Consider the following 114,215-nt stretch of genomic DNA (forward strand, 5'->3'; position numbering starts at 1 on the left):
GCCCGGTCCCATTCCGAACCCGGAAGCTAAGGCCACCTGCGCCGATGGTACTGCACTCGACAGGGTGTGGGAGAGTAGGACACCGCCGGAACATCATTCGCGAAACCCCCTGACCTCGGTCAGGGGGTTTCTGCGTTTCCGGGGCAAGTCCTATCCGGACAACCTCAACCAAATCGATACGCGCCTACCGCTATTCCGCAGCGAATATCCTCTATGCGCTTCTTCTGGCCGAACCCGATTACGACGCAAGCGATCACTGCAGCCGGCTGGACTTCTTCTCGCCGCATAGACATCACCGATTGGCGGGATCGCCTCGAATCCGAGGGCTACCACATCTCCCGCCCCGCGGCCTCGATCCTCGAATCCTTCGGCAACCTAACTCTCCAGATTCCCAACCTGCTCGGTGCCCTCTGGTCCCCTGACCCGTTCTTCTTCGACCCCATAGATGTAGCCAACGGCATGTACGAACGCTACGCCGACATCGAAGCAGCCCTGGGCCACCACATGACCCCCTTGGCCGCCAACGCAACCGGCACAGCCTTCCTCCTGATGCTCGACGACGCCCGAGTAGTCTCCGACGGCCCGCTGGCCCTCCACCTCCTCGGCGAAACCTTCCCCCAGGCCCTCGACCTCATAGTCCGCCGCCACCGAACCCCCCAACCCCTCCTCTCCCACCACCGCGGCCGCACAATCACCCCGATCCGCCAATTCCAGCTGACCTAGGGAATCCCTCACAATCCATAGCGGCGCTGGATTTCTCGGGGCAGCGCGAATGGGTTCCGGTAATCGGGATCGTCCCAGGGTTCTTCCGCCGGCTCCTTCCGCGGAGGGGACAGATGGAACCCATTGAGCGGACCGGTCGACGACAAGGGGTAGGTCCGAGATGTCGGCGAGGGTTCAGGCTGCTCCTCCGCGACGAGTTTGCGAATGACCGACGAAACAACGTTGTCGTCCGCAAGCAGCCGCTGATGCTCGGCCACCTGCTCCTTGGCATGATCGAGCGCCTGCGAATGAGCAAACATAATCGCCTGCGCCAGAGCCTGATCCGCCAACTCCAGCCCAGTGATCCGCCCGTCAGCGGCAACCTCGATCCGAATCCCCGCAACCCTGGTCGTCCCTCGAACCAAATCGATAGCATCCTGAACCCGCCGCGCCTTCCGCGCGACCTCCTCGAAACGCCCATCTTCCGATGCTGACATGGCCGAACTCCTAGTGGTGGTCTGTCCCGGAGTACTTGGACCAGGCTCTCCCTGCTTCCCACTATTCGTTGCATGGCGGCCGATGGAGGGCCAGGCTGCTTGTACCTGCGCTCGGCCCCGGCCGAGCGCCTACGGATGGTTGATGATCGTCAGCATGTTGGGCTCCGTCTGCTTATCCGCAACGCATGGACCGCTTGAGGGCGGACCCTTCAGAAAGATGCTGCCGAACACTGGGCGCCGGTGCACACCTCCGACGGCTACGTCCTCCAGTTCGCACCATCGCAAGATCAATCCCTGAGCGTCACCGCCGGATCTCCATGCTTTCCCAAAGCATCCGGAGGTACGGCTGCTCCTCAACCGACCGAGGTCGAGCGCCCGTAGGAATTCGTGAAGGTTTTCTCCAACGCAGCGCCGATGGAGAGCGGGCAAGCTGTCTAGACCGCGACTGTCAATCCGTCAGGTGAGACGGGGGCATCGTGTGTTTGGCTGTCGCTGTTGGAGATTCGGGTACACCGATGCGTCGATACATGGCGATAGCTTCGCGTAGTTGGGTTCTCGCTTTGTCTGTATCACCAAGGCTGGCCAGACAATACGTGGCTCCTTCCAGCACGCGGGTATGGAGGAAGAAGTCGGTGTCATAGGCTACGTCCAGAGCGTCGGTGTACGTTCGCCAAGCACTATGTAGTTCATCGGCACTGATGAGAAGGCGCCCGAGCCGGTTGAGTACCAGGGCTTCACCTGGACGACTACCGATCTCGCGATAAATTGCCAGAGCTTGCTGCTGCAAATCGGCTGCTTCGGTGTAGCCACCGGTCTTCTCGCGGAGGGTGCTGAGATTGCTGAGGGCATACGCTTCGCCGATTCGACTACCGATTTTGCGGTTGGCTACGACCGCGTACTGTAGGTCGGCCGCCCCGCCATAGTCTCCGGTTCTCGCGCGCATGTTGCCGAGGTCTGCGAGCCTCTCGGCCTCGCCGGTCCGGTCGCCCAGTTCACGGTCGATCACCAGGGCCTGATCGGTCAGTTCGGCAGCCTCCAGATACTCCTCCGGGCTCTGAACAACCGCGCGAATTGCGCTGAGGGCCTTGAACGTATTGGAATCAAGGGCTCGATTGTCGCATCGGTCTATGACCGCCTGTGTTCGCTCGAGCTTGCCGATGGCGTGGCGCGCGACTATTCCGCCTGCGCGGCAGGGTTGTTCGGAGGACAGCTCCTACTCCTGGTTCGCGCCAAGTTGTCTCTCCACCCAGACTGACGCCCCCGGGACCCTTGGTTCCGCAATGATGTTGGCTGTTCGGTAGAGATTTCCGTAGGCGTGAGATTTATTGTTGCGGAATGCGTTCGGGAACATGCCGTACGGTGAGTGGACGTGATTGCGGGGTCCTACGGTTCCCTGTATCCGGGCGTCGAACGGGGGAGGGATAAGTGGATCGGGTGCCTGGCGCAGTGCAGCAGTCGGCGGTGGTGGTCGGCGACGGCAACTATATCGTGCAAGCAGGCGGGGACGTGTCGGCATTGCCGCCGGAGGCGCTGATTCCGGTGGCGGCGGTGCAAGCCCCGTCCGGGCTGAGCAATCACCGTCTGACAGCAGCCCGGTTCGTCGGCCGCGCCCAGCACCTCGACTGCCTCGACGAAGCCCTGGTCGGCTCGGGACCGGTCGTGGTCGCGGCAGTGCATGGGCTGGGTGGGATCGGGAAAACAACCCTGGTCGCCCAATGGATCGCCACCCGCGGTCACCGGTGGACACCGGTGTGGTGGATCACCGCGGACTCCCCGGCCGCCGTTCAGCAGGGGCTGGCCGACTTTGCGGCAGCACTGCAACCGGCCCTGAGTTCGGTCCTGTCGGTGAAACACCTGGCGGAACGCGGACTGCAATGGCTGGTGTCCCACGATGGGTGGCTGGTGGTCCTCGACAATGTGACCGTCGCCGCCGATATCGAGCAGATCCTGGCCCGCACCCGCAGCAGTGCGGGCCGAGTGATCATCACCAGTCGGCTCTCCACCGGCTGGCAGCAGGCCGAGCTGGTGGTGGGCGTGGATGTGCTCAACGCGTCCGAATCCCGGGCCCTGCTCTGCGGTACCGTCACTACGGGCGGGCCTCGGGAACTTGACGGTGCGTCCGACCTGTGCGAGATGCTAGGGCATCTACCCCTGGCCGTCGATCAGGCTGCCGCGTTTCTGGCGCAGAACTCCCTCCTCACCCCTCGCGACTACCTGACCCTGCTCGTGGGGCAGCCGGGCAGGATGTACGGGCAGGCTGCGGTCGGGATCGCACCCGAGCGCACCCTGGCACGGATCTGGCGGGTCACCCTGGACCGCATCGCCGAAACCGAGCCGTTCGCAGTCGAGTTGCTGGCGGTGCTGGCCTGGTATGCCCCCGAGGCCATCCCGGCCGAACTCTGGGACGGGCTCGCCGACCCGGCAACCTGTACCGCCGCAGTCGGGGTACTTGCCGCCTACAGCATGATCACCCCCGATCCGGCCACCCGCACAGTCTCGATCCACCGGCTGGTGCAAGCGGTCACCCACACCGCCGACCCCGCCGACCCTCACCGCACCCCCGCGAAAGTCCTGTCGGCGCTGGGGCGCGCCACTGGAACGCTGGCGCAGGCGTTGCCCGGCACCCTCGATGAGTTGAGGCTGCGACCGGCATGGCGGCCCCTGTTGCCGCATGCGGAGGCGCTCGCGGATTACAGCGGACCAGAGACCGACACCGTCACCACCGCGAAGGTCCTCAACTCGGTCGCTGTCTGCCTTCTTGAGCAAGGCCTGCCGGGTCGTGCTCTGTCGTTGTTGCAGCGGGCCGTGGCAGGCAATGCGATCCTGCGCGACGGCGATGAACCCGCCACCCTGTCGGCCCGATACAACCTGGCGTCGGCCTATGAGCACGCGGGGGACCTACCGCAGGCGATCTCCCTGTTCGAACAGACACTCACCGATTGTGAGGGAGCCCTCGGCGGTGACCATGCCTGCACCTTGCTCGGGCGCAACAACCTCGCCAGCGCGTACTATGCCGCAGGGGATCTAGGACGGGCGATCCCTCTTTATGAGCGCACCTGCGCGGATCGGCAGCGAGTTTTCGGCAGCGATGATCCTGCCACACTGGACAGTCGCAACAACCTCACCCGCGCCTACACGGCCGCGGGCTACCTGTCGCGGGCAACTCTGGCCGGTGTACGTGCTCTCGCCGACTGCGAGCGAGTGCTCGGCAGCGACCACCCCTCAACCTCCGTCGCTCGCGCCAACCTCGCCCACGCCTACGTCGAGACCCAAGAATTGGGGCGTGCGATCCCGCTGTACCTGCGATCCCTCGCTGATGTCGAGCGGGTGCTGGGCGAGGACCATCCCCAGACACTGGCTCTGCGTAACAATGTCGCCACTGCCTATCGGATGGCGGGAGACTTTGGGCGCGCGATCGTCCTGTACGAGCGATCTCTGGCTGACACCGAGCGAGTTCTCGGTGGTGATCACCCCGACACGCTGACCTCACGTAGCAACCTCGCTGGCGTATATCGGGCTGCGGGGGAGTTGGGTCGGGCGCTTCCCCTGTACGAACACATGCTCGCGGATAGCGAACGCTTACTTGGGGATGACCACCCCGGCACGCTGACCGCCCGCAACAACCTCGCCTGTGCGTATGACGAGGCGGGAGATCAGGGTCGGGCGATCCCCCTGCACGAACGGACGGTCGCCGATCGGGAACGAGTGCTCGGTCCGGCGCATCCCTCCACACTCACCTCGCGAAACAACCTCATCTACGCCTACTGGATGGCGGGTGACGTGTCTCGGGTGATCCCTCTCTGCCGACGCCTGCTAGCCGATTGCGAGCGGGTACTCGGCCCGGATCACCGGCTAACGGCGATGGTCCGGGACAACCTCGACGAAGTGACCGGCCAAGGAGCCTGCTCATAACAGCCCGTCGTGGTGATCTTGGTCGGCAAGGTAGGCGACATCTGGGTAGTGGTTAGTTCAGATTCGCATAGGCCCCTGCAGCACGAGGTCTATGGCGTTGTCGCGGCCGAACAAGGAGGCCTCACGCTCGGTCAAGGCGCCCAGCCCCTCGACACGGTGACTCGATCACCCCGGCCCCACCGATCAACGCCGGCACCACTACCCCGTCGGACCACACCCCGGAATACACGGGGATTACGGCATCGTGGCCAGTCTGCACCACGACACCCGACCCGACGGCACTGGCCCGCTGCTCGACCCGCGACCGGTGATCAGCCACGGCCTCGTTGGTGGGGCCAGGCGGCCCGGCCGCAGCATCGCGATCCCCGGCATCCCGGCTCCGTGCACCTGCTCTTCGGTGCTGGCCACCCAGGCGCAGGTGGGTGGACCGGTGAGGATGCTCGGTGAGGCCGCGCTCCAGGCCCCAGCGCTGTAGTCGCCGGGCTCAACTCCAGGTTATGTTGCCTCCGGCCTGAGTGGTGGTGTTGTTGCTACCGGCCACGGTCGCGGTCTGGCTGATCGTGGTCGTCGTCTGCCCAGCGGCTGCTTCGAGCATCGGGTTGAGCTGCTCGGTCAACAGCTGCCGAAGTTCTTCGGCCAGTTCGGGATTGGTGGCGATGAGCTGACGCAACCGGATCCGCCACGACCCTGCATAGGCTTCGCGGGTCTCGTCGTCGAATTCGACGTCGATGACTTCCTCGTGGAGCTGGTCGAGATCGGTGCCGACCTGCTCGGCCTGCTCGGGATGGTGCCGACCCCACCAGTCGACGACCACGCGCTTCGCCCCGGACCAGACATCGGTGGCCATCAGCTTCACCAACGCTGTTCCTGCCTGCACCACAACAGGATCCATCGTCATCCCCCGCGTTCTCGACAAGAATTGGACCCCCATCCTAGAACTCGCCGATATCCGTCCGCCGACGAGGCTCGAAAGCCGGCAGCAACGGCTCGACCAACGCCCACAACTCGTCGGGCACCAGCCGCTTGGACAGGCACATCGTTCACAGCCGAACATCATGCCGTCCAACCGATTACTACATGCCGGAAACGACGTGAGGCACGGTCTAAGGCGATTTGCCCAATTTGGCCACGCGCAGCACAGTCCCTGGTAGTCAGCGCTCGATGAAGGTTGTTAACAGAGTGCTCTTACCGACGCCAGCCTCACCCCGCAGCACCGATCCTTCTCCAGCCTGCGCAGCACGATCGACGCAGCCCAGCAACAAGGACATCTCATCAAATCGAACACTGGCTGGTGGAGAACCCGAATGGCAGCACCTTGGATTGTCGGAATGCGGCACGTCAAGCAGGATTCTCGGTCAGCAAGAAGACTGTCGCGGCCGTCCGTCAGGAAGCGGCTGCCAGGGTTCTCAGGAAGCACGCGCAGCAGATCGCGAAGAAGGAGGCCGCCGCGCGCCTCGTCGAAGAGAAACGGAAGACAGCGCGCCTCGTCGAGCGGAAGAGGGCTGCCGCCCGGCTCGAACGCAAGAATGCCGCTGAGGCAATCGCGCGGAAGAAGGCCGCTGACTATCAGCGGGCGTACATCCGACACTGGTTGATGGAGAACCCGACCCGAAGCGACTCGGCGTGTCGAGACGCTGCGCATAGGGCGGGATTCGGCGGAGTCACCACGGAGGCGGTCTCCGGAGTTCGCAAGAGCATCCCTGAGCACGGGGCCGTCCGGAAGTCAGCGGTAAGTGCCAAGAAGCAAAGCCGGGCACAGAAGACTTCAACGGTACAAGTGCAGTTGTCCTCGAATGTCGGATCGCGGTGCCCTGCTTGCGATATGGTTCCTGATCGCATGACAGGCAGTTGCCGATGCAGCTGACGCTGCCAGTCCATGCAGACAGAACCTGGCTACGCGCCAAGGCTGTTCTGATAAGGCCTGTGCCTGGAGCCGGGTAGGCTGCGTTCGCTCGGACGCAGTCGTTTGGGTCAATTCCTCTACTCGCGTCAATTCCTCTACTCGCTTGGTGTGCAACGGTTTTCGTGTGCAATCTCTCGGGTTGTAGCATGTCTTCTCATACGGTGTGATGGGGCATGGAGTCGTACAGCGAGGAGCCGCAACGTGGGGGTGGGCCCGCAGGTCCAGAAACTGGCTGAAGGCACTGCGCGCTTTGGCTACCTGCTGAAATGCAAGCCAGTAGCGCGAAGGTCTGGCCGTCTCCCGACTGCGCCGGGGTCTCCGAACGACAACTGGTCGTCACGCCCTGGGGCGACCGGTGCATCGGGGGCCTTGTCAAGGTCCGATGACGGCGAGGACGCCGATGGCGAAGGATTCCTGAGCAGGTCGCTGCTGTCGACCACGTGCGTGCGGGGTGTCGCGATGCGCGATGATGCTGGTGTGACGCACAGGCCTGCTGCAGACTGTGCGTCGCCAGTTCGGGCAGCGCACACGGGCCAGCGGTGGGCGCCTAGCATTCATCGTCGAGTGAGACTCGTAAAGGAGCCTTGTGAGCAACCTCGGTAGTTTCATCTGGTCGATCGCTGACCAACTTCGGGGTCCCTACCGCCCCAACCAGTACGGCAACGTGATCCTCCCGCTAACGATCCTGCGCCGTCTCGACTGCATCCTTGAGCCCGACCTGGAGACGGTACGCGCGCTGGCGGCAGAGTACGACAACCCCAATAAGCTCAAGGTCAAGGTCGAGCAGGCCACAGGGCGGCCGTTCTACAACACCTCGAATTACTCGTTCGCCAACCTTCTCAAAGACGCCGACGGCTTGGCGGACAATCTGGCCGACTACATCGACCGGTTCTCACCGGATGTTGACGTGTTCGAGTACTTCGACTTCAAGAAAGAAATCCTCGCCTTGGAGAAGGCGGGACTTCTCCGCGAGGTCATCACGTCCTTCAAGGCCGTCGACTTGCATCCGGACGTCGTCTCCAACGCCGATATGGGTGACGCGTTCGAGTACATCATTCGCAAATTCAACGAGGCCGCGAACGAGACCTCCGGCGACCACTACACCCCTCGGGACGCAATCCGGCTGCTAGTCGATCTGATCTTCGCCGAGAAGGATGCCGACCTGACCGAGGCCAACATCATCCGCACGCTATATGACCCCACCGCGGGCACTGGCGGGATGCTCGCCCTGGCCGAAGAGCACCTGCTCGCGCAGAACCCCGACGCGAAGCTGACCCTGTATGGCCAGGAGTACAACCCACAGTCGTACGCGATCTGCAAGTCTGATCTGTTGGCCAAGGGCCACGACGCGTCCAAAATCGCCTTCGGCAACACCCTCACCGATGATGCGTTCACGGGCCGCCAGTTCGACTTCTGCATGTCCAACCCGCCGTACGGCGTCGACTGGAAGCAGTATGCCAAGGCGATTACGAAAGAGCGCGACGAAGCTGGCCCCTATGGTCGGTTCGCCCCTGGACTCCCGGCGACCTCGGACGGGCAGATGCTCTTCCTGCTCCACTTGGCCCACAAGATGCGCGCCCCAGAGGACGGCGGTGGCCGGGTCGGCATTGTCATGAATGGCTCGCCGCTGTTCAATGGGGGCGCTGAGTCTGGCCCCTCCAATATTCGCAAGTGGTTGTTGGAGAGGGACATGGTCGATGCCATCGTCGCGCTGCCAACGAACATGTTCTTCAACACCGGCATCGCCACTTACATCTGGATCCTCGACAACGCCAAGCACCCCTGCCGAAAGGGCGTCGTCCAGCTTATCGACGGCTCGTCGTTCTGGACCAAGATGCGTAAGAACCTTGGCGCCAAGAACCGTGAGGTTAGTTCGGCGGACCGTGCCAAGGTAGTGAATTTATACGCCGACTTCACCGACGCCGACCCGGACTACGCCAAGGTGCTGCGTAACGATGAGTTCGGCTACTGGAACATCACCGTCGAGCGTCCGCTGTTGGACAAGGACGGGAAGCCGGTCGTGGACCGCAAGGGCAAGCCTAAGCCAGACTCGAAGAAACGCGACACCGAGAACGTACCTTTCACCTACGGCGGCTCGACCGCCGGTGTGGCCGACAAGGCCGTGGTCATCCAGGCGTACTTCGATTCTGAGGTGAAGCCCCACGCACCCGACGCCTGGATTGACTGGGACAAGGTCAAGACTGGCTACGAGATCCCTTTCACCCGCTACTTCTACAAGTACGTCCCACCTCGTCCCCTTGCCGCGATCGACGCTGATCTGGAGAGGCAGGTTGCCAAGATCATTGATCTGCTCCGCGAGGTCGAGAAGTGACAGTCACGCTCAACCCGTTTGAAAGCGATCAGACTGCGCTTGTGCCGATTGGCACCGCCTATTCCGTAACGCTGGGCAAGATGCTCGACGCGGGCAAGAACGTCGATGATTCGCACACGGTTCTCCCTTACATTCGGGCTGCGAATATCCAAGACGATGGTTTACGACTGGCCGACGTCAATGAGATGCCCTTCTCTGAGGGCGAAGCAGCGCGTCTTGACCTCCGCCGTGGCGATCTGCTGGTCGTTGAAGGCGGGGCCGTTGGGACAACTGCAGTGCTTAGCCACGACATGCCGGGCTGGTCGTTCCAGAAGACGGTGAACCGAGTGCGGCCAATCGGCGACTGGTCAACGCGGTATCTCGCTTATGTGCTTCGCGCTTACCGTGATGCTGGCATCATCAACCTGGTCTGCAACGGATCGACGATTCCGCATCTCACGGCCGAGAAGCTGAGGGCGCTTCGTATTCCGTCAGCGCGCCCTGGCGAGCAACGCGCCATCGTCGATTACCTCGACCGTGAGACCGCCCGCATCGACACGCTCATCGAGGAGCAACAGCTCCTGATCGAGATGCTTCGCGAGCGCAGGCGCGCACTCCGGGTGCACATTGCACTGCACGGAACTGCGCCAACCGACGAAGTCGCGAGCCCCTTGTCGTGGGCAAACCAACTCCCGTCGGGTTGGCGTGTTGTCCCGCTGACCTCGGTTGCTCAACTTGAAAGTGGGCACACGCCAAGCCGTTCCAGAGCCGACTGGTGGACGGACTGCTATATCCCATGGGTGAGTCTCCATGACGTCGGCAGGATGCGTGGAATCAAGTACCTTCAAGACACAACGCAGCGCATCAGCGATGCCGGAATCGCCAACAGTTCTGCCCGACTGCTCCCTGCGCACACCGTCGTGCTGTCCCGAGACGCGACTGTTGGACGAACGGCCATCATGGGCGTTCCGATGGCGACGTCTCAGCACTTCGCAGCATGGATATGTGGGCCCCTTCTTGACCCTGAATACCTGTGGGTTTTGTTCGGGGATGCGATGCAGCCATTCTTCGACTCATTCCAGAATGGGTCGACGATTCGCACCATCGGTATGGGAGATCTTAAGGCGTTTCGCATCCCGCTCCCGCCTGTCGACGAGCAGCGGCGAATCGTCGAGTACCTGGACAGGAAGACCGCTGAGATCGACGAGCTCATTGTTGAGACGGAGAACTTCATCGGGCTTGCCCGTGAGCGGCGGGGGGCGTTGATCACTGCAGCGGTGACTGGGCAGATCGATGTACGGGAGATGGTCTGATGGCCGACAACCACGAGGTCGTCTTCGAAACAGAGATTTGCGAGTATATGGCCGACCACGGGTGGCTCTACTCCGAGGATGACACTGGGTACGACCGAGAGCGGGCACTATTCCCCGAGGACCTTTTCGCTTGGCTGAAGCAGACCCAGCAGACAGCGTACGAGAAGGCTTTGAAGGCCGCCGGGTCGGAGTCGAAGTTCCTTGACGTGCTGACCACGGCGCTCGACAAGCCTCTAGAGCACGGTGGCGGGACTTTAAATATCCTGCGCAACGGGGTGCAGTACATCGGCGGTGGCCGGTTGAAGATGGCGCAGTTCCGCCCGGAGACCAGCCTGAATGCGACCACCAACGAGCAGTACGGGGCGATGCGGGTTCGGGTGATGCGGCAGGTGCATTTCTCCACTGCTGACCAGCGCAGCATCGACCTGGTCTTCTTCATCAACGGGCTACCGGTCGCCACAGCCGAGTTGAAGACCGACTTCACCCAGTCTCTCGATGACGCGATCGATCAGTACCGTAAGGGTCGACATCCGATGACCAACGGGCGGCTGGAGCCGCTGCTGTCGTTCGGGCACCGAGCCCTGGTCCACTTCGCGGTGGCCAACGAACTGGCGGCCATGACCACCAGGCTCGAAGGCGAGAAGACACACTTCCTGCCGTTCAACACGGGCTACGACCAAGGCGCGGGGAATCCACCCGCCGAGGACGGGCGGTCGGCCACCGCATATCTGTGGGAGCGGGTCTGGGAGAAACACGCCTGGCTCAACATCATCGGTCGGCTGATGATCGTGGAGACCAAGGAAGAGTGGGATGTCGCGACTGGAACGTCGGTGCGGCGTACAAGCATGCTCTTTCCTCGGTTCCACCAATGGGAGGCCGTGACAAACATCGTGGCCGCGGTGAGCGAGGAGCGTGTCGGGCATCGGTACCTGATCGAGCACTCGGCAGGGTCGGGCAAGACGAACACGATCGCCTGGACTGCACACCGACTAGCGCGGTTGCACGTGAACGACGAGAAGGTCTTCGACTCGGTGATCGTCGTCGTGGACCGCAATGTGCTCGATGGGCAGCTGCAAGAGGCGATCCGGCAGATTGACGGGGCAGGGAAGATCGTTGCCACGATCAGCCCAGAAGATGTCCGCAAGGCGGGAGCGAAGTCGAAATCCGGACTGCTGGCAACCGCATTGAAGAACGGCGAGCTGATCATCGCGGTGACAGTTCAGACGTTCCCGTTCGCCCTCGACGAGATCCGCGCTGACTCGTCGCTGAAGGGTCGGCGGTTCGCGGTGATTGCGGACGAGGCGCACTCCTCGCAGTCCGGTCAGATGTCCTCCAAGCTCAAGGCCGTGCTGACCGCCGAAGAAATCAAGGAGATCGAGGACGGCGGTCAGGTCGACGTCGAGGCGATCCTGGCCGCCGAGATGACCGAGCGAGCTGAGTCAGAGAATATCTCCTACTTCGCGTTCACCGCGACGCCGAAGAACAAGACCCTGGAGCTCTTCGGCCGCAAGGGTCCTGATGGGAAGCCGGCCGAATTCCATCTCTACTCGATGCGCCAGGCAATTGAAGAGGGCTACATCCTCGACGTTCTCAGGGGTTACCAGACCTACGACACCGCGCTGAAGATCGCCGCCAAGGCCAAGAGCGGCGACGGCGATGAGGTGGATGAGGCTGCAGCACGCAGGGGAGTGATGCGGTGGGTGACATTGCACCCAACCAATATCAGCCCGAAGGTCCAGATCATCGTTGAGCACTTCCACGCCAACGTCGCCCACCTGCTGGAGGGCAAGGCGAAGGCGATGGTGGTGACCGAGTCGCGCAAAGCCGCGGTGAAGTACAAGAAGGCGATCGACGCCTATATCGCCAAGCGGGCCGCCCTGGACGCCTCGTACAACTACCGCACCCTGGTCGCCTTCTCCGGCTCGGTGACGATGGACGAGGACGAGGAGTGGGTTTCGGACTGGGGGCCGCAGCCGAGCAAGGACGACGAGTTCACCGAAGCCAACCTGAACCCAGGTGCCAGCTCGGACCTGGCCGCGGCGTTCAAGGGCGCGACATACAAGATCATGCTGGTCGCCAACAAGTTCCAGACAGGGTTCGACCAACCGTTGCTCTCGGCGATGTACGTCGATAAGAAGCTGTCCGGGGTCACTGCCGTACAGACGCTGTCTCGGCTCAACCGCACTCATCGCACTGCGGGTGGGGAGCAGAAGCGCAAGACGTTCGTAATTGACTTCGTGAACGAGCCTGAGGACATCCGGGCTGCGTTCGAGCCGTATTTTACTAATGCCACCCTGGAGAACGAGACCGACCCGTACGTTGTTGTTCACCTCGCTACCAAGCTCGACCAGGCCGGGATCTACACGCCGGATCAGGTACGTGAGGTCGCCGAATCGTGGGTCACCCGGAAAGGCAACAACGCACTCTCGGCCGCGATCAGTCCGGCCAAGAACGCGTACGCCCGCCGGTACGCGGCTGCAATCGAAGCCGACGACAAAGTCACTCTCAACACCCTCGACCTGTTCCGCAAGGACGTCTCCACCTACGTCCGGCTCTATGACTTCATGAGCCAGATCGTCGACTACGGCGACCCGTACATGGAGATGCTGTCGATCTTCTTGCGGCTCCTGGAGAAGGTCATCGCAGACTCCTCTTGGTCCGCGGAGGTCGACCTCTCCGACGTGGTCCTGGTCGGGGTCAAGCACACTAAGGGGACCGCGGTCGACATCTCGCTGACCGGCGACGGTGAGCTCAAGGGCATCAGTGCCGCCGGTTCCGGCACCCGCAGGGAGCCCAAGTACGTTGCGCTGCAGGTTGTTATCGACAAGATGAACGACCTCTTCGGCGCCGAGTCGTTCACCGTATCGCAGGTCCGTGAGTTCGTGCAGGGACTGGTGCAGCAGCTGCTCTCCTACCCGGACCTGATCAGCCAGGCCAAGGTGAACACGAAGAAGCAGTTCATGGAATCGCCGGATTTCCAGTCGGCGGTCACGGAAGCGGTTGTTGACAATCAAGCGGCCCACAACACAATGGCCGACTACTTCTTCAGCGACGGCCCTGGCATCAACGCCGTCATCATGGCACTCGCGGATGCCTTCTACGAGGCAGCGATCGACAGCGAAACCACAGACCAGAGCGCCTCACCGGACGAGGCCGAGCAAGCCGTCGCCCGTGCAATTTCCGCCGGAGTTCTCGATCCGGCCGCACTGCAGGACCTACCGACAGCGGCAGAAGCTGCAAATATGCCGCTAGAGCCTCCGTCTCCTGACGGACCAAGCGGGAGCGAGGCAGTGTTGTCTCTGCGCGACGAGGAGACATGGTGAACTTCCTGTACATGGACACTTGCGCGGCCATCAAGCTTTTCAAGCAGGAAGAAGATTCCGAAGCGCTCCAGAACTGGCTCGCCGACCAAGCGTCCTCCCGCCAGATCACCGCTCACCTGACTCGGACCGAGCTGCGCCGTGGTCTTCACGCGGCTGGTGCCAGTCAAGAGACGCACGCGCGCGCCACTGCTTGGTTGGATCGCTGTGCGCAAATTGTGCTGACGGCTGAAGTTCTCGATAAGGCGGGCAAGCTCGCACCCAATACCAGCCTGCGCAGCTTGGATGCCCTCCACGTGGTTGCGGCTCTCGAATTAGGGAGCGCGCTAACGTATTTCGTCACCTACGACAAGCGGCTCGCCGCCGTGGCGGAAGCACAAGGTTTGACAGTGATCGCGCCAAGGGAGCTGGTTGCGTAAGGAGGCGTGGCCCGTCATCGGGGACCGATCAGCTCGGTTGCTACTAGACCGGCCACTGGTAGCCGAGTTTGTGTAGGTGCTCTGCGAGGCGTGAAGATGCTTGCTCTCGCCTACGTTCCAGTTGCACAAGCGATGTCTTGTACTGGTCACCCCACGCCAGGTACGTGTCGATCAGTTGATTGCGTTCGTGCGCCACTAGCCTCATGACCCCAGCGACGAGATCTACGCCGATCCTGTCGGGGATAAGCGCCTCCACGGCGTTTTTCGAGCTGTCAACGTTGGTTACGGTCTCGCTTCGCAGTTGATCGAGGTCCTTCTGATTGCGCGTCCACCAGTCGACGAACAGGCCCTTGAGCTGTTCGTCGTCCAGAATCTTCCAGGTAATCAGTGCGTGGCAAAATCTTTCGGCGAAGTAGGTTTGAGTGTCTGCCGGTTGTTGGCTGATGAGAACGCTCTGCTCTCGCTGGAACTCCTGAAACCAGTCGCTGACAGCGGTTGCGAACGTGGCCTCAGTCGCCGCGGTGAGCGTCGGGATGGTGGCGGCAGTTGTATCGCACCCCTGGAGTGGGAAATCGAGATGTCTGGGTTTGCCGGGCACGAAGAGATCTCGCAGGTCGATCCCAAACGCGGCGAATTTGCTGCGCTGCGCCTGGATGTCTTCGGCAGGTACTCCGCCGCCGGTCAGCAAGGTGTCGATGCTCGGTCTCGTATGGGTCAGAGATCGAGAATCGACATAGAGGCCGACGTTGAGATTGAAATCGTTGGCTGCAATCTCCTCGATCGGCACCAATCGCGCAAAATTGCTGATCTCTCGACGTTCGCGAAAGGCGGTCGCGATCTTTTCTATGTGGCTGGGTGCCAGATGGTTCTTCGAACGATCCACAGCGAATTCCTGCTGGGCGTTTATGAATAGCACCTCGCGCTCGCTGGACTCTGCGCCAGTGGTTCCTCGCAGAACGAGAAGGCAAATGGGGATCGATGTCCGGTTGAACAAGTTGGGTCCAAGCCCGATGACGGCTGCGATTCTGCCATCCTGGACGATTCTGCGACGGATCAGTCCTTCGGCCCCGCCGCGAAACAGAGCGCCGTATGGAACAGCCATGACACCCGTGCCGGCAGGTGCCAGTGAGGCCAGGACGTGTTGGACGAACATCAGGTCCGCCTTCCCGCTCTGACCGTACTGCGTTTGTTGAGGGACGCTCAGCATCTGCTGTTGGTATCGCAAACCGAGCGGGGGGTCGGCCAGCACGCGGTCGAAGCGCTTCATGCTTCCACTGTCATTGAGGTGGCGCGGGTCGATAAGCGCGTCGCCGCGCAAGATGGATGCGTTGGTGATCCCGTGCAGCATCAGGTTGCGCTTCGCGATGGCGCACGTCTCGAGGTTTACGTCCTGCCCGAAGAATGTCAGAGACTCGTTGTTTGGTCCGGACCGCTCCGAGAGATAGGTGTGGGCGGCGGTCAGTAGGCCACCGGTGCCAACGCACGGGTCGTAGATTGAGTCGCCCGGCTGGGGATCAGCCAGTCGAACCATGAGCTGGACCAGAGAGCGCGGCGTATAGAACTCAAAACGCCTGTCTCTATCTGCGAAAGCGTCGAGAATTTGCTCGAATACTTGACCGGCTTCGTCGTCGAGCAGGGGGTCGTTATTTCCGAAGGGGATCTCGTCCACGATCGCTACCAACTGCCGGGCCGCAGCGTCACTCAGACCTGTGCGGGGCGCGATCTCGACAACCGGGTCGGTGAATACATCCCGATTGCGCGAAACCAATACTGTTACAGCCTTGTTCAGTGCATCAGTCGGTGAGCTGTCCATGGCCGCGACCACCCGATCCCACTGTGCTTCATCGGGGACCGTTAACCTATCGGGGTGCTCGGATGCCCACTTGAGGGCAAGCACAACCGAGATAACGCCCATGTACTGTGCGGTGTCCATCGCGCCTCGAAGGACATCGGCGGCCTTGAACACCTTCTGCGCGAGATCCGTGGTGTGCATTCTTACCGCCTGTCCAGGAAGTCATCGAACAACGCGAATTTGAGGACGTCGAGCCGGTCCGCGGTTTCGCGGTGTATGAGGGCGAGTTCATCGATGTCGCTGATCGCCGCGACCACCTCACGCTGGCGGTCCAGTGGCGGGACGACCACCGGTAGGCTGCCCAAGCTTTTCGCGTTGATGGACGGGACAGTTCCTCGACCCGCACGCTTGAGCATCTCGTCCTGCATCGACGGCGAGGACAGGTAAAGGGAAAGGTATTCGGGCAGTAGCCGGTTGCCGCGCCCGCGTACTCGGGCACACGAGGAGCTGTACAGTGCCCGTTCTAGGTTCGGACCGATCAGCGCCAATCTGCCGAGTGAGCCCTGGCGAACAAGGACGATGTCATCGCGCTGAAGTCGGAACCGTTCCAGCCGCGCCGCTTCATCTTCGGGCAGTCGGCGTAGCTTCCGCCAGTTCACGTGGTTCCATCCAACGATGTCCGAGGGACTCACCACGGGGACGCCATCGGGCTCGCTATCCAGTTTGCCCAGAAGCGATCCAGAGGGGCCGGGCGTGATCTCCACCAGATCCCTGAGGGCGACGTGCTCACCCTTAATCACGATGTACACCTGACTTCCTCGGTCGACAGGCCAGGGCCATGGCAACCGTCGCCATGGCCCTGGCCTGTCGGTTTATGCGCTACGTGGCCTGTTGCGAAGGTTGATCTTGATTAGCTCGGATGCCGTAGCGCTGGCCGCGACCGTGACGAGCGCACCTGCCACCGCTTCGCCGTACCCGGCGGCGAAACCGATAACAACGACGAGTACCACGACGATTACTCCGCACCAGGCGGCGCGTCTGTCGCGGCGGGGCAGATACCATGAACTGTTGAAGTGGGCAATTCCCATCGCCTACCGTCTTCCTGCTTGCTTTATTGCGAAGCGGGTCGGTCCGCATCGCCCCGCGCTGACGGCAATCTCCACGGGGCGATGCGGGATCTGTTGGACGAGAGTCACACTAGCACCGATGTCGTGCGAAGGAACCTTCGCAAGTGGCTTGATTACAGTCGACCTTCGCCGCAAAAAGGCGTCGCTGAACTCAGCTATCATGCAGTGAATCTTGGTATTTGGTGGTACAGGCTCGATCGATGTGCAAATACGGCTGCCGACGGAGCAGGCCGAGCGTCGAGCCAAGATGCTGACAGCGGTGATACAAGGACTGGATTCGGCCATTTTCGACGGGTTGGTCGTAGCTCCAGTTCTAGATTCGCTGGATGGCCTAGGGAGCCGTCGAGCACGACGGGATGCTGCGGAAGCCACGAGCGGGTGCCACAGCAACGATGGAGCATCCATCCAGGCGTGGGCATTCATAGCTTCGACGCACAGGGACAGTCACTGGAACCCGTGGATGATGGACGACCGGTCTGACGAACTCGCGGCCGCGGGGGGTCTTCAAGCAATGGATTCGCGCGGGGCCGGTCCTCAAGCTGCGCACCGCCGCCGACATTGACGCGTGGATGGAGGAGCGCGAGCGGAACTGGAAGGCTGAAGCACAGCGCTGCGAGGTCGCCCGACTCGCCCGCATCCTGACGGGCGGCGGGACCGCGAAGCGGCCAGAGCTTCTGGAGGCTCAAGCCTCTTTCCGGCACCATGCCGAAGAGCGCGAAGGGCCCGTACACCATGAAAACTATCTGCCCGACGAGAACGGACGCTGCAGATCGTCGGCGCTCGTCTATCTTTCGAGGTCGCGGCCGCGAATTTGGTGTGTACACGTCGTGATCCGGCGCGCTGCGGCGAGGCGAGGTCAGGCATCTCGTCATATCCACAAAGTGGATCCGGAGTCGTGGGCTCGGACGGACAATCGGCGTCATGGCAAGGTATTTGAAGGCGTGGCTGCCGGGTTGCGGCACCTGCGGTCGCATCTTCCGCGAGGTCGAAGTCGCTATCCGTGTACACGGCCTCAAGGACGAAACGGCAGCTGACACTGCTGCTATCGCAGCCCTGCGCGCCATGGCGAATGCCGAGGGCTGGTTTTTGCCGGCCAATTACGATCTGCACGACGAGACTGAGGTGCGGTGCCCCGACTGTGCCCGCCGACGACGGGCGACCGAGCCAACCGTGCTCTATCTAGTCTGGTCAGAGCGCCGCCGAGCGCTCAAAGTTGGTGTGGCTGGAGCGGTATCGACCAGGTTGAAATCCCATCGCCGACGGGGGTGGCGAGTCGTCGAACTGAACGGAAGTCAATGCCGATGGCTGCTGCCCCGGACGGATGCGCTCGCCGTCGAGCACGAGGTCGTCGAGCGATGGCGGAGCGCAGGCGTGCCAGTGGCGGAGGTGTGCAACGTCGCAGCCGAGAATGGTTTTACCGAGACAGCGTGCCTCGACGCAGCATCGGTGGAGGCCACAGTCGGATGGATTGAGGAGATGCTTCCTGAGGCTCTCTCACTAGGCGGCAGCTCCACCTCCTCATGAGAAGGTGGTCAATATCGTTGCCCGCGTTGATATCTCATGTTGCGGGAGTTCACCTCTGCGCATAGTGTGGTTCGCATTGCCGGATCGGCAGTAGTCGGGGATAGCGAGTGGTCTCGAAGAAGCGCGTGGAATAGTTGCGATATTGCTCGCTTTGTCATCTGGTTGCTCGAACGGAAGCAGCGGGAGCGGCATCGGGCCGTCCGAGCATCCGGGTAGTTCGTCAGTGGCTGGTGCAGGAAACAAGAAGCCGTTCAATCCGCCGCGGGTGTTCAATGCTTCGCCGATCTCCCAGAAGAGTCCGCTGAATCCCGTGAGCAGATTGGGTGAGTGCTCATCCGGTGACGGCCTCTTGTACTGTGCGTCCGGCGCCGGAACTATTTCGGCGATCGATCCGTCCGGGGATAAGCAGAAATGGACGACCAAGACGCAGTTGTCGCCCAATAAGAATGCGGGCCCGGGTGCGGAATGGAGCGCAGCGGCACCGGCGCGAACCGATGATCTGGCGATCACGGCATTCGGTGGCGTGACCAGAAGGCAGCGGAACATCGAAGGATCGAAGATCGCTCGAAATCCTCGCCGTGGATGCGTCGACGGGGAAACAGCGGTGGAACACCGTGCTCGACGTCGGCTCGGCACGGGTGGACCATCTCAGGATCGTCGGGATTAGTGCCGACTGGGTGGAAACCGAAAGCAGGCAGTCGCACTGGATGTAAACTCCGGTAATGATTTGCCGGATGCGCCAGTGGCGGCACCCACCTGGGCGGACGAATACCTAGGCATCACGAGAGAAGGAATTTACTTACCGACGAAGTAGAACGATGAAGCGGCCATAGGAGCTCTGCGGGCGGCGCCGCTAATCGAGACAACATCGGCGGGAAGGTTCTCGTCCTCGAGTCATCTGAGCGGCAGATGTCGCGGTGAGCCCGAGATCCCGTGCAGTGGTCCGAGATTCGTGATCCTTGTTTCCTGACGGGCACGCCTGATGGCGCGGTCGATTGACCCGCCGAGGGCCGGAAAGGCTCGAAATGGGACTGCCGGACAGGACGGTCTGATTGCAGCGTCAGTTCCGGTATGGCCGATCCGCTGGTGACATCTGTGTACCTGGGCGGACCGCACCCCACAACCGGGACAGGCCGCCGGGCCACCTGGCGTCCGCGCCCGCACCAGAATCCGGGCGTCCTCGTCGACAACATCCTCCACCGCCAGCGGATCCAACCCCGAAAACAATACGGCAGCAGGCACAGTCACCTCACCCACCGCAACATCGTGCCGTCAGCGCCTCTCCGTCACCACCGGAAGTGAGCCAGAGCCGTTATCTGGACAGACCCCTTTGGGCGAATTCGCTGGCGTTGCGATGCCGAATCGTGCCGAGAGGTCATTGATCATGCGGTACGAAATCGCTGGTAATTGCGGGAAATTTGACATCAAATTTGGCATCACGACGAGACACAACCACCCGACACAGGTGGGACCACACGGACGCTACGGACGGGTGGGATTCCGCTGACCAGTGCGACTTGGACGCGACGGTACATAATGACACGTCTAGGACCGTTTCCCGTTGGCTCATAACTCGGCGATTGCTGCCACGTTGAGGGTAGTGGGTGAGTCGCGATCGAGCTGGCGAGTATTGACCATCACCCAAACCGCTGTTCCTTAAGGGCGAGTGTGATGCGGCCGCGGGCGTTGATTCGCCATCGGCCGCGGGGGCGGCTGGCGATGATCAGGCCGCGGGATTCGAGTTGGGCGAGGGCGTTTCGGGTTCGCCAGGTGGTCAGGGTGGATGACTGTTGGATCTGGGCTGCGGTGAGTGTTTTGTCGGGGTAGAGGGCGGCCAGGACAGCCACCTCGGCGGGGGTCATCGTCCGACCACCTTCGGCATAACGGTTCGATGTCTTCCCGATGTCGTGCCGCTTGGGCGAGGGACGTCGAGATGGCCGCCTCCGGTGAGTGAGAGGCGCAGGGAAGCAGGGCTTTTCGGGTGGCTGTCGGAGTAGAAGCCCCAGCAGGACCAGAGGATGACTGTGGTGCAGAGGGCGACGATGGACAGCAGTGCCCATGAGTCCCAGGACATTACGACCTCCTACAGGATCGGCCTACGGTGTGATCCCGAGTAGAAGCCCTGTTCAGGCGGGTACGGCTTGCAATTGGATGACCCACGAGAATTCGTCAATCTGTGCACGGTCTGATCCAGAATCGTGGACAATCGGACCCAGAGATCCTCATTGCTTCACCCAAGAATTGGCCTGTCAGCCATCCAAACTCGGGAGCAACGCTAATGAGTGGCAAGAATCCGACCACGATTCCTCGTCGGCAGCTCGGTCGGCAACTTCGTGAGATGCGGCAGGGCGCAGGGCTTTCCATTGCCGATGCTGCGAGGCTCATTGAGCGCGGGGCAGGCACGCTACAGCGTCTGGAGAAGGGGGAGAGTCCCAGGATTCGGCTGTTGGACATCGAGGCGCTGTGCAAGGTCTACGGGGCGCCGAGGGGCAAGATGAGGGCTCTTCAGGCGCTCGCGAAGGAAGCGGATGAGCGGATGCGACCTGTGGATGAGCGGGCGTGGTGGCATCGTTATGACGATCTGATTCCGGATGACTTCGAAACGTACGTGAGCCTGGAATCGGCTGCGGCACAAGTGATCATGTATCAGTCCGATCTTGTACCAGGAGCTGTGCAGACAGCCGATTACGCGCGAGCGTTGGACGGGATCTTCTTCGGCTCGGAAACACCGATGCAGATCGAACAGCGCATTCAGGTACGTATGCAGCGGCAGACGGCGATGACACGCCGTTTGTCTCCAGTGGAAATGGACTTGATCCTCGACGAGGCGGTGATTCGTCGGGTAGTCGGGCATCGGAGGGTGATGGCCGCTCAGTTGCGGAAGCTCGCTGATGGTCCGGCAAATGTCAACGTCCGAATCATCCCCTTCAGTATTGGGTTCCCGCTTGGAACGGCCCCGGGGCCATTCGTCATCCTTCGGTTCCCGAACGACCCCACGATCAACGAGCCGATTGAGCCCACAACGGTCTACACGGAATCCTACGGCTCGCGGCTCTACTACGACGATGGTGCAGTGGTGGAGCGATTCATGCAGGCGCACAATGGGCTTGGCCGGGCAGCACTGAACAGGGCAGACAGCAAGCATCTGCTCCGACTGGTAGCGAAGGAGTTCGAAGCGTGAAAGATCTGATCGAAGCACGTTGGTTCAAAAGCAGCTGGAGCGCCGGGGGTGAGGCCTGTGTCGAAGCTGCTCATCTACGCTTCGGTCGGGTTGCGGTGCGGGACTCCAAGCTAGGAGAGTCCAGCCCGGTCTTGGTCTTTGATGGCCTGGCCTGGGACCGCTTTACTCATGCCGTACAGGCTGGCAGCTTCGATCAGCCCTAGATGCTGGCTCGGAGTGCCGATTCGACGGATGCCGGTTCTAACCGCTGAGGCTGCCCCCAAACCTCTTGGGCTAGTGCGAGTTTTCCTAGCAGATTCGTGACCAGGGCGGCTTCTTGGTCTGGGGGTCGGTTGCCTTCCCGTAGCACCTTGGCGTAGCGGACGGAGTCGACGATGACGGACTTGATTCGCTCGTGGCTTAGGTAGATTCGAAGGTCGGCTTCCCAGCGGCCGGCAGCCGCCTCGGGTTCGGCTATTGCCCACTGGCTGAGGAAGGTCGCGTATTCGTCTGGCTGGTAGCCCATTTTGTGGAGGTGGGTGGCCACGTCGTAGACAGGGTCGCCGTACAGGGCGAGTTCCCAGTCTAGGAATACGACTTCGGACCCGTTTCGGATGATCATGTTCTTTCGGTGGACGTCGGCGTGGACCAAGCGGAACGGGCGGGCTTCTAGTGTCCGCCAGCCTGTTTCGATGGTGGCGAAGGGATCCTCGGGTACACCGAGCTGTCGGTAGAGCGGGCCGAAGTCGTTGTGATTCTCTCGGAAGACCCTGCGTGTCACGTCGGAAAGCTGGTTGGCGAAGGCGAAGGGGTCGTCGGAGAGCGGGCGTGGGGCGGTGGGCAGTAGTTTGCGGGGGATCGTGCGGAGTTCTGCGAACAGGTGGGCGACGTGTCGGGGGACGCACGCCGGGACTGCCTGGCCGCGGGGTGCGATGTGGTCGAGCAGGTCGCCGTCGATGTGGTCTTGGAGTTGGTAGGCCGGATTCGTGGATTCCCAGCGGACTCGGGGTGCGGCGGAGACGAAAGGTTCGATGGTGCGGAGGACGTGGACTTCTGGCCACAGGCGGAGGTCCATCACGTCGGCGCCGTCTACGGGGATTCGGACGTTGACCGGGCCGGAGGGGGATTCGACGCGGATGTTGTGGTTGTAATAGCCTGCGGCGGAGTCGGTTCGGGAGATGGCTTCGCGGTAGTAGGCGTCGGGGTCGATGCCCAGGACCTTGGCGAAGATGTGCTGTGCCGCGCGGTCGAGGTCGAGATCTGGTGTTGGGGCCTGGATTCGGGTGAGTGCCCGAGCGGCGGCGAGGGAGACCGCGGGGTCGGACCATCCGAACAAAGCCAGCACGGCGCGGGCGAGGAGGACGAGGGCCGGGTAGACGTTGGCGGCTTCGAGTTCGGAGACTGCCCACCGGGCTCCTGCCACTGCTTCGGCTCGCTGGCCGCGGCGGGCGTGGACGCCGGATCGGAACAGTTCCGCGCGGGCCCGGCCGGAGCGATAGCCGGCGCGGTCCAGGGTTTCGCAGGCGTCGGCGAAGGCGCGTTCGCCTGCGTCGAGTTCGCCGAGCGTCAGGTGGGCGATGCCGAGTGCGGTGTGTGCCTTGCCGAGTTCGTGGAGTGCGCCGAGTTCGCGCTGGATCGTGATGGCTGTGGCTGAGGCGGCGATGGCCTCGGCGGGGTTGGTCAGGGCGAGTAGCTCGGCTCGGTTGGTTGCGATGTTCGCTTGTCCAACAACGCTTCCCGCTGCGGCGTACTGGGTGTCGGCGTCGGTGAGATACCGTGCGGCTGTGTCGGTGTCGAAGGCCATCCGGTAGGTGAGGTGTCGCAATCTGGCTATGTTGCCGAGGAATTCGTGATCGTCGGCGCCCGCGAGGTCGCTGAGCCGGTCGCACAGTTCGACGGCCTGCGCGAAGCGTCCCTGGCACATGTGCAGATCGGCGGCCCACAAGCCCGCGTCGAGCCGAACGCGACCGGCTCCGTTCGCCCACAATGCGGTGTACATGGCCAGTGCGTCGTCGGTGCGACCGAGGATGCGGCGGGCGTTGGCCGCGGCGAGAGCCAAGCGTTCGGCGATTGGTCCGGTTCGGTCCGTGGTGATCGTCGCGGTGATTTCGTCGGCTTGTTTGGCATCGCCGAGAAGGATCGCTCCTTCGGCCGCCAAATATCGTGTCAGTTCACGCAGTTCGGGAGTATCCGATCGGTTGGCGCCGTCGGCGGCCAGGAACTCATTCAAGTCGACGCGCACTGCGTCGATACCGTGCTTACCGCCAGTCGCTGCGATGCGGTCCACATAGTCGAGTAGCGCGACGGCCGTCAGCGTCCCGGCGCGCAACCCGTGGTAGCAGGCCTCGAGCAGCGCGGCGGCGCGGTCGGATCCCGAGTTCGCGCGGTCCCGCCAGAGGCTGTGCAGCACATCGTGAAGCGTAACGGCTACCTCGTTGTCCAGGCGTTGCCGCAACGCCGTCACCATGAGCTGGTGCAGCTGGAAGCGGCCTTCGGCGCGGTCCTGCTCGGCTGGATGGACGAACGAGTAGCTGATCAACGACTTCCAGGCTGGAAGGTGGGCCGGGAGCCCGAAAGCCGTTGCCACGCGGGTGAAGATCTCGAAGTCGCAGACTCGGGGGAGGCCCAGCAGCTCGAGTGTCCGAATCTCGTCCGGTCCGACGTGCTGGAGGAATCGCTCCAGGATCGCTCCAGGCGAAACCAAATCGGGGGAGGTACCGACATAAGCCCGTGCATCGATCGCGAGATGCAGGTAGAAGGGGACGCCGGCGCTCGCGGTGGCGATCGATTCCCGCTCGTCCGGATCGAGCACACCGGAGGCTTCGAGGAGACGGTGTCGATCGGGAATTGTCAGGTCGTTGATCGCCACCGTCTCGATGCGGTCGGTCCATTCGCGGTCATGCCGCTCCCAGCCGAGTGGTTCCCGGCTGGCGATCACGACCAGCCCCTTGTCCAGCTGCGCCACGATGTCACGGAGCCATCCGTCCGACACCGCGGCCCGGCCGATCCGGCCGATACCGCCGACCAACGCCTCGTACGCATCGAAGAACGCGACATAGGGTGGACGCTCGGAGGTGTCCTCGGCGAGATCTGCCGTGAAGAGGTATGAAACGGCGGCTTCCAGCTGGCTCAGTGTGAGCTTGTCCAGCTCCTGAAGAACCTGATCGTGGCGAATGCGATACGACCGCTTTGCTTTTCGGGTCCCGATTTCCAGTAGACGAGCCGCGGTGCCGAAGACTGGGATACCCGTCGCATCGTTGAGGATCTCGGTGAGCACCTCGCTGTTCTGCGCGAAGGCCAGCGACTCGAAGCTGACCCGCAGGTGTGGGTGTAGCCGCTGCCATAACACCGCATAGGCGATGTCGAATCGGTGGAACTTGATCTTCCGGGAACCAAACTGCGACCGCAGCACTGCCAGTGCTTCGATCGACTGGCGGTGGCTCGGCACCTGGAAATCGACTATCGCAGAAGGGTGTTCAGCGGCGGCCCGTGCACGGAGCTCGGCCAACAGCCGTGACTTGCCGATCCCACCGACTCCGGTGAGTAGGAGGACTTTCGGCGTGTCCGAGGCGTTGGCCAGCAACTGATCGAACTGGGCAATCGCGTTGTCCCGGTTGACAAACGGCCGGTCGATCGCGCCCGGTCGATAGCGTGCGATCAGCGCCATAAGGCATTCCCCCTCGCCCTTTGCACAGTGTGATTGTCCCTGAAGATCAGTTCGAAAGAGTGGGGTTCAGTCATTTCACACGCGACAATTTGTGGCTAACAAACCAACCGACCGGAACTTGTGGCTAGCAGAGGAATTGCGTCAGTCTGTTGGAATGTCGCTCGTCAGGGAGCGGCGGTCGTCGCAAGCGAATGGGGGTCTCGCGGTGGCACGTAGAACCGGTCATGACCGAGAAATACGCCGACTGAAGGCAGAGAAGGTGTTGGCCACGACGGGTCCGACGTCGGCGCGGGCCAGGAACGTATTGGGTGGGCTGCTCGCCGACGGGCGTCGCGGTTGGTACCTGCTCGTTCGAGACGCGCAGGTACCCGCATCGGGATACGCAGACGCATTTCTTGTCGGTACCGGTGGCGTCTTCGGGCTCGTGTTCGATGATGACCTGCCCGAGGCATCCGGCCTCCACGACATCGAAACTCACGCCGAACTACTCTTTTCCGATCTCCCAGTGGGGAACAACCGCAACGTGTTCGTACCGGAGACGATCGAACTCGTGCTGGTCACCGCACCGCATGCCCGGATACGACCCCGCGGCGATATCCGTCTGGTCAGTGAAGTGGACTACCAGTCGCTGTTCAAGAGTGAGGCACGCCTGGATCGCGGCGTCTCCGGTCGGATCGCGGAGATGGTCTCGGCGCGCGATCGCGGGTACACATTGCTGTCGCTCGACGAGCCCGCGGCCCAGAAACCATCGGACGACGTTGGACTGATCGATCCCGAGCGACTGCTCGAGGACGAGCGCGCGCAAGCACTCGGAAAGCCGTTCCCGACCTGGATGACGTTCCTCGACCCGGCCCAACGGGCACTCGTGGCAAGGAATTACAACGGTCCCGCGCGCATCGCGGGCCCGGCGGGAACCGGCAAGACGGTTGTCGCGCTGCATCGGATGGCTAGGCGAGCTCGGAAGACCACCGGCAAACTGTTGTTCACCACCTTCGTAAAGAACCTGCCGAAGTGCCAAGAGCGGGCCTTCGTGCAGTTGGCCCCTCCCGACGTGATGGATCGGACCGAGTTCACGAACCTGCATTCCTGGGCCCGTGAGTTCATGAAGGGACGGGGCGAGCCCTACGAGACTCGAAGCCCTCTCGCTGACAACGCCTTCAACCTCGCCTGGTCGCGTGTGGGAAGTCGTGGCCCGCTCGCGGAGATCGAACCCGACAACCGCTATTGGCGCGACGAGGTCGACCGGCTGATCAAGGGCCGCGGTATCCACGATTTCGACGAGTACGCGAAGCTCGATCGTCGCGGCAGGCATGGCAAACTTCAAGGTTCCGCGAAAAAGGCTGTGTGGGACCTGTTTTACGAATACGAGCAGATTCGCCAACGTCAGAGATTCCTCGACTCCAACGACCTCATTGCCAATACCCTGATCGAGCTGCGGAAGAATCCACTCGACGAGCTCTACGACATGGTTGTCGTCGACGAGGTGCAGGACATGTCGGTGCTCGGACTGCGACTCGTGCACGCCTTGACCGGGGATGCCCCGAATGCGTTGCTGCTGGTCGGCGATGGGCAGCAGAAGATCTACGCGGGCGAGTGGAAGCTCTCGGACGCCGGCATTCCGATCGTCGGTCGAGGCGAGTTGCTTCGGGTCAACTACCGCAACTGCGATGTGGTTCTGGCGCTGGCCGCTTCCCTCGAAGGAAGGACGAGAGTCGATGACCTCGATGGCGATGCCGGTATCGCCTTGAGTCGCTCCGAGACCGTGTTGCGCGGCGGAGTAGCGGAAACGTGGAGTGGCAGCGACGAAGAAGTCGAGGAACAGATTCGGCTTCAGTTGAAAGTGATCGCGGCAAGGGGGATCCCGTTGTCCGCGACGGCGCTCCTCACGCTGACGAACCAGGAGACGAAGCGCTATTGCGCGGCATTGCGGCGTTGGGATGTGCGGTTCCAGAATCTGGAGGACTACGTCGGTGTAGACCAGGAGGTTCTCAAGATCGGCACTGTCTATCGCGCCAAAGGACTCGATTTCCGGGCGGTGCTTCATCCGTTCAACTTGAAATCGCTTCCCGCGGAGCCACTCAGCGATGCCGGTCGCGATCGCGCCGATTTGGTGACCAATCAGCGATTCGTCGCCATCACGAGAGCCCGGGAATATGTCTGGCTTGGGCAGGTTCAGGGGTGAGATCGGCGCTCGGTCCACGGACCGAGTGGTCGTATTCCTAAGTTGTACAACGTAATTGAATTTCGCGCTGCTACAGTCGGGGCGCTGACCGACGTCGCGCGGTCGCCGAGTCCAGGGGATGAACATCGTTGAGCGTTGAGGCTTTCGAGATCAAGAAGCCGTTCCTGCGTGGCCTGTTGGAGCAGGCACGTGAGGGGCAGATCCAGCTGCCGGAATTCCAGCGCGGATGGGTGTGACCAGAATCGAACATCCGCGGCCTGTTGAGCTCTGTGTCGCAAGGGTTCCCTGTGGGCACGCTGATGATGTTGCAAGCGGGCGGCACGACTCGGTTCAAGCAGCGGCCCATCGAGGGAGTCGAGCTGTCCGGCAACGTGATTGCCGCGCAGCTGCTTCTGGACGGACAGCAGCGAATCACCTCGCTGTACCAGGCGTTGATGCTGGACACTCCGGTAGTGACCGTCGACGGGAAGGGACGGCGTATCGAAGGCTGGTTCTACGTTGATATGAAGGCTGTCCTGGGCGATGACGTCGACCAGGACGAGGCATTTCGATTCATTCCTGCCGACCGCAAGCTCAAGGCGAACTTCGGACGAACCGAGCTGGACCTGTCGACGATGGACGACGAGTGCAGAGCCGGACTGTTCCCGATGCGGCAGGTGTTCGATGCCGACGATTGGGGTTTCAAGTTCACGGAGCTGAACGGCTATGAGCGTGAGGCTCATGTGCTGTGGCAGACCTTCAACAAGCGGTTCATCAAACAGTTCGAGCAGTACCTGGTGCCGGTGATCGAGCTGTCCGCAACCACTCCCCGTGAAGCTGTCTGTCAGGTCTTCGAGAAGGTCAACACCGGCGGTGTCACGCTGACCGTATTCGAGCTTCTGACCGCGACCTATGCGGCGGAGGAGTTCAACCTTCGCCAATACTGGGATCAGTGCCGAATGCACTGGGACGACGGCAAGTTCCGTGTTCTGTCCGAGGTAGCTGAGACCGACTTCCTGCAAGCCGTTACGCTCCTCGCCACGTATCGACGACGCGAGGCGGCGGGTGTCTCCGACGGGCCGCGGATTGGGTGTCGGCGAGTCGACATGCTCCGGCTGCCGCTCGACGACTTCAAGAAGTGCAGCGAGGAGATCGTGAACGGTCTACTCGGTGCCGCGAAATTCCTCCATCGCAGGTACATCTTCGACGTGAAGTTCGTGCCGTATGGCGCCCAGTTGATTCCGCTGGCCGCGATCTGTGCCGCACTCGGAACCGCCTGGAACACCTACGAAGTGCAGCAAAAGGTGACGCGGTGGTACTGGTGCGGCGTCTTCGGTGAGTTATACAGCGGCACAACCGAGACCCGGTTCGCGCGAGACCTTCCCGAGGTCGTCGATTGGGCACTGGGCCGGACCTCGATCGAACCTCGTACGGTGTCGGAGGCCCAGTTCGCTCCCGGCAGGCTCCGGACTCTGCGCACCCGAAACAGCGCCGCATACAAGGGCGTCTACGCTCTGCTGCTGGCCGGTGGCGCGCGAGACTGGTGCAGCGGCAACCAGATCAACGCCGCCACCTATGTCGATGACGCCATCGACATCCATCACGTCTTCCGCAGTCGTGGTGTGCCAAGCAAGGGCTCGATCGTGCGCTCTACGACTCGATCATCAACAAGACCCCGTTGTCGGCCTACACCAACCGGCACATCCTCGGTGGCGCCTCGCCGTCGAGCTATCTGAAGAAGTTGTCGAAGATCGGGGCGATCGACGAACCGACACTTCGGTCACTGGTCGCCACTCACCTCGTCAACCCAGATCTCCTGGAGCACGACGATTTCGAGTCGTATATCGCGCAACGCGAGCGGGTGCTACTGGATCTGATCGCTACCGTGATGGAACATGGCATTGCTCCGGTCGAGGTTCTGCAATCGGCGCCGCCGGCCGAACTGATCGCCGGTGGCGAATCGCAAACGGTCGAGTTCAAGGCCTCGGCGTTCCTGGATCTGAAGACGATGCAGGCCGAACCGCAGCGCAAGCACATCATCGTGAAAACAGTCTGCGGACTGCTGAACTCCGATGGTGGGTCGCTGTTCGTCGGCGTCGAGGACAGTGGCACCCCTGTTGGATTGAGCCGGGACATGGCGTCGATCGATGTCGGCGACCTCGACAAGTACGAACTGCGCTTGCAAGAGCTGCTCAGGAGCCACTTGTCGGTCACAACCGCAGCGAACGTTCGAATGGTTTTCCCCGAGATCGACGGCAAGCGTGTGTGTCAGATTATCGTCGCTCCGGCTATGCGGCCGGTGTTCGTTAAGGCGACCAAGGCGGTCGGCGGCGATGGCAGGACGGAATTCTGGGCGCGTCGCGGAAATGCCACGACCTTGCTGCAGGGCGATGACATGGAGCGGTACAAGGAAGAGCATTGGGGCAAACACGGTCTGCCGCTGGCAATTTCCAGCCAGCGCCCGGGCGTAGCCCAGGAGGCAGCGTTCGAACCGAATCCGGATTCGCCCGAGTTCGAGATGATATCCCAAGATCTGACCGCGGTGGCGCAAATCATTGACGGTGAGTTCACCGTCCGTGCCGGTTCCCAAGCGCGACCGGTGTGGGCCGGAGGTAATCACAGCTATGGCCCGCTTCGGAAGCAACTCGAGGATATCGGTGTCATATTCGTGACCAGCGATGGTCGGCATGCGGTCTTCACCCGCGACTATGTGTTTCGTGCTCCGTCGGCCGCGGCTGCCATGATTGTCGGCAGGCCGACCAACGGGCGTCTCGATTGGAAGGTTCGGGGGAGCGGTATTACCTACGGTGCTTGGCAGGATGGGCAGGGCCGCGGGGCCGGGCTTGGTGCCGAATAGTCAAGTGGTGTCGGAGGACTGGGCGTCTCCGGACGCGTAGACGCGACCCTGGTTCGGCGTAGCGGGACAATTTCGATCAAATCGAGACATGCACCGTGACTTCCCGTGCCGAATATCCACTATGCGCTTCTTCTGGCCGAATCCCATTACGACACAGGTTGTCACCGCTGCGGGCTGGACCCCGGCCCGTAGGATCGACATTTCGATGTGGGTCGACCGTCTCGAAGGGGAGGGCTATGAGGTGACTGCGGCCGCGGCCGCCATCCTCGAAGGTTTCGGAAACCTGGCCCTTCATGTCCCGGAGACTCCCGACGCCGGTCTGCACGCCGAAACACTGTTCTTCGATCCGGTGGATGTCGGGAGTGGGATGTACGAGCGCTACGCGGATCTCGAGCTGAGCATCGGCCATCGAATGACCCCCCTTGCGGTCAACTCGGCTGGCACCGCCTTTCTCCTGATCCTCGACAATGGAGCTGTCGTATCGGACGGTCCCCGTGGCCTCCATCTGCTGGGCAGCACTTTCCCCCAAGCCTTGGATCTCGCTATTCGGCGTCACCGATCCCCGATCGCGATGCTCACCTACAACCACACCCGCCCACGCCGACCCGTTCGAGTGTGAATCTTCATGGCAGGGGACGCTATCGCTCAGTCGGCTCGCAGACCGAGGAAGTAGTCGCGGACCGCTGGGTCGAGTATGAGGTCGGTCAGCTCTGAGATCCTCGCCAGCTGAGCGGCATCCAGCTCGTAGTCGCCGACGAACTCCTCGATCGCGATGTCGAGGATTTCGACGGCGGCATCGAGACCGATTCGGGTGACGTCGAAATCCTCGGACAGAGTCTCGGTCGTATTGTCGAAACCCATCAGAATGAGCTTCATTTCTCCACGCTCCTGCTCCGATCAGCCGGTTTGGTCTGGACGCCGGTCTCGGGATCGAATTCGCCGAGATGGCGCTTTCCGTCTTTGCTGTAGACCTCGACAGTCTTGTGCTGGTAGTCCCACTCGTAGATCTTGCCCTTGCCATCGACCCACCTGGGTCGCCGCCCTCCACCACCCTGCACCGGTGTCTTCGGCTTGGCGGTCTTCGCGTCCGGGAATGCCTTGAGACTGCCGGGTGCGGGTTCACGCATGACTTGTCGCCCGCCGCCTGGGTTCTTGCTGGCCATCGGTGTGACCATGTGCGCGCGAGCGTCGCGGGTGGCGTCGATGACGCCCAAACCTGTGAGTCCCGCGCCTGCGGCGATGACTCCAGCGGAGGCGATGTTGATCGGAACCCCTGCGACGGCACCGATACCCGTGAGATCGAGACCGGCTCCGAGGACTTCGCCACCGCCGCCGAGAATCATGGTCGCGACACCGGCTGCCGTAGTCGCCATGTCGATCCCCATTCGCAGCGGATCTTGTTGGATCGCATTGCCATAGGAAGCGACGATGTTGACCAGGTCGGCGGCCACGTTGTAAAGCACTATGCCGGCGTAGCGCGCCGCGCCCTCGGTAACCTGTTCGAGCGCAGCGACGTCCGCGGCGACCAAGGTGGCGAGGGCGTCGGCTTCGGCCTTGAAATTGTGCAAGACCGTGCGTATGTCGTCGGCGACACCGTCGTGGCCACCGGTGAACAGGTGGACGACACCCTTCAACAGCGACGATGGCTTCGCGATCTTGGCAGCCAGATCCTTCAACGCCTGATGCACCGAGTCGAGGTGGTCGGCGTACTGATCGAGTTGGCCCGCAAGGGTTGTGCACGATGCCGCGGTATTGGTGAGCCAGTCTCGGAGCGCTGTGATCGCGGCACCGATCTGCTCGCCTTCGGTGATTTCCTGCATCGCTACGGCATTGGACGGACTGGTGAGACCAGCTGCGGCGCTGGTACATTCGGCGCTCATCGCGCGCCAGTCGGTAGCGGCCGCGCGCAGCTTGTCCTGGTGCCCGTTCGGGCACACGATGCCGACCAAGGATTCAATAGCCTTGGCGAAGAACGGTTCCCCGCCACCGCCTTCGCTGGTCGGCGGGTACTTCACCGCGAGCGCCGGTGTCGGGAGCGGGAATTGGATGACGCAGGCGTTGCGGGAGTTGATGTCCGACGAGCTGTTGGCGTTGCCGTGATTGGCGCCGCATGCTGTGACCGCATCGCCGATGCGAGCGGTGCCGTTGACGAGATTGGTCAGCGCGTCCATCAGCTGGCGGCCGGTCTTGTCCACGGCGTGGGCGAGCACGACCCCGGCAGGATCGTCACCACACATGCCACCACAGTCGGAGAGGCCGGTCTGCAGCGCCGACAGCTGAGTGGAGACGCCACCCGAGACGGTGATGAGTGCAGCGCCCGCCGCTGTCAGTGCATCCGGAGAAACGGTCGTGGTTGGGCTCATACGTCGAACATCCGGGTGTTCGCACTGGTCGCGTTGCCGTAGTTGCCGTGCGCGGCGCGGGCGGCAGCCTCCAGCTGCTTCAATCCTGTGTGTACCGCCCGGGCGGCATTGATCCACTCTCCGTGCGCATGGTCGTAGGCCGCAGCCGCCTCGCCGGTCCACGAAGGCTTCAATTGCTGTGCTCGAAGTTCGAGCTCGGTGAGGTGGTCGGTCAGGTATTCGGCAAAAGTGCGAATCCGGGTGGTCACCTGATCGATGTGATTCAGGTCGACCGAGTAGTCATTGCTGTTCACGGCAGCTCCAGTGCTTCCACGCCGCTGGCGACTGCGGTATCAGTGGCAGACAGGGCGTCCGCGGTGATACCGAGTTTCCCAGCCAGCTCTAACAGGGCTTCCCATGCTTCGACGGCTCCGGCGTGCACTTCGTTCCAGCCCGTGCCGTACGAGTCGGCCGCTACCCCGGTCCAGGAACTCCGCAGCCCTCGCACCTCCCTGTCGAGGGTCGCGGTCGCCTCCCGTAACTGTTCGGCGACCTGGTACGCGATCCGCCCGAAGACGCGCACATCCTCAGGCACGATCTCGAAATTCCCAGGACCAGCCGGTTCCGATCCAACCCCCATCACTTCCTCCATTCCCGCGCGGGCGAGCATAGCGCAACACGGCAGCAATCATGCGTTGGTTGGTAGAGGGCGATCAGGTGAACATGTCGGCTGGTCGTTGGCGTGTTGATGTGGTCGTCACGACCCACGATTGAGCGCTGCGATCCTCAGAACGGAGGTTCGTCCGCCAGCGTGCGCGATGTACCCGGCGACACGCACACGAGGCACTCGTCCACGCGGTTTCCGTGTCCGCAGATCCGTTGCGGAGGAAAGTCGTCGCCATTGCGTGGCCGGCAAAAACCCTCGGGAGCATGGGTCTTCCAGAGGCGAAACGCGCAGTTGTAGCAGGTCACATGGAGATGCCAGACGGACGTGTCGTCGGTGACGACGTCCGCGATTTCCGGAATCAGGACTCGGCATACGGTATGGATCCGGTCGGTGCTGGCGTGGAGTTTCGTCGGTCGATCGAAGTCCACCCGCCGACCGTCGACATTAGGTAGTGAGTGGCGGGTCCAGCCCACCACGACGAGAGCTTGTCCAGGAAGGATCGAGCCGAATCCCGGTCGGTCTGGGGCGAGGGCCGGTCCCGCAGTCGCTTCGGCGGCAGCAGCGTCGTAAAGCTCGGTGCGCCAGACATCTCCGTCAATGATGCGCTCGAGATAGGCTGCGGGCTTCTGAATTGTCTTGGGTACGAGCCCTTCGGCCCGCAACTGAGCCAATGTCCTGAGCCGTGATGGCTCCCCGCCTCGAAATCCGGCCGACTCCTCACCCTGGGCCATGATCCACTCCCTCGATGCACCGCCAGCCAGTCCGCCCCTTGCCGGCTCACACCCTCAGTATGGCGGCGGCCTCACAGCCTGGCTGTCGAAGTGCATGAATGACTGAAGGATTCGAAGCCTCAGAGGCTGTCGGTTCAAATTCCGTATCGGCGTCGGATGTGGCGTGGCAGTGCGAAGGGGTTCTGGTAGTCGGGGTCGTCCCACGGTTCGGGTGCGGGGGTTTTCGGCGGAATCGGCCCGCCGACGGCGGTCGACACAGTGCTGTCCTGTTGCGTGGGCGAGGGGGCTGCTTCCTCGGCGATGAGGAAGCGGAGGATCGAGGAGACTGCAGGATCATCGGTGAGTGGTCGCCGATGATCGGCAACCTGCTCCTTCGCCTGGTCGAGTGCCTGCGAGTGCGCGAAGACGATCGTCTTCGCGAGAGCCTGGTCCGCAAGCTCCAACCCGGTGATCCGGCCGTCGGCCGCGACTTCGATCCGAACCCCTGCGATCTTGATCGTGCCGCGGATCCGGTCGATAGCCTCTTGAGCACGGCGCGCCTTCTGCGCGATCTCCTCGAACCTGCGCTGTGCCGAGCCTGCCACGTGGGACTCCTCCGGATGATGGACGGTTGTCGGAAATTCGGACTGTGTGGCTGGGGCCCGAGGTACCCCAGTCCGTGATAGTTCGTTGCCGAGAACCAGATTTCCGCATACGAATCTCTGGCTATCGGCGAGTCGACCGGCATCGACTCCGGCATATATGCACTCACCCTGGCGGCTGCGAAAACCTCTGTGTCTCTCCACTTCTCCTACACACTGGATCCAGACACCGGTGAATGCTCCGTCACCGGTGGTGATGACGAGGTCCGTGACAATCTCACACGGTTCTGAGACGAGGCCCGGACCTTTCTCAGTGACTTTGCCTGCGGCAGAGGGCGACCGGACGTTGGCACCTGCTACTTGAGGGCGACGCGGGCGCCGCCGGAGAGCATCGAGTCGTGGAACTCGACTGCGGTGGCTACCGTGCCCTTGGGTACATCGAAGGCGATGACGACCGAAACCTTGTTGCCCGGGTTGATCTGGGTGGCGAGGTCCTTGTTCAGGTTCAGTTCGGCTGTCGTGTCGTTGGAGTAGACGTGGGACTGGTCATCGATGAGTTTCTGGTTCTCGCCGAAGTAGGTCTGCGCAACGCTGCTGGTATTGGTGACGGTCACGTGCACCAGCACGAACTCGCCCTGCGCCTGCCTGCGCATGAACTCATCGGTGCCGACCACATCGACCGGCGGATCGACCTGCGTGACAATGAAAGAGAACTTGCCGTCGCTGACTTCCGAACCCGCGGGTGCTGCGGTGGTGCGCTTGTTCTCTTGCTTGGCAATCTCGTGCGCGGCGCTGCCGAACAGGGCGGCACAGCCGCCGAAGAGCAGCAGGATTGCCGTGAGGAAGCCACCGAGCACCCACGGCCAGACCTTACGTTTCTTCGGCGGCGGGTAGTACCCGGGCTGCGGATACTGCCCGGGCATCGGCGGCTGGGGGAACTGTGGATCGGACATGGTCATTGATTCCTTGCCGGTTCCGTGAGCAACAAGTTAGTTGCGCTGTGACCGGCACATCGACCGCTGCGGCCGATTCATAACATGGTTATACCAAATCGCTATTTATGTCCGTATTGTGCAAATCTGCTGCAGGATGCGCGATTTGCCGGTGATGTCGCATTCGGTGCGATGCCAGTCAATGCACGTCGATGCTCGCGACCGGTACGTCGTAATGCGATTTGCAGCGGCCGCCACCGGTGGCGGTGGTGCACGGCTTGCCTTTTGCGTTGATCGCACCGCATTGCAGGTTGGGGTCGTGGACGTGGCAGAGGCCGGAAGCGCCGGCTGGCACCGCGCATGGATTGCCCGTCTTGGTCACTGCACCACAGGGTTTCGCGGGAGTGGCGGATTTGGCCGAGGTGATCGATGGTTGGCGGGGAGCTCGTGGCGTACGTTCGCCGGGTTGTTTGGCTGAGCCGCCGCCTTCTTCGACCATGCCTCGTACCGCAAGGCGGTCGGCGCGCTCGTTTTCCGGATGGCCGGCGTGGCCCTTGACCCATTCCCATTCGACCTGGTGCTCGGAGCACAAGGCGTGCAGTTGCTTCCACAGGTCTTCGTTTTTGACCGGTTCCTTGTTCTGGGTGAGCCAGCCGTTGGCTTGCCACTTCTTCACCCACGACGTGATGCCGTTCCGCACGTAGGTGCTGTCGGTGAAGATCCGCACTTGTGAAGTTCGGGTGAGACATCCGAGGGCCTGGATCGGCGCGGTCAGTTCCATCCGATTGTTGGTTGTCGGCCCGGTGTCACCGCCGAAGATCTCCCGCTCGTGGTCGCCATGGCGCAGGATCGCGCCCCAGCCGCCCGGTCCGGGATTCGGACTACACGCACCGTCGGTGTAGATCTGGACCTCCATGCCGCCCCTGCCTTCCTCCCGATCCTGGTTCGCACCATTACATCTCACTCGGGTGGCTCGGTGTCATGGCGGTTGTCGCGGAAGGTGAATTGCGGGGGTGGGTATAGGCGGGAGAAGTAGGCGTAGCGGAGGTCGGTGCCGCCTGGGCGGGATATGACGCCGAAGCGGTGGGGGTCGCCGGCGAACCAGATCTCGGGGGTTTGGTGGTTGATGAGTTTGCCGAGTTGGTGGGGCCAGGTGCTGAGGAGGAGTGAGCACACGGGTTTGCCGTTGGGGCTCAGGAGGGTCACCCATTCGTTGCGGGCGGTGCGGATGTAGGTGATCGGCCAGGCGGTCCACGGGTTGCGGCGTAGCGACACGGATTTGCGGCGGTGAACCCGCATCGCCGTGATGCCGAACACCGTGCCGAGAATCCCCACCACGCCGAAGAACGTCGTGCCGAAGGAGAGTAGGGCGCCTGGATTCGTGGATTTGTTGATCAGAAACACGGTGAGTACCGCGGAGCCGATGCCGGTGAGCAGCAGTAGCCAACTGCGGAAGGCACTCGCCCGCAAGTTCTTTCGCGCGCCGGGAATGTTGATCGCCGGAGTTTGTATCGGTTCGGGGTCTGCGACCGCATCCCATAGCCGAGTCCACTCCGCCTCGAACATGGTGTTGAGCTGCCGTTGCTCCTCGAAATCCGGTCGGGCGAGGTAGAAATCGGTGAAGCTGCGGCCGCCTTGATGTATCGCCCGCACGTGTTCGGCAGCCGCGTGAAGTGCCTCGGAGTCGGTGAGTTCGCGGTCGGCCAGCAGGTCTTCGATATCGAGAAACCTGTTGCGCCGCAGCAGAATTTCATTGGACCGAGCCTCATCGTGCAGTATCGCGATGAGTCTGGAAACAGCCTCGGCGGCCTGCTCACGCCGCTCGCGGTCGGAGGCGCTCAACTGGCTCCGATCGCTACTTGCCGGCAGGGAGGGGCGCAGGGGGCTGCTGGATGAACGGGTTCGGCATGAAGGGTTCGCAGGTTTGGCGGGGGAGATCGTTGGTTTGGCCTGGTAGTTGGCTAAATTCCTGTCCGGCTGTTTCGATGACGAGTAGACGCGGGGACTGTGAGGTTTCGCCGCTGCCGGAGCGATCCGTGGTGAGTGCGACAATGGATCGTCCGGCACGATAGCGCCAGTCCGGATTGCTCAACTGCAGTTTGTGGTCAGTTCCTAATTTGTAGGCTCCAGGGGTGTCAAATATACAATATGTCACTGACCAGCGACTGTCGGCCTGCTGTTCGGCGCTGACGGCGCGGTACAGGTACCCTCCGGTCTCTGGCGTGGAGGGGACAACATTCGGGAATGGGCGATTATCATAGCCAATCCTGGAATTTATTTGGGGCAGGAGCGAGTCGTCATGTCGCGCATACCGATCTGCCTCGAGTGTCTCGGTTTCGAGCACGAACCGTGCGGCTGCTGCAGTCTGGTCTTCGAGGGGTATGGCGAGATCCCATCGGAACTGCAATGGCGGGTAGGGAAAAGGCGCGGATGTTGTAGTTGTCGAATTGTCGGAGCTGGTGCCGGATATTGTCGGTTGCGAGCATGAGACGGCAATCAACGACACTGCCAGTAGCCACATTGGTGCCACGTGTTCGCGACCTCGCAGTGCCAAGGCTATTTTTCCTTTCCCGTGAGAATAACGGACAAGCTGGTGCCGCTCTGTCCTACACCCTGCAGCACCTCGATACCGTAGGTTTGGTTGTAATCGGTGATGTACTGCTGGAACCCCTGATTCTTCAAATAAGTTTCCAGGGTGGTGTGTGTCGCGGCGTTTTGTGATTCGCTCAGATCAATCGGCTGGCCGGTTCTGTGGTCGATCAATGATGGATCAAGATTGCCCGATTGGTACGCCGAATTTAGGATCTGCTGTTGGAAGTTCTGTGCACCTCGGATATTAATCTCTGTAGCGTTGGGGTAGAGAGTGGTCATCTTCTCCGGTGCGGGGACAAACTTGTCTATCAAGCTGCCTGTGATCTTGTCTCCCAGTATGTCTGATACCTTTGAGCTTACTTCTCCACCAGGACTTGATCCGAGAGATACCTGCCCGAGCTTTCCTATGATCTCGGCTGCGGCCTTCTTCTTCTCGAAGATCTCCTGCATCTTACTGTTGTACTCGTGAATATGATTCTCATCCTGATACGTCAGGGAATTCTGTGCCGCATTAGTGATTCGACCATCAAGGCTCGCCAGTTGCTGCATCGAAGACCGAGCGTATTCGCCGGGCGGTAAATCGTGCTGGGCGAATGCCTGATTCAGGATATTCGATTCGTAAGACTGTCGTGCGACCTCGAGTGTCAGTCGGCCCTGATCGGACTGGCTTGCGAGGAACAGCAGTCGGTTCGCGTCGGTGGCCTTTATCTGGGCCTCACCGACGTCGGACAGATAAGCAGTCTCGGGTAGGTTGGTCGCGTCGATGTAGGCATCGATATTCGAGCCCATGACTTGAGCCAACGCTCGGGACAACTCCGGGTTGGCGGAGAATCCCCTGGCGGTCTTGTCGAACTGAGGTACGTCGAGTCCGCCGCTGCGATTCTGTAGCGGCTGATCGCCGTGATGTGCGGGATCTTGGGGCGCTTCAAGGGGAGCGAAAATCCCGGGTAGTCGGGTGAGGGCTTCGCGTGCGTGCAAGGCCTGCGTGGTGGGCAGCCCGTTGGGGCCGATGTCGTGTGAATCGGTGCCGATCCAGCCGATCACCGAGCCTGAGGCCGTACCGCCGTCCTTCCAGTGGTGTTGGAACACGGTATCGATGATCTTCGGGTCGTACTTCTCGTAGCTCTGCCCGGGAACATTTTTGCCGAAAAGCTCTTCGCTTCCGATGCCCGTCAATGCGGCGTAGGAGGATTCGTGATTGCGAGCTCCGACGCTGAGAAGGTCCTGGGCGCTGCGTTCGGTGTCCTTCAACCAATCCGACTCGTTCATGCCGACGGATTTGTATCCGGCGTACCCGCCGTGATCGAGGACCCATGCCTGGTGTGCGGCTTGCCGTTCGAGCTCTACACCCAGCCGTTGGCCGGGGATGTAGCTCGGATCACCGCTATTGAGGAAGCCGGCGAACTTGGCCATATCCTCGGTGTAGTCGAATAGGGCGTGGCGGTCGTCGATGGGTCCTTTGCCCCACGTGACGGCTCGGTAGTCGTCGGGAAGGTCACGGGTGTTGGAGTCCGGTGCCCCGCCGAATTTCGGTCGGGTGCCGATCATTTCGCGGACTTCCGAGTTCATTTTGTTCCAGCCGCCGCGATCTGCGACCTGGCCGTCGGGTCCACGGGTGACGACGTTCTCGTTGGAGAGGGTCATCATGTTGTTGATCAGTTCTTGCCGTAGCTGGAGGGCTTGCGGAGATCCGTTGGCTTTCAACGATTCCGAGAGTTGTACCAGGCCGTCACGACCGGCCTTGTCATAGAAGGCCGAGAGGTAGTCCATGGTCGACTGCGGGACCGTGATCTCGCCGCCTTTGGCCAAGGTCGCCAATTGATCGGGCGACGGGTTCGTACCGGCGAGACGGTCCGCGATCTGGGTGATCTTCTTGTCGGAGACTTTGCCGTCGGCGACGTCCTCGCCGTCCTTCCGGCCGAGCTCGGCCGGATCGACCTTGGCGAGCGACGGGGAATCGATCCCGCTGCCGAGTTGATCACCGCGGGTGCGAACATTGTTGGAGGCGTTGACGATTCCTGCGATTACCTCACCGACCGCCATCATCAGACCGGAGCGTGCGGTATCGATCAGGCCCTGGTGGTGATCGATTCGCTCCTTGATCTTCTTCTTGTCCTGATCGGAGTGGTCGCCGGTGTTGTAGGGCTCGGCGTGAACCTTCCAGCCGTCGTCGACGGTCAGACCGACGGGACAGTCGCTGTCGTGCTCGGCGTCGGAAACTCGTCCGAGCAGGATCCGTCGCTCATCGGCGAGGCGGGTGTCCGCGGTGCGCAGTGCGGTCGAGACGTCGCGGATCTCCTGCGAGAGTTTGAAGCCCTCGTCGTGTTCCTCGCCGAATCGGTCGTATGCGGCGAGGTAGGCCGCGCCGGCCCAGTTGGTACCGCGGAATTGGGTCACGCTGCGGTCGAGTTGGCCCTCGTAGCTGGTCGTCTTGGCGTCGAGTTCGGTCGCCCACTCGGATAGCTTCTCCGGCTTCCAGCTCTCGACATCCTTGCGGCTCGGCATTACGCGGTGTCTCCGGCATGGAAGAAGTGCATTTGCTCGAGCCGGTTCTTGAACTCGGTATCGGTGACCTTGATGTCGTCGGCGCACTGATTGACGATGCCCGCGAGCTTGCGCATGCGTTCCGCGATCCGCAGCCACGCGCCCTCGGTGTATTCGCCTGCCTGCGCGCAGGCCGCACCGATCGGAATTCCGGGAAGAGCACCGCCGACCGCGTCTCCGGTGGTGCGAACGTCCAGGTTGTCGATCTCGTCGCCGACCGAGGTCAGCGTCGTGGCCAGCGTCTTCAGTTCGTCGATGTCGGCCTGGAACATGCTGCAGCCCGTCCCCTCAGTCTTCAGCAATCTTCTGGTCATGCACTTGAATGGATCCCAGGAGTGCCTGGAATCAGCATTTTGCCAGATAGTCATATATGACGAGAGCTCTGGGTGATGGCTATGTCTGCGCGGAAGAAAGTATCCAACGGGATTGGCAAATGATTAGCGTGCCGGGTTTGGTGGGAGATTGCGGCGGCCACGAGGAGGTTGGCGGCTAGGGCGAAGAGGCCGCCGTTGATGCCGAGTAGGGGGTCGTGGCCGGTGGCGTGGAGTAGGAGGACGACTGCTCCACCGGTGATCAGGCCTGCGCCGACCCCGAGGGCGGTCAGGCGGCGCCAGTACAAGCCGAGGATTACCGCGGGGACCAACTGTGCGATGCCTTCGTAGGACAGGACGGAGAGGTTGACCAGGAGCTTCGGGTAGAGGAGGGCTCCGGCCAGGGCTATCGCGCCGATCAGGAAGCCGATCAGTTGGGAGGCGGTGCGCTGGCGGGAGTCTGATGCGCTGGCGCCGCGGAGGCCGCCGCCGAGGATGGTTCGGCCGCACAACGTTCCGATGGCGATCAGGAAGACGCTCATGGGGACGATGGCGGAGAGGGCGCCCGCGATGCCGATCAGCGCGACGATCGGGGCGGGGAGGGAGTTGGTGACGAGGGTGAAGAGGGCTAGGTCGGGGTTTTTCAGGGTGGGGGCGGCGAAGAGGGCTGCTGCGCCGATCATGATGGGGACCAGGAGGAGGATTTGGTACCAGGGGAGGAGGATTGAGTTGCGGCGCAGGGCGTTTGGGGATTTGGCGGAGAGGTAGCCGGCCACGGTGGTGGGGAAGACGCAGATGGTGATCGCGTTGAGGAGGATCGTGGAGACGAACCAGGAGGCGCCGAAGGTGCCGCCGCCTGCGCCGGGGAAGGTCAGCCATTGGGGTTTGTCGGCGGCCAGGCGGTTGAGGAGGTCGGTGGGGCCGTTGAAGTAGTGCCATGGGATGTACACGGCGAGAATGGCTATCGAGAGGACGGCCAGGCTGTCCTTCAGGACACTGACCCACGCTGAGCCGCGCAGGCCCGAGGTCAGGATGAAGGTTTCGGCCACGATGAAAGAGATGATCGCGGCGGTCTTCAGGTTGATCGCGCCGTAGGACATGGCATTGACCACCACGCCCATGCCCTGGATCTGCAGCTGCACATACGGCACCAGGAAGATCGTGCAGATCAGCGCGACGGCGATGCCCAAAGGTCGTGAGCGGAAACGATGTTCGGCGATATCGGCGATCGAGACCAGGTGATGGCGGGCGCAGTAGGTCCACAGTGCCGGCGCTACCAGGTACGCCACCGCCAAGCCGGTGCTCAGATACGCGATCAGGTAGAAGATCGGGATGCCGTAGCGGTAGGACCAGCCGGCGGCACCCAGGAACGAGAAGCTCGTGTAGCTCTCGCCCGCCATCAGAACCAGCACGAAGATCGTGCCGAGGCCGCGCTCGGTGATCGACCATTCCGACATGGAGCGGACCCGGCCGCGGGCGGACAGGATGCCGATTGCCACGGTGGCGAGCATGGCGACGGTGAAGAGCGAAACCGCCACGGTCGCTTGGCCGCTCATCGCGGGTCCTCGGCTTCGCCGTCGGAGGAGCGTGTGGAGTGGCCGGGCGGCTCGAGTTCATTGGGCGGTGTGGTCGACGCGGCGGGCGGCCAGGTAAGGCCGCCGGATGCCCCCGGGTGATCGTCGGCGGGCACGAATTCCGCTGTGCCCGAACGGTAGGCGGGGTCGAGACGGGCGACCAGCCAGATGAGGGGGCCGGCGAGGATCGTGACCACGATCAGGTAGGCCACTAGGAATGGGATGCCGAGGATGCGCGGCTCGATGCGGTTGGCCACGACCGGGGCGAGGCAGTAGAGCAGGCCCGGGAGTGTGAGCAGCAGTAACGCGGGGCCACGCTGTCGGAGCGACGGCCCGGCGGCGGGCGGCGCGGATTCCGAATCGGACACTGGTCCTCCGGGTGGTCGCGGATCGCTGTCCTTGCGAACTATTCCACGCGGGGAGTGTCAGGCTAGGGCGCGGCACGCGGTGTGGAGCGATGGCTCGGGATACGGACCGGTCGATTCTCATTCGCAGACCGGGTGTGGTTGGAGTCGTTTCTGCACCTCGACCCCCCGGAATAAGCTGTGCCTGACCGGCCGGCGGTTCGGAGGCTACGCGTCTGTGGGCAATGTCGGGTCGGTGGCGCAGGGCGGATTGCCATGCGAGCCAATGTCTCCATCCGCGAGGTAACTGAACGTGGCGCGGCGGCGGTCAGCTTCGATGGTGGATCGCAGGGGGCGTTCGGTAGTAGCCGGAGATCCGCTCGGCCTGAGGTAACCAATAGGTCCGGCCCGTCGACTGGAGCGGCTTGAAACTTCCGGGGCAGGCGCGGAGCCGCAGTGCGTGGTCGATAGTCCAGTGGTGCTTGTGTCGCATTTATCCGCGCAGAATCGGATGCGAAGTGATCCCGGGCGGTTGGAACTGTTTGGGCGCGTTGAGGATTCGTGTGGGTTCGCCGCGAGGCTGTCGGAGGGATGCTCTAACGTAGCGCGGTAACTGTCCGTCACGTCCGTGGAGCATTATGGCTGCCTCGTTCGATCTGCATTCCGTCGCGGTGCTCGGTAGGGCCGTGGACCAACTGGTCATTTGGCATGTGAATGTAGGGGCGGCGCAGGGGTTGTCGCGGCTATCGGGCGCTTGGGTGATGGAGGACGTGCGCCGGGCGGAGATCGAGAGTCTCACGGCCGGTTTCCCGATCGTGGTGACGGGGGAGGAAGAGATCGCGCTGACCGACGGGAGAGATCTGGCCGTGAGTGGCGCGGCGGCGGGGATCGTGGATGTTGATGCAACGGTCGAAACAGTTTGCGCTGAAATCGAAGCCGCTGATGTGCGGTTCACCGAACAGGATGCGGCGGGTGGGAAATACATTCGGCCGCAATGGCCGGTGGTCGTGCCGCCCGGGGAGGTGTTGCTGACGCAGTCGCAGGTGGATGTAGTGGACGATCACATTCGACCGGTGCTCACTCTGGCGCGGGCGCTCGCGGATCTGGCTGATGCGTGGGCGGCGTTCGAATCGCTGCGGCTGGCTCGGGCGTTTCTGGTCGACCTGGGTGGTCCTGTCGCGCGGCCGTTGCCGCTTGCGGTGCGGTGAGTATGGCGGGACTTTCGTTCGCCGCCATTGATGTTGAGACCGCCAATTCCGCGCGGGGCAGTATTTGCGCGGTCGGGGTGACTGTTGTCCGGGATGGGGAGCGGACAACCAGTGAGTCGTGGTTGTGTCGGCCGCCGGAGGGGCTGGAGTTCTTCGCCTGGCACAACATTCGGGTGCACGGGATCTCGGCGGGCATGGTTGCCGGGCAGCCCGCCTTCGCGGAGCGGTGGCCCGAGGTGGCCGGGCTCGTCGGAGAGTTGCCGGTGATCGCCCACAATGCCGGGTTCGACAGTGGGGCGATTCGAGAAGCGTGTGCGCGCAGTGGAATTCATGCGCCGGCGTGGGATTTCAGCTGCAGCCTGGCGTTGGCGCGGCGGCATTTGGACCTCGAGAGCTACAAGCTGCCGAATGTGGCCGCCGCGCTCGGGATCGACTTCACCAACCATCATGACGCCGGTGCCGATGCCGCCGCGGCCGCCGATATCGTGATCGCCCTCGCCGCCCGCACCGGTGCGGATTCGCTTGCGGCACTGGATCGCATGACGGGCACCCCGCGTCGAGCGAGAGGGTCGGCGGGCACGATTCTGCGCGCCGACGCTCGAGAACCTCGGCGAACCGGTCGTGGAACGGCTGGATCGGAGCGTGCCGCGTCGCGGAGGTGGGGTGTCGAGACTCGGCTGCTCGACACCAAGGCGGGGCCTGCCGAGTCGCGGGCACGGAACGTCGCGCCGCAGCCCTCGTTGGCGGCGTCTTCCACGTCGCGTCCCGCATCTCGATCCTGGTTCGGCCGCGAGGAATTGGTCTTGCCGGAGGTCACCGGTTCCGATTCATCGCATCCGCTCTTCGGTGAAATCATCGTGTTCACAGGCGATCTCGCCGCCATGAATCGCCAGCAGGCATGGGATGCAATCGCGGCGTGCGGGGCGATGCCCGCGCGGAACGTCACCAAGCGCACGACGCGGCTGGTGATCGGCGATGGGTTCCTCGGACAGGATCCGGCCGCATTCACGACGAGCAAGGCGCGACGGGTCGCTGAATTGCGGACGAAGGGGCAGCGGATCGAGGTGATGGATGAGGCGGCGTTCCTTGCCTGCCTCGGCGAGACGGGCGCTGGTGGCTCACCGGGCGAGCAGACATGATGGGCGTTCAGGACTGTCGGCTCCCGCGTTCGATGCGCAGCAGCAGTTCCTCTATGCGCTCCAGTCGAGATTCGATGTGCGCCAGGCGATCCGGTTCGATCGATGACGTCGCGAAATCGGTCGCGGCGGCCGATCGGTCGTGGCTGTCGGGAACGGATCCGGTCGTTGCCCGAGATTCGGCCGCGGGTTCCGCGGCGATGAACCGTCCCGCCAGCGCCGAGGTGATCACCGCCGCGAGCCCGACGCCGAGGGTCATCAGTAGTCCGCCGATGATGCGTCCGTCGGGACTCAACGGCACATGGTCGCCGTACCCGACGGTGGTCACGGTGGTCATCGCCCACCACACTCCGTCGGAGAACGAGGTGATCGTCGCGTCCGGCACACCGCGCTCGGCCCGCACCACGGCAGCCGCACCGATCAGAACGAGGACGCCGCCGAGGAAGGTGGTGGCCGCCAGCATCCGGTCGGCGCGGCCGCGATGGCTGAGCACCGACAGACGGCCGAGGATGCCCAGCACCCGGAGTAGCCGCAGCGACGGCACGGCCAGGACCAGAATGTCGGCGGGGTGGTCGCGCAGGAACCGCAGGCCGTGGCCGGACAGTCGCCAGCGCACCGCGAAATCGGTGGCGAATACCGCCCAGATCACCCATTCGACGGCGCGTGGCCAGCCGCGGGAATAGTCGACGGCGGTGGTGAAGAGATACAGGGTCAAGGAGATCGCCGCGAGGGCGATCAGCAGCGGGGTGGTGCGGCGCTCCCAGTTGGTCAACCTCTCACCGTGATCCATGCCGCCATGATCGTGCGGACCACGCCGGGAATTGCGGAGGACATGCCCGGGACGACCGACCGCAGCAATCGGCTGTGTGAGAAGAGCTTTATTGCGCGGTCATGATCGCCTCGGTAGAGAGGACAAGGGGGTTTGTTCGGATGAGTTTGAGGCGGATATGACGAGTACACGTGGCGTGCGCAGGTGGTTGGCGGCGGGAATTGCCCTGGTCGCGGCCACTTTCTGGGTGACGCCAGGGCTCGCGGCCGCCGCGGAACCGCTGAATTCCGACGTGGCTGCGGCTGCGGATGGCTCGCACATCGACCGCGTGAATCCCCGCGACGATCGCCGGTCCGCCGTCTCGGTGTATTCGGCGGCCATGAACCGGACCGTCCAGTTGTCCGTCATTCGGGCCGCCGACAATTCAGTACCTCGCCCGACGTTGTATCTCCTCAATGGTGCCGAGGACGGGATCGATCAGAACGGCAGTGAGGTCTCCTGGGAGACCCGTACCGATGTTCTGGACTTCCTCGCGGACCAGAACGTGAATGTGGTGAACGTCCTCGATGGCCGGTACACCTATTACACCGACTGGCAGTCCGATGATCCGGTGCTCGGTCGCAATAAGTGGACGACCTTCCTGACCCAGGAACTTCCGCCTCTCATGGACGCGTCACTGGATGCTTCGGGCCGCAATGCCGTTGTCGGCGTGTCGATGTCGGCCACCTCCGCCTTGGCCCTCGCCGAAAATGCCCCCGGTCTCTATCAGAGCGTCGGTTCCTTCAGCGGTTGTGCGCAAACCAGCACCGATCCGGGCCGCCGCTACCTGCAGGCGGTAGTCCTCTCCGGCGGTGGCTTCCCCTGGAACATCTGGGGACCCGACGACTCCCCGGCCTGGACCGCGAATGACCCCTCCACTCCGGCCAACCTCGAGAAGCTTCGTGGCACCGATCTGCATCTCGCCGCTGGAACGCGCGCGAATCCGGCTGCGGCGGGCGGCGGGCAGGTTGGCGCTTCGAGTACGGCACTCGAATCCACCGTCGAAACCTGCACCCGTGCACTGCAATCCAGCCTCGAAGCCCAGAACATCCCTGCCACCTTCGACTACCTCCCCGGCGGCGGTCACAATTGGCCCTCCTGGCAGAGCGACCTCCACGCCGCCTGGCCCGGCATCGCCCGCAGCCTCGGCGTTTAAGCGGCTGGCACGCTCCCGCAGCCGATCGGCACGTTGGGAATCCGGGGCGGCATCTGCCCGCGCGCGGAGGGATCCCCCGGACACGACAGTCGCCGCGAAGACGCGCATCCACGCGGAGGGGTGCGGCGCTGATGGTTCGGGAGCCGATGGCCGTCGTGCGAGTCGTCAGGGCCCGAAGTTGCTCGAGCGGCCCGCGCCGATAGGCGTCGTCCGGCCACTTCGCACGACCGATAAGCTGCTTCGGGTGACCGACGAGAAGCTGCTGCAGGGACCTATTCACGCTGTGCATGTCGAGTTGGGGGCTACCTTCGCTCCGTTCGGGGGGTGGGAGATGCCGGTTTCGTACGCGGGCACCGTGGGTGAGCACACCGCTGTTCGGACCACGGTCGGGCTGTTCGATGTCAGCCACCTCGGTAAGGCGACCGTCAAGGGTGCGGGTGCCGCGGGCTTCGTGAACTCGGCGCTCACCAATGATCTGAACCGGATTCGCCCCGGGAAGGCGCAGTACACGCTGTGCTGCACGCCCGAGGGCGGGGTCATCGACGACCTCATCGCCTACTACGTGAGCGATGACGAGATCTTCCTCGTGCCGAACGCCGCGAACACCGCGACCGTGGTGGCCGAGCTGCAGAAGGTCGCGCCCGAGGGCATCACCATCACCGATGAGCATCGCGGCTACGCGGTGTTCGCGGTGCAGGGTCCGCGGTCGGCGGAGGTGCTCGCCAAGCTCGGGCTGCCGACCGACATGGAGTACATGGCCTACGAGGACGCCGAATGGGACGGTCGCCCGGTTCGGGTGTGCCGAACCGGCTACACCGGTGAGCACGGCTACGAGCTGCTGCCCCGCTGGGCCGATGCGGAAGCCGTCTTCCGTGCCCTGGTGACCGAGGTGCAGGCCGCCGGTGGTCAGGCCGCCGGTCTCGGTGCGCGCGACACCCTGCGCACCGAGATGGGCTACCCGCTGCACGGACATGAACTGTCCCTGGATATTTCGCCTTTGCAGGCCCGCACCGGCTGGGCGATCGGCTGGAAGAAGCCGGAATTCTGGGGCAAGTCCGCGCTGGAGGCAGAGAAGGCCGCCGGTCCGCGCCGACTCCTGCTGGGTCTCAAGGCAATCGACAAGGGCGTTCTGCGTCAGGGGCAGACAGTCATGCGCGGTGACGCCCAGATCGGCGAAACCACTTCGGGCACCTTCTCGCCGTCCCTCAAGGTCGGCATCGCCCTCGCTCTCCTCGACACCGCGGCGGGCATCGAGCCCGGCGACGAGGTCGAGGTCGACGTCCGCGGCCGCCGGCTCCGCTGCGAGGTCATCAAGCCCCCGTTCGTCGAAACCCGCACTGCCTGAGCGATTTACGCGGTAGTCACCAGAAACGCTGTCGGCGAGCCATCGTGCTCACCGACAACGTTCGTCGTTCAGCCACACCACGTGCCGACGACGGGGTTGTCCTGTTTGCAGGTGGCGAGGTCGAGGCCGGCGGGACGCAGGGTGTTGTACATCTGAGCGATGGTGTCGGCGGAGACCGTGCCGTCGACGTCCTTGTCGGCGAAGACGACCATCACCACGAACTGGCCGCTGTTCGCGGGCACGGCGATGGTGTGGACGATCGTGGTCGCCGGGTGGGAACAGTCGTTGGGGCCGGGGTTGGCCATGGTCGCGGTCACGTGGGCGGCGGGTTTGCCTTGGACGGTGAGGGTTTCGACGCTGCCGAGCGTGAAAGTGGCGTTGGGGCGGTCGTCATTGAGGCCGCCGACGGTGGCCCAGTTGGTGGCGACGTCCTTGGCCGCGGAGGCCGCGTCGGCGAGTTTGGAGCCGGTCACGCCCGTCATGGCCTTGGAGTGGTGGCCGTCGCAGGACTTCGGTGAGAGTTCGGCCGCGCCGCTCATCACCACGCGCTGGTTGCCGCTCTCGAAGCCGATGATGGTGGTCGGAGTCGGGATGGTCCAGTCCGCCGGGACGTCGTAGACCGCGTTGCGGGTGATGGAGTAGGCGGTCTGCCAGCCCGGCGTCAACGCTGCGATGGAGGGCTTCGGTGCGTCGGTCGTCGTCGTTGTCGGCGGGGGAGTGGTGCGGGTGGCCGTGTCCTGGAACCCGTATTGGTCGGCGGGCAGTGCGGTTCCGGTCACCGTGCGCGCGGGTACCAGTGCCGCGGCCACCAGGATCGCGATCAGCCCGAGCACCACGACGGCGATCAGCGTGATCACGAGGGGCCGGGGAGAGCTGGACGGCTTCGGCGCAGGATGTTCCGGATACACGTCGCTCACCTTATCCAGGGGAGTGAACAGCGGCCCGCTACCGGACCGCGTGACCCGGGCGACAGGGGGGATCCCGCACCCGCGTGTCGAGGGCGGCGAATTAGACTCCAGGTCATGACACTTGCCGCACAGTTCACCCGTGTCCCGCATCCCGCGCCCGTACCGGCGCAGCGGCGGCAGGAGATTCTGGCGGAGCCCGGGTTCGGGCGCTTCTTCACCGATCACATGGTGTCGATGGACTACGTGGACGGGCAGTGGACCAACGGGCGGGTCGAACCCTACGCGCCGCTGTCCATGGATCCGGCGACCATGGTCTTCCACTACGGCCAGGCCATCTTCGAGGGGCTGAAGGCCTACCGCCAGGCCGACGGCAGCATCGCCACCTTCCGGGTGGACGCCAACGCGGCGCGTTTCCAGCGGTCCGCGGCGCGCATGGCCATGGCGCAGCTACCCGAGGAACTGTTCATCGAATCCATTCGTCAGCTGCTCGAGGTGGACGCCGACTGGGTGCCCGCGGCTGGCGGTGAGGACGCGCTCTACTTGCGGCCCTTCATGTTCTCCACCGAGGTCGGCCTGGGCGTGAAGCCCGCCGCCGCCTACAAGTACCTGCTGCTCGGCGGCCCCGCCGGCGCGTACTTCCCGCGCGGCCTGAAGCCGGTCAAGGTGTGGCTGTCCACCGAGTTCGTGCGCGCCGCTCCCGGTGGCACCGGTGAGGCGAAGGTGGCGGGCAACTACGCCGCCTCCCTGCTCGCCCAGCAGCAGGCCTCGGAAAAGGGCTGCGACCAGGTCGTCTGGCTGGACGCCTGCGAGCACCGCTACGTCGAGGAGATGGGCACCAACAACCTCTTCTTCGTCTTCGGCAGCGGCTCCGACGCCCGCCTGGTGACCCCCGAACTGTCCGGTTCGCTGCTCCCGGGCATCACCCGCGACTCCCTCATCACCCTGGCCGCCGACTCCGGCTACAAGGTCGAAGAGCGCAAGATCTCCGTCGAGGAATGGCGCAAGGGCGTCGAATCCGGTGAAATCACCGAGGTTTTCGGCTGCGGCACCGCCGCCGTCGTCATCCCCGTCGGCTCGGTCCGCTCCGCCGACGGCGAATTCACCATCGGCACCGGCGACCCCGGCGAGGTCACCATGGCCCTCCGCGACACCCTGACGGGCATCCAACGCGGCACCTTCGCCGACAGCCACGGCTGGCTGCGCACCCTCGCCTGACCCCGCGCGACGAAACGCGCCCGCCCCGAACAGTTTCGGGGCGGGCGCAACGCTTCCAGCGGTCTTGCTCCGCGCCAACCTAGTCGCCGAGTGGCACATCCAGGTAGGCATTTCAGGCAAATCCCCTCCGGAATGTGCCACTCGGCGATCAGCTGGGCATGAACATGTGCCACTGGTCGAGCGTCTGGGGGCGCATGACGTAGTTGTGGTCCTTGATGTGGGAGAGGGTTGCGCTGGGCTCTTCCGAGTACCAGTGGCCGGGGTAGACGGTCGGGTTCGATTTCAGTTCCGCGAGGTAGCGGAGGCTGCGGAACATGGCGTCGGAGTCGCCGCCGGGGAAGTCGGTGCGGCCGCAGCCGTCGACGAAGAGGGTGTCGCCGGCGATCAGACGATCCTCGAACAGGAAGCACTGGCTGCCGGGCGTGTGACCCGGCGTGTGCAGCAGCTCGATCTCGAAGCTGCCCACCGCGACCTTGTCTCCGTGGGCGTGCCCGGTCAGTTCGCTGGGTGCGATGCCGGTGACGTTCGCGACCCACGGCAGTTCCTCGGCATTGACATGCACCGCGACATCGGTCTTTTCGAGCAGTTCCTTCACGCCCCGCAGCGTGAATCCCATCATGGTCCCGCCCACGTGATCCGGGTGGTGATGAGTGGCCAGTACTCCGGTCAGCCGCATCCCATCGGCCTCCGCGAGATCAACGAGCTGCCCTGCCTCATAAGCCGGGTCGACAACCACGCATTCCCCACTGTCCCGATCCCCGATCAGGTAGGCGAAGTTACGCATCTGCGTGGCGATCGGATCGCCCACGGCCCAGTCGCGCCCGGCGAGCAACTGGCGAAAGTACAAACGGTCGGAGGCCATGCCTCCCAGCGTATTGCGCACGATGCATTCCCCCGCAACCGGCAGGCCCATCGAGTGGCACGGCGATAGGAAAAGGCCGCCCACCGAATCGAATCGGTGGGCGGCCGGAACCTTCGGCTCGGCGGTGCCGAGGTGCTGCTCAGCGCTTGGTGAGGAGGGGTTCGATTTCGGCGGTGGCTTCGGGGCCGTAGGCGTCGCGGAGGCGCTTGAGGGCGGTGTCGTGGTCGAGGGTCCAGTCTTGGGGGCCAACGGATTCCAGGACCAGGACGGCGATGAGGGAGCCCAGTTGGGCGGAGCGCTCCAGGGAGAGGCCCGCGGACTGGCCGGTGAGGAAGCCGGCGCGGAAGCCGTCGCCGACACCCGTGGGGTCGAGCTTGGCGATGTCGGGGACCACGTCGACGTGGAGTTCGGTGCCGTCGCGGTCGACGATCTTCGCGCCCTTGGAGCCGAGGGTGGTGACGCGGATGCCAACGCGCTCACCGATTTCCGCCTCGGACAGGCCGGTCTTCTGGAGCAGGATGCCCCACTCGTATTCGTTGGAGAACAGGTAGTCGGCGCCGTCGATGAGGCGCAGGGCCGTTTCGCCGTCGATGAACGCCAGCTGCTGCGACGGGTCGGCGGCGAAGGGGATGCCCGCGGTGCGGCACTGGTCCGTGTGGCGGAGCATGGCCTCCGGGTCGTCCGCGCCGATCAGGACCAGCTCCAGTTCGCGGTCGAGCTTGGTGATGTCGATGTCGCGGGCCTCGGCCATCGCGCCGGGGTAGAAGGACGCGATCTGCGCCATGGTCTCGTCGGTGGTGCAGACGAAGCGGGCGGTGTGCAGCTCGGTGGAGACGCGCACGGCGGAGCAGTCGACGCCGTTGTCCTCCAACCACTTCCGGTAGTCGCCGAAGTCCTGGCCGACCGCGCCGACGAGCAGGGGATCGCGGCCGAGGACACCCATGGCGTAGGAGATGTTGCCCGCCACGCCGCCCTTGCGGATGACGAGGTCATCGACGAGGAAGCTGAGCGAGACATGATGCAGCTGGTCGGCCAGCAGCACATCGGAGAACTTGCCCGGAAAACGCATGAGGTGATCGGTCGCGATGGACGCGGACACGGCGATGGTCACGGAATTCGATCCTTAGGTGACGAGCGCAGCGCACACCCATTGCGGGACGCCAACGCGGGGCCGATGGTTAGGGCGGCGAGCCGAAAAGGGCTCGCACTAAAGAAAATAACACCGTCCGAGACGGATTAACCCGACTCAGGAGCGCTTTCGAGGGCTGATCCTCCGAAAACTCTCCAACGGACGGGTTCGGACACACAACAGCGCGGAACATCCGAGCGGATGTTCCGCGCTGCCGAGCGTTACGTCAGTTGAAGCTGTCGCCGCAGGCGCAGGAGCCGGTGGCGTTCGGGTTGTCGATGGTGAAACCCTGCTTTTCGATGGTGTCGACGAAGTCGATCGAGGCACCCTGGATGTACGGGGCGCTCATCCGGTCGACAGCGAGCTTCACGCCGTTGAACTCCACGACCAGGTCGCCGTCGAGGCTGCGGTCGTCGAAGAAGAGCTGGTAGCGGAGGCCGGCACAGCCACCGGGCTGGACGGCGATGCGAAGGGCGAGATCGTCGCGGCCTTCCTGGTCCAGCAGCGCCTTGGCCTTGAGGGCGGCGGCTTCGGTCAGAGTCGCACCGTGAGTGGTGGTCTCGTTCTCAACAGTCATGAACTCTCCTAAGGGACCTGTTTTCAACCCGTGAAGGCGCACGGCTCGAAGCCTGTCAACACCTGTTCTCGGGAGACTATTCCCCATCTTACGCGGCGGGTATTCGCTGGAACGCCGAGGTATTGCGGTCGCTGGCAGATTGCTGGTGAGGTGTCCGACACAACAAACGGGTGGACCAGGATTTTCCGGCGGGCATGTCTTCGAATAGCCTGGTCGGCGTGAAGTTCCTGCGCCGTGGCGAGTCCACCCCCTCCGACAGCTCCAGCGTCGATACCGATGCCGCGGTGGCGGACAAGACCGTCACCCTCGGTAAGGGCCGGCCCACTCCGAAGCGACGCGAGGCCGAGGGCCGCAAACGCGGTCCGATCGCGCCCGCGCCGAAGACCGCGAAGGAGGCTCGCGCCCGCCGCAAGGCGATCCGCGGGACCCGGTCGGAACGTAAGGCGGATTCGGCCGAGCGTCGCGCCTCCGCGCAGGACCGCCGCGCCCGCATGCTCGCCGGTGAGGAGCAGTACCTGCTCCCGCGCGACAAGGGTCCGGTCAAGGGATACGTGCGCGACATCGTGGATGCGCGGCGCAATCTGCTGGGGCTGTTCATGCCGCTGGCGCTGGTGCTGATCGTGAGCATGATCCTCACGCCCGCGCTGCAGGCGTTGGTGACGCTGGCCATGCTGGTGATGATGCTGTTCATGATCATCGAGGGCGTCGTGCTGGGCCGCATGGTGAACAAGCGGGTCCGGGAGCGCTACCCGGACACCGCCGATTCGTCGTTCTCGCTGGGCTGGTACGCCTTCGTGCGCGCCTCGCAGGTGCGCCGCATGCGGGCGCCGAAGCCGCGGGTGAGTGCGGGCGACGCGGTCTGACCCGCAGGGCCGTCCACGCTGACGGCCGATCGTTCTTCCCTGAGGGGCGGCTTCGGCCGCCCCTCAGTTGTGTTCACGGTAGGTCGACATCGCGCGGATCTCGAGGGCGACGCGGTCACGGTCGCGGTCGATGACATTGCCGGAACCGGCCAGGCCCCAGCTGTCCTCGCGGTGGAACGGGACGGCCCGGCCGGCCGCGGCGAGCAGGGCGGTGAATCGGCGGAACATGGTGACTGCTTCGTGAGTGCCGGAGGCGGTGTGGAAGTGGCCGTGTCCGGAGGTGATGGTGGTCATGCGTGGGCCTCGCCCTCATCGATGTGATCGGTGTTGTCCCCGGCCATGAAGCCGAAGGTGAGAGTGCCGAGCGCCGCCATGGCGGATCCGGCTGCGACGATTGCGGACAGTGCTTGCATGGCAGTAAGTTTTCTATAGAGAAGATACCGCCAACAGTGGCAGTTCTGACATAGTTCGTAAATATTCGGCCAGATGGGATCGGAACATGCTCTCGAAGGTCGCCGTGGTCCTCAACGACCACCTCGCCATGTTCGAATTCGGCGTCGTCTGTGAGGTTTTCGGCCTCGACCGGACCGCCGACGGATTACCCGGCTTCGACTTCCGGGTCTGCGGAATCGAACCCGGAAAACCGCTGGTCTCCAGCACACCGGGCATCCAGGTGACGCCGCAGTACGGCCTGGACGAGCTGCGGGACGCGGATCTGGTTGCCGTACCGGCCTTTCCGATCTTCGCCGAGAATCCCATCGACCAGCGCATGATCGACGCGGTACGCGACGCCTCCGAGCGCGGGGCGACCGTGCTCACGGTGTGCTCGGGCGCGTTCCTCGCGGGCGAGGCCGGGCTGCTCGACGGGCGCAAATGCACCACCCACTGGCGGTATGTCGACCTGTTGGCCGAGAAGTTCCCGCAGGCCACCGTCGACCCGGACGTGCTGTTCGTGGACGCGGGGAATCTCATCACCAGCGCGGGCACCGCGGCCGGGATCGACGCCTCCCTGCATTTGGTGCGGCGCGAACTGGGCAGCTCGGTCGCCAATGCCATCGCCCGGCGCATGGTGGTGCCGCCGCAGCGTGACGGCGGGCAGCGGCAGTTCATCGAACGGCCCGTCGTGGACTGCGATTCCGACAGCCTCAGCGAAACCCTGCACTGGATGGGCGAACATCTGGAGTTGCCGCACACGGTCGAATCGCTGGCCGCGCGCTCGGCCATGTCGACTCGCACCTTCGCGCGCCGTTTCGCCGCGGAAACGGGTACGACGCCGGTGAAGTGGCTGACCGGGCAGCGGGTACTGCTGGCCAAGCAGCTGCTCGAGGACACCGATCTGGATCTCGAATCCCTGGCGCACCGTTGCGGATTCGGCTCCGGAGCGTTGTTGCGGCATCACTTCCAGCGGCTCGTCGGGATCGCGCCGGTGGAGTATCGCCGTCGCTTCGGGGTGAAGGTTTCCTGACCCGTTACGATGCCGTCCCATGCGGTGGGGAGTGATGATCGCGGCGGTGCCGCTGATGGTGTTGGTGGTCGGGACGACGGCCGGATGCAAGGATCCGCGCAATGCCGACGGGCAGTGCATCGTCGGCGGTGAGACGACGAATCACGACAAGCTGGTGGCGTGTTCGAAACAGCACGACGGGAAGATCGTGGCGAGCGTGAACCAGAAGTCGGACTGTCCGCAAGGCACCGACTGGTCGTTCACCTCCCGGGATCTGAAGATCCAGTGCGTGCACAACGAGAAGAACTACTGACATCGGTCGTCTATCGGTGCTCGATCGCCGTGCCTACTCGGCCGGAGCACAGCTGCAATTGATACCGTGCTGACGTGTCGCACACTGCTCAGACAACCGATCGGCCGTTGCGGACCCTGGTGCTCGGTGGCGCCCGGTCCGGGAAGTCGGCTTTCGCGGAACAGCTGGTCGCGTCGGAGGCGGTGCGATACATCGCCACCGCGATCGCCGATCCCGCCGATCCCGCCGATACCGACTTCGCCGAACGCCTTGCGGCGCACCGGGCCCGGCGCCCCGCGGACTGGACGATCGTGGAGGGCGACCCCGTCGCCGCACTCGCCGACACCGCGCCCGCGACCCTGATCGACGACCTCGGCACCTGGCTGACCGCCCGCCTGGACGCCCGCGCCGCCTGGGAATCCCCGCGCGGCACCGTCACCCCCGACCTCGACGCACTCGTCTCGGCCGTCGCCGGATACGAAGGCCGCTTGATAGTCGTGAGCCCCGAAGTCGGCCTCGGCGTCATCCCCGCCACCGTCTCCGGCCGCCTTTTCCGCGACGAACTCGGCACCCTGAACCAGCGCATCGCCGCCGTCTGCGACGAAGTCTTCCTCGTCGTCGCCGGCCAGGCCGTCCGCATCAAGCCCGACCGCGCCAGCGCCTCAGCCGCCGCCCTCTCCGACGCCGCCGCGACCACGACCACGGTTGCCGTCGCCGCAGCTGCTGCGGCGCACGCGACTTCGGCGAGCGGAGAGGTTTTGGACGCTGCCGCAAGCACTCTGGGCAGTGCCGAGACCGCCGCTCCGGGCGCGGTTGGTGATGTGAGTGGCACCGCAACCGTTGCGGCCGTCGGCGAGTCGGCGGCCGGAGTCGGTGCGGCTGCGACCGCCGCCGATCTGGTCGCCGAGGGTGAGCAGGCTGTATCGGGTGCTGAGACCCCGGTTGCCGCAGTTTTGGCTGGGTCGGGTGCGCTGGACGGCTCCGGTGCTGCTGCGGGCGTTGCTGATTCGGCGGATACAGTCGCGGTCGGTGTTGCGGCCGGTGCAGATTCGGCGAGCGCCAACGAGAAGCCGGTGCTGACGAAGCCGGCGCGGATTTCGTTCGGGACGGTGCCGGGGCCGGATGCGGTGGTGCGGGCGGTGGCTGAGGCTCGGCAGTTGCAGTTGACGAAGCCCGGTGGGGCGTTGGGGCGGTTGGAGAAGTTGGCCAACTGGGTGGCCGCGTGCCAGGGGGAGTGCCCGCCCCGGCAGTTCGAGCGGGCTCGGGTGGTGGTGTTCGCCGGGGATCATGGGGTTGCGCAGCATGGGGTTTCGGCTTATCCGAGTGAGGTGACCGGGCAGATGGTCGCCAACTTCCTGCACGGTGGGGCGGCGGTGAATGTGCTGGCGCGGCTCGCGGATGCGACTGTGCGGGTGGAGGACATCGCGGTGGCGGGGGATACCGCGCCGGAGATTTCGCGGCACAAGGTGCGCAAGTCCAGCGGGTCCATCGATCGCGAGGATGCGCTGAGTGAGGCCGAGGTGCAGGCGGCACTGACCGCCGGAGCCACCATCGCCGATGAGGAAATCGATTCCGGCGCTGACCTTCTCATCGCCGGTGACATGGGTATCGGTAACACGACGCCCGCGACCGTGCTGATCGCGGCCATCACCGACACCGAGCCGGTGATCGCGGTCGGCCGCGGCACCGGTGTCGACGATGCGGGCTGGATCCGCAAGACCGCCGCCATCCGCGACGCCATGTGGCGCGCCCGCCCCGTGGTCAAGGACCCGGTTGCGCTGCTGCGCACCGCATCCGGCGCGGACTTCGCCGCCATGGCGGGCTTCCTGGCCCGCGCCGCCGCCCGCCGCACCCCGGTCATCCTCGACGGCGTCGTCGTCACCGCCGCCGCCCTGGTCGCCGACCAGCTCTCCCCCGGCGCCCGCGCCTGGTGGGTCGCAGGCCACCGCTCCAGCGAACCCTCCCACACCATCGCCCTGCAGCGCCTAGACCTGGAACCCCTGGTCGACATGGGCATGCGCCTGGGCGAGGGTTCCGGCGCGGTCACCGCCCTCCCGCTGCTGCGCGCCGCCGTCGCCACCCTCGCCGAAATGGCGACCTTCGCCGAGGCCGGAGTCAGCACCGCCGACGCCGAAACCCCCGGTGCCTGACCTGCTGTCGATCACGCCACCGCACCTCGCATTGCGAGATGTGGTGGCGCGCTGTCATATCGGACGGTTCCAACGGCCGGGGGTGGCGGCGTGAACGGCGCGCGGCTGGCTGTTTCGTGGCTGACCGTGTTGCCGGTGCGGGGGCCGGATGAAGTTGATCGGGCGGTTGCGGGGCGGGCGATTGCGTGGGCACCGGTCGTCGGGGTGCTGCTCGGGGGCGGGGCTGCCGGATTGATGTGGGGGCTTGGGGAATTGGGGGCTTCGGCGCTGCTGGCCGGATTTGTTGCGGTGGCGGGGCTGGCGTTGATCACGCGGGGGATGCACATCGACGGGCTGGCCGACACGATGGATGGGCTCGGGAGTTATGGGCCGCCGGAGCGGGCTCGGGAGATTATGAAGAGTGGTGGGGCGGGGCCGTTCGGGGTGGCGGCGCTGGTTTTCGCCATTGCGGTGCAGGCGGTTTCGTTCGCGGCGCTGGCCGGGGCCGGGCGTTGGGCGGCTGTGGTGCTGGCGGTGGCGGTCGGGCGGGTCGCGGTGGTAGCTGCCTGCCGGCGGGGGATCGAGGCGGCGCCCGGAGCGGGGTTCGGTGCGCTGGTGGCGGGCACCCAGGGGAGCGCCGGTGTGCTGGTTTGGGCCGCAATTGCGGCAGCGGCTTCGGTATTCGTGACCGGGAACCTCTGGCAGGGCCCGGTGGGGGTGGTCCTGGCGCTGGCCGCATCGCTGCTGGTGGTGCGGCACTGTGTGCGCCGGTTCGGCGGACTCAACGGTGACGTACTCGGTGCCGCACTGGAATTGAGCGTCACGATCGCTGCCGTGGTGCTTTCGCTGGCTCGCTGAGCGGCGCGTTTGTTCGAGCTGCGCACCCACCCCGCTGATCAGCGGCTTACCGCGGAGGGCGTGGATGAGCCAGCTGACCCGGGCGGGTGAGGCTGGCCAGGTGTGCGGCGGGATCGAGGATCTGATCGCGGATCGATGACGGGCGTGACCACCCCTTCGGTGTGGCCTGGATCACTCGAACTTGCGGAAACGTGGGGAGGGTTGGCGGCCAGAAGGAGGTAGAGGTGCGAATGTGTCGTGCCGCCGCTGTCGAAGGAGAACGTCGTGGGTTGGATGCGAACGGGTGTCGTGGTGGCTGGGATTGCCGGGTCGGTTATCGCTGGTGGCGGGGTGGCGTCGGCGGATGTGTCCGGGCCGGATACGACTCTTATCGTCATACCGGGTGGGCCGCAGGTGCGGCCGTCCACGATCTATCTGACGCCGGCCGATGCGGGGGATATTGTCACCGGAATCAACTGGTTGTACTGGGGTACGGATAGTGCGTTCGGTTACGGCACCGAGACGATCAAGAATTGCCAGCCCAGTTGTGCTGCGGGCGGCTCGACGAGTACGCCGGTCGTGATCACACTGACGGAGCCGAAGGTGTTCTGGGGTCGCGGCGGGCGGTCGTTCACGCGGGCGACGGTTTATGGTGTCAGCGGTAGCCACAGTGTTGCGCTCAGGTAGGCGCGGATCCACCGAAACTCAGGTCCCCCGAGCCAGGAGGCGCAGGTGCATGTTCCGGATTCGGAGCATGACTTCTTCGCGGCGGTGTTCGACGCCCACTATCGGCGCGTCGTGGCGTTTGCCCGTCGCCGGGTCGAACCCGCGGTCGCCGATGATATTGCGGCGGAGACGTTTCTGCGCGTCTGGCGCAAGCTTGACGAGGTGCCGCGTGATGACTTTCCGGTCGGGGCGCTGCCCTGGATCTACGGCGTCGCGCGGCACGTGCTGCTGGAATCCGCCCGTGGCGACCGCCGGCGGGGTGCTCTCGCCGACCGGGTCGGCACCGTGGATCCGCCACGCGTCGTACACAATCCGGCCACCGAGGACGCCATCGTCGTGGGCAAGGCGCTGCGCGAACTGCCCGAACTCGATCAGGAGATCCTGCGACTGCACGCCTGGGAGGATCTCGACGCCGCCGCTATCGCCGCGGTCCTGGGCTGTGCCGTGACCACCGCCCGGGTCCGCCTGCACCGGGCGCGCAAACGGCTGGCCGAGCGGCTGAAGGAGACATCGTGACCGACCCCGAACGCGACGCCCTCGACCGCCTGCGCCGCGCCGACCCCCTCGCCGGCACCGACCCGGACGACTGGGCCGACCGAGACCACGCCGCCGCCGTCTTCGCCCGCATCACCGCCGAATCCCGCACCGCCACCGCCGAATCCCCCGGCACCGCCGAGTCCGACGGCTCCCACAACGCCGCAGCCGAGTCCCGCGTCACTGCGGAATCTCTCAGCCCCGACGCATCTCTCAGCACCGAGGTATCTGATCGCGCAGAGGCGTCCCGCAGCGGCGACGTCTCCGGCAATGCACGGCCGGAAGGGTATGGCGGTGACGACCTTTCCCGGCGGCGCGGATTGCGCTCGCCTCGGGTGCTGGGCTTGGCTGCGGCGGCCGTGGTGATCGCGGTGGCTTCGGCGCTGCTGATCGTGTCGAATCTGTTCCGCGACACCACCGCGACCGCTTCGGCGGCTGAGCTGTTGCGGGGAGCTGCGGCTGCGGCGGTCACCAATCCTGCGGGCTTCCAGCACATTCCGGCGCAGGGTTCTGCCTATCAGCAGGTGCTGCACCGCACCACCTACACCGGACCCGGGTACAGCTACAGCATCGACACCACCGTGCGGACCCAGGTGCGGGCCGGGGGTCAGGCGTCGGTCGAAACAACCACGGGGGCACCGGAGTTCGCCGATGACGCGGCACGTCAGGCGTGGGAGCGGGCGGGTAGTCCGGTGTTGACCGGGCCGGTTCGGGGCATGTTCGCGGTGGCTCAGCCGCTCGTCTACCACCTCGGTGGGCAGAACCTGACCTGGGCGCAGGTGGGCGTACTGCCCGAGGATCCGGTGGCGCTTGCTGCGGCACTCACCGCCGCGGCACCGCATCAGTCGGTGTACCGGTCGGCGGTGCAGTTGCTCCAGGCTCCGGCGGTTCCGGCGGGATTGCAGGCGGCGTTGTATCGAGTGCTCTCCGAACAGCCTGATCTCACCGCCACGGAACACGCTGGGACGGTGAGTATTTCCCGTCCGGGTGAGGCCACCTTCACCTTCGATCGCGCCACCGGTCAGCTGCTGCGCGTCGACCGGTCGGCTCCCACCGATCCGAGCACCGTCATTCAATCGGCGGGCTTGGCTGCCTGCGTGGCGCCGCTGTCGGCTGCGGCACCCGGCGAGATCTATATCGGTTGTGCCACCGGCGCATACATTCTCAACCAGCTGCGATGGATCGGCTGGGGCGAGGATCAGGCGACCGCCACCGGCACGGCGGGCGTTCGCGACTGCACGCCCAATTGTGCGGCGGGGCCGACCACCATCACCCCCGTTGATGTGACCGTGAGCCAACCTCAGGTCTGCGGATACAACCTGCGCATCTACACCCGCGTCGACATGCGCTACCCGCAACCGGTGAAGGGTCTGGTCAACGGCGGTACGGGGCCGGATCACTCCGGTACCGCCGATTGGTGGAACCTGGCCTGTCCCAAGGGCTGACGCTCGGACCGGCATGTCTCCAGCGGCGCGCCGTGACCGTAGCAGAATGGTTGCCCGCGCAAATCCGACCGACCAGTGGTTGCGAATACATCGTGATCGCATCTGCCCTGGCCCGGAAATGGAGTCGCGGAATGCTCGGAGATCTGTTGCAGCTGGGTGTGCTCGTGTTGTTCGCGGTGGTCGCGGTCGGGGTGTTCCTGATCGGGGACCGGCTGCGGCCGAAATCCTGGCAGCACGGGGACGATTCCGGAGCCGGTCACATGATGCTCGACATGGTCAATATGTTCTTCGCGGCCATCGTGGCCTTCGTGGTGGTGATCCTGTGGCAGCAGTACGACACCTCCCACGACCACACGGTGGCGGAGGGCAAGGCACTGGTCAGCGTCTACGAGACCGCCAATGACATGCCCGCACAGGACCGTAAGCAGATCCAGGGGCTGGTGAAGGACTACACCAAGCAGGTCATCGGCGACGAGTGGCAGGTCATGGACAAGCAGCGGCGGCTCAGCCCCGCCACCCAGGCCACCCTCGACGACCTGCGCGACGCGGTGTCGGCGGCACCGGCCACCGACGCGGATGCCAAAGCGACCCAGGACAAAGCGATGACCAGCGTCGACGCCATCGCCGAGGCACGCTACGACCGCGGCCTGGACGCGGGCTACCGGCTGCCCAGCTTCCTCTACATCGCCCTGTGGTTCGCCACCGTGATGCTGTTGTTCGGCACGGTGTTCTCCGGGGTGGTGGTGAGCAAGAAGAGCGTCGTCATGACCGGCCTGTTCGGTGTGGTGCTGGGTGCGGTGATCGTCGCCATCTATCAACTGGACCAACCGTTCTCGGGCGGCAACCACGTCTCCAAGGACGCCTACGAACTGGCCCTGTCCCGGTTCGAGCACATCGCTTCCGCCGAACCGGCGACGAGCGCCAGCCCACGCTGACATCGGTGATCGACCACTCGCACAGATCGACCATCCGCACACGGCCTTCGGAGGCAGCATGAACCGGACTCGCAGGGCGGCACGGGGATTCGCGGTGGTCACGGCGGTGCCGTTGGCCGCCGCCCTGCTCACCGTGCGCCCCGAGGTGGTGCAGGCCGATCCGGGACTACCCGGGTTGCCGTCCGTAGGTGAAATCCTCAGTGGCAGTGCCGGATCGGATCCGGCGGCGGGCCCGATCGACGCGCCCACGGGCAGCGGGCTCGGGCTGGGGACCGGTAGCAGTTACAGCGGCAGCGGATCCGGGTCGGGTGGCGGCGCGTCCTCGGGTAGCTCGCTGGGGCTGGCCCCCAATCCGGCTGTCGGCAGCATGGTCCCTGCCGTTGGTGGTGCGTTGAGCACCGGCAGCGCGGTGACGGGCAGTGCCGCGACGGGGAGCGGGATCAGCGCGGGCACGGCCGGGTTGATGCTGCCCAACCGCAATTCCCATGCCGAACACGATCACTCGCCGGCACCGGATCGGGCGCGGCCGATCGAGGTGGCCGCCGCCCCGAACACCCTCGGCGGCCTCGCCGGATTGGACTCCGGCAGCGTGGCCACCGCGTGTGCGGGCAGTGCCGTGGTCGGCAGTGCCGCACTGGGATTGGGCATCCTTACGGGCAGCGGCATGGGGTCTGGGCTGCTCGGCCCCGGCTTCATTCCTGGCTCCAGCGGCCTGGTCGGTCCCGGATCGGCAGGGGCGGGCAGTGTTGTCGTAGGCAGTGCCGTGACCGGTAGCGCCCTGCTCACCTGCCTGCTGCTCTTGCCGATCCCGGTGCAGGAACCCTTCGTCCCCCTGGAGATCCCGCACGCTCCGGCCGCAGCACCGGTCGCTGCCCCGGCACCGGTGCCCGCCCCCGTGCCCGCGGTGATTCCGCCCGCGCCGCAGCCGATTCCGCCGCCTCCTCCAGTGCATGTCGAGTACGCCGCCCCCGTGCCCCCGCCGCGGCCCGTCACGTGGACGGCGCTGCAGGTGATGACCGTCATCGTCATCACGATCATCGCCGGTGCGCGCGCCCGCATGGCCCGTGCCCACGCCGGTGGCGGCGGTGGCGCTGCCGAGTGAGCGTTGGATTCCGGCCAAAGGCACGCCGGAATGGCAGGTGTGCCTCTGACTCGCATGGGGCGGGTGCGCCGTCCAGTCGACGCGGGATTACTTGCGGAACTTGGCCTCCAAGTCCGTTGCGGTGGCTTGGAGGTCGGCCGGGGTGTTGGTTTTGAAGGTGCCCTGGAAGCCGGCCTCGGCCTTGATCGCCGCTTCGACCTCGGGGTCGTGGTAGATCTCGGTGAGGCGCAGGTACTTCGGGTTGTCCTTGTCGGCGGCGCGGGCGGCGAAGATGTTGATGTACTGCTTCAAGTCCGGGCGGCTGGGGTCGTCGGTGTAGATGATCTGGTCGTTGGTGAGTCCGGCCTGCCGCGCCCAGGTGTCGTCGACGTAGGCGGCGTCGACACTGTCCAGGGAGGCGGCGGTGAGGGTGGGGTCGATGGTGGTGAGCCGAACGCGGGAAGCGGACTTGTCGACGTCCTCGAGTTTGGAATCCCAGGAACCGCCGTTGCGTAGGACGATGAGTCCGGCCGCGGCCAGGTTCAGCAGCGGCCGAACCTGATTCGCGGGATTGTTGCTCAGGGTGATCTCCCCGCCTTGCGGGATCTCGCTCACCGCGCGGTGCTTCTTCGAGTACAGCCCCAGCGGGTAGATCTCCGTGGCACCGATCGGCACCAGGGTGTCGTTGTTGCGGGCGTTGTAATTGGCGAGATACCGGATGTGCTGGAACTTGTTGAGGTCGATGGTGCCTTGCGACAGCGCCGGATTCGGCTGGTTGTAGTCGGTGAAGTTGGTGAACTCGACCGTGATCCCCGCCTCGGCGGCCTTGCGTTTGAACACGTCCCAGTGCGGTTGTGCGAGATCGTTCACACCGATGCGCACCACGTCGCCGTGGTGTTCCTCACCACAGGCGGCCGTCAATGCCAGTGCCAGCAGGACCGGAAACACCAGGAAACGGCGCAATTTTCGCATTTCACGCACCGTAGGGGAGGGTTCGCGGGCACCGGAACCGTTTGGCTCCCCCGGATCGCAATCATTGCCCGCCGATTGCCCGCACGGTTGCATGGCCGGGTTCGATTTCCACCCATCACACAGCAGCATGCGGGAGCACGAGTGAAATTCCATCGGGTACTGGCGATCCCGGTCCTGGTAGCAGCCGTCGCGAGCCTCACCCTCACGGCCTGCGGCAGCAGCGACGACTCCGCCGGCAATACGGTTCGCATCGGCACCACCGAATCCGATCCGCACTGGGACGTGTTCAAGGACGAGGCCAAGAAACAGGGCATCAACCTCGACATCGTCCACTACTCGGACTACTCGCAGCCCAATACGGCACTGGCGCAGAAACAGGTCGACGTCAATCTGTTCCAGCACCTGCAGTTCCTGGGCCAGTACAACGTGGCCAACAATCAGGATCTGACGCCGATCGGGGCCACCTACATCGTGCCGCTGGGGCTGTACTCCAAGAAGCACAAGTCGGTCGCGGAGATCCCGCAGGGCGGGGAGATCGCGATCCCGAACGATCCGACCAACCAGGCGCGGGCGCTGTTCGTGCTGCAGGCGGCCGGGCTGCTGAAGCTCGCGGGCGACAAGGCGCAGCCGACGCCCGCCGATATCGACAAGGGCGCCTCCAAGGTGAAGGTGACCCCGGTCGACGCCGCGCAGACCGCGCTGTCGCTGGTGTCGGTGGACGGCTCCATCGTCAACAACACCTACCTGGCGAAGGCCGATATCGACCCGAACAGCGCGCTGTACAAGGATGATCCGAGCAATCCGGGGGCCGCGCCGTACATCAATGCGCTGGTCACCCGCGCCGCGGACAAGAACAATGCGACGTATCTGAAGCTGGTGGACATCTTCCACAGCCCCGAGGTGCAGAAGGCCGAAGCCGAGGACTCCAAGGGCACCGCGGTCGAGGTGAAGAAGAGCGGTCCGGAGCTGGAGCAGATCCTGCAGCGGGTGCAGCAGACCATCCGCGACAGCAAGTGAGCGACGCCGGCACTGCCGCAACCGAATCGGCCGCCGCCGTCGAATTCCGTTCGGTCACCAAGGTTTTCCGGACCGGCAAGCAGACGCACACCGCGCTGGACGACATCGATCTGCGCATCGAGCAGGGTGAAATCTTCGGTGTGATCGGCTATTCCGGCGCGGGCAAGTCCACGCTGGTGCGGCTGATCAACGCGCTCGAGAAGCCGACGACGGGCACCATTCTGGTCTCCGGCGACCCCATCACCGGGGTCCCGGAATCCCGGGTGCGGCACCTGCGCCGCGATATCGGCATGATCTTCCAGCAGTTCAACCTGTTCCGCTCACGCACCGCAGCGGGCAATATCGAGTACCCGCTGAAGGTGGCGGGCTGGCCGCGCGCCCGCCGCAAGGCCCGCGTGGCGGAACTGCTGGATTTCGTGGGCCTTTCGGACAAGGCCCGCAGCTACCCCGACCAGCTCTCGGGCGGCCAGAAACAACGCGTCGGCATCGCCCGCGCCCTGGCCACCTCCCCTTCGCTGCTCCTGGCCGACGAGGCGACCTCCGCGTTGGACCCGGAAACCACCGGGGAGGTGCTGCGCCTACTACGCAAGATCAACCGCGAACTCGGCGTCACCATCGTCGTCATCACCCACGAGATGGACGTCATCCGTGCGGTCGCCGACCGCGTCGCGGTACTTGCCGAAGGCCGAATCGTCGAGCTGGCCAGCACTTTCGACGTGTTTTCCGCTCCGACCGCGGTACCGACCCGATCCTTCGTCGAAACCGTGCTGCACAATCGCCCGACCAACGAGGAACTGGCGCGGCTCTCCGAACGCCACACCGGCTACCTGGTGACCGTGGCGGTCGATGACGACAACGGCATTGGTGCGGCTCTCTCCACCGCCGCGGCCGAAGGCGTCACCGTCGAGGTCGTCTTCGGCGGCGTGAGCACCCTGCAGGACAGGACATTCGGCAGCCTCACCCTCGCCCTGAACGGCCCGGACGAGGCGGTGCAGCGGGTGGCGCAAGGACTGGCCGCACGGGCCGCGGTGGTGGACACCGCCGGACCAACGGCACCGCGAGGCGCGGCACCAGCGGCGGGGCGGTCCGAGGATGAGAATACCGGGGCAGCCACGGCTGAGGACGGGCCCCGGTCGGACTCGGACGCGACAGGGTCGGACGGGACCGGCGCGGCGGCCGAATCGGGCCTCGAAGCCGAGAACGAGCGGAGGAGCGCATGATCGGGCCGGTGATCGAAAGCGGGGGCAGCGTCGGAGGTTCGGTGGACGCGGTGAGCAATCTGGCTGCCGTGCATACGGATTGGGATCGGTTGCGGCCGGTGCTGAGCGAGGCGGTCGGGACCACGATCTATTTGGTGCTGTTGACCTTTGTGGTGGGCGGGACCATCGGGTTGGTGCTGGGGTCGCTGCTGTACACCACGCGCAAGGGCGGGTTGCTGGCGAACGCGCCGGTGAATCTGGTGCTGAACGTGCTGGTGAATGTGGTGCGGCCGATTCCGTTCATTATTCTGCTGGCCGCGTTGGGGCCGGTGACGTTGAAGGTGATCGGGACGACCATCGGGACGGATGCGGCCGCGTTCGTGATGATCGTGGCTGCCTCGTTCGGGATCGCGCGGATTGTCGAGCAGAATTTGGTGACCGTGGATCCGGGGGTGATCGAGGCGGCGCGGTCGATGGGGGCCGGGCCGGTGCGGATCATTCTGACGCTGTTGATTCCGGAAGCGTTGGGGCCCTTGGTACTCGGGTACACCTTCGTGGTGATCGCCATCGTGGACATGTCGGCGATGGCGGGCACGGTCGGTGGCGGCGGGCTCGGTGATTTCGCGCTCGTGTACGGGTATCAGCGCTTCGACTGGCAGGTCACGCTGGTGGCGACGTTGATCATCATCGCCGGGGTACAGGGCATTCAGTTCCTGGGGAACTTCCTGGCCCGCCGGGTCCTGCGCCGGTAGCTCGCGAGTGCCGCGTCGATAACCCGCCGGGTGCTGCGCCGATGAGGGGCGCAGTGGCCCGGCGGGGTCGGTCAGGACACCTTCTCCAATGCGGGCACCTGCCACTTGCCGTTCAGCACAGTGTCTTTCGGTGCGTACAACCGCAAGGTGAGGGAGAAGTCGCCGGATTCCGGGATCGGCAACCAGTGTCCGGCCGGCACGTCCGGCCCGGGATCGGCGCTCTGCGCGACGATCTCGATCGTGCCGTCGGCCGCCGGGGTGAGCGGAACCAGGTGTCCGACGGAGTAGATGTGCGCCGGATTCTGGATCAGATAACTTTGCGCGTCGTAGGCGGTGATCGACCAGAACGCGTCGACGGGCGGCAGCTGACCGCTGGGGAAGGTGATGCGGAATCGGTTGCCGCTCTCGGCCTTCGCGTTGATGGTCGGATACACCGCGTCGCGGGGCAGATTCGCGCCGAGGCCGACCGCGGCGACCTGGGCGCGCAGCGGGTAATCGGTGCCGTAGGTGCCGACATTGAGGTCGAAGGTCCAGCCGTTGGAGTTCTGGGCCTTGGGATCACGGTAGGCGGCAATCTGTTTGTGAGCGGCGGTCACCCCGGCGTTGAGCATGTCTGTGGACGCGGGGTTCACGGTCGCGCCCGGGGTGAGGCCGATGGTGGCGAAGCGCTTCATGGCGTCGGCATCGTCGGGCGTGGCCGGATTCAGCGCCAGCACCGCGCACATGCGGTTGAAGAAGGTGGGTCCGTCCATCTGCGCCACCGTCTGCGCGGGTGAACCGCCGCCGGCGGGCTGCGCGCCCGGGCCGCCCTGGACCGCAGTGGGGTCCGCGTTCCAGACGCTGAGCGGGGCCAGCTTCAGCTGCTGCTGCAGGGCGCGCACATTGTCGATGTCATTGTCGCCCTTGTATTCGATGCGCCCGAGCAGCCACGTGGTGCCGGTCGGCATGGCCAGCTGCGTCATTCCGGCGGGTACCGTGCCCTTCCAGCTCGGCCCGGTGAGCAGGTAGGTGTAGGGCGGGTGGGGTGCGCCGTTCGCGAGCCGCGGGTTCACGCTGCCGGGGTCGTGCACGGTATTGGTCCACGCGTCCATGAACTGCATGAGCCAGTACCGGCCTGCCTCGATGGCGGGCACCTGCACCACCATCGGTTCGGCGCGCAGATCCAGCCAGGCCTGCGAGTAGAGCGTGTCCAGGTTCAGTCGGACGACCTGCTTCTCCTCGGGCGTGGGCGGGCTCTGGTGCACGAATTGGTTTGCCGGGCCGCCGGTTTCGCGGGTCACGTCCATGAGGACCAGCGGGAATCCGAAGACGTAGGCGTCGGCGGCGATCTCGTGCGGATCGGTGGAGGCGGCGGTGGTGCTGGTGGCGGTCGAGCCGCTGCTGGATTTGCCGCAGGCGGTCAGGCCGAGGGCGGCCACCGCCGCAGCGCCCAGACCGATGGCCATGCGGCGGTTGACGCGGCGGCCGTTGTCGCCACCGGTACTCGGAAGATCCATGGATACCACCTCTGACTCGGGTTCTTGCAGTAGCACTGCAAGTATAGTGGCTAACTATTAGCTACCGTACTGCCGGGGTGGTCGGAGCCGGCGTATCTGCGCCCGGCTGATCTCGTTCCCGCGTGGGGGAGCCGGGTCCGGGATAGTCTCCGAGACAGCGGGATCCGGAAGGTGGGGACGATGGACGCGCTGTGGAGGTTCTTGGTGACGCGGCGGCATCAGCTGCTCGTCGATTCGTATCTGCATGTGTCGGCCGTGGTCCAGTCGCTGATCATCGCGACCGTGGTGGCGGTGGCCGTCGCCGTGCTGGTGTATCGCAGCCCGCTGGGATCGTCGGCGGCGACCGCGGCGGCCAGTGCGGTGCTGACCGTGCCGTCGTTCGCGTTGCTGGGGTTGCTGATTCCGGTGCTGGGGCTCGGGGTGGCGCCGACCGTCACGGCGCTCGTGATCTACGCCCTGCTGCCGATACTGCGCAACGCGATCATCGGATTGTCCTCGGTGGATCCGGCCGTGGTGGACGCCGCGCGCGGGGTGGGGATGAACCGGTGGCGAGTGCTCGCGGTGATCGAACTGCCGCTGGCCTGGCCCGCGATCCTGACCGGCATGCGGGTGAGCACGCAGTTGATCATGGGAATTCTCGCGCTGGCCGCCTACGCGAAGGGGCCGGGACTGGGCAATGTCATTCTCTCCGGCCTGTCGCGGCTGGGCAGTCCGAATGCGGTGCCGCAGGCCCTGACCGGGACGGTGCTCGTGGTCGTACTCGCCCTGATGCTCGACGGGGTATTCCTGCTCATCGGACGTTTCACCACCTCGAAGGGGCTGCGATGACCGCCGACGTGTCCGGAGTCGAGATCGTGCTCGACAAGGTCGCCAAATACTATGCGGGGCAGCCCGATCCGGCCGTCGACGCGGTATCGATGACCATTCCGGCGGGTGAGATCGTGGTGCTGGTCGGACCGTCCGGCTGCGGCAAGACCACCACGCTGCGCATGATCAACCGCCTGATCGAGCCGAGCGCGGGCACCATCTCCATCGGCGGGCGCGATGCCGCCGCCATGAACCCGGACGAATTGCGGCGCGGCATCGGGTATTCCATCCAACAGGCCGGGTTGTTCCCGCATCTGACGGTCGCCAAGAACGTCGCCACGGTGCCGGGGCTGCTCGGCTGGGACCGCAAGCGCACGGCCGCGCGGGTGGACGAGATGCTGGCGTTGGTCGGACTGGATCCCGACACGTATCGGCGGCGATATCCGCGCCAGCTGTCGGGCGGGCAGCAGCAGCGGGTCGGGGTGGCTCGCGCGCTGGCCGCCGATCCGCCGGTGTTGTTGATGGACGAGCCTTTCGGCGCGGTCGACCCGATCACCCGTGGGCTGTTGCAGGACGAATTGCTGCGCCTGCAAGCCGAATTGGGCAAGACGATCGTGTTCGTCACCCACGATTTCAGCGAGGCGATCAAACTCGGTGACCGAATCGCGGTGCTCGGCAGCCAATCCCGGATCCTGCAGTACGACACACCGGCCGCGATCCTGGCCGGCCCGGCGGACGAGACGGTCGCGGGATTCGTCGGCGCGGACGCCTCGCTCAAGCAGTTGACGCTCACTCGGGTCGGGGAGGTGGAGCTCGACGGCTGCCCGGTCGCCGTCGAGGACGAACCGGTCGAGGTGCTGCGCGCCGCGCTGGCGGATCGGCCGTGGGCGCTCATTCTGGACGAGGAGCGGCGGCCGCTTCGGTGGGTGTCGGCCGAGCAACTCGCTACGGCGGCATCCCTGCGCGACGTCGGCGACCCGGTGGGACAGGCGCTGTCCGCGCGGTCGACGCTGCAGCATGCGCTCGAGTCACTGCTCGGCCGGCAGAACGCCACCGCTGTGATCACCGGCGCGCGTGGCGAATACGCGGGCCTCATCACGATCGACACCCTGGTCGCGCATTTGTCCACGCTGCGGGCCGCGCAGCCGGAAGCGGGGGAGTCGCTCCCATGACCGCGAGCACCGTTGCCGGACCGGCGAGCACGGCGACCGCGCGACGCGCTGAACGCCTGCGGCTGCTCGTGCAGCCGCTGTTCGTCATCGTGCTGACCGGTGGTGTGCTGGTCTGGGCCTTCAGCCGGACTTTGACCGTGACACAGCGGGCGAGCATGAACGCGGACAACATCGTGACCGTCACTCGGCAGCACATCGAGATCACGGTCGCGGTGGTGGCGATCGTGCTCGCGGTGGCGGTGCCGTTGGGAACGCTGGTGACGAGGCCCGGATTCCGGCGTCTCGCACCGGTTTTCATTGGCATCGCCAATATCGGGGCCGCCGCTCCCGCGATCGGGTTGATCGTGTTGTTCTATCTCGTCACCCGCACCACCGGATTCTGGATCGGCGTCCTGCCGATCGCGTTCTATTCGCTGCTTCCGGTGCTGCGCAATACGATTCTCGGCTATCGGCAGGTCGATCCGACCGTGGTGGATGCCGGGCGCGGGCAGGGTATGTCCGCGGCAACGGTGTTGCGGCGCATCGAGTTTCCGCTGGCCGTGCCGTACATTCTGGCGGGGCTGCGGACTTCGCTGGTGCTGGCCGTCGGCACGGCGACGCTGTCGTTCCTGGTGAGTGCTGGTGGGTTGGGAATCCTCATCGATACCGGATACAAGCTGCGCGACAACGTCACGCTGGTGGTGGGTGCGGTGCTCGCGGTGGCGCTGGCGCTGCTCGTCGACTGGCTCGGGGCGCTGGCCGAGCGTTTCCTCGGGCCGAGGGGGCTGCGGTGAGATCCGGAAAACGGTTGGGCTGCCTCATGATCGGGTTGCTGCTGGTGCTGACCGGCTGCGGCCTCGAGTCCGGCAGCGCCGTGCCGCTGCGGGTGGGGCCGGGCAGTATCCGCCCCATAGCCGCGCTGCACGGGGTGACGGTCACGGTCGGGTCCAAGGATTTCACCGAGCAGAACATCCTCGGCTACCTCATCGAATTCGCCTTGTCCGCCGCCGGTGCGAATGTGCGCGATCTGACGAATATCCAAGGCTCCAACAGTCTTCGAGACGCACAGTTGCACGGCCAGATCGATGTGGCCTTCGACTACACCGGCACCGGCTGGGTGAACTATCTCGGTAAGGAGACCCCTGTCCCGGATGAACGCGGGCAGTTCGAGCAGGTCCGCGACGCCGACCTCGCCGCCCACGGCATGGTGTGGGCCGATATGGCCCCGATGAACAACACCTACGCGATGGTGACCAGCGCACATACCGCGCAGGAGACCGGCGTCGCCACACTCTCCGACTATGCCGCCCTGATCGCGAAAGACCCCGGCGCGGCCGGTACCTGCGTCGGCACCGAATTCAATGTCCGCCCCGACGGATTCCCCGGCATGGCAGCCAAATACGGCATCGACACCGGCAAGGTGCACAAGCAGATCGTCCAGGACGCCCTCGTCTACCAGGCCACCGCCGACGCCCGTCAATGCCGCTTCGGCTCGGTCGCCGCCACCGACGGCCGCATCCCCGCCCTCGACCTCGTGCTCCTGAAGGACGACCGCTCCTTCTTCCCCAAATACAATGCGGCCCTGGTCCTCCGCGCCGACTTCAACCGCGCCCACCCCGACATCGCCACCGTCATGGCCCCCATCTCCGCCCTGCTCACCAACCCGGTCATCACCGATCTCAATCGCCAGGTCGACGTCGACGGCCGTGAACCCGCCGACGTCGCCCGCGACTGGATGGTCGCCCAAGGCTTCGTCACCGCCCAGTGACGCGCCGGCTCACTGGGATTGGCGCATGCCTGCTTCGCGGCCCCAGCCGTTGATGCGGTGTTCGAGGGGGCGGAGCCGGTCGTAGTAGATATTGCGGAGTTGTTCGGGGGCCGAGGGGCGCTTGGCGTCGACCTCCTCGACCGCAAAGGAGATGGCGGACAGGTCGGCGAGCAGGTCGTCGCGCTGACCGGGGAGCTGCACGCGGTCCTGGGCGTCCACGCGGGAATCGTTCTGCAGCTCACCGTATTTGCGGCGGATGGCGATGTCGGCGGCGTCGACGCGCTCCTTCAGCCAGCTACGGAGCAGGCTCGGGGTCTGCTGCATGACGACGACCTCGCGGATGGAAGGGATCTGCAGGATTTCTCGTTCCAGATCCTTCAGTTTCTCGTTGACGCGCGGCCAGACGACGAAATCGCCCGCGTCGTAGGCTGCCCGGCCCTGCTGCTCCAGGTCGTCGCGGCGTAGCCGGTACATGGGCGCGCTCTCGGCCTCCTCGCGTTGCAGGAACAGGATGAGGGCGGCGATATCGCGCAGGCTCTCCTCGAAGTCGGCCAGCGGCGGTTCGAGGTAGTCCTCCGGGCCGCGGCTCTCGATCAGGCCGCGCAGGATGGTCTCCGCTTCCAACAGCAGGTGATGGGCCTTGGCCTGATCCTGGGTGCGCCCCACCAGCGGTTCCAGGGCGGTGAGCCGGCCCTCCACCTCCGGACGGGCCTTGGCCGCTTCGGCGTGGTGCGCCTCGCGCTGGATCTGTCGCCAGTCGGTGCGGGCGGCGGCGGTGCGGGCGCGGATCTCGTCCCAGGAGGCCACTTCGCGGACCGGGATCTCGATCACGGCGGTGGCGCTGCGATCCAGGTGCGGGATGCGGACCGCGGCGTGAATGGTCCAGCCGACGGCGAATTCGAGGGTGAGCTCGACCGCCGCGCCCGGTTCCAGATCCTCCGGCAGGTCCCGGATCTTGACCAGGCCGATCGGGATCCAGCCCTCGTAGAGCCGCACCGCCACCGTGGTTCCACGCGTGGCGGTTTCCAGCCGCTGCTGGACGCGATGCGGAATCTTGGTGCCCGCCTGCACCACTCGGCACAGGCGACGATCGAGCAGTTCCACCGAGAAGTCGTGGGCGAGGATATCGCCTGCCAGATCCGGTACCGCCGAAGCTGTTTCGGCGCGCACGCCGAGCGTCTCGGTGGCGATCTCGCGGCCGTCGGCCAGCACCCGCAGCACTACTTCGCCCACGGGCACCTCGATGAACAGGAAGGTTCCCGCCGGATCGGTGATCTGTTCGCGCAGGGCTTCGCCACCGGTGGGCAGCACCTCGACCACGATCTCGGTACCCGTGATCTCCGACAGCAGCACCCGGCCCGCGATATCCACCGAATCGCCCTCCGGGACCAAGGATTCCAGCTCCAGGACACTGCTGCGGGTCGCCAGATTGGCGGCCTTGAGCGCCGCGCCGACCGCCACCACCAGCTCCGGATGGAACAGCCGCGGGGTGACGCCGAAGCGCTGCTCCAGCAACTCGGCCACCAGCGGCACCCGCGACGAGCCGCCCACCAGCACGATCTCGTCCAGATCGGCGTGGGTGAGACGGGCCTTGGTGAGGGCCTCGGTGCAGTGCTCCAGGGTGCCGCGCACGAAACCCTCGATCAGCCGGTTGAATTCGGCCCGGCTCAACGGCAGGTTGATGCTCATCGGCTGCCCGGTCCGGTCCTCCAGATCCTGGCTGATGATGTCGGTTTCGGTCTCCCGGGTCAGGTCGTGCTTGGCGGATTCGGCCAGCGACAGCAGCCGGGCCAGCCGTTCCGCGTCGGCCGCGTCGCCGGGTTCGGCGTGCAGGTCATAGGCGGGCAGCTGGGCGATCATCCAGTCCACGATGGCCTGATCGAAGTCGTAGCCGCCCAGGTACCGGTCGCCGCCGAAGGAACGGCTGCTGAAGCCGTCGTCGGGATCCCAGGACACCACCGAGGTGTCGAAGGTGCCGCCGCCGAGGTCGTAGACCAGGAAGCGTTTGCGTTCGGCGCTCGCGCCGCCGGATTCGTGCATGTGGGCGAGCGCGGCGGCCACCGGCTCCATCAGCGTCTCGGCGACTTCCAGACCGGCCTGCGCGCCCGCCTGGGTGGTCTGGGTCTTGGCGCTGGTCTCGAAGTAGGCGGGGACCGTGATCACCGCGCGGTCCAGGGCGACACCCAGCGTCTCCTCGGCCACGGCCTTGAGGTGACGCAGCAGATGCACCGACGCCTGCAACGGCGTGAGCGTGGCATGCCCCGCGACCACCGGCTGATCGGTGCCCATATTGCGCTTGAAGAACATGGCGGGCGGCGCACCGGCCTGGCGCGCTTTGCGTTTGGCGGCCGCGCCGACCAGCGGGGTGCCGTCGGGGGCGATCCAGACCGCGGACGGGGTGGTCAGCGACAGATCCGGATTGGCCACCAGCAGCGCCCCGCCGAGCGGCCGCAACCGGCGAGAGTCGATGAGCGCCTGCCGATTCGGGATGTCGGCGTCGGCGGGGACGGCGATGGCGCAGTTGGTGGTGCCGAGGTCGATGCCGGCGACGATGCTCATGCGGGGGTCTCCTCGGTGGGGCCGGGCAGCAGCCGGGGCAGTACGCGGTAGTCGAGTTCGAGACCGCCGCTCGGCGCTGCCGCTGCTTCGTATTCTGTTGTGGTCGACAGGGATCCGGCCAGTTCGAGCAGTTCGGTCAGCTCGGGCAGATCCTCGCCCTCGGGTTCGGGCCGGTGCGTGATCAGCTCGGCGGCCAGCCGGGCCCGCGGGGTATCCAGTTGCTGCTCGGCGTCATTGATCCGCGGGACGTCGAGGATCTCGCCGAAGAGTGGAAAGCGTTTGGCGTCGTAGGAGATCCGCTTGCGGCGCGCGGCGATGCGGGTGCGCACCATCGCCCGATCGGCGGTGGGGTCGATATCGAGCACCTGGAAAGCCGTCTCGTAGTACGGATTCCGCTCGCGCCAGGCCCACAGATTCATGATTCGTCCGATCTCACTAGAGGAAGCCCAGCACGTGACCCTGGATGGAACGCTCCAGCTGCCCGGCGGCAACCAGCATCTCGCGGGCCTTGTTGTACGGGGCGTGAGCGGGCACGCCCAGCATGAGCGCGGTATTGAGATGGCCTGCGCCCCGGCGGAATCCGGTGCGATCCTCGTAGGGGTTGCGCTTGAGCCGATCGTAGGTGGACACCACCAGGGCGGTGCCGTGCCAGAACTCGTAGCGGGCCAGCTTGGCGGCGAAGGCGGCGCGATCGGTCTCCCCGGTGGCCGGGCGGCGGCCGGTGGCCAATTGGCGGGCGGTCAGGCCCAGGTGGGCGCGCATCGGCTCCACCAGATCGGCGATGCCTTCCAATACCGGGCGGGACTGCTCGGCCCAGCCCCGATCCGAACGGCGGTGCTCGAATTCGGCGGTCTCGATGCCGACATCCAGGGCCTGCTCGGCCAGCGGAATATTATCGGAATCGATATCGATCCAGGCGCTTACCTCGGCGAGCGCGCGCTCCAGATCGCCCTCGCGGGTCAGCCGGCGGATGCCCGCACCCGCCTCGCGGGCCAGCCGGGTGCGGGCCCGGGAAATATCCTCGGGCGCGAACGCCGCGGTACGAATCAGCTCCAGATGCGCTCGCGCCCTGGGCAAGTCATCCTTGCGTAGCTGCAGTACCAGGCTGACATGCGGCTCGAGCACCTGCGCGGGCAGCTCACCGCGCGCCTCATCGACCGCATTGGCCACCTCCGCCGGCGTGGCATCACCGGCCGTCGCCGCCAACCGGGTGCGCAGGCTCGCCCAGAAACGATCATCGGCCCGCAGTCGCGCCCAGTAGCCGAGCGCCTGCCGCCACTGCTCGAAAGCCGCATCGTCACCGTCGATTTCGAGCTGGTAGGCCCGTGCGTGCGCGGCAATCGCGAGGTGGTGCAAGGAGTCCGGCGCTATCGCGTGAGCGTGGCCACCGTGCTGCCCGTGGGCGGTGTCGTAGTCCTGCCACAGCTGCAGGGCGGGGCCGGTCCAGGGATGGATCTCGCCGTTCTGCCGTAGCGCGGTGAAGGCCAGCCGGTCCAAGGGGCGCTCCGGGGCCGATTTCGCGCGTAGGCGCGCGACGGTGTCGGTGATGCGGGTAGCGGTGTCGCGCAATTGATCTGCCGCGTCACTGTCGGATCCGGTCAGTAACAGCCCGGCCTGGGTGAGAAGCCGGTCGGTCTCCTCGAAGTGGGAGAACACCGCCGCCTGTGCGGCATCGGCGAGATACGTACGGGCGGTGTCGATCCGCATGGCGTCGAGGTCCGCACCGTTCAGGCCGGTGGTTGCGCCGCCTGTCAGCCCGGTGGTCGTGCCGCCGATGAGCTCGGTCAACAGCGCGGAGTCGGTGCGGGATACGGCTGTCAGCACCGTCGCGGCATCGACCAGGGAATGGGTGGGCCACTGCTCCCGGTAGCGCGAAAGCAGTTGGCGCGCACCGGCGGTGATCAGTGCGTCGTCGCGGTCCAACGCGCCGAGCACCAGGCGGGCATTGGCTTCCGGCCCGTCCGCCGCGAGCGTCCCGTTACCGTCCACCGCTGCGGAGAGGAACTCCCGCAACCGTGACCGGGCCGCTTCCGTGTCGCCGTCGCGAAGCCGATCCAAGGCGGAGACGAAAGCTGCCGCCCGCCGGACGTTGTGGTCGCCGTCGCGCTGGGCCTCGGCGAGGGCCGCGCTCGCGGTTTTCCCGGTCAGCACGCCGGCCGTGCCGATCACCAGCTGCCGGTAGGCGCTGGGCGTGCCCGGCCCCTTCAGCAGGGCGGCATCGGTCACCCCGTTGAGCAGGCGCTGATGCGCGCCGATGTCGTGCAGGTTGCGTAGTCGGTCGCGGGCATGGGTGCCGCCGCCGAACCGGTCGGCCATCTCGTAGCGTCGTGCGGCCTCGGCCTCCTCACCGCGCCCGGCGGCCCGGTCCCCGAACAGCAGGAACCACTCCGGCCGCGTGGCCGGTCCCAGCGCGTACAGCACCTGCCACACCGGCGACGTGGATCCGGTGAACTCATAGGTGTCGAAGTCGCCGTCCACCAGCTCGACCAGATACCCGCGAGCCAGCTCCCGGAACCGCCCGGACACCGCGGACCTCTCGGCTTGCTCTGTCGGCGACTCAGATCGCGCGGCCAGGACCGCATTGGTCAGCCACGCCGTCACCGAATCCGACGCCGTGAGCAGTTCGCTCGCCGCCGACCAGGTCGCACCGAACGACCCGGTCTCCGGTCGCGTCATCCAGGCCCCCAGCGCCTCCCGCGCCAGCGCCTCGTCGAGCCCGAACCACCCCGTCAGCCGTGCGACCAGCCGCACCCCGGCATCGGGCGCGAGCGTCGCTATCTCGCGGACCCGCCGCAGCAACTCCGCCCGCTCCCCGAGGATTTCGTCATCCTCGGCCAGCGCCAGAAACTCGTGCACCCCGGTCAGCATGGCTCTCGCCCGCGCACTCGGCTCGGATTCCGCCTCGGCTGCCGTCATCCGCTCGTGAAAACCCCGCCGGACCGCCGAAATCGCCACCGGCAGCACCGGCGCGACCGGCTCGCGTACCGGCTCGGATTCCGCCCGCTGTTCGCCTTCGTCACGCGATCTGCGCCATTTCATGCCGTCACTCCTGGCCGGGAACCGCACGGAACAAGCTGCCGGGGACGTCCCCCGGACCCGCCCCCTCGGGCCCGACAATATCCGATTTGCCCGTCCCGTTCGGAGGGTGTGGGTCTCGTCGCAGGCTCGAGAATCAGCCGCGACCACGACGGTGAATGATGAGCACCGAAGCGAGGAGAGGGTTATGGGCAAACTGGTCGACAGATCGATGCTGGAGGCGGCATGCCCGCCCGGCAAGCTGATCACGTTGCCGCAGAACGCACTCGGCATCGTCACCGATCCGGCGGCCCGATCGATCTTGCGCGATATCGGGCTCCCCGCGATCGACTGGTTGGACGTGACCGATGAGCTGCGCGCCGGGCAGGTGAGCCTTTCGGATGACGACCTCGTAACGGAATGCGCCGAGTTCGGCTTCGACGCCGCCCGGTGGCTCTGCCTCGGCACCATTTCCAGCGACGTGGTCTACCTCGACGTCGCGGACGGCACGGTCGTCAGCATCCCCGACGGCGGCATCCCCGCCCGCCTCAACAAAAACCTCGAAACCTTCGTCTACTTCCTGTACCTGCTCGAGACCGAGCGCCCCAACTACGACTTCGAAGCCCTCGTCCCGGACGGCACCTACCGACCGGGAGCCGAAGATCGCTTGCGGAAGTTGATGTTCGCCGCCGACCCGATGGCCTTCGACCCACCCGACCCCGACTCGGAGTGGGAGCCCGGCGAACCGACCTGGCAACTGGCCCTGCGCTACGTCGCCGAGAAGCTGCAGTAGGGCAGCACAGGTTTCAGCAAGGCGATGTCCTACCCGTGGTCGGCGGGTGGGCCACTGAGAGTGAGGCGTCGGGCGATTCCCCGGCGACATGGTTATGGTGGGGGTACCATAACCATATGGGCCTAAAGAAGACGACGGTGATGGTGGACGAGAACGACCTGGAGTTGATCAAGCAGGCGGCGGCGCGGGAAGGTCGCCCGGAGTCTGAAATCTTCCGTGAGGCATTCCATCTCGTCGCGATCCGCAGCCGGCGCTGGCAGGAGGACTGGGATATTCCGGTTGTCGACTTCGGTCGGCCGATCAGTGACGAAGAGGTTCATCGATCTGTGCGGGATGCGATCACCGATCCAAGGGAGGATCAGTGATTCTGATTGGTGACACCTCAGGTTTGATCGCGGCGTTCAACGCCTCCGAACCGGACCATGAGGCAGCCCGTAAGGTTCTGCAGCAGGCAGCCCTTACGGTTGTCTCTCCACTCGTCCTGCTCGAGATCGAGCACGTGCTCACTCGAAATGTGAACCGCGAGGCCGCCTACGGAGTCAATGATTGGCTGCTGGCGCAGGAACGCACAGGGCGGATCGAGATCTCGGAAATTCCGGCTGCGGTGCTCCGGATCGCGCGACGGGTGCAGAAGCGGTATGTCTCGCTGTGCCTGGACTTGACCGATGCGACGAACATCGCGCTGGCCGAGCGATACGAGACGGCCGACGTGTTGACCTTGGATCGTCGAGACTTTCGTGCGGTAACACCGCTCACGCCCCACGACGCGTTTCGGGTGTTGCCGGATGATCTTTGACCGTTGATTCGGTCCCTCCCGGATCCTGTTGGGGGACAGGTTGTCCGGGAGGGGTGACAGGTCAGAGGTTGACCGGGTAGGTCGGTTCCTGGATTTCCGGCTTGATGCGGTTTTCGACGAAGATGCCGTGCCAGATCATGAAGATGATGAGGGTCCAGAGGCGGCGGCTGTGGTCGACGGGGCCGGTGCGGTGGGCGTCGAGCATGGCCAGGATGGCCTGCTTGTTGAGCAGGTGGTCGGTGCCGGAGTCGGTGATCTGGGCGCGGGCCCAATCGTAGAGTTCGGGGCCGCGCAGCCAGTGGCGCAGGGGGACCGGGAAGCCGAGCTTGGCGCGGTTGAGGACATGCGGGGGGACGATGTCCGTGAGCGCCTGGCGCAGGGCGTATTTGGTGGTGTCCTTGGTGATCTTCTGGTCGAACGGGATCTTCTCGGCGACCTTGAAGACCTCGGGATCCAGGAACGGGACGCGCAATTCCAGGGAGTTGGCCATGGTCATCTTGTCGGCCTTGACCAGGATGTCGCCGCGCAGCCAGGTGAACAGGTCCAGGTGCTGCATGCGGGCCACCGGATCCCAGCCGTTGCCCTGCATGGCGTAGATGGGGCGGGTGACGTCCTGATGCGTCCACTCGGGGCGGAATTCCCGCAGCACCGAACGCAATTGGGCGTCGTTGAAGCTGCGGGCATTGCCGTAGTAGCGCTCCTCCAGGGTGAGCGAGCCGCGGTGCAGCAGGCTCTTGCCCCGGGTGCCCTCCGGAATCCGGTCCGACAGCTTGCCCGCCAGCTTGCGCACGCCCTTGGGCAGGTACTCGAACGGCTTGAGCGACAACGGCTCCCGGTAGATGGTGTAGCCGCCGAACAGCTCGTCGGCGCCCTCACCCGAGAGCACCACCTTGACGTGCTTGCGGGCCTCCTTGGCCACGAAGTACAGCGGCACCAGCGCCGGGTCGGCGACGGGTTCGTCGAGGTACCAGACGATCTCGGGGATCGCGGCCGCGTACTCCTCGGGGGAGACCATGCGCACGTAGTGCTTCGCGCCGATGGCCGCGGCGGTCTCGGCGGCCACATCGGCCTCCGAGTAGCCATGCCGCTCGAACGCCGAGGTGAAGGTCAGCAGGTTCGGATTGTGGCGAATCGCCAGGGCCGCGGTCGCGGTGGAGTCGATACCGCCGGACAGGAACGCGCCGACGGTGACATCCGCGCGCATGTGCTTGGCGACGGAATCCTCGAGTGCCTCGGCGATCTCCTTGTAGCGCTTGGCCTCCGAACCGGCCGCGAACTTCTGCACCCGGAACTGCGGGTTGAAGTAGCGGGTCACGCGCGGGTCCTCGCCCGGCTCGACCCAGGCGTAGCAACCGGATTCGAGGCGGCGGACATTCTTGTGCAGCGTCTCGGCCTCGGGCACGTACTGCAGCACCGTGTAGTGCTCCAGCGCCCGCGGATCCAGCTCGTCGGAAAGCTCCAGCGCGGGAAGCAGACCCAGCAGGCTCTTCTTCTCGCTGGAGAACGCGGTGCCGCCGTCGCCGGTGGCGATGAACAGCGGCTTGATGCCGAACGGGTCGCGCGCCAGGAACAGCTTGTTCAGCTCGGTATCCCAGATGGCGAAGGCGAACATGCCGCGCAGCTTGGCCGGGGCCTTGGCGCCCCAGTAGTGGAAGGCGGCCATGATGGCCTCGCCGTCACCCTCGGTGCGGAACATGGGCGCATCGCCGAACTCGGCCTCGTGCGCGGCCTTCAGTTCGGCGCGCAGTTCGAGATAGTTGTAGATCTCGCCGTTGAAGGTCATGGCGTAGCGCTCGGGGTTCTCCGGCGGACCCCAGCGCAGCGGCTGATGCGAATGCTCGATATCGATGATCGACAGGCGATTGAAGCCGAAGATCATCCGGTCATCGGTCCAGGTGCCGCGCTCGTCGGGGCCGCGGTGGCGCTGGCAGTGCAACGCCTCGTACACCTGCGCCGCAGTGGTTTCGACCGTCCGCCCGTCCGCGGTGGTACCCGTGCCAGCTGTCAGAAATCCGAGCAGTCCACACACTGCGGCAGCAACCTCTTTCCGGAATCAAAGGATTTGGGGGCGTACCCGCACGGGCACGCACGACGCGAAACCTACTGCCCGAGTATGCCGTACTGGCGCGGATCACGCTCAGCCCCTATCCAACACCCGAAGGTTCGCAGCCCGCCTCGGTCTGGACTGACGGAGCGGGGGAGCGAAGCGGAGGAGCGGAGGAGGGAAGACCGAGGTGACAGGGCTGCGAACAGCCGTAGCGAAGCGAAGGCGATTGGGGCACAGCGTGTCGAACCGGACCCCGTCACAACAGGGGCGGTTTCTTGGTCTACGCTGCGTAGTACTTGGGAAACTCTCAGGGTCGGTTGCGCGTTCACGCGTATCCTCCCCGAGGCCCCAAACTGTGCTGAAATGTGTCGCCCGGCGGAAGGGAGCCTGGGCGGCGCGTTGTCGGAATGACGACCAGGAAGGCGTTGAGCGTGGCGCAAAAGGCGAGCGAGGCGACAGGGGCACGACCCGCCCAGGGTCGGCGGGGCCGCATCCTTCGGCGGGCCGGGCTGGCGGTGTCCTTGGGGATGACCGCGATGCTCGTCTCCGGCTGCTCGATCGACAACCCGTGGCTTCGGTTCGGCTGGCCCTCGGGCATCACGCCGCAGGCCACCAAGATGCGCGAGCTGTGGACCTGGTCCGTGCTCGCCGCGCTGGCGATGGGTGTGCTGGTCTGGGGTCTGACCTTCTGGACCGTCATCTTCCACCGCAAGAAGCCGAACTCCCCGGAGTTCCCGCGCCAGACCGGTTACAACGTGCCGCTGGAGCTGAGCTACACCGCGATCCCGTTCGTGATCATCGCGGTGCTGTTCTACTTCACCGTGGTCGTGCAGAACTACGTGCACGAGAAGGTGGCCAACCCGGATGTCACCGTCGATGTGACCGCCTTCCAGTGGAACTGGAAGTTCGGCTACCAGCACGTGGACATGGCGGTCGACGGCCAGCCGCGCTACGTCCTCGACGGTGTCGACACCGAGCGTCAGGGCATGAACACGGACATCGCTGATCGCTACAAGGAAGCGACCAAGGATGGCCACCCGCAGCCCGGCCCGAACAACGGCCTGCCTGCCAATGACATCTCCTACCTGCACTACGACAAGGTCGAGACCACGGGTACCTCCAACGAGGTGCCGGTGCTGGTCCTGCCGTCGGGTCGCAACATCGAGTTCCAGCTCGCCGCCGCGGACGTCATCCACTCCTTCTGGGTGCCGGAGTTCCTGTTCAAGCGCGACGTGATGCCGAACCCGAAGCAGAACAACTCGGACAACGTCTTCCAGATCACCAAGATCGAGAAGGAAGGCGCGTTCGTCGGCCGTTGCGCCGAGATGTGCGGCACCTTCCACTCGATGATGAACTTCGAGATCCGCGTGGTGTCCCCCGAGAAGTTCGCGCAGTACATGGACTTCCGGACCAAGAACCCGCTCAAGACCAATGGCGAGGCGCTCGCCAGCATCGGCGAATCGCCCGTGGCCACTTCCACCAAGCCGTTCAACACCGACCGCAAGGCGCGCGGTAACGAACTCGCCGACGCCAAGTGAGGATGAACTGACATGAAGGTCGAAGCTCGCATCTTCGAACTGATCACGGTTTTCTTCGTGATCGTGGCCGTGGTCTACGGCTACTTCACGGGCCGCTCCCGTACCGGTGTCGAGTGGGCGGGTACCACCGCCATCGTGCTGTCGGCGGGCCTGGCGCTGATCGTGGCCACCTACTTCCGCTTCGTGGCTCGCCGCCTCGACCTCCGCCCGGAGGACTACGAGGAGGCGGAAATCGTCGACGGCGCCGGCGACCTGGGCTTCTTCTCGCCCGGCTCGTTCTGGCCCATCCTGCTCGCGGGCGCGGGTTCCATCACCGCCCTGGGCTTCGCGTTCTTCCAGTACTGGCTGATCGCGATCGGCGTCATCTGCATCCTGGCCGCCGCGGCCGGTCTGGTGTTCGAGTACCACCTCGGCCCGGAAAAGCACTGAGCCTGACGTAAGACCTGAAGCGCCCCATCCGTTTTCGGATGGGGCGCTTTTTTCGGGTCTTCTAGTCCAGTTGAACCTAGGTTACGCTGGACTATATGTCGTATGTGGAAGTCCTGATCCTCAGGCATCTGATGCGCGCGCCCGCCCACGGGTATGAGCTGCGCAAACACGTCGAAGAGAACACCGGCGTGACCCTCAACAACAATGCGCTGTACCCCGCGCTGCGGCGCTTCGAGGAAGCCGGGGCCGTCGACAAGACCGCCGAAGAACAGCAGGGTAGACCGGCCCGTCACGTGTACACGCTGACCGCGGTCGGGCGCGAACTGCTGCAGGACATGCTCACCGAGCTGACTCCAGGGCAAGCCGGGGACGAAACCGAATTCCTCGCCCGGGTAGCACAATTCGCGATGCTCACCCCCGAGGAACGCACCCGCGTCCTGGACGCCCGCGAGACCGCCGTCCGGGCCCGCCTGGCCCGCCTGCGCGCGCTGAGCGCCCGCACCGGCCACGAACTCTGGGGCCCGCAGATCACCGGCGAACTGATCGACCGCTGCGAGCGCGAAGTCGAATGGCTGGGCGCCCTCGGCGCACTCGCCGCGACAGCACCGGTGACGCCGCAGGGGGAATGATGGACCTAGCGTCCGAACAGCCGACCCGCCTCGGCCCGATCGTGCAATACGCCCTACTAGCCGGACCGCTACTCTCCATGCTGGATTCGAGCATCGTGAACGTGGCGGTCACACCCATCGCCCGCGCTCTGCACGCCGATTTGAGCGTGGTCAGCTGGACGATCAGCGGCTACCTGCTCGCCATGGGCACCGGCCTGTCCGCCGTCTCCTACCTGGCCCGCCGTTTCGGAACCCTCCCGGTCTACCGCACCGCCCTGGCAGCCTTCACCCTCGCCTCCCTGGCCTGCGCCCTCGCCCCCACCGCCGAAGTTCTGGTGGGAGCCCGTGCCCTCCAGGGCCTTTCGGGCGCACCACTGGTCCCGCTGGCCATGAGCATGCTGCTCGGCGGCGGCGGTGGCAGCAGCGATGCCGGTGACCACAGCGACCGCACCCGGGATGACGGCAGCGGTGATGGTGATCGCGCCAGCGCCGGCCTCGGAGGTGGTGAGATCAGCCGCGACAGCAGCGATCTCGGGGCTGGAAGCGGTACCGGTGGCAGCGGCTGGGGCCGTGAACCTAGTAGTGGCGGGGGAATTGGCGGCAGTGGTGGGGATCGCGCCAGCGCCGGCGGTGACAGCCGCATCGGTGAGGACGGACGCGGTAGGGGCGGAGTGCGCGGCGGTGGAGGCGGGGATGGGCGTGGTGGCGTTTACGGCGGGGGCGCGCGGGGGATGTCGCCGGTCGCCGGTGTGATGTTGTTTTTGGGTCCGGCGTTGGGGCCGAGTTTGGGTGGGGCATTGATTGCGGGGGCGGGGTGGCGTGGGATTTTTCTGATCAATGTTCCGGTCGGAGTGTTGGCGGTGTTGGCGGCTCGGTGGATTCCGGAGCGGCTGGCACCGGGCGGAACGGTCGGTGTCCGCTTTGATCCGGTCGGCATGGTTCTGCTGGCCGGTGGGTTGACGTTGTCGCTGTTCGGCATCGGGCGGGCGGGGGCGGCGGGCTGGGCCGGCACTGCCACCTGGGTTCCTCTGGTCTGTGGCCTGGCGCTGCTCGCGGCCTATGCCGGATGGGCTGCGCGTCAGGAGCATCCGGCGTTGGATCTGGGGCTCGCCCGGCAGCAGACGTCGCGGCTGGCGTTGTTGTTGTGCGCGTCGGCCTCGGTGATCACTTTCGCTGCGGTGTTTCTGCTGCCGGTCTTTCTGCAGACTGCGCAGGGGCATTCGGCCTTCGCGGCCGGGGTGGCGTTGCTGCCGCAGGGCATTGTCACCGGGTTGGCTACCGCGCTCGGGCCTCGGGTGCTTACCCGGATCTCGGTGCGCACCACGGTGATCGGTGGGTTCGCGGTGCTCGCGGCGGCGAGTGTGGCGCTGCTCGCCATCGACGCCGGTACTCCGATCGCGGTGACGGCGGGACTTCTCGCGCTTCGCGCCGCGGCTATCGGGCTGGTGATCACGCCGCTGCTCGGTGTGATGCTGGAATCGGTTCGGCCCGATCGGCTGGCGGATGCCAATACGTTGTTCAGCATCGTGCAGCGCGTGGCGGCCTCGTTCGGTGTGGGCGCGTTGGCCAGTTGGTACGCAACGGTTGCTGTTCACCACGGGTCCGTCGAGGCACTGCATCGTGCCGCGCTAGTGCTCGTGGGGTTGGCCGCGGCGGCTGCGGTGGCGGCGCTCGCACTACCGGCCGCCCGGAACTCGGCGCTCGTCGACCGCTGAGCCGCGGCACTTGTGGACCGCTGAGCTGTGGTGATGCGCGCACGGGAATAGAGGTGTGGGGGAAAGGGTTTCGAAAGGCGGGCCGTCGGCTACGTCCTCCCGGCGGCCCGCCCTCCCCTCATATGGGTGGTGCGGGACTGGGGGTTCGGGCGGTCAGATGCCCAGGGCGTGCTTGAGGCGGGTGGTGCGGGGGGCCATCGACGCCAGGCCGAGCAGGGCGCGGGGGAAGCGCGGCTGCAGTTGGGGTTGGCGGGTGCGGATGGCGGATTCGATCCAGCGGGCGGCTTCGGCGGGGTCCAGGGTGGTGGATTCCGGGCCGTGCGCGCCGATCGAGGGGGCCGGGTATTGGACCGTGGTGACGTGGATGCCGCGGGGGGAGAGTTCGGCGTCGGCGCATTGGCCGAAGGTGGTCCAGGCGGCTTGGGCGCTGGCGTAGGAGGAGAAGTTCGGGGCCGCACCGGTTTCGGGGCTCCACGGGCCGACGTTCACGACATGTCCGGAACCGCCCGCGAGCATGGCGGGGAGCAGTCCGAGCGTCAGGCGCAGCGGGCCGAAGTAGTAGGCGGCCATCATGCGTTGATAGTCGCGGAAGCGGTCCAGGGATTGCAGGACCGGGCGGCGGGTGGGGCGGCCGGTGTTGTTGACCAGGACGTCGACGGTGTCGAACTCGGTGAGCAGCCACTCGACGAGGTGATCCACATCGCCCAGTGCCGAGGTGTCGCAGCGGAACCAGTGCGCGTGGCCACCGGCCTGGATGATGGTGGCGCACTCGTCGACCAGTTGAGAGCCGTTGCGCGCCACCAGTATTACCTCGGCACCGTGAAACCCGAGTAATCGTGCGGTTTCCCGGCCGATATCGGAGGTGGCGTCGGTGACGACAATGCGTTTGCCGTCGATGGGTAGTTCACCCGCGAGCGAAGCGGCGGAGCGGGGGCGGCGGGCAGCACGGAATTCGATCATGGGACAGGCAACCTTCATCTGAGGATTGAGCATGAACCATGCACCGGCACCCCGCCGACAGCGCCGATACCGCCACCCCGCTGTGCTGTTGAGCCGACTCTGGAAGCGCGGCTGCTAACCGATAGCTGGCGGTGTGGCGGAACACATTCTATTCGGTCGGGTCATAACGGCGGGCGCGTTCGGAGACACAGATATCGTCGATTCCGGAGACGATGTCCCGCAACAGTTCCGAGGGCAGCGCGGCCGGGCGCAACCGGCAGGTGAAGGTGATGAAGGCGTGGTCCTCATTGTCGAGTTCGCGCAGGTAGCCCGACCGCACGCCATAGGTCATGGCCGACATGACGGTGAAGCAGCCGGTCTTCTCGCGGTGCCCGGCGAACAGGTCGTGCAGGCGATGGAAGACCCGCGCGTAGCTCGACATGGGCGCGAAAACCGAGACGCGATAGGCGGGTCCGCGCTCCGAGGAGGAGATGACGGTGTCGGCCAGATACTCCGCGTCACGCAGGGTCAGCACCTTCGGAGCGAACATCAGCGCGCCCGCCGCGGCATTACGCACCGGCATACCGGCACGGCCGCCCGCGGAGGCGGCGATGGCGCCCAGCGACTTTCGGGCCCGCGCGCCGACCTCGCGCCGCGCGCGCAGCGACAGGTTGGGGGTGGTGGGGTGCAGGCTGGACCACTGGCCGAAGCGCACGGTGCCGAGCTGCACGGTTCCGGTACCGACCGGTCGGGCCATCTTCAGGGGCTGGGTGTCGATCCAACGCCCCACCTGCAGCATGGAATCGCCCGGCGACTGGATCTCCCGGAACGAATGCTCCACCCAGGTGTCGAAGTCCAGGAAGCGGTGCGCGTCGGTGGTGAGCCAGGTGCGGTCCTTGTCCACATCGGTCACTTCCAGCGTCAGCGCCGTGATGATCCCGGTGCGCCCGCCGCCACCCAGGATGCGACGGAACCGCTCGGCGTGATGGGTGCGCCCGCAGGTGCCGAAACGGCCGTCCTGATCGACGTATTCGAGCTCGGCCACATTGTCGCTGAACATGCCGAAGCGATGCGACGCCGCCGACAGCCCGCCCACCGCCGCGAATCCGCCCGCCGTGATGTCCCGATGGTCGCCGACGATCGGGAGTCCCAGACCGTGCGCGCCGAGGGTGCGATCGATGTCGGAGAGCCGGGCCCCGGCCTGCACCCGCACCGTCCTGGCATCGGCGTCCACCACCTGTACCCGGTTCATCTTGCGCAGGCTCAGCACGGTGCCGTGATCGGGCAGCCCGAGGTCCTCGTCCGGCCGTTCTCCACCCCGGATGATCAGCGGTTTCGTGGAACGTCGCGAATCCCGAACGGTCCGAACCACATCCGCGGTGTCGCGGGGCAGATATTCGTCGGGGTGGGTGGAGACGGGCGTGCTCATGGCGCTACAGCTAACCATAGTCACGCGCATTGTGCTCGTAGTTGGACAGGCGTCTCAATGAGCACCGTGGGGACAGGGCGTGAACAGCGCGTTTTCGGTTGTGGCGCATAGGTTCCCTGAAGGTTTGCCAGAGCGTTCGTCACCATCCGCGCGTAACATCACGCCATGGGTTTCCTGGGCGGAATGTTCGGTTCGGGGCGAAATCGGTTCGGCAAGAAGGTCTTGGAGCGGGTGCTGGCGTACGACGCCGTCGAATCCGCGCATTTCGACCCCGGGGCCTACGAGATCGCGTATCGGCTGAAGAACGGATATGCCGCGAAACTCGAGCTGGAAACCCTGTATCGCCGTTTCGACGGACGGATCACCGCGGCCGTCTTCGACGCGGTCGACGGTCTCATTCTGCCGCCGCAGGCGCCGCCGGACTGGGATCGGGTGGCGCCCATGCTGCGGCCGGTGCTGCGCCGGGCGGGCTACGGTGCGCCGCGCGACGGCCGCAACGGGGTGCTCGTGCGGCCCCGGCTGCCGTATCTGTCGGAGCTGGTGGTCATCGATCTGCCCACCACCGTGCAATTCGTTACCGAGCAGGATCTTTCGCGCTGGGGCGTCGACGCCGACGAGGTCTACACGGTCGCGCACACCAATCTCACCGAGCCGGCCATGAACGCGCTGGCCGCCTTCGAACCGGATCCTGGCGTGCGGGTTTTCGAATTCGCCGACGAGGGCGGTGAGAGCTATGTCGGTTCGCTACCGCTGGTGGCGGGCTGGCTGTCGGGGGTGCAGGCCCGAACCGGTACGCGGCCACTGCTTTTCCTCCCCGCGCACGTGGGCATGTTCGTCGCGCTCGGAGCGACGCCGGAAACCCTGGTGCGGTTGCAGGAGTTGGCGCAGGAACGGCACGACTCCGCGCCGCGTCCGCTGTCGACCGTGCCGTACACCATCGATGACGAGGGCGAGCTGATCCCGCTCCCGGTCGGGCCCGAGCACCCCGCCTACGCGCCGGTCCGTCATGCCGCGATCACGCTGGCGGTCAGCGCCTATCGCGCCCAGACCGAGCGGCTGCGGGCGCATCGCGACGAGGCGTCCGGGATCGCGGACCTGCTGCACCTGCACGAGCCCGACGGCTCCGAGACCACCATGACCTCCTGGCCCGACGGCCTCCCCAACCTGCTGCCCAAGGCCGATCACATCTGCTTCGTCGCCCGCGACGCCGAAGTCTTCCGCGTCGCCTGGGACGATGTGGCCGGACTGGTGCCCCTGTACCCCACCGACGGCTACGATCCGCCCCGCTATCGAGTCGCCGATCACCCACCCGCCGAAATCATGACCCGCCTGCGCGCCCTCGCCCGCTGACACCGGCGAGGCGAGCGCGGTCACAAGCCGAGTGCGACCGGGGTGCGAAGTTTGGGCGGGGTGTGGTGTTTCGCGGCGAGTTGGGCGGTGTGGCGGGATAAGCGGGCGACCGTGTCATCCGGTTCGGCTAGGGTCGCGGCGTGGACAGGGCACAGCTGACAGCTGAGATGGCGGACGGGACGAGACCGGAATTCCTCTTCTTCTGGGGGCACACCCGCACCCCGGGCCACGAGATGGGCAAGTGGGTGCTCAGCCAGTGGTGGCCGATCGAATTCACCGTCGACGGCCAAAGCTACGGCAGCGCCGAGCATTTCATGATGGCCGAGAAGGCCCGCCTATTCGGTGACGAGCCGATGCGCACCCGCATCCTCGCGAGCGAGACGCCCGCCGACGCGAAGCGCCTCGGCCGCGCCATCTCCGGGTTCGACCAGGACACCTGGGAAGCCCACCGCTATGACATCGTGCTGCGCGGCTCGATCGCCAAATTCGGCCAGCACGACGCGCTTCGCGAGTTCCTGCTCGCCACCGAGGGCAAGGTGCTCGTCGAAGCCGCTCCCCGCGACACCATCTGGGGCATCGGTCTCGGCGCGGAGAACCCCGCCGCCGCCGACCCCGCCCGATGGCGCGGCGACAACCTGCTCGGCTTCGCCCTGATGGACGCGCGCACCGCCCTCGCCCCCGCGCGCCACCCTTAGTCCGCCTCGGTCCACCGCGAGAGTCGTTCCACCCCAACGCGGATGGTTCGTGCCGCACGTCCCGTCGCAGGTCGCGGCCTTGACAGCCGGTTCGTCGTAGTTGCGGTGGTCGGCGTCGGTCCCAGGGTGTTCGGGTGTGGGGCTCAGCGTGTTCACAGCGAAAATGTGGAGGCTTGGGCGCTGACGTTCGTTCGAGAGAAGGTGCCGATGTCGGTCGTCTCTGGGCTGCCCGCCCATGTTCTGCTGGTTCATCTGATCGTGGTGCTGGTGCCGTTGACGGCGGTGCTGGCAATCCTGTGCGCCGTGTGGGCACCCGCCCGGCGGCGGCTGGTGTGGCTGGTGCTCGCGCTGGCGGTGGTGGTCGTGGTCATGACGCCGGTCACCACCGATGCGGGGGAGTGGCTCGAGAAGCGCGTCCCGCGAACGGCGGAGCTGCACAATCACACCCACCTCGGCGACACGATGATCTTCTTCGCGCTGCCGCTGCTCATCGTCGCCGCGCTGCTGGCATTCGTGCACTACCGCGAGTCCAACGACCGCGCCCTCTCGCGCCTGCTCGTCGGCGGGGTCGCGGTCCTCACCATCGCCGCGAGCGCCGCCGCGACCGTGCAGGTCTACCGCATCGGCGAATCCGGCGCGCAGTCCAGCTGGAATGGTGTGGCTGCCCGGCCCGTCATCACGCACGCCAAATAGCGGGCGGGAACACGGTTTCGCCGCCGCGGTGCGGGAGGATCGGGGGATGGAGACGCTTCGAAGTCGCGAGGTCTATTCGAACCGGTGGATCACGCTGCGTGAGGACGAGGTTCGGCAGCCGGATGGGCAGGAGTCGGTGTACGCGTTCATCGAGAAGGCGTGCTTCGCGATCGTGGTCCCGTGGGACGGGGAGCGGTTTCACCTGGTGGAGCAGTACCGGTATCCGCTGCGGCGGCGGTGCTGGGAGTTTCCGGGCGGGGCGGTGGCGGGGTCGCAGTTCGATCCGATCGCGGTGGCGCGGCAGGAATTACGGGAGGAGACGGGGCTGCGGGCGGGGCGGTTGACGCCGCTGGGCAAGGTCGCGCCCGCCCCGGCGACCAGCAACCATTACGGGTATGTCGTGCTGGCTACCGAGCTGACGGCGGGCGCGCACGAGCGGGAACCGTCCGAGGCGGATATGGAGTCGGCCTGGTTCACCCGCGACGAGGTGGAGGACATGATCTGCGCCGGCGTCATCGTCGACGCGCAGACCGTGGCCGCGTATTCGCTGCTGCTCCTGCGGGAACGGCGGGGTGAGCTGGGTCAGCCCTGACCGGCGTGCGCGATCAGGCCCGCCACCACTTCGGGGAAGTCGGCGGTGATCTGCGGGCCGATCTCGCGGCCGAGGGTGTCGGCGGCGGGGCCGGTGATCTCGGTGCGGTAGACGACCCGGGTCGCGCCCGACGGCAGGGCCACCAGGCGATGCTGGGTCAGCACCTCGAGGCCGTCGCCGAGGAAGACGTCGCTCCACAGCTCACCGTCGACGATCTCGACGAAGCGCAGCTGCACGGTGTCGCCGTCCGGCGAGGTCATGCGGAAGGTGGTGCCCGGCGCGAAAGGCCCGTCCAGCTCGAAGGTTTCGATGCCGGGATTCCATTCCGGCCAGCGGTTCGGGTCGGACCAGCTGCGCCACAGCGCCTCCCGGGGCACGGTGGTCTCGGCGCTGTGTTCGTACTCCCACATGATCTTGTCTCCCGGTGCAATCCGATGGGTCTGCGCGCACCCTAGCAAGCACGCTGTCCAGTCGGATGGACAGTTGAAAGTGTTGAAAACCTGAAGATCCGCTGAAGCTGAACGCGGAACGCCCTTGTGTCGTGACACAAACGGCGTTCAATGGGCGTCGCGGTCCACGCATCGGAAGGGCCGGGGGACATGATCATGGATCGTATTGGTGCACAACGCGATACGAAGAGTGAACCGTATGATCGCAAGACTCGGGCCCGCGCTCGTCGCGGCGGCCCTGATCACCGTCCCGTTCGCGACGGGACTCACCGCGGCGCAGGCCGCCCCGCCCACCACGATCGCCTTGGCCGATCACACTGGTGGAGACCAGGATCAGGGGCAGGATCAAGGTCAGTGGCCGGGGCAAGGCCAGAGCCAGTGGCCGGGCCAAGGCCAGAATCAATGGCCCGGGCAGGGGCAGAACGAATGGCCGGGGCAGGGTCAGCGTCAGCCCCAGGACGAGGGCGACTGGTGGTTCAACCACCACTGCCGCGAACTACACGAATGGTGGCAGGCCCGTTGCCAGCGTGACGGCGGCGACATGTGGCACCGCGGCGATCCGCCGTCGCTCGGCTACTAGGCGCTACACCGGACCTGCTGTCCACCAACCCCGGTGGGTGCTGTTTCAGGCCAGAACGGGGTAGTTCGCGCGGATGACCGTGTGCGGGTCGCGCCCGTGTTTGATCGCGCGTAGACGGGTCAACGTGGCGGGGGTGAAGGCGCGTGCCGCGGTGTCGCCCGCCGTGAGGAAGGTGAACGGTGCCCGGTCGACCAGGACCGGGCGCAGGGCGTCGCGGTACTGCTGTCGCCGGGTCTCGAACGCCGCCTTGGCTTCCGGTGTGCTGACCATCCCGACGGCGAGCAGGCAGTAGGGTGCCGTGACCTGTCCGGCGGCGCTGTCGGATGGTTTGGCGAACGCGCCGCCGAGGTGGCGGATCTCCGTCACGAGCATTGGCGCTATCGGCTGCAACAGCGTTTCGGCGGTGTGATCGTCGATGCCGGTCAGCAGCTCCGAGGCGAACATTTCGGGACTGGGATCGGTTGGCTCGGAGGCGATCTCGCCGAGGTCGGCGATCGCCACCATGCGGCGGGTGTCTTCGAGCCGGCCCGGAATCGAGTCGAATCGGGACAGCAAGGCCCGCCCGCTGGTCTCGTCGCCCAGGTAGGCGACGAGAACGCTGGTGACGGTGTCGGGCGATCCCGGGGGCTGAAACCGCTGAAACCACACCGTCAATTCGTCGGGTGAGTCGGCGGTCACGTCCCGGAAGGCCGTCAGGACCGCCGGCGCGGCGGTCTCCGGCCACACCATGGTTCCGCCGAAAACGGCCGGGGCCGGGTGCAAGTCGAACTCGACCGCGGTGACGAGGGCGAAGTCGCCACCGCCGCCGCGCAGTGCCCAGAACAGGTCCGGGTCGGAGCCGGCGGTGATCCGGCCGAGGTGACCGTCGGCGTCGACGATGTCGAAGGCGGTGACACTGTCGGCGGCCCAGCCGTGTTTGCGCCCGAACCAGCTCAATCCGCCGCCGAGGGAGAACCCGGTCACGTTGATCACCGCCGAACTGCCGGCCAGGCCGGTCAAGCCGTGCGGTCCCGCGGCGGCGAGTACTCGCCCCCACGCGACGCCCGCGCCGACCCGCGCGGTTCGCGCGGCCGGATCTACCCGCACCTCGTCGAGTTTGTTGGTGCGCACCAGAATTACGCCTTCGAGGTCGTCACCGGCCCCGTGACCGTTGGGCTGGACGGACAGTGACAATCCGGTGCGGCGGGCGTAGCGCACGAGCGCGGCGGCATCGTCGGCGTCGGCGAGTTCCACCACCGCCCGAACCCGCTGCGTCACAGCGGTACTCCACGCGCGGCTCGCTGTCTCGAACCCCGGGTCTCCCGGCAGCGACACCCGGCCGTGCACGACGGCGCGCAAGTTGTCGCTGACCGGTGTCGACGCGTGTGTCATGACATGATCGCCGATCGTCCAGGCTGTCGCGCCGATGACGCCCACGCCTGCCGCGCCGATGAACGTTCGGCGACTGATTCGTCTGTTCAATTCCCCACCGCCCCATAGTGTTCGCGGTGGCAGCAGACCCGGGCTACCGCCAGGAACTACACACCGCGTGTAGTAACTAAACTACACATGGTGTGCACATCCCGCACCGTGCTCACGCCACCTCACACGAACATTCGGAGACGGACGTGACCGACCCGCAGAACGCCAGAGGCCGCCGCACAGTCGGCGCCCTGCTGGCGGCGACCCGCGACATCATCGAGCACGACGGCATGCCCGCGTTGACCATGGCGGCCGTCGCCGAGCGCGCGGGCGTCACCCGCCGTGCCGTGTACCTGCATTTCGCGACGCGGACAGACCTGGTCACGGCGCTCTACCGCAGTCTCGGTGAGACCGAGGATCTCGCGGTATCGCTGCAGGCGGTGTGGGACGCCCCGGACGCCGTGTCGGGTCTGCGTGAATGGGTCGCCCACCTGGTGCGATCCCATCTGCGCATCCTGGCGGTGCTGCGCGCTGTGGAGCAGGCCCAGCACAGCGACCCGGATGCGGCGGCATTGTGGCGGACCACCCAGGGGAATTGGCTGAAGGGCAGCCGTCGCGTCGTCGAACGGCTGGCGGGGGAGCGGAAACTCGCCGCGCACCTTTCCGTCGACACGGCGACCGACCTGCTGTGGTCGCTCATGTCGCTCGATCTGCTGGACCGCCTCGCTCACCAACGACGTTGGTCGAACAAGCGATTGACCGAACAGCTCACCGCCTCGTACATCGCCACCTTCGTCGCGCCGTCGTGACAAAGATGGCGATGTACGAGGCGATCGCCGCTCACCAGGGGATCGGGCCGTACTCCTGCTCCCCGCCCCACAGGTAGCCCCAGAACGTGCCCGACGGCCCGTCCGCGGGCAGCGTCGCCAGGTGGACGCTGGGCTCCGCGCCCTGCTCGACGGTGCGGAAACCACTGTTGCCGTTGAGATCTGTGGCGGTGTACCCCGGATTGGCGGCGTTCACCTTGATCGCGGTATCGCGCAGTTCCATCGCGTAGAGAACCGTCACCATGCTCACGGCCGTCTTCGACGAGGTGTACGGGATCGCCGAAACCATCTGCGACATAGGGTTGTTCGGATCGGTGCGCAGGCTCAGCGAGCCGACTTCGCTGGACACGTTGACGATTCGCGCCGACTCCGAGCGCCGCAACAGCGGCAGCAACGCATTGGTGACGGCGAACAGTCCGAAAACATTGGTCTCGTAAACCCGTCGCAGGGTGGCGAGGGTGCCGGAGGACGCCTTCCCATCCCCCTCCATCCCGCCGGTGATGGCGGCATTGTTGACAAGAACATCCAGCCCACCGAACTCGGCTTCGATGCGTGCCGCAGCCGCATTGACGGATTCCTCGTCGCTGACATCGATCTGGACAAAGTGGGCGTCCGCGCCATCGGCGCGCAGCTTGTCAACGGCAGCCTGCCCAAGTTCGGCATCCCGGGCCCCGACCAAAACGGTCATCCCCCGTGCCGCCAGTTGACGTGCGGTCTCATACCCGATGCCCTTGTTGGCCCCGGTGATAAATGCTTTTCTGCTCATGTGAAAAGCATCCCGCCGCCGAGGTTTCCGCGGGAGGCACAACTTGTACCCCCCAAAGCCGGGACATCGGCCCACACTTGAGCCATGGCTGACAGGAGTGAGCTCGCGGCTTTTCTGAAGGCTCGGCGTAATCGGCTGACGCCCGGTGATGTCGGCATGCCCGAGGGGTTCAACCGGCGGGCGCCGGGGTTGCGGCGGCAGGAGGTGGCGCAGCTGGCGGGTATCTCGGTCGACTACTACATCCGGATGGAGCAGGCGCGGGGTGCGAAGCCGTCACGGCAGGTGCTCGCGGCGCTGGCTCGGGCGTTGATGCTCACGGTCGACGAGCGGGAGTACATGTTTCGGGTGGCGGGGGAGCAGCCGCCGTCGACCGCGGGGCCGAATCGGAGTGTGGCGCAGCCTATTCAGGTGATTCTCGATAGTTTGGCGGCGCCCGCCTATGTGGTGGACGCGACCTATGAGGTGCTGGCGTGGAATCGGGCGGCGGGGCCGTTTCTCGGTGATCTCGACGGGGTGCCGGGGAGTGAGCGGAATATGGTGCGGTGGATGTTTCGGGAGGCGGCCGATCATCCGCAGTGGGCGGACGCCGATACCCGCGACTTCGCGCGCGCCGTGGTGGCGGATCTGCGGGCGGCGTGCGCGCGGTATCCGGGGCATCCGGAGTTGTCGGCGCTGGTGACCGAAATGCTGGGCACCTCAGCGCGTTTCGCCGAGATGTGGGCCGCGCACGATGTGCAGGTGCGGCGGACGCATCGAAAGCGGGTGCGGCATCCGGATTTCGGGGCGCTGGACTTCCACTGTCAGGTGCTGCACGTCTCCGATACCGATCAGCGGGTGATCGTCTACTGCGCGACGCCCAACACCCGGACCGCGAGCGTGTTCCAGTCGCTGGCCGGGGTCACCGACCGCTGAGAAGCCGCCAACGAATGTTGGCCAACAACTGTTGACATGGCTGCGACCGGGTCGTATCGTCTAATTCAACAGACGTTGGCCAACAGGTGTTGGCAGAATCTCAGGAGTCGTCATGAACACCGTCCCCGCAACCGCCTCGGTCGTCATCGTGGGTGCCGGTCCCGCCGGAATGACCGCCGGCATCGCCCTCGCCGATGCGGGCGTGAACGTGGTGCTGCTCGACAAGCTGGCCGAGGGCGCGAACACCTCCCGCGCGGTGGTCGTGCACGCTCGGACCCTCGAGGTGCTGAAAGAGTTCGGCGTCACCGAGCAGCTGCTCGAACACGGAATCGTGGTGCCCAACTTCGTGATGCACGACGGCGACCGCGCACTGGCCCACATCTCCTTCGCCGGACTGCCCACCGAATACCCCTACACCGTGATGATCGGTCAGGAATCTACCGAGGCGATCCTGTTGGCGCGCCTCGAGAAGGCGGGCGGGCAGGTGTACCGCCACACCGAGGTCACCGCCGTCACCCAGGACGCCGACGGCGTCACCGTCGAGTACACCGACGCCGACGGCACCGCGAATTCGATTCGCGCGGACTGGGTTATCGGCGCGGACGGCATGCACAGCGTGGTCCGCGAGGCCGAGGGCATCGGCTTCACCGGCTCCACCTACCCCGAATCCTTCGTCCTCGCCGACGTCCGCATGACCTGGCCGGACCCGCGCGACGAGGTGTCGCTGCACCTTTCGCCGGAGGGCGTCACCGTGGTCGCGCCGCTGCCCGACCCGCAGCCCAACCGCTACCGGATCGTCGCGACCGTCGCCGACGCCCCCGAACATCAGGATCTCGCCTACGTGCAGGCGCTGGTCGACGCCCGCCGCCCCGGCGCACACGTCGAGGTGCAGGAGATCATCTGGAGCTCGCGCTTCCGCGTCCACCACCGCGTCGCCGACCACTACCGGGCCGGTCGCCTGCTGCTGGCGGGCGACGCCGCCCACGTGCACAGCCCCGCCGGCGGTCAGGGCATGAACACCGGCATCCAGGACGCCGCCCTGCTCGGCCGCCTGCTGGCCGCCGTCGTCGCGGGCGCCCCCGCCGCCACCCTCGACGAGTACGAAACCACCCGCCGTCCAGTCGCTCTGGGCGTGGTGAAGTTCACCGACCGCGTCACCCGCATGGCCACCCTGCGCCCGCTGCCCGCCCGCCTGGTCCGCAACCTGATCATCAGCACGGTCGCCCGCATCCCGGCCTTCCGTCGCACCCTGGCCTACCAGCTCTCGGAGCTCGGGAACCGCTGACCGGCAACGGAATTCACCGGCCCGCGCCACACGGCGCGGGCCGGCGTGCGCGTTGCGGGGCTGTGATTCCGTTCACGACCGGCCCGGTCGGCGCGGGTCGTTGACTATTGTGGATGCGATTGCGGCGGTGGGGCTCGCCGCTCCGGATCTGATCCGGAACAACCGTGGCATCGCCACCAACAGTCCCTACCCCAATGATCCGCTGCGGCGGTATGGAGTAGGAGACGTCTGTGACCAGTGAGCTGACCACGCCCGGGAGTGTCGAAAACACTGCACCCGTCGACCCCGATATCGATATTCATCAGCCGGAGCAGCGTCGGGAGTTGTCGCGTACGCACGGCGCGATCCTGGCGGTGATCTCGGTGGGTGGCGCGGTCGGCGCGCTGGCCCGGTACGGACTCGCGCAACTGTGGCCGACACCGGCGGGCGGTTTCCCGTGGGCGACCTTCGTGACCAATGTGATCGGCTGCTTCCTGATCGGCGTCCTCATGGTCGCGGTCACCGAGATCTGGGTCGCCCATCCGCTGGTGCGCCCGTTCCTCGGGGTCGGCATTCTGGGTGGCTTCACCACCTTCTCCACCTATGCCAACGACACCCGCGCCCTGCTGCGCCCCGACACCGTGGCCACCGCCTTCGCCTATTTCGGCGTGACCCTGGTGTGCGCGCTGCTGGCCACCATCCTCGCGATCGGCCTGACCCGCTGGGCCTACCGAGCCACCCGCCGCACCGAATCGGGGGCCGCCGCATGACTCTGTTGTTCGTGACCCTGGGCGCCATGATCGGCGCACCGCTGCGCTACCTCACCGACCGTGCCGTGCAGACCCGGCACGACAGCGTATTCCCCTGGGGCACTTTCACCGTCAATCTGACCGGCTGCCTGGTGCTGGGCGCGATCTCCGGCGCGGCCCTGTCCACGCCGTGGATGCTGGTGCTGGGCACCGGTTTCTGCGGCGCGCTCACCACCTACTCGACCTTCAGCTACGAAACCATCCGGCTGGCCGAACAACGCGCCTACCTCTACGCCGGACTCAATATCGTGGTCAGTGTCATCGCCGGCCTGGGCGCGACCCTGCTCGCCTACACCACCGCCCAAGCCCTCCTCGCCTGACCGAAAGTGCTGCGGCGGTGTGGGATCAGCGCCAGGCGGCACGCAGGGTGGTCGAGTGGTCGAGGGTGTGTTCAGCGCCCCGGGTGGCGTCGACCAGTGCCGGGTCGTGTCGAACGTAGACGTTGTAGTAGCCGAGGGCGATCGCCCCGAAGAAGGCCACCAGTAGGTTCGCGACTCCGGAGTGCACCATCGCGACTGCGAAGAAGGTGACCACGACCGCGGCGACAGCCGCGCAATCGAGAATCTTCCCGTTCACCGAACTTCTCCCGTTCCGGCCACTGCGACGTGGCCGCTAGCTGTTGTTTCCAGGTGAAAGTAAGGCGAACGTATAGCGCTGGTAAAGCGAAACATCATGAGATGGGACGATTTTGACGAAATCCGCACGGGGGTTCAGGCGCGCAGCGTCTTCGTCACCGCGGTCGAAGCCGAGATCGTGGCGGTGGCCAGGTCTTGCAGGCGGGACGCGGAGAGGTTGGTGTCCGGGCAGGAGACGATGGAGGCGATGACCGTGCCGTCGGGGGTGAAGATGGGGGCCGCGACGGAGACGACGGCGTTGTGGTCGCCGAGTTCGTCGGGGAGGTAGTCGATGGTGATGAGGTCGGCGATCATGGCGGACAGGCGATGTCGGAGCGGGTCTGTCACGGGGGAGTGGCGGAGGGTGGCCAGGGCCTCGAGCATGGGGGCGGATTCGTCGGCTAGGCGTTCGACGGAATAACCGCGGGTGGCGATGACGTCGAGGACGGCGGTCAGGCGGGGGCGGTGCAGGGGGTCGGCGCCCGCGAGCCAGGTGGCGCGTTCGGATTCCGGTGCCCAGGCGATGAATTCGCGGCAGACCGGCGGGGCGAACGGCATGCGGCGGGCGGGGCGGATCCAGGGGACCGACGGGGTGCCGATGACCTCGGTGATGACAATGGCGTCTATCTCACGTTCGGCCAGGAATACCGGGACGCGCTGGTCGTCGGCGAGGCCGTGCAGGGCGTCGAGGGCCAGTCGGCGGAGCGGGAAGGCGGTGTCGGCGCGGCGCGCCACGGTCAGCAAACCCAGTCCGAGACTGTAGTTTCCGTCGCCGTCGCGCACGGTCCAGCCGTCGGCGGTGAGCTGGGTGAGCACAGCGTGCGCGGTGGCGCGGGACATGCCGGTGGCGCGCACGATGCGGGCCAGCGACAGCCGCTCGCCGGTATGTCGGGACAGCAATTCGATGGCCTGCACCACCCGGTGGGTCGGCGGCGAGGCGGCGGAAGCCGGTTCGGTCGCCGTGCCCGGGCCGGAAGCTACTGGGGCGGTGGTGGATTCAGGCAACTCGATCCCTGCTGGTGTCGGTCCCGGCGGCCCGGGTGGTCTCGGGGGAATCGTATCGGTCGGGGTATCGGTCATCCGCATCGGAGTGGTTCGGGTGTGCGGGAATTCGGGCGCGGGTATTGACCGCGGCCCGGGTACCGACCTATCGTCGGTGTCACATAATCGAACAATAGCGTCGAATATTCGACACCGCAAGCCTCGGATGATTCCGGGACGACACGGAGCCGGCGACGCGACGAGTGGGTTGAGAAGAGATGCGCGCGGGATATGAGCTGTCGCACCTGAACGCCTTGGAGGCGGAATCGGTGCACATCATTCGGGAGGTGGCGGCCACCTTCGAAAGGCCGGTGCTGCTGTTCTCCGGCGGCAAGGACTCCGCGGTCATGCTGGAACTGGCGCGGCGGGCGTTCTGGCCCGCGCCGCTGCCGTTCCCGCTGCTGCACATCGACACCGGGCGCAATTTCGACGAGGTCATCGACTTCCGGGACCGCACGGTCGAGCGGCTGGGCGCCCAGCTGCTGGTCGGCAAGGTGCAGGACGATATCGACGCGGGCCGGGTCACCGAAAAAGCGGGCGAGACCCGCAACCGGCTGCAGACGGCCACGCTGCTGCGCAGCATTCGCGAGCACCGCTTCGACGCGGTCTTCGGCGGCGCGCGGCGCGATGAGGAGAAGGCGCGCGCCAAGGAGCGGGTGTTCAGTTTCCGCGACGAATACGGCGCGTGGGATCCGCGGGCGCAGCGGCCGGAGGTGTGGAACCTCTACAACGGGCGGCATGCGAAGGGCGAGCACATTCGCGTGTTCCCGCTGTCGAACTGGACCGAGCTCGATATCTGGGAGTACATCGCCCAGGCCGAGGTGGAGTTGCCGCCGCTGTATTACGCGCACCGCCGCACCGTGGTCGAGCGGGACGGAATGCTGTTGGCGGACAACCGGTTCCTGACCTTCGGTCCGGACGAGCAGCGGTTCGAGGCTTCGGTCCGCTTCCGCACCCTCGGTGACGCCGACTGCACCGGCTGTGTCGAATCCAGTGCCGCCGATCCGGCCGAGGTGATCGCCGAGACCGCGGTCACCCGCCTCACCGAGCGCGGCGCCACCCGCGCCGACGACCGTATCTCCGAGTCCGGCATGGAAGATCGCAAGCGAGAGGGCTACTTCTGATGCGCCGCAACCTTTTGCGCCTGGCCACGGCCGGCAGCGTCGACGACGGCAAGTCGACGCTCATCGGGCGACTGCTGTTCGATTCCAAGAGCCTGTTCAGCGATCAGCTGGATGCCATCGAGCGCGCGAGCCTCTCTCGCGGCAGTGACGGGCCGGACCTGTCGCTGGTGACCGACGGCCTGCGCGCCGAACGCGAGCAGGGCATCACCATCGATGTCGCGTACCGCTACTTCGCCACGCCGCGAAGGAAATTCATCATCGCCGACACACCCGGGCACGTGCAGTACACCCGCAACATGGTGACCGGCGCGTCCACCGCGGATCTGGCGCTCATCCTGGTCGACGCCCGCAAGGGCGTCTCCGAGCAGACCCGCCGCCACGCCTTCCTGTCCTCGCTGCTGGGCGTCGGGCACCTGGTGCTGTGCGTGAACAAGATGGACCTGGTCGACTGGTCCGAGCAGCGGTTCGAGGAGATCCGTTCGGAGTTCGCGGCTTTCGCTACCAAGCTGGATGTCGGCGATCTGAGCTTCATCCCGGTCTCGGCGCTGCACGGCGACAATGTGGTGGATCCGTCCGAGCACACCGCCGACTGGTATCCGGGCCCGCCGTTGCTGCGGCACCTCGAGGAAGTCCACGTGGCCTCCGACCGCAACCTGATCGACAACCGGCTGCCGGTGCAGTACGTGATCCGGCCGCACGGGGAGAACCAGCGCAGCTACGCGGGGACCGTGGCGGGCGGCATCTTCAAGCCTGGCGACGAGGTGGTCGTGCTGCCTTCCGGCCGTACCAGCCGGGTCGCTCAGATCTGGGGTCCGGGCGGCGGCAAGGTCGAGGAGGCGTTCTCGGGGATGGCGGTGTCGTTGACCCTCGACGACGAAATCGATATCGGCCGTGGGGATATGCTCGCCCGGCCCGGCAACCAGCCGCACGCCGACCGGGAACTCGACGCCATGGTGTGCTGGTTCTCCGACGATGTTCAGCTGCGGGCCGGGAACTCGTACTCCATTCGGACCGCCACCCAGACCTCGAAGATCGAGGTGGCCGAGCTGGACTATCGGCTGGACGTCAACACCCTGCACCGGCAGACCGATGCGGAAGCCCTGGGGCTCAACGACATCGGGCGTGTCTCGTTGAAGAGCCGGCAGCCGCTGCTGTTCGACCCGTACCGTGAGAACCGGGCCACCGGCAGTTTCATCCTGATCGACGAGACCAGCAATCAGACCGTCGCCGCGGGCATGATCACCGGACGCTCCACCGGCACACCGCGGGTCGAGCACAAGGCGTCGAATGTGGTGTGGCACAGCTCCGCCGTGGAACGCGGGCAGCGGCTCAGCACCGGCGCGACCGTGTGGCTGACCGGGCTGTCGGGCTCCGGGAAGTCGACCATCGCAGTCGAATTGGAGCGTCAGCTCATCGAGTCCGGGCAGCCCGCCTACCTGCTCGACGGCGACAATCTGCGGCACGGACTGAACAAGAACCTGGGCTTCACCGACGAGGACCGGCGCGAGAACATCCGCCGGGTCTCCGAAGTCGCGGCGCTGTTCGCGGACGCCGGCGTGGTCGCCATCGTCTCGCTCATCAGCCCATTCCGCGCCGAACGCCGCGAAGCGCGAAAACTGCACGACGGCAGGCATCTGCCGTTCCGTGAAGTCTTCGTCGACACCCCGCTCGAAGAGTGCGAACTGCGCGACCCGAAGGGCCTCTACAAGAAGGCCCGCTCCGGGGAACTGCCCGAATTCACCGGTGTCAGTTCGCCGTACGAGCGGCCGGAGTACGCCGACCTGACCATCCTCCCCTCGGACGGGACGCCGTCCGAGATCGCCCGCCGAATTCGAGAATCACTAGGGATCGCAGAAAGCTGATGACAGACATCGAAAACGCCGAGCTGCCGCTCACCGAGCCGTTCCTCGCGGCCGTCGCCGAGGCCGAGAAGCTCATCGCGTCAGCGGATTTCATCCGGGACCCGCACGACCTGGCGGAGGGGTACGACTACCTGCAAGCGGGTATCGCCGCGGTGCTGCAGCTGTCGCGAGCCCACGGGACCTCGCACCCGTACCTGGTCACCGCGACCGGGCCGTATACCAAGATGGGCCTCGACAACCCGGACACGCTGTACTACAGCGCCAATGTCGAGCCTACTGCGGAATACCTGCTCACCGGCGTGCGCGGCAACACCGTCGATCTGAGCTTCCAGGTGCTCAAGGGCGACTACACCGCCTCCGACGTGCCCAACGGTGACGACGCCTTCGACGATCGGCGGTTGCAGATCAACGAGGACGGCAGCTACCAGCTGCGCTTCGGGCCGCCCAAGGAGAATCCGGGTCCGAACTATTTCGTGCTGGCCGAGGGCGCGTCCATGCTGGCCGTGCGCGAGGTGTACGGCGACTGGAATGCCGAGCGCAAGGGCACCATTCGGATCGAGCGGATCGACACCGTCGGCACCGCGCCGGTCGAGGCGGGCGTGGATGTGCTGCGCAAGCGGTACCGGGCGGCCGGTCGGATGCTGCTGACCCGGGTGCACACCTGGTTCAACTTCCCCAAGTGGTTCTACCTGAATCTGCCGGTCAACACCTTGACCGAACCGCGGCTCACGCCGGGCGGATTGAGCACGCAGTACTCCTCGGTGGGGCATTTCGAACTCGAGGACGATCAGGCGCTGATCATCACCGTGCCGAAATCCGATGCGCCGTATCAGGGTTTCCAGCTCGGCAGCCGGTGGTACATCTCGCTGGACTACGTCAACCACCAGACCTCGCTGAATCATCGGCAGGCGCAGGTGGATCCGGACGGGATGATCCGGATGGTCGTCTCGGCGCGGAATCCGGGCGTCGCCAACTGGATCGAGACCACCGGGCGCAAGCTGGGCATTCTGCAGTTCCGCTGGCAGCGGGTGGACCGGCCGATGACGCCGGAGGACGGGCCGACGATCGAGCTCGTGCCTTTCGACAAAGTGGCTGAACAACTGCCCAACTTCGAACACAATCGGATCGACGAGGCCGGATGGCGCGAACGAATCGCGAACCGTCAGCGCGCCTTCGCGGAAAGGATGCTGGGATGAGCCGTCTGAAGACGGGGCTGCTGGCCGACAAGGTTGTCGTGGTCAGCGGTATCGGGCCCGGTTTGGGACGCTCCATCGCACTGGAGGCCGCGGCCGCCGGGGCCAAGGTCGTGCTCGCGGCACGCACCGAAGCCAAGTTGAAAGAGGTCGCCGAGGAGATCGCGGCCGAGGGCGGTGCGGAAACCCTGTGCGTACCCACCGATATCACCGATGAGGCCACGGTCGCCAACCTGGCCAAGCAGACCCTCGAGACGTTCGGCCGGGTCGACGCGCTGATCAACAACGCGTTCAAGGTGCCGTCCATGAAGCCGTTGGCGCGCACCGACTTCGAGCAGATCCGCGAGAGCGTGGATCTCACCGTGCTCGGCAATCTGCGCATGACACAGGCGTTCACCGATGCGCTGGCCGAGACCAAGGGCTCGATCGTCATGGTGAACTCGATGGTGCTGCGGCACTCCGAACCCCGCTACGGCAGCTACAAGATCGCCAAGGCGGCGCTGCTGGCCATGTCGCAGACCCTCGCGACCGAGCTGGGGGAGAAGGGCATTCGCGTCAACAGCGTGCTGCCCGGCTACATCTGGACCGATCAGCTCAAGTGGTACTTCAGCGAGATCGCCAAGAAGTACGGCATCACCGAGGAGCAGGTCTACCAGCAGACCGCATCCAAGTCCGATCTCAAGCGGCTGCCGCTGCCCGACGAGATCGCGCAGACCATCGTGTTCCTGACGTCGCCGTTCGCCAATGCCATCACCGGGCAGACCATCGACGTCAACTGCGGCGAATACCACGTCTGAGCTAGGAGTTTCACCACCATGACCGGACGTACCAACGTCGGCACCGTCGAGGATCTGCACCACTCGGCGTCCAAGGTCTGCGGGCTCACCGATTTCGGGTCCGACGACTATCTCGAGGCGCTCGGCGTCCTGCTGGAGTCCTACCAGCGCGATGGCGGGCTCACCGAGCTCGGCTCCAAGATGAGCCGCTACTTCCTGCGCGGGGCGCTGGTCGCCCGTGCGCTGAGCGAAGCCTCGTGGGCGGCGCACCCGACCCACACCGAAACTCGCGTCACCAGGCCGATTTTCGTCACGGGGCTGCCCCGCACCGGCACCACCGCCCTGCACCGCCTGCTCGCCGCCGACCCGCAGCACCAGGCCCTGGAAATGTGGCTGGCCGACTTCCCGCAGCCGCGCCCGCCGCGCGACACCTGGGCCGACAATCCCGTCTACCAGGCCGTCGACCAAGGGTTCGCCCAGCACCGGATCGAGAATCCGGAATACATGGGCCTGCACTACATGACCGCGGCCGAGCCCGAGGAATGCTGGCAGTTGCTGCGGCAGACGGTGAAATCCATCTCCTACGAGTCGCTCGCCTACCTGCCGACCTACTCGGAGTGGCTGCGCAAGCAGGACTGGACCGACGCCTACGCGCGGCACAAGAAGAACCTGCAACTGATCGGTCTCGGCGATGAGCGCCGCTGGATCCTGAAGAACCCCAGCCACCTCTTCGCCCTCGACTCACTCATGAAGGTGTACCCGGACGCGCTGATCATCCAGACCCATCGCGACCCGGTGACCATCGTCGGTTCCTCGTGCAGCCTCTCGGAGGCGACCACGCAGGGCTGGTCCACCACCTTCGTCGGCGACAAGATCGGCTCCTCGCAGCTGGAACTGTGGTCGCGTGGCCTGCGCGAGTTCAACACGGCCCGTGCGCGATACAACCCGGACCAGTTCCTGGACATCGAGTTCGACGAACTGCGCGCGGACCCGTTCGCCACCGTCGAGAAGATCTACTCCACGTTCGGTCTCGACTACACCGGTGACGCCCGCACGGCCATGACCACCCTCGACGAGGAGAGCAAGTCCGGCGACCGCAAACCGGCTCACCGCTACTCCCTCGCCGACTACGGCTTGACCGAAGACCAGGTCCGAGCCGAATTCCAGCTCTGACCGACCCCTCCGACGACCGGTCGCGCCTCGGCGTGACCGGTCGTTGTCGTCTGCGCCGCCGCATGATCTAGGTTCGAGGGATGACGGTCGATGCGGACACGGGCGGGGACCAGCGGAATGGTGGGCCTGCCGGTCGCCTGCAGGAAGCGGTCGGCGAACGGCTGGGTGCCTTTCCGCGGCGAGCGCTCGAGCTGGACGGGCGCAAGGCTGCCGCGGTGTTGATCGCGATCGCGGATCGTGGTGGGGAACTGGGGATTTGGCTCACGGAGCGGTCGGTGGGGCTGCGGGCGCATGCGGGGCAGTTCGCGCTGCCGGGCGGCAAGCTGGATCCGGGTGAGGATGCGGAGACGGCGGCCTTGCGGGAATTGCATGAGGAGCTGGGGATCGCGTTGCCCCGTTCGGCGGTGCTCGGGCTGCTCGACGACTATCCGACCCGTTCCGGGTATGTCATGACGCCCGTGGTGGCCTGGGTCGGGCCCGCCCCGATCCTGGATCCCAATCCCGCGGAAGTGGCCGTGGTGCACTGGATCTCGCTCGCCGATCTCGATGTCGAACCGGTGTTCGTGCCGGTCCCGGGTTCCGACCGGCTCGCGATCAAGCTCCCCATGCTCGGCGGTCACCTGCATGCCCCGACCGCCGCGATCATGTACCAGTTTCGAGAGGTGGCCCTCCACGGCCGCACCACTCGCGTCGATCACCTGGATCAGCCCCGCTTCGCCTGGGAGTAAGGGTGGGAGACTGGGGGTATGGGGAATCGGTGGGTAGGCGTCACGGTCGACTGCGTGAATGTCGAACGGGTGGCGGGGTTTTGGAGCGCCCTGCTGGATCGGCCAGGGGGGCCGTCCGAGCCCGGGTGGGTCTACCTCGGGGAACCCGGTGACGCGCAGCCTCGGCTGATCTTTCAGCCGGTGCGCGAGCCGAAGGCCGGGAAGGTGCGGTTGCATCTGGATGTGGCCGTGGACGAGATCGAGCGGGGAATGGCTCAGGTCGTCGAGCTCGGCGGGCGGTCCACCGGGGAACGGCACGACTATCCCGAGGGGGTTGTCGTCGTGATGGCCGATCCCGAAGGGCATGAATTCTGCCTGGTTCAGTACTACTGAATATGGCCCTACCAGCGAAAACCGTCGTTTCCGAATGGAAATGAGGGTCCCCTAACGACACCGCCTTTTCTTCCAGCTATGGTTAGCATCACCTAACGCCGCACCTGGGCGTTTTGTTGGAAGAAGGACCTGAGATGAACGGACGCTCGAGCGCTATGCCGCCGGTGCGGAAGACCCTGCTGCGCGTATCGGCAGTGGGCGCGGCACTGGTGATGGCGGCGGCCTGCAGCAGCACGAAGTCGAACAACGACGACGTGAAGGCGCTCGACGGAAACCATTACGCCCAGGTCAATATCGCCTCCAACAAGGAGTCGGACAAGGCGCAGTTCACCGACAAGAACTTCATCAATGCCTGGGGCATCGCGGACCGGCCCAAGGGCGCGGGCGGGCACTTCTGGGTCGGCGCGGGCGGCTACTCGTTCCAGTTCGTCGGTGACGTCACCCAGTCGCCGGATGCCAAGTACCAGAAGATGTTCCAGGACCCGCTGAAGCTGGTCACCATCCCGGGCGCGGACTCCATCCCGGACGACGACGGTGACGACTCCGAGGGCAAGGTCACCGGCGTCATCTTCAACCCGGCCCCGATCACCTCCGACATCTTCCTGGTGAAGGATCAGCCGGTCAGCTACGACGGCAAGGACGAGAAGCTCACCGGCTCGGCGCGATTCATCTTCGCCGCCGACTCCGGCAAGATCTCCGGCTGGACCGAGCAGGGCGCGGCCGGCGCCATCGTGCGCCACGACGGCCCGGCCGTCCTCGAATACGACGGCACCGCGGCGGGCATGAAGTTCAAGGGCCTGGCCCTGGACCCGTCCGGCAGCAAGCTGCTGGCCGCCGACTTCGGCAAGGACCCGCAGGTCCGCACCTTCGACAAGGACTGGAAGCTGGTGCCCACCACCGGTTTCGCCAACCCGTTCGCGACCGGTGACGCCGTCGACCCGGCCGACGCCTCGAAGGGCAAGAAGATCAAGGTCGGCGATCCCGCGCCGTTCAATGTCGCCACCATCGGCGACCGCGTCTTCGTCACCTACGCCGTCACCCAGTCCGAGGGCGGCGACCCGAACAAGCTCAAGGCGGGCGAGGAAGACAAGCTCGACAAGGGCCAGGAGAAGGACGCGGGCAACAAGGCCAAGAAGGGTCAGGTCGCCGAGTTCGACAAGAACGGCAAGCTGGTTCGCACCCTCGACGCCGACGGCCGCCTCAACGCGCCGTGGGCCGTCACCCTCGCCCCGCAGGGCTTCGGGCCGCTCTCGGGCAAGCTGCTGATCGGCAATTTCGGTGGCGCGGGCCACATCCTGGCGCTCGACGACCAGAGCGGTAAGTTCGTCGACTACCTGCGTGACGCCGACGGCAAGCCCGCCGAGATCGACGGCCTGTGGGGTCTGATGTTCGGCAACGGTGAGAGCCTCGGCGACGCCAACGCCCTCTACTTCACGGCCGGTCCGAACGACGAGAAGGAAGGGCTGTTCGGCAGCCTCCGTCTGAAGTAGGCGGCCGATCGCGCGAAAGCCTCGGGCCCCGAGCTGATTCCAGCTCGGGGCCCGATCTCGTTCGCGGATTTGCTGTATGGGCGCTGTACACCGGCGGTTGGTACCCTCGCCTGCTGTGAGCGATGGAGAGCAGGCAGGAAACGGCTTCACCCGGATTGCCGCGGGTGAACCGAGTGACAGCGAATTGGCGCGCATCGAAGCGGAAATCGGGCTGGAGGCAAGCGCATTCGAAGCCGCGCTGGCCGAACCCTACTGGCCGATCCTGACCGTGTCGGGTGACGCGGTGATCTTGGCCCTGCGGGCGGGCCGCTATGCGCTCGGCGGCGAATCCGTCGAACTGACCGATGTCGTGCTGGCGGTCGGGCCGAAATTCCTCGTGACGATCTCGGCTCCGAACGCACCCATCACTGCGGCGCTGGCTGCAAGTGTGGCCGCGGCCGAGGGCGGATCGCTGGCGGCATTCCATGCCGCCACCGACACGGTGGTGGACAGTTACCTCGCGGTGCTGGAGGGGCTGGACCGCGATATCCGGCAGGTCGAGCGGGAAGTCTTCTCGAACGAGCGCGGCAATCCGGTCGAGCGGATCTACCAATTGCGCCGCGCCGTAGCCGAATTGGAGCAGGTGATCACCCCGCTCGGCGACGAACCCTTGGAACGGTTGGTGCGCCGCAAGATTCCCGCCTGGATGGGGGAGGACCCCTACGGTGCGTGGCTGGCGTCGGCGGGCCTGGGGGAGATGGATCGACAGGTGCGCGGCATGGCCGGGCGCGTGCGAGGGCTGCGGTCGCTGCTGGACAGCATTCTCAGCGCGAACCTCACCCGGGTCGGCTTGCAGCAGAACATCGATATGCGCAAGATCTCGGCCTGGGTGGCGATCGCGGCGATACCGACCATGATCGCGGGCATCTACGGCATGAATTTCGAGCACATGCCTGAACTGTCGTGGACCCTCGGCTATCCCTACGCGTTGATCCTGATCGCCACCCTGTGCGGCGTCCTGTACTGGCGGCTCCGCAAGAACGACTGGCTGTAGCGCTCCGCGCGAACGATATATCTATCCGCAGCTACTCCTTCGCACCCCTCGCGATGCGATTCTCACCTAGGCTGGTGACTGGTTTGTCCTGATTTTGAGGTGAGGAGCTCGGCATGATCGCTGCGGTCGTCATGGATCTCGACGGGGCCCTGATGGACGGCTCGGACGCGTTGGTGCGCGTCCTCGCCGGTTATGTTCCGGTGGTGGTCGCCACCACCGAGCCCGCCCGCCACGTCGCGGCGCTGACCGATCAGCTACCCGACCTGTTCGACCAGGTGTCCAGCATCGTCGTCGGCGACCCCGCCGACGGGCCCGCCGACCTGCTGGAGATCGCGCTCGAATCGCTGGGCATGGCACCGGGAAACGTGGTCGCGCTGCTCGGTTCCACCGAGGGCCTGATGGACGCCCGCGCCCTCGGAATGCGGGCGATGGCACTGCCCGACCCGCGGCATCCACTGCCGTGGCAGGTGGCCGCGGCGGGCATTCCGATCAGCCCGGCCCCGCATCACGCGGCGGTGTCGCTGCTGCGGGCCTTCCGGACCGAAGGCGTGATCCCGTTGCGCTGGAAGCTCATCCGGCAGCTGCTGCCGGTCTGATCACGGGACTCGTCGCCAGCCGAGGGTGAGTGTGCTCGGCGCGGTCGGGCCGGTGTGGATGGTGCAGCGGGTATCCGGACTCTGCCGGTACCAGGCGGGAAACTGACCGCGCAGTGGGTCGCGGGAAAACGGCCAGCGGCCACTGATTTCCAAGCGCAGTTGTTCCCCGGCGCGCAGGCGGGTGGCGTGCGGGAGCAGGGCGATATCGATCGAGATCAGGTCGCCGGGAGTCAGCGGCTCGGGCTTGTGGTGGGTGTGCACCGGCTGCAGTGGTGTGGACAGGGTCGGGTCCAGGGTGCGGTGGGCCAGGCGCTGCCAGCCCTTGGTGACCACATCGGCGTCGAAACCGTAGGAGCCCTCGAAGCAGATCTCGCGGCCGTCGCGGAACTTGCGAAGTACGGCAAAGAGATTCAGGTCCTCGGCGTCGGCGAGTTCCAGCCGCAGGCGCAGGGCGGCGGGGCCCAGAATGTCGAGATCGGTTGGCGCGGTCCAGGTCCAGGACAGGCTTTCGCGGCCGGTGTGGAACGGGCGTTGCTGCGGGACCGGATCCGGAGTGTCGGTGAGCAGTCCTTCGGTGCGCAGATGCAGGGTGGCGGTCTCCGCGTCGGCGGGTGGCCACTCGTCGGAGTAGTAGATCTGGGCCGGGTTGCGCCGCTCCTCGTGGACCGCGATGCGGACGGCGGGGCGCTCGGCCCAGCCATTGTCGGCATCCCGTAAGACGTGGTCGAAGAAGCGAATTCGCTCGGCCGTCGCCTGCTCGCCGTAATAGTGCGACCACTTCCCGTCACGGTGGGTGTAGAGCCATTTGCGGGGCGAACCGGCGCGGCGGAAGGCCTCGAAACTGCCGCGGCTGTGCAGGCTGTGATCGGAGAAGGACGCGCACACCAGCATCGGCACGGTGATCCGCTCGAGCGCCGGGGTGCGGTCGGCATACCAGTCGTCGCGGTCGGGACGTTGCAGGATCTCGGCGCGAATATCGTCGGAGACCCGGGCCGCGCGGGCCGTCGCCTTGCTCCAGAACACGCTGAAACCGTCCTCGCGTACTCCGCCGGGATATGCGAAATCCCGGTAGAAGTCACTGAATCCCTCCCACACGCACAGGGCGGCCAGGTGCGGCGGGCGCAGCGCGGCCACCCGATACTGGCTCAAGGCCAGATACGAGACACCGTCGAGACCCACCCTTCCGGTCGACCACGGTTGTGCCGCAACCCATTCGATGAGGTCGTAGTAGTCCTGCGCTTCCTGCTCGGTGAACAGTGAGCCGATGCCCTCGCTGGTGCCGCCGCCACGCAGATCCGCATTGACCACCACGTAACCGTGCTCGGTCCACACCTGCGGGTCCGGCGCTTCCCAGCTGGTCGGGTCGCTGAAGCGGACCCGGCCGGGCTGCGGCATCAGCCGGTACTGGCCCGAGATTCCGCGACCGTGCCTGCCGCGCAACGGCATCCGATCCTTGCCGTACGGGTGCGCCGACATGATCACTGGGTGCGGGCCGGGCGTATCGGGGTGAAAGACATTGATGCGCAACACTGTTCCATCGCGCACGGGCACCGCGACGTCGTAGTCGGCCCGGACCTCGGGCGCGGGGACGATGTCGACCCCGGGCCGCATCAGGTTGACGATGCGGCGACCGGCCCGGCGCATCGCATCGGGTCGTCGGATTCGCGCGCTGCCCATCGGTTCCGCCTTCCACTCGTGAGTGATTCCTGCCCACGGTGACGCGTGCTACGGGCTAAGTTCAACGGTGATGAATAAACCGGCGCGCGGCCGGCGCTTCGGCGCACCCGACACTCGGCAGGCCATCCTCGACGTGGCCCGCCGCCGCTTCCTAGCCGAGGGCTACGTGCAGGTGACCATGCGTTCCCTGGCCGCCGACGCCGGTGTGGACGCCGCCCTGATCAGCTACTTCTTCGGTTCCAAGCGCGGCCTCTTCGCCGCCGCCATGACGCTGCCGGAAAGTCCCGCCGACCTGCTGGCCGCCGCCCTGCCCGGCAACCCCGCCGGTCTGGCCCGCCGCGTCCTGACCTCCCTGCTCGCCACCTGGGACGATCCGATCCGCGGCCAAGCCGTCCGGACCGTCCTCGGTGCGTCCGTCCAGGACCCCGACCTGGCCCGCGGGATCCGCGAAATGATCGACCGCGAACTGATCACCGTCCTCGCCGACCACCTCGGCGGCACCCGGGCCCGGGCCCGCGCCGGCCTCTTCGCCACCCAGGCCCTCGGCCTCCTCCACGCCCGCTACGTCCTCCGCCTCGAACCCACCGCCTCCATGCCCGCCGATGAATTAATCCGCACCTTCACCCCCGCCCTCACCGCCACCCTCTTCCCACCGCCCCGCCGATGAAAGGCCCCGCCATGCCCCTCACCCCCGTCGACCTCATGCGCCGCAACCTCCTCGACGTCTTCAACGAACCCGACCCCACCCGCCGCGCCGCCGTCATCGCCGAAACCTATTCCGAAGACGTCATCTGGCACGAACCCGACCGAATCAACCACGGCCGCAAAGAATTCGAACACCGAGCCACCGAAATGCTCGCCGAAACCCCCGGCTGGATCTTCCACCCCGCAGGCCCCGCCTCCGAACTAGACGACATCGGCCACCTCGCCTTCCAATACGGCCCCCCAACCCAACCAGCCCTCGTCACCGGCATGGACATAGCCCGCACCCACAACGGCCGCATCACCGAGCTCTACACCCTCATCACCTCGAGTCCCGAACCTTCCTGACCCGCTGCCGATTAGTTCGGGGCGCGAGGGGCGTCGTAGGAGGTAACCGCGCGGCCGACCTCATTACGAACTGGCAAGGAGCACAACGATGCGCAAGATCACCGCTGGCATGTTCATGTCGCTCGACGGCGTGATCGCCGATCCGCAGGATTGGCACTTCCCGTACTTCAACGAGGAGATGGGGGAGGGGGTGTCGGTGCTGGCG

The 114,215-nt window shown here is 65.5% G+C and carries 105 protein-coding genes, 1 rRNA gene and 2 pseudogenes (1 of these 108 running past the window's edge); 67 read left to right on the forward strand and 41 right to left on the reverse strand.

The features are described from left to right. Positions 1-91 (forward strand): 5S ribosomal RNA (gene rrf / locus ACFXHA_RS35215); the annotation flags it as partial. A 122-nt stretch (positions 92-213) separates the two neighbouring features. Next, positions 214-723, forward strand: coding sequence for an SUKH-3 domain-containing protein (locus ACFXHA_RS35220; protein ID WP_379363940.1), 510 nt, complete (start codon positions 214-216; stop codon positions 721-723). Between the two features lie 8 nt (positions 724-731). Here the strand turns inward: ACFXHA_RS35220 and ACFXHA_RS35225 are convergent, their stop codons facing one another. Both ACFXHA_RS35225 and ACFXHA_RS35230 read right to left on the reverse strand, forming a co-directional pair. Next, positions 732-1,199 carry a hypothetical protein gene (locus tag ACFXHA_RS35225; protein WP_379363942.1) on the reverse strand — a complete coding sequence of 156 codons (468 nt, stop codon included), beginning with the start codon at positions 1,197-1,199 and terminating at the stop codon, positions 732-734. 448 nt (positions 1,200-1,647) lie between these two features. Next, positions 1,648-2,205, reverse strand: coding sequence for a tetratricopeptide repeat protein (locus ACFXHA_RS35230; RefSeq protein ID WP_379363944.1), 558 nt, complete (start codon positions 2,203-2,205; stop codon positions 1,648-1,650). A gap of 419 nt (positions 2,206-2,624) precedes the next feature. Between ACFXHA_RS35230 and ACFXHA_RS35235 the strand changes: the two genes are divergently transcribed. After that, positions 2,625-5,111 (forward strand): tetratricopeptide repeat protein, encoded by a 2,487-nt coding sequence (locus tag ACFXHA_RS35235; protein WP_379363946.1) that lies wholly within the window; start codon positions 2,625-2,627, stop codon positions 5,109-5,111. 244 nt (positions 5,112-5,355) lie between these two features. Next, a complete protein-coding gene (locus ACFXHA_RS35240) occupies positions 5,356-5,586 on the forward strand; it encodes a hypothetical protein (protein ID WP_379363948.1) in 231 nt (76 codons plus the stop codon). Between the two features lie 9 nt (positions 5,587-5,595). Here ACFXHA_RS35240 and ACFXHA_RS35245 read toward each other — a convergent pair whose 3' ends face one another. Further along, complete coding sequence (locus ACFXHA_RS35245; RefSeq protein ID WP_379363950.1) at positions 5,596-5,988, reverse strand: hypothetical protein; 393 nt, start codon at positions 5,986-5,988, stop codon at positions 5,596-5,598. A gap of 1,612 nt (positions 5,989-7,600) precedes the next feature. On the opposite strand from ACFXHA_RS35245, the gene ACFXHA_RS35250 reads away from it, so the two are divergent. Genes ACFXHA_RS35250 through ACFXHA_RS35265 form a run of 4 tightly spaced genes read left to right on the forward strand, consistent with a single transcriptional unit; the run spans position 7,601 to position 14,377 of the window. Then, a complete protein-coding gene (locus ACFXHA_RS35250) occupies positions 7,601-9,346 on the forward strand; it encodes an N-6 DNA methylase (protein ID WP_379363952.1) in 1,746 nt (581 codons plus the stop codon). Beyond that, positions 9,343-10,638 (forward strand): restriction endonuclease subunit S, encoded by a 1,296-nt coding sequence (locus ACFXHA_RS35255; RefSeq protein ID WP_379363954.1) that lies wholly within the window; start codon positions 9,343-9,345, stop codon positions 10,636-10,638. Before ACFXHA_RS35250 ends, ACFXHA_RS35255 begins: the two co-directional genes overlap by 4 nt. Continuing rightward, positions 10,638-13,961 (forward strand): type I restriction endonuclease subunit R, encoded by a 3,324-nt coding sequence (locus ACFXHA_RS35260; RefSeq protein WP_379363956.1) that lies wholly within the window; start codon positions 10,638-10,640, stop codon positions 13,959-13,961. The genes ACFXHA_RS35255 and ACFXHA_RS35260 overlap by 1 nt, the downstream gene beginning before the upstream one ends. Further along, entirely contained in the window at positions 13,955-14,377 is a 423-nt protein-coding gene (locus tag ACFXHA_RS35265) for a type II toxin-antitoxin system VapC family toxin (protein ID WP_379363958.1), read from the forward strand. Before ACFXHA_RS35260 ends, ACFXHA_RS35265 begins: the two co-directional genes overlap by 7 nt. A 43-nt stretch (positions 14,378-14,420) precedes the next feature. On the opposite strand, the gene ACFXHA_RS35270 is transcribed toward ACFXHA_RS35265, so the two are convergent. Continuing rightward, entirely contained in the window at positions 14,421-16,370 is a 1,950-nt protein-coding gene (locus tag ACFXHA_RS35270) for an N-6 DNA methylase (RefSeq protein WP_379363960.1), read from the reverse strand. 2 nt (positions 16,371-16,372) lie between these two features. Next, positions 16,373-16,978, reverse strand: a complete 606-nt coding sequence (locus tag ACFXHA_RS35275) for a restriction endonuclease subunit S (protein WP_379363962.1) — start codon at positions 16,976-16,978, stop codon at positions 16,373-16,375. Between the two features lie 1,239 nt (positions 16,979-18,217). Here ACFXHA_RS35275 and ACFXHA_RS35280 point away from each other — a divergent pair. Next, positions 18,218-18,820: a hypothetical protein gene (locus ACFXHA_RS35280; protein ID WP_379363964.1), complete on the forward strand. Its 603-nt coding sequence runs from the start codon at positions 18,218-18,220 to the stop codon at positions 18,818-18,820. Between the two features lie 1,637 nt (positions 18,821-20,457). On the opposite strand, the gene ACFXHA_RS35285 is transcribed toward ACFXHA_RS35280, so the two are convergent. Then, positions 20,458-20,682, reverse strand: coding sequence for a hypothetical protein (locus tag ACFXHA_RS35285; RefSeq protein ID WP_379363966.1), 225 nt, complete (start codon positions 20,680-20,682; stop codon positions 20,458-20,460). 416 nt (positions 20,683-21,098) lie between these two features. On the opposite strand from ACFXHA_RS35285, the gene ACFXHA_RS35290 reads away from it, so the two are divergent. Then, positions 21,099-22,001, forward strand: a complete 903-nt coding sequence (locus tag ACFXHA_RS35290; protein WP_379363968.1) for a helix-turn-helix domain-containing protein — start codon at positions 21,099-21,101, stop codon at positions 21,999-22,001. Next, positions 21,998-22,204 (forward strand): DUF397 domain-containing protein, encoded by a 207-nt coding sequence (locus ACFXHA_RS35295; RefSeq protein WP_379363970.1) that lies wholly within the window; start codon positions 21,998-22,000, stop codon positions 22,202-22,204. Before ACFXHA_RS35290 ends, ACFXHA_RS35295 begins: the two co-directional genes overlap by 4 nt. On the opposite strand, the gene ACFXHA_RS35300 is transcribed toward ACFXHA_RS35295, so the two are convergent. Then, complete coding sequence (locus tag ACFXHA_RS35300) at positions 22,201-25,647, reverse strand: phosphotransferase (protein ID WP_379363972.1); 3,447 nt, start codon at positions 25,645-25,647, stop codon at positions 22,201-22,203. The genes ACFXHA_RS35295 and ACFXHA_RS35300 overlap by 4 nt on opposite strands. Positions 25,648-25,906: 259 nt before the next feature. Here ACFXHA_RS35300 and ACFXHA_RS35305 point away from each other — a divergent pair, with 259 nt between their 5' ends. From ACFXHA_RS35305 to ACFXHA_RS35320, 4 genes are all read left to right on the forward strand, one after another. Further along, positions 25,907-27,829 carry a UvrD-helicase domain-containing protein gene (locus tag ACFXHA_RS35305; RefSeq protein WP_379363974.1) on the forward strand — a complete coding sequence of 641 codons (1,923 nt, stop codon included), beginning with the start codon at positions 25,907-25,909 and terminating at the stop codon, positions 27,827-27,829. 248 nt (positions 27,830-28,077) lie between these two features. After that, positions 28,078-29,544: a DUF262 domain-containing protein gene (locus ACFXHA_RS35310; protein ID WP_379364369.1), complete on the forward strand. Its 1,467-nt coding sequence runs from the start codon at positions 28,078-28,080 to the stop codon at positions 29,542-29,544. Continuing rightward, positions 29,487-30,665 (forward strand): DUF4357 domain-containing protein, encoded by a 1,179-nt coding sequence (locus ACFXHA_RS35315; RefSeq protein WP_379363976.1) that lies wholly within the window; start codon positions 29,487-29,489, stop codon positions 30,663-30,665. Before ACFXHA_RS35310 ends, ACFXHA_RS35315 begins: the two co-directional genes overlap by 58 nt. Before the next feature lie 121 nt (positions 30,666-30,786). Then, positions 30,787-31,284 (forward strand): SUKH-3 domain-containing protein, encoded by a 498-nt coding sequence (locus tag ACFXHA_RS35320; RefSeq protein ID WP_379363978.1) that lies wholly within the window; start codon positions 30,787-30,789, stop codon positions 31,282-31,284. 26 nt (positions 31,285-31,310) lie between these two features. Here the strand turns inward: ACFXHA_RS35320 and ACFXHA_RS35325 are convergent, their stop codons facing one another. The 13 genes and pseudogenes from ACFXHA_RS35325 to ACFXHA_RS35385 all read right to left on the reverse strand — a co-directional run bounded on the left by ACFXHA_RS35325 (position 31,311) and on the right by ACFXHA_RS35385 (position 43,307). Beyond that, a complete protein-coding gene (locus ACFXHA_RS35325) occupies positions 31,311-31,541 on the reverse strand; it encodes a hypothetical protein (RefSeq protein ID WP_379363979.1) in 231 nt (76 codons plus the stop codon). Beyond that, positions 31,538-32,902 carry a colicin E3/pyocin S6 family cytotoxin gene (locus tag ACFXHA_RS35330; RefSeq protein WP_379363981.1) on the reverse strand — a complete coding sequence of 455 codons (1,365 nt, stop codon included), beginning with the start codon at positions 32,900-32,902 and terminating at the stop codon, positions 31,538-31,540. The genes ACFXHA_RS35325 and ACFXHA_RS35330 overlap by 4 nt, the downstream gene beginning before the upstream one ends. Positions 32,903-33,024: 122 nt before the next feature. Next, positions 33,025-33,321, reverse strand: a complete 297-nt coding sequence (locus ACFXHA_RS35335; protein ID WP_379363983.1) for a WXG100 family type VII secretion target — start codon at positions 33,319-33,321, stop codon at positions 33,025-33,027. Further along, positions 33,318-33,602 carry a WXG100 family type VII secretion target gene (locus ACFXHA_RS35340; protein WP_379363985.1) on the reverse strand — a complete coding sequence of 95 codons (285 nt, stop codon included), beginning with the start codon at positions 33,600-33,602 and terminating at the stop codon, positions 33,318-33,320. Before ACFXHA_RS35340 ends, ACFXHA_RS35335 begins: the two co-directional genes overlap by 4 nt. A 191-nt stretch (positions 33,603-33,793) precedes the next feature. After that, positions 33,794-34,405 (reverse strand): hypothetical protein, encoded by a 612-nt coding sequence (locus ACFXHA_RS35345; RefSeq protein ID WP_379363986.1) that lies wholly within the window; start codon positions 34,403-34,405, stop codon positions 33,794-33,796. Between the two features lie 134 nt (positions 34,406-34,539). After that, positions 34,540-34,989 (reverse strand): hypothetical protein, encoded by a 450-nt coding sequence (locus tag ACFXHA_RS35350; protein WP_379363988.1) that lies wholly within the window; start codon positions 34,987-34,989, stop codon positions 34,540-34,542. A gap of 353 nt (positions 34,990-35,342) precedes the next feature. Then, positions 35,343-35,939, reverse strand: coding sequence for a DUF4352 domain-containing protein (locus ACFXHA_RS35355; protein ID WP_379363990.1), 597 nt, complete (start codon positions 35,937-35,939; stop codon positions 35,343-35,345). 439 nt (positions 35,940-36,378) lie between these two features. Next, a pseudogene (rnhA, locus tag ACFXHA_RS35360) lies at positions 36,379-36,834 on the reverse strand (ribonuclease HI); the annotation flags it as partial. 44 nt (positions 36,835-36,878) lie between these two features. Beyond that, positions 36,879-37,760 (reverse strand): hypothetical protein, encoded by an 882-nt coding sequence (locus tag ACFXHA_RS35365; RefSeq protein ID WP_379363991.1) that lies wholly within the window; start codon positions 37,758-37,760, stop codon positions 36,879-36,881. A 714-nt stretch (positions 37,761-38,474) separates the two neighbouring features. Continuing rightward, a complete protein-coding gene (locus ACFXHA_RS35370; RefSeq protein ID WP_379363992.1) occupies positions 38,475-41,015 on the reverse strand; it encodes a hypothetical protein in 2,541 nt (846 codons plus the stop codon). Further along, on the reverse strand, positions 41,015-41,368 hold the full coding sequence (locus ACFXHA_RS35375) for a hypothetical protein (protein WP_379363993.1): 354 nt from the start codon (positions 41,366-41,368) through the stop codon (positions 41,015-41,017). Before ACFXHA_RS35375 ends, ACFXHA_RS35370 begins: the two co-directional genes overlap by 1 nt. Positions 41,369-41,418: 50 nt before the next feature. Further along, positions 41,419-42,921, reverse strand: coding sequence for a sodium:solute symporter (locus ACFXHA_RS35380; RefSeq protein ID WP_379363995.1), 1,503 nt, complete (start codon positions 42,919-42,921; stop codon positions 41,419-41,421). Continuing rightward, entirely contained in the window at positions 42,918-43,307 is a 390-nt protein-coding gene (locus tag ACFXHA_RS35385; RefSeq protein ID WP_379363997.1) for a DUF3311 domain-containing protein, read from the reverse strand. Before ACFXHA_RS35385 ends, ACFXHA_RS35380 begins: the two co-directional genes overlap by 4 nt. A 614-nt stretch (positions 43,308-43,921) precedes the next feature. Between ACFXHA_RS35385 and ACFXHA_RS35390 the strand changes: the two genes are divergently transcribed. After that, a complete protein-coding gene (locus ACFXHA_RS35390; RefSeq protein WP_379363999.1) occupies positions 43,922-44,491 on the forward strand; it encodes a hypothetical protein in 570 nt (189 codons plus the stop codon). Between the two features lie 2 nt (positions 44,492-44,493). Continuing rightward, positions 44,494-45,630 carry an exonuclease domain-containing protein gene (locus tag ACFXHA_RS35395; protein WP_379364000.1) on the forward strand — a complete coding sequence of 379 codons (1,137 nt, stop codon included), beginning with the start codon at positions 44,494-44,496 and terminating at the stop codon, positions 45,628-45,630. Between the two features lie 7 nt (positions 45,631-45,637). Here ACFXHA_RS35395 and ACFXHA_RS35400 read toward each other — a convergent pair whose 3' ends face one another. Beyond that, entirely contained in the window at positions 45,638-46,417 is a 780-nt protein-coding gene (locus tag ACFXHA_RS35400) for a potassium channel family protein (protein ID WP_379364002.1), read from the reverse strand. A 157-nt stretch (positions 46,418-46,574) separates the two neighbouring features. Between ACFXHA_RS35400 and ACFXHA_RS35405 the strand changes: the two genes are divergently transcribed. Beyond that, complete coding sequence (locus ACFXHA_RS35405) at positions 46,575-47,591, forward strand: alpha/beta hydrolase (protein ID WP_379364004.1); 1,017 nt, start codon at positions 46,575-46,577, stop codon at positions 47,589-47,591. Positions 47,592-47,835: 244 nt separating this feature from the next. Beyond that, on the forward strand, positions 47,836-48,936 hold the full coding sequence (gcvT, locus tag ACFXHA_RS35410) for a glycine cleavage system aminomethyltransferase GcvT (protein WP_379364005.1): 1,101 nt from the start codon (positions 47,836-47,838) through the stop codon (positions 48,934-48,936). 68 nt (positions 48,937-49,004) lie between these two features. Here the strand turns inward: gcvT and ACFXHA_RS35415 are convergent, their stop codons facing one another. After that, a complete protein-coding gene (locus ACFXHA_RS35415; protein ID WP_379364006.1) occupies positions 49,005-49,853 on the reverse strand; it encodes a hypothetical protein in 849 nt (282 codons plus the stop codon). Positions 49,854-49,958: 105 nt separating this feature from the next. Here ACFXHA_RS35415 and ACFXHA_RS35420 point away from each other — a divergent pair, with 105 nt between their 5' ends. Further along, positions 49,959-51,059 (forward strand): branched-chain amino acid aminotransferase, encoded by a 1,101-nt coding sequence (locus tag ACFXHA_RS35420; protein WP_379364008.1) that lies wholly within the window; start codon positions 49,959-49,961, stop codon positions 51,057-51,059. A gap of 148 nt (positions 51,060-51,207) precedes the next feature. On the opposite strand, the gene ACFXHA_RS35425 is transcribed toward ACFXHA_RS35420, so the two are convergent. The 3 genes from ACFXHA_RS35425 to ACFXHA_RS35435 all read right to left on the reverse strand — a co-directional run bounded on the left by ACFXHA_RS35425 (position 51,208) and on the right by ACFXHA_RS35435 (position 53,627). Continuing rightward, complete coding sequence (locus ACFXHA_RS35425; protein WP_379364009.1) at positions 51,208-51,921, reverse strand: MBL fold metallo-hydrolase; 714 nt, start codon at positions 51,919-51,921, stop codon at positions 51,208-51,210. Positions 51,922-52,060: 139 nt separating this feature from the next. Further along, the gene (locus ACFXHA_RS35430; protein WP_379364011.1) at positions 52,061-53,032 is read right to left on the reverse strand and encodes a carbohydrate kinase family protein; all 972 of its coding nucleotides are present in this window, start codon (positions 53,030-53,032) and stop codon (positions 52,061-52,063) included. 244 nt (positions 53,033-53,276) lie between these two features. Further along, positions 53,277-53,627: a HesB/IscA family protein gene (locus ACFXHA_RS35435; RefSeq protein WP_379364013.1), complete on the reverse strand. Its 351-nt coding sequence runs from the start codon at positions 53,625-53,627 to the stop codon at positions 53,277-53,279. A gap of 218 nt (positions 53,628-53,845) precedes the next feature. Here ACFXHA_RS35435 and ACFXHA_RS35440 point away from each other — a divergent pair, with 218 nt between their 5' ends. Further along, a complete protein-coding gene (locus ACFXHA_RS35440) occupies positions 53,846-54,490 on the forward strand; it encodes a DUF3043 domain-containing protein (protein ID WP_379364371.1) in 645 nt (214 codons plus the stop codon). Between the two features lie 63 nt (positions 54,491-54,553). Here the strand turns inward: ACFXHA_RS35440 and ACFXHA_RS35445 are convergent, their stop codons facing one another. Beyond that, the gene (locus ACFXHA_RS35445; protein WP_379364015.1) at positions 54,554-54,784 is read right to left on the reverse strand and encodes a hypothetical protein; all 231 of its coding nucleotides are present in this window, start codon (positions 54,782-54,784) and stop codon (positions 54,554-54,556) included. After that, entirely contained in the window at positions 54,781-54,903 is a 123-nt protein-coding gene (locus ACFXHA_RS35450; RefSeq protein WP_379364017.1) for a hypothetical protein, read from the reverse strand. Before ACFXHA_RS35450 ends, ACFXHA_RS35445 begins: the two co-directional genes overlap by 4 nt. A gap of 86 nt (positions 54,904-54,989) precedes the next feature. On the opposite strand from ACFXHA_RS35450, the gene ACFXHA_RS35455 reads away from it, so the two are divergent. From ACFXHA_RS35455 to ACFXHA_RS35495, 9 genes are all read left to right on the forward strand, one after another. Beyond that, a complete protein-coding gene (locus ACFXHA_RS35455; protein WP_379364019.1) occupies positions 54,990-55,955 on the forward strand; it encodes a helix-turn-helix domain-containing protein in 966 nt (321 codons plus the stop codon). A 19-nt stretch (positions 55,956-55,974) separates the two neighbouring features. Next, positions 55,975-56,247 carry a hypothetical protein gene (locus ACFXHA_RS35460; protein ID WP_379364021.1) on the forward strand — a complete coding sequence of 91 codons (273 nt, stop codon included), beginning with the start codon at positions 55,975-55,977 and terminating at the stop codon, positions 56,245-56,247. 74 nt (positions 56,248-56,321) lie between these two features. Further along, a complete protein-coding gene (gene cobT / locus ACFXHA_RS35465; protein ID WP_379364023.1) occupies positions 56,322-58,376 on the forward strand; it encodes a nicotinate-nucleotide--dimethylbenzimidazole phosphoribosyltransferase in 2,055 nt (684 codons plus the stop codon). A gap of 90 nt (positions 58,377-58,466) precedes the next feature. Next, positions 58,467-59,213: an adenosylcobinamide-GDP ribazoletransferase gene (locus ACFXHA_RS35470; RefSeq protein WP_379364025.1), complete on the forward strand. Its 747-nt coding sequence runs from the start codon at positions 58,467-58,469 to the stop codon at positions 59,211-59,213. A 237-nt stretch (positions 59,214-59,450) separates the two neighbouring features. Further along, entirely contained in the window at positions 59,451-59,879 is a 429-nt protein-coding gene (locus tag ACFXHA_RS35475; RefSeq protein WP_379364027.1) for a hypothetical protein, read from the forward strand. 45 nt (positions 59,880-59,924) lie between these two features. Beyond that, positions 59,925-60,434, forward strand: coding sequence for an RNA polymerase sigma factor (locus ACFXHA_RS35480; RefSeq protein WP_379364029.1), 510 nt, complete (start codon positions 59,925-59,927; stop codon positions 60,432-60,434). Further along, positions 60,431-61,897, forward strand: coding sequence for a hypothetical protein (locus ACFXHA_RS35485; RefSeq protein WP_379364031.1), 1,467 nt, complete (start codon positions 60,431-60,433; stop codon positions 61,895-61,897). Before ACFXHA_RS35480 ends, ACFXHA_RS35485 begins: the two co-directional genes overlap by 4 nt. 131 nt (positions 61,898-62,028) lie before the next feature. After that, positions 62,029-62,832 carry a DUF4239 domain-containing protein gene (locus ACFXHA_RS35490; RefSeq protein WP_379364033.1) on the forward strand — a complete coding sequence of 268 codons (804 nt, stop codon included), beginning with the start codon at positions 62,029-62,031 and terminating at the stop codon, positions 62,830-62,832. Positions 62,833-62,890: 58 nt separating this feature from the next. Beyond that, positions 62,891-63,934, forward strand: coding sequence for a hypothetical protein (locus ACFXHA_RS35495; protein ID WP_379364034.1), 1,044 nt, complete (start codon positions 62,891-62,893; stop codon positions 63,932-63,934). A gap of 87 nt (positions 63,935-64,021) precedes the next feature. Here ACFXHA_RS35495 and ACFXHA_RS35500 read toward each other — a convergent pair whose 3' ends face one another. Further along, on the reverse strand, positions 64,022-64,885 hold the full coding sequence (locus ACFXHA_RS35500) for a MetQ/NlpA family ABC transporter substrate-binding protein (RefSeq protein WP_379364036.1): 864 nt from the start codon (positions 64,883-64,885) through the stop codon (positions 64,022-64,024). A gap of 141 nt (positions 64,886-65,026) precedes the next feature. On the opposite strand from ACFXHA_RS35500, the gene ACFXHA_RS35505 reads away from it, so the two are divergent. The 3 genes and pseudogenes from ACFXHA_RS35505 (at position 65,027) to ACFXHA_RS35515 (ending at position 67,853) form a co-directional block, all read left to right on the forward strand. Further along, the gene (locus tag ACFXHA_RS35505; RefSeq protein ID WP_379364038.1) at positions 65,027-65,902 is read left to right on the forward strand and encodes a MetQ/NlpA family ABC transporter substrate-binding protein; all 876 of its coding nucleotides are present in this window, start codon (positions 65,027-65,029) and stop codon (positions 65,900-65,902) included. Then, a pseudogene (locus ACFXHA_RS35510) lies at positions 65,899-66,933 on the forward strand (methionine ABC transporter ATP-binding protein); the annotation flags it as partial. The gene ACFXHA_RS35505 and the pseudogene ACFXHA_RS35510, both read left to right, overlap by 4 nt. Before the next feature lie 257 nt (positions 66,934-67,190). After that, positions 67,191-67,853, forward strand: coding sequence for a methionine ABC transporter permease (locus ACFXHA_RS35515; RefSeq protein ID WP_379364372.1), 663 nt, complete (start codon positions 67,191-67,193; stop codon positions 67,851-67,853). A gap of 71 nt (positions 67,854-67,924) precedes the next feature. Here the strand turns inward: ACFXHA_RS35515 and ACFXHA_RS35520 are convergent, their stop codons facing one another. After that, entirely contained in the window at positions 67,925-69,349 is a 1,425-nt protein-coding gene (locus ACFXHA_RS35520; protein ID WP_379364040.1) for a DUF1254 domain-containing protein, read from the reverse strand. Between the two features lie 180 nt (positions 69,350-69,529). Here ACFXHA_RS35520 and ACFXHA_RS35525 point away from each other — a divergent pair, with 180 nt between their 5' ends. The 4 genes from ACFXHA_RS35525 to ACFXHA_RS35540 are packed head-to-tail and all read left to right on the forward strand — an operon-like array spanning position 69,530 to position 73,075. Continuing rightward, entirely contained in the window at positions 69,530-70,177 is a 648-nt protein-coding gene (locus ACFXHA_RS35525) for an ABC transporter permease (RefSeq protein WP_379364042.1), read from the forward strand. Then, positions 70,174-71,328 carry an ABC transporter ATP-binding protein gene (locus tag ACFXHA_RS35530; protein WP_379364044.1) on the forward strand — a complete coding sequence of 385 codons (1,155 nt, stop codon included), beginning with the start codon at positions 70,174-70,176 and terminating at the stop codon, positions 71,326-71,328. Before ACFXHA_RS35525 ends, ACFXHA_RS35530 begins: the two co-directional genes overlap by 4 nt. Next, complete coding sequence (locus tag ACFXHA_RS35535; protein ID WP_379364046.1) at positions 71,325-72,101, forward strand: ABC transporter permease; 777 nt, start codon at positions 71,325-71,327, stop codon at positions 72,099-72,101. Before ACFXHA_RS35530 ends, ACFXHA_RS35535 begins: the two co-directional genes overlap by 4 nt. 26 nt (positions 72,102-72,127) lie before the next feature. Then, entirely contained in the window at positions 72,128-73,075 is a 948-nt protein-coding gene (locus ACFXHA_RS35540) for a glycine betaine ABC transporter substrate-binding protein (RefSeq protein WP_379364373.1), read from the forward strand. Positions 73,076-73,084: 9 nt separating this feature from the next. On the opposite strand, the gene ACFXHA_RS35545 is transcribed toward ACFXHA_RS35540, so the two are convergent. From ACFXHA_RS35545 to ACFXHA_RS35555, 3 genes are read right to left on the reverse strand one after another with little or no spacing between them, the layout of a single operon-like run. Further along, entirely contained in the window at positions 73,085-75,634 is a 2,550-nt protein-coding gene (locus ACFXHA_RS35545) for an Hsp70 family protein (protein WP_379364048.1), read from the reverse strand. After that, on the reverse strand, positions 75,631-76,053 hold the full coding sequence (locus tag ACFXHA_RS35550) for a hypothetical protein (protein WP_379364050.1): 423 nt from the start codon (positions 76,051-76,053) through the stop codon (positions 75,631-75,633). The genes ACFXHA_RS35545 and ACFXHA_RS35550 overlap by 4 nt, the downstream gene beginning before the upstream one ends. A 16-nt stretch (positions 76,054-76,069) precedes the next feature. Then, positions 76,070-78,673 carry a hypothetical protein gene (locus tag ACFXHA_RS35555; RefSeq protein ID WP_379364052.1) on the reverse strand — a complete coding sequence of 868 codons (2,604 nt, stop codon included), beginning with the start codon at positions 78,671-78,673 and terminating at the stop codon, positions 76,070-76,072. 184 nt (positions 78,674-78,857) lie between these two features. Here ACFXHA_RS35555 and ACFXHA_RS35560 point away from each other — a divergent pair, with 184 nt between their 5' ends. The 3 genes from ACFXHA_RS35560 to ACFXHA_RS35570 all read left to right on the forward strand — a co-directional run bounded on the left by ACFXHA_RS35560 (position 78,858) and on the right by ACFXHA_RS35570 (position 80,238). After that, positions 78,858-79,442 carry an SUKH-4 family immunity protein gene (locus ACFXHA_RS35560; RefSeq protein ID WP_379364054.1) on the forward strand — a complete coding sequence of 195 codons (585 nt, stop codon included), beginning with the start codon at positions 78,858-78,860 and terminating at the stop codon, positions 79,440-79,442. Positions 79,443-79,558: 116 nt separating this feature from the next. Further along, a complete protein-coding gene (locus ACFXHA_RS35565) occupies positions 79,559-79,807 on the forward strand; it encodes a ribbon-helix-helix protein, CopG family (RefSeq protein ID WP_379364056.1) in 249 nt (82 codons plus the stop codon). Beyond that, positions 79,804-80,238 carry a PIN domain-containing protein gene (locus ACFXHA_RS35570; RefSeq protein ID WP_379364058.1) on the forward strand — a complete coding sequence of 145 codons (435 nt, stop codon included), beginning with the start codon at positions 79,804-79,806 and terminating at the stop codon, positions 80,236-80,238. Before ACFXHA_RS35565 ends, ACFXHA_RS35570 begins: the two co-directional genes overlap by 4 nt. 61 nt (positions 80,239-80,299) lie before the next feature. Here the strand turns inward: ACFXHA_RS35570 and asnB are convergent, their stop codons facing one another. Beyond that, on the reverse strand, positions 80,300-82,267 hold the full coding sequence (gene asnB, locus ACFXHA_RS35575) for an asparagine synthase (glutamine-hydrolyzing) (protein WP_379364060.1): 1,968 nt from the start codon (positions 82,265-82,267) through the stop codon (positions 80,300-80,302). 545 nt (positions 82,268-82,812) lie between these two features. Here asnB and ACFXHA_RS35580 point away from each other — a divergent pair. The 4 genes from ACFXHA_RS35580 to ACFXHA_RS35595 all read left to right on the forward strand — a co-directional run bounded on the left by ACFXHA_RS35580 (position 82,813) and on the right by ACFXHA_RS35595 (position 86,575). Then, positions 82,813-83,823, forward strand: coding sequence for a cytochrome c oxidase subunit II (locus tag ACFXHA_RS35580; RefSeq protein WP_379364375.1), 1,011 nt, complete (start codon positions 82,813-82,815; stop codon positions 83,821-83,823). A 12-nt stretch (positions 83,824-83,835) separates the two neighbouring features. After that, on the forward strand, positions 83,836-84,252 hold the full coding sequence (locus tag ACFXHA_RS35585) for a cytochrome c oxidase subunit 4 (RefSeq protein WP_379364062.1): 417 nt from the start codon (positions 83,836-83,838) through the stop codon (positions 84,250-84,252). A 95-nt stretch (positions 84,253-84,347) separates the two neighbouring features. Beyond that, positions 84,348-84,881: a PadR family transcriptional regulator gene (locus ACFXHA_RS35590; protein WP_379364064.1), complete on the forward strand. Its 534-nt coding sequence runs from the start codon at positions 84,348-84,350 to the stop codon at positions 84,879-84,881. Beyond that, positions 84,881-86,575, forward strand: a complete 1,695-nt coding sequence (locus tag ACFXHA_RS35595; protein ID WP_379364066.1) for an MFS transporter — start codon at positions 84,881-84,883, stop codon at positions 86,573-86,575. Before ACFXHA_RS35590 ends, ACFXHA_RS35595 begins: the two co-directional genes overlap by 1 nt. Before the next feature lie 153 nt (positions 86,576-86,728). Here the strand turns inward: ACFXHA_RS35595 and ACFXHA_RS35600 are convergent, their stop codons facing one another. Further along, positions 86,729-87,535: an SDR family NAD(P)-dependent oxidoreductase gene (locus ACFXHA_RS35600; RefSeq protein WP_379364068.1), complete on the reverse strand. Its 807-nt coding sequence runs from the start codon at positions 87,533-87,535 to the stop codon at positions 86,729-86,731. Positions 87,536-87,683: 148 nt separating this feature from the next. Continuing rightward, positions 87,684-88,943, reverse strand: coding sequence for an FAD-dependent oxidoreductase (locus tag ACFXHA_RS35605; protein WP_379364070.1), 1,260 nt, complete (start codon positions 88,941-88,943; stop codon positions 87,684-87,686). 165 nt (positions 88,944-89,108) lie between these two features. On the opposite strand from ACFXHA_RS35605, the gene ACFXHA_RS35610 reads away from it, so the two are divergent. The 4 genes from ACFXHA_RS35610 (at position 89,109) to ACFXHA_RS35625 (ending at position 92,273) form a co-directional block, all read left to right on the forward strand. Then, entirely contained in the window at positions 89,109-90,293 is a 1,185-nt protein-coding gene (locus tag ACFXHA_RS35610; protein WP_379364072.1) for a hypothetical protein, read from the forward strand. Positions 90,294-90,433: 140 nt separating this feature from the next. Next, on the forward strand, positions 90,434-90,988 hold the full coding sequence (locus ACFXHA_RS35615; protein ID WP_379364074.1) for an NADAR family protein: 555 nt from the start codon (positions 90,434-90,436) through the stop codon (positions 90,986-90,988). Positions 90,989-91,195: 207 nt separating this feature from the next. Continuing rightward, a complete protein-coding gene (locus ACFXHA_RS35620) occupies positions 91,196-91,681 on the forward strand; it encodes a DUF2231 domain-containing protein (RefSeq protein WP_379364076.1) in 486 nt (161 codons plus the stop codon). Between the two features lie 46 nt (positions 91,682-91,727). Then, complete coding sequence (locus ACFXHA_RS35625) at positions 91,728-92,273, forward strand: NUDIX domain-containing protein (RefSeq protein ID WP_379364078.1); 546 nt, start codon at positions 91,728-91,730, stop codon at positions 92,271-92,273. Here the strand turns inward: ACFXHA_RS35625 and ACFXHA_RS35630 are convergent. Continuing rightward, positions 92,264-92,683, reverse strand: a complete 420-nt coding sequence (locus tag ACFXHA_RS35630; RefSeq protein ID WP_379364080.1) for an SRPBCC family protein — start codon at positions 92,681-92,683, stop codon at positions 92,264-92,266. The genes ACFXHA_RS35625 and ACFXHA_RS35630 overlap by 10 nt on opposite strands. A 238-nt stretch (positions 92,684-92,921) precedes the next feature. Between ACFXHA_RS35630 and ACFXHA_RS35635 the strand changes: the two genes are divergently transcribed. Further along, entirely contained in the window at positions 92,922-93,302 is a 381-nt protein-coding gene (locus tag ACFXHA_RS35635; protein WP_379364082.1) for a hypothetical protein, read from the forward strand. A 45-nt stretch (positions 93,303-93,347) separates the two neighbouring features. On the opposite strand, the gene ACFXHA_RS35640 is transcribed toward ACFXHA_RS35635, so the two are convergent. Next, positions 93,348-94,763 (reverse strand): FAD-binding oxidoreductase, encoded by a 1,416-nt coding sequence (locus ACFXHA_RS35640; RefSeq protein ID WP_379364084.1) that lies wholly within the window; start codon positions 94,761-94,763, stop codon positions 93,348-93,350. A gap of 146 nt (positions 94,764-94,909) precedes the next feature. Between ACFXHA_RS35640 and ACFXHA_RS35645 the strand changes: the two genes are divergently transcribed. Continuing rightward, a complete protein-coding gene (locus ACFXHA_RS35645; protein ID WP_379364086.1) occupies positions 94,910-95,512 on the forward strand; it encodes a TetR/AcrR family transcriptional regulator in 603 nt (200 codons plus the stop codon). A 31-nt stretch (positions 95,513-95,543) separates the two neighbouring features. Here ACFXHA_RS35645 and ACFXHA_RS35650 read toward each other — a convergent pair whose 3' ends face one another. Beyond that, on the reverse strand, positions 95,544-96,296 hold the full coding sequence (locus ACFXHA_RS35650) for an SDR family oxidoreductase (protein WP_379364088.1): 753 nt from the start codon (positions 96,294-96,296) through the stop codon (positions 95,544-95,546). An 84-nt stretch (positions 96,297-96,380) separates the two neighbouring features. Between ACFXHA_RS35650 and ACFXHA_RS35655 the strand changes: the two genes are divergently transcribed. The 4 genes from ACFXHA_RS35655 (at position 96,381) to crcB (ACFXHA_RS35670) (ending at position 99,601) form a co-directional block, all read left to right on the forward strand. Beyond that, positions 96,381-97,208, forward strand: a complete 828-nt coding sequence (locus tag ACFXHA_RS35655; RefSeq protein ID WP_379364090.1) for a helix-turn-helix domain-containing protein — start codon at positions 96,381-96,383, stop codon at positions 97,206-97,208. A 112-nt stretch (positions 97,209-97,320) separates the two neighbouring features. Continuing rightward, positions 97,321-98,493, forward strand: coding sequence for an FAD-dependent oxidoreductase (locus ACFXHA_RS35660; protein WP_379364092.1), 1,173 nt, complete (start codon positions 97,321-97,323; stop codon positions 98,491-98,493). Between the two features lie 230 nt (positions 98,494-98,723). Continuing rightward, positions 98,724-99,242 (forward strand): fluoride efflux transporter CrcB, encoded by a 519-nt coding sequence (crcB, locus tag ACFXHA_RS35665; protein ID WP_379364094.1) that lies wholly within the window; start codon positions 98,724-98,726, stop codon positions 99,240-99,242. Then, positions 99,239-99,601: a fluoride efflux transporter CrcB gene (gene crcB / locus ACFXHA_RS35670; protein WP_379364096.1), complete on the forward strand. Its 363-nt coding sequence runs from the start codon at positions 99,239-99,241 to the stop codon at positions 99,599-99,601. Before crcB (ACFXHA_RS35665) ends, crcB (ACFXHA_RS35670) begins: the two co-directional genes overlap by 4 nt. A 25-nt stretch (positions 99,602-99,626) precedes the next feature. Here crcB (ACFXHA_RS35670) and ACFXHA_RS35675 read toward each other — a convergent pair whose 3' ends face one another. Further along, positions 99,627-99,857 (reverse strand): hypothetical protein, encoded by a 231-nt coding sequence (locus ACFXHA_RS35675; protein WP_379364098.1) that lies wholly within the window; start codon positions 99,855-99,857, stop codon positions 99,627-99,629. A 134-nt stretch (positions 99,858-99,991) separates the two neighbouring features. After that, positions 99,992-100,900: an IclR family transcriptional regulator gene (locus ACFXHA_RS35680; RefSeq protein WP_379364100.1), complete on the reverse strand. Its 909-nt coding sequence runs from the start codon at positions 100,898-100,900 to the stop codon at positions 99,992-99,994. 254 nt (positions 100,901-101,154) lie between these two features. Between ACFXHA_RS35680 and cysD the strand changes: the two genes are divergently transcribed. The 10 genes from cysD to ACFXHA_RS35730 all read left to right on the forward strand — a co-directional run bounded on the left by cysD (position 101,155) and on the right by ACFXHA_RS35730 (position 111,283). Then, positions 101,155-102,060: a sulfate adenylyltransferase subunit CysD gene (gene cysD / locus ACFXHA_RS35685; RefSeq protein ID WP_379364102.1), complete on the forward strand. Its 906-nt coding sequence runs from the start codon at positions 101,155-101,157 to the stop codon at positions 102,058-102,060. Further along, on the forward strand, positions 102,060-103,922 hold the full coding sequence (cysC, locus tag ACFXHA_RS35690; RefSeq protein WP_379364104.1) for an adenylyl-sulfate kinase: 1,863 nt from the start codon (positions 102,060-102,062) through the stop codon (positions 103,920-103,922). Before cysD ends, cysC begins: the two co-directional genes overlap by 1 nt. Further along, entirely contained in the window at positions 103,922-105,118 is a 1,197-nt protein-coding gene (locus ACFXHA_RS35695) for a hypothetical protein (protein ID WP_379364106.1), read from the forward strand. Before cysC ends, ACFXHA_RS35695 begins: the two co-directional genes overlap by 1 nt. Beyond that, positions 105,115-105,912 carry an SDR family oxidoreductase gene (locus tag ACFXHA_RS35700; RefSeq protein ID WP_379364108.1) on the forward strand — a complete coding sequence of 266 codons (798 nt, stop codon included), beginning with the start codon at positions 105,115-105,117 and terminating at the stop codon, positions 105,910-105,912. Before ACFXHA_RS35695 ends, ACFXHA_RS35700 begins: the two co-directional genes overlap by 4 nt. Before the next feature lie 18 nt (positions 105,913-105,930). After that, positions 105,931-107,064 carry a sulfotransferase family protein gene (locus ACFXHA_RS35705; protein WP_379364110.1) on the forward strand — a complete coding sequence of 378 codons (1,134 nt, stop codon included), beginning with the start codon at positions 105,931-105,933 and terminating at the stop codon, positions 107,062-107,064. An 80-nt stretch (positions 107,065-107,144) separates the two neighbouring features. Next, complete coding sequence (locus tag ACFXHA_RS35710) at positions 107,145-107,792, forward strand: NUDIX hydrolase (RefSeq protein ID WP_379364112.1); 648 nt, start codon at positions 107,145-107,147, stop codon at positions 107,790-107,792. 18 nt (positions 107,793-107,810) lie between these two features. Continuing rightward, positions 107,811-108,164, forward strand: a complete 354-nt coding sequence (locus ACFXHA_RS35715) for a VOC family protein (protein ID WP_379364114.1) — start codon at positions 107,811-107,813, stop codon at positions 108,162-108,164. A 134-nt stretch (positions 108,165-108,298) separates the two neighbouring features. Further along, entirely contained in the window at positions 108,299-109,654 is a 1,356-nt protein-coding gene (locus tag ACFXHA_RS35720) for a TIGR03118 family protein (RefSeq protein ID WP_379364116.1), read from the forward strand. Between the two features lie 115 nt (positions 109,655-109,769). Further along, on the forward strand, positions 109,770-110,687 hold the full coding sequence (locus tag ACFXHA_RS35725; protein ID WP_379364118.1) for a magnesium and cobalt transport protein CorA: 918 nt from the start codon (positions 109,770-109,772) through the stop codon (positions 110,685-110,687). A 113-nt stretch (positions 110,688-110,800) separates the two neighbouring features. Further along, on the forward strand, positions 110,801-111,283 hold the full coding sequence (locus ACFXHA_RS35730) for a hypothetical protein (RefSeq protein WP_379364119.1): 483 nt from the start codon (positions 110,801-110,803) through the stop codon (positions 111,281-111,283). On the opposite strand, the gene ACFXHA_RS35735 is transcribed toward ACFXHA_RS35730, so the two are convergent. After that, a complete protein-coding gene (locus ACFXHA_RS35735; protein WP_379364121.1) occupies positions 111,284-112,960 on the reverse strand; it encodes a CocE/NonD family hydrolase in 1,677 nt (558 codons plus the stop codon). Positions 112,961-113,030: 70 nt separating this feature from the next. Here ACFXHA_RS35735 and ACFXHA_RS35740 point away from each other — a divergent pair, with 70 nt between their 5' ends. The 3 genes from ACFXHA_RS35740 to ACFXHA_RS35750 all read left to right on the forward strand — a co-directional run. Then, positions 113,031-113,627 carry a TetR family transcriptional regulator gene (locus ACFXHA_RS35740; RefSeq protein ID WP_379364123.1) on the forward strand — a complete coding sequence of 199 codons (597 nt, stop codon included), beginning with the start codon at positions 113,031-113,033 and terminating at the stop codon, positions 113,625-113,627. Between the two features lie 11 nt (positions 113,628-113,638). Next, positions 113,639-114,010 carry a nuclear transport factor 2 family protein gene (locus ACFXHA_RS35745; RefSeq protein WP_379364125.1) on the forward strand — a complete coding sequence of 124 codons (372 nt, stop codon included), beginning with the start codon at positions 113,639-113,641 and terminating at the stop codon, positions 114,008-114,010. An 88-nt stretch (positions 114,011-114,098) separates the two neighbouring features. Then, positions 114,099-114,215: the start of a dihydrofolate reductase family protein gene (locus ACFXHA_RS35750; RefSeq protein WP_379364127.1), read on the forward strand. The gene runs 486 nt beyond the window's last position; 117 of the gene's 603 nt are visible here — the first part of the coding sequence; the start codon lies at positions 114,099-114,101; the stop codon falls past the right edge of the window.

Origin of the sequence: Nocardia sp. NPDC059240 (genome assembly GCF_042753865.1) — a bacterium.
Taxonomy (GTDB): Bacteria; Actinomycetota; Actinomycetes; order Mycobacteriales; family Mycobacteriaceae; genus Nocardia.

What these genes read in the sequence shown, in the direction of transcription:
- ACFXHA_RS35220 (WP_379363940.1), top strand. Translation starts at nt 214, where the DNA reads ATGCGCTTCTTCTGGCCGAACCCGATTACGACGCAAGCGATCACTGCA.
- ACFXHA_RS35225 (WP_379363942.1), bottom strand. Translation starts at nt 1,199, where the DNA reads ATGTCAGCATCGGAAGATGGGCGTTTCGAGGAGGTCGCGCGGAAGGCG.
- ACFXHA_RS35260 (WP_379363956.1), top strand. Translation starts at nt 10,638, where the DNA reads ATGGCCGACAACCACGAGGTCGTCTTCGAAACAGAGATTTGCGAGTAT.
- ACFXHA_RS35265 (WP_379363958.1), top strand. Translation starts at nt 13,955, where the DNA reads ATGGTGAACTTCCTGTACATGGACACTTGCGCGGCCATCAAGCTTTTC.
- ACFXHA_RS35270 (WP_379363960.1), bottom strand. Translation starts at nt 16,370, where the DNA reads ATGCACACCACGGATCTCGCGCAGAAGGTGTTCAAGGCCGCCGATGTC.
- ACFXHA_RS35280 (WP_379363964.1), top strand. Translation starts at nt 18,218, where the DNA reads ATGGCAAGGTATTTGAAGGCGTGGCTGCCGGGTTGCGGCACCTGCGGT.
- ACFXHA_RS35285 (WP_379363966.1), bottom strand. Translation starts at nt 20,682, where the DNA reads ATGACCCCCGCCGAGGTGGCTGTCCTGGCCGCCCTCTACCCCGACAAA.
- ACFXHA_RS35290 (WP_379363968.1), top strand. Translation starts at nt 21,099, where the DNA reads ATGAGTGGCAAGAATCCGACCACGATTCCTCGTCGGCAGCTCGGTCGG.
- ACFXHA_RS35300 (WP_379363972.1), bottom strand. Translation starts at nt 25,647, where the DNA reads ATGGCGCTGATCGCACGCTATCGACCGGGCGCGATCGACCGGCCGTTT.
- ACFXHA_RS35320 (WP_379363978.1), top strand. Translation starts at nt 30,787, where the DNA reads ATGCGCTTCTTCTGGCCGAATCCCATTACGACACAGGTTGTCACCGCT.
- ACFXHA_RS35325 (WP_379363979.1), bottom strand. Translation starts at nt 31,541, where the DNA reads ATGAAGCTCATTCTGATGGGTTTCGACAATACGACCGAGACTCTGTCC.
- ACFXHA_RS35330 (WP_379363981.1), bottom strand. Translation starts at nt 32,902, where the DNA reads ATGTGTGGTGACGATCCTGCCGGGGTCGTGCTCGCCCACGCCGTGGAC.
- ACFXHA_RS35345 (WP_379363986.1), bottom strand. Translation starts at nt 34,405, where the DNA reads ATGGCCCAGGGTGAGGAGTCGGCCGGATTTCGAGGCGGGGAGCCATCA.
- ACFXHA_RS35355 (WP_379363990.1), bottom strand. Translation starts at nt 35,939, where the DNA reads ATGTCCGATCCACAGTTCCCCCAGCCGCCGATGCCCGGGCAGTATCCG.
- ACFXHA_RS35370 (WP_379363992.1), bottom strand. Translation starts at nt 41,015, where the DNA reads ATGCCGAGCCGCAAGGATGTCGAGAGCTGGAAGCCGGAGAAGCTATCC.
- ACFXHA_RS35375 (WP_379363993.1), bottom strand. Translation starts at nt 41,368, where the DNA reads ATGACCAGAAGATTGCTGAAGACTGAGGGGACGGGCTGCAGCATGTTC.
- ACFXHA_RS35380 (WP_379363995.1), bottom strand. Translation starts at nt 42,921, where the DNA reads ATGAGCGGCCAAGCGACCGTGGCGGTTTCGCTCTTCACCGTCGCCATG.
- ACFXHA_RS35390 (WP_379363999.1), top strand. Translation starts at nt 43,922, where the DNA reads ATGGCTGCCTCGTTCGATCTGCATTCCGTCGCGGTGCTCGGTAGGGCC.
- ACFXHA_RS35395 (WP_379364000.1), top strand. Translation starts at nt 44,494, where the DNA reads ATGGCGGGACTTTCGTTCGCCGCCATTGATGTTGAGACCGCCAATTCC.
- ACFXHA_RS35400 (WP_379364002.1), bottom strand. Translation starts at nt 46,417, where the DNA reads ATGGATCACGGTGAGAGGTTGACCAACTGGGAGCGCCGCACCACCCCG.
- ACFXHA_RS35405 (WP_379364004.1), top strand. Translation starts at nt 46,575, where the DNA reads ATGACGAGTACACGTGGCGTGCGCAGGTGGTTGGCGGCGGGAATTGCC.
- ACFXHA_RS35420 (WP_379364008.1), top strand. Translation starts at nt 49,959, where the DNA reads ATGACACTTGCCGCACAGTTCACCCGTGTCCCGCATCCCGCGCCCGTA.
- ACFXHA_RS35425 (WP_379364009.1), bottom strand. Translation starts at nt 51,921, where the DNA reads ATGGCCTCCGACCGTTTGTACTTTCGCCAGTTGCTCGCCGGGCGCGAC.
- ACFXHA_RS35435 (WP_379364013.1), bottom strand. Translation starts at nt 53,627, where the DNA reads ATGACTGTTGAGAACGAGACCACCACTCACGGTGCGACTCTGACCGAA.
- ACFXHA_RS35445 (WP_379364015.1), bottom strand. Translation starts at nt 54,784, where the DNA reads ATGACCACCATCACCTCCGGACACGGCCACTTCCACACCGCCTCCGGC.
- ACFXHA_RS35450 (WP_379364017.1), bottom strand. Translation starts at nt 54,903, where the DNA reads ATGCAAGCACTGTCCGCAATCGTCGCAGCCGGATCCGCCATGGCGGCG.
- ACFXHA_RS35455 (WP_379364019.1), top strand. Translation starts at nt 54,990, where the DNA reads ATGCTCTCGAAGGTCGCCGTGGTCCTCAACGACCACCTCGCCATGTTC.
- ACFXHA_RS35460 (WP_379364021.1), top strand. Translation starts at nt 55,975, where the DNA reads ATGCGGTGGGGAGTGATGATCGCGGCGGTGCCGCTGATGGTGTTGGTG.
- ACFXHA_RS35490 (WP_379364033.1), top strand. Translation starts at nt 62,029, where the DNA reads ATGCTCGGAGATCTGTTGCAGCTGGGTGTGCTCGTGTTGTTCGCGGTG.
- ACFXHA_RS35495 (WP_379364034.1), top strand. Translation starts at nt 62,891, where the DNA reads ATGAACCGGACTCGCAGGGCGGCACGGGGATTCGCGGTGGTCACGGCG.
- ACFXHA_RS35500 (WP_379364036.1), bottom strand. Translation starts at nt 64,885, where the DNA reads ATGCGAAAATTGCGCCGTTTCCTGGTGTTTCCGGTCCTGCTGGCACTG.
- ACFXHA_RS35520 (WP_379364040.1), bottom strand. Translation starts at nt 69,349, where the DNA reads ATGGATCTTCCGAGTACCGGTGGCGACAACGGCCGCCGCGTCAACCGC.
- ACFXHA_RS35525 (WP_379364042.1), top strand. Translation starts at nt 69,530, where the DNA reads ATGGACGCGCTGTGGAGGTTCTTGGTGACGCGGCGGCATCAGCTGCTC.
- ACFXHA_RS35530 (WP_379364044.1), top strand. Translation starts at nt 70,174, where the DNA reads ATGACCGCCGACGTGTCCGGAGTCGAGATCGTGCTCGACAAGGTCGCC.
- ACFXHA_RS35535 (WP_379364046.1), top strand. Translation starts at nt 71,325, where the DNA reads ATGACCGCGAGCACCGTTGCCGGACCGGCGAGCACGGCGACCGCGCGA.
- ACFXHA_RS35540 (WP_379364373.1), top strand. Translation starts at nt 72,128, where the DNA reads ATGATCGGGTTGCTGCTGGTGCTGACCGGCTGCGGCCTCGAGTCCGGC.
- ACFXHA_RS35545 (WP_379364048.1), bottom strand. Translation starts at nt 75,634, where the DNA reads ATGAGCATCGTCGCCGGCATCGACCTCGGCACCACCAACTGCGCCATC.
- ACFXHA_RS35550 (WP_379364050.1), bottom strand. Translation starts at nt 76,053, where the DNA reads ATGAATCTGTGGGCCTGGCGCGAGCGGAATCCGTACTACGAGACGGCT.
- ACFXHA_RS35555 (WP_379364052.1), bottom strand. Translation starts at nt 78,673, where the DNA reads ATGAAATGGCGCAGATCGCGTGACGAAGGCGAACAGCGGGCGGAATCC.
- ACFXHA_RS35560 (WP_379364054.1), top strand. Translation starts at nt 78,858, where the DNA reads ATGGGCAAACTGGTCGACAGATCGATGCTGGAGGCGGCATGCCCGCCC.
- ACFXHA_RS35565 (WP_379364056.1), top strand. Translation starts at nt 79,559, where the DNA reads ATGGGCCTAAAGAAGACGACGGTGATGGTGGACGAGAACGACCTGGAG.
- ACFXHA_RS35580 (WP_379364375.1), top strand. Translation starts at nt 82,813, where the DNA reads ATGACCGCGATGCTCGTCTCCGGCTGCTCGATCGACAACCCGTGGCTT.
- ACFXHA_RS35585 (WP_379364062.1), top strand. Translation starts at nt 83,836, where the DNA reads ATGAAGGTCGAAGCTCGCATCTTCGAACTGATCACGGTTTTCTTCGTG.
- ACFXHA_RS35590 (WP_379364064.1), top strand. Translation starts at nt 84,348, where the DNA reads ATGTCGTATGTGGAAGTCCTGATCCTCAGGCATCTGATGCGCGCGCCC.
- ACFXHA_RS35595 (WP_379364066.1), top strand. Translation starts at nt 84,881, where the DNA reads ATGGACCTAGCGTCCGAACAGCCGACCCGCCTCGGCCCGATCGTGCAA.
- ACFXHA_RS35600 (WP_379364068.1), bottom strand. Translation starts at nt 87,535, where the DNA reads ATGATCGAATTCCGTGCTGCCCGCCGCCCCCGCTCCGCCGCTTCGCTC.
- ACFXHA_RS35605 (WP_379364070.1), bottom strand. Translation starts at nt 88,943, where the DNA reads ATGAGCACGCCCGTCTCCACCCACCCCGACGAATATCTGCCCCGCGAC.
- ACFXHA_RS35610 (WP_379364072.1), top strand. Translation starts at nt 89,109, where the DNA reads ATGGGTTTCCTGGGCGGAATGTTCGGTTCGGGGCGAAATCGGTTCGGC.
- ACFXHA_RS35620 (WP_379364076.1), top strand. Translation starts at nt 91,196, where the DNA reads ATGTCGGTCGTCTCTGGGCTGCCCGCCCATGTTCTGCTGGTTCATCTG.
- ACFXHA_RS35625 (WP_379364078.1), top strand. Translation starts at nt 91,728, where the DNA reads ATGGAGACGCTTCGAAGTCGCGAGGTCTATTCGAACCGGTGGATCACG.
- ACFXHA_RS35630 (WP_379364080.1), bottom strand. Translation starts at nt 92,683, where the DNA reads ATGTGGGAGTACGAACACAGCGCCGAGACCACCGTGCCCCGGGAGGCG.
- ACFXHA_RS35635 (WP_379364082.1), top strand. Translation starts at nt 92,922, where the DNA reads ATGATCGCAAGACTCGGGCCCGCGCTCGTCGCGGCGGCCCTGATCACC.
- ACFXHA_RS35650 (WP_379364088.1), bottom strand. Translation starts at nt 96,296, where the DNA reads ATGAGCAGAAAAGCATTTATCACCGGGGCCAACAAGGGCATCGGGTAT.
- ACFXHA_RS35655 (WP_379364090.1), top strand. Translation starts at nt 96,381, where the DNA reads ATGGCTGACAGGAGTGAGCTCGCGGCTTTTCTGAAGGCTCGGCGTAAT.
- ACFXHA_RS35660 (WP_379364092.1), top strand. Translation starts at nt 97,321, where the DNA reads ATGAACACCGTCCCCGCAACCGCCTCGGTCGTCATCGTGGGTGCCGGT.
- crcB (WP_379364096.1), top strand. Translation starts at nt 99,239, where the DNA reads ATGACTCTGTTGTTCGTGACCCTGGGCGCCATGATCGGCGCACCGCTG.
- cysD (WP_379364102.1), top strand. Translation starts at nt 101,155, where the DNA reads ATGCGCGCGGGATATGAGCTGTCGCACCTGAACGCCTTGGAGGCGGAA.
- cysC (WP_379364104.1), top strand. Translation starts at nt 102,060, where the DNA reads ATGCGCCGCAACCTTTTGCGCCTGGCCACGGCCGGCAGCGTCGACGAC.
- ACFXHA_RS35695 (WP_379364106.1), top strand. Translation starts at nt 103,922, where the DNA reads ATGACAGACATCGAAAACGCCGAGCTGCCGCTCACCGAGCCGTTCCTC.
- ACFXHA_RS35700 (WP_379364108.1), top strand. Translation starts at nt 105,115, where the DNA reads ATGAGCCGTCTGAAGACGGGGCTGCTGGCCGACAAGGTTGTCGTGGTC.
- ACFXHA_RS35705 (WP_379364110.1), top strand. Translation starts at nt 105,931, where the DNA reads ATGACCGGACGTACCAACGTCGGCACCGTCGAGGATCTGCACCACTCG.
- ACFXHA_RS35710 (WP_379364112.1), top strand. Translation starts at nt 107,145, where the DNA reads ATGACGGTCGATGCGGACACGGGCGGGGACCAGCGGAATGGTGGGCCT.
- ACFXHA_RS35715 (WP_379364114.1), top strand. Translation starts at nt 107,811, where the DNA reads ATGGGGAATCGGTGGGTAGGCGTCACGGTCGACTGCGTGAATGTCGAA.
- ACFXHA_RS35720 (WP_379364116.1), top strand. Translation starts at nt 108,299, where the DNA reads ATGAACGGACGCTCGAGCGCTATGCCGCCGGTGCGGAAGACCCTGCTG.
- ACFXHA_RS35730 (WP_379364119.1), top strand. Translation starts at nt 110,801, where the DNA reads ATGATCGCTGCGGTCGTCATGGATCTCGACGGGGCCCTGATGGACGGC.
- ACFXHA_RS35735 (WP_379364121.1), bottom strand. Translation starts at nt 112,960, where the DNA reads ATGGGCAGCGCGCGAATCCGACGACCCGATGCGATGCGCCGGGCCGGT.
- ACFXHA_RS35740 (WP_379364123.1), top strand. Translation starts at nt 113,031, where the DNA reads ATGAATAAACCGGCGCGCGGCCGGCGCTTCGGCGCACCCGACACTCGG.
- ACFXHA_RS35745 (WP_379364125.1), top strand. Translation starts at nt 113,639, where the DNA reads ATGCCCCTCACCCCCGTCGACCTCATGCGCCGCAACCTCCTCGACGTC.